Annotated in this window: 84 protein-coding genes and 1 pseudogene; 36 read left to right on the top strand and 49 right to left on the bottom strand. The window is 72.5% G+C overall.

The genetic code is table 11. The annotated features are described in order from the left end of the window. Positions 1-152: 152 nt before the first annotated feature. The 5 genes from IG74_RS0126990 to IG74_RS0126970 all read right to left on the bottom strand — a co-directional run bounded on the left by IG74_RS0126990 (position 153) and on the right by IG74_RS0126970 (position 7,281). The gene (locus IG74_RS0126990; protein ID WP_030682589.1) at positions 153-1,226 is read right to left on the bottom strand and encodes a C40 family peptidase; all 1,074 of its coding nucleotides are present in this window, start codon (positions 1,224-1,226) and stop codon (positions 153-155) included. Between the two features lie 26 nt (positions 1,227-1,252). Next, positions 1,253-1,735, bottom strand: a complete 483-nt coding sequence (locus IG74_RS0126985; RefSeq protein ID WP_030682587.1) for a poly-gamma-glutamate biosynthesis protein PgsC/CapC — start codon at positions 1,733-1,735, stop codon at positions 1,253-1,255. After that, positions 1,732-3,549 (bottom strand): poly-gamma-glutamate synthase PgsB, encoded by a 1,818-nt coding sequence (gene pgsB / locus IG74_RS0126980; RefSeq protein WP_030682585.1) that lies wholly within the window; start codon positions 3,547-3,549, stop codon positions 1,732-1,734. The genes IG74_RS0126985 and pgsB overlap by 4 nt, the downstream gene beginning before the upstream one ends. A 6-nt stretch (positions 3,550-3,555) precedes the next feature. Beyond that, positions 3,556-5,793, bottom strand: a complete 2,238-nt coding sequence (locus IG74_RS0126975) for a HAMP domain-containing protein (protein WP_030682582.1) — start codon at positions 5,791-5,793, stop codon at positions 3,556-3,558. A gap of 288 nt (positions 5,794-6,081) precedes the next feature. Beyond that, entirely contained in the window at positions 6,082-7,281 is a 1,200-nt protein-coding gene (locus IG74_RS0126970; RefSeq protein WP_051855466.1) for a CapA family protein, read from the bottom strand. A 110-nt stretch (positions 7,282-7,391) separates the two neighbouring features. Between IG74_RS0126970 and IG74_RS0126965 the strand changes: the two genes are divergently transcribed. Next, positions 7,392-8,363, top strand: a complete 972-nt coding sequence (locus IG74_RS0126965; protein ID WP_199818891.1) for a hypothetical protein — start codon at positions 7,392-7,394, stop codon at positions 8,361-8,363. A gap of 64 nt (positions 8,364-8,427) precedes the next feature. On the opposite strand, the gene IG74_RS0126960 is transcribed toward IG74_RS0126965, so the two are convergent. The 11 genes from IG74_RS0126960 to IG74_RS0126910 form a co-directional block, all read right to left on the bottom strand. Next, a complete protein-coding gene (locus IG74_RS0126960; protein WP_030682575.1) occupies positions 8,428-9,951 on the bottom strand; it encodes an amino acid permease in 1,524 nt (507 codons plus the stop codon). 201 nt (positions 9,952-10,152) lie between these two features. After that, positions 10,153-12,081, bottom strand: coding sequence for a 1-deoxy-D-xylulose-5-phosphate synthase (gene dxs, locus IG74_RS0126955; RefSeq protein WP_030682572.1), 1,929 nt, complete (start codon positions 12,079-12,081; stop codon positions 10,153-10,155). Between the two features lie 235 nt (positions 12,082-12,316). Further along, positions 12,317-13,618 carry a sugar ABC transporter permease gene (locus tag IG74_RS0126950; RefSeq protein ID WP_030682569.1) on the bottom strand — a complete coding sequence of 434 codons (1,302 nt, stop codon included), beginning with the start codon at positions 13,616-13,618 and terminating at the stop codon, positions 12,317-12,319. Beyond that, on the bottom strand, positions 13,615-14,409 hold the full coding sequence (locus IG74_RS0126945) for an ATP-binding cassette domain-containing protein (RefSeq protein ID WP_078869059.1): 795 nt from the start codon (positions 14,407-14,409) through the stop codon (positions 13,615-13,617). Before IG74_RS0126945 ends, IG74_RS0126950 begins: the two co-directional genes overlap by 4 nt. A gap of 202 nt (positions 14,410-14,611) precedes the next feature. Continuing rightward, positions 14,612-15,712: a substrate-binding domain-containing protein gene (locus tag IG74_RS0126940; protein ID WP_030682565.1), complete on the bottom strand. Its 1,101-nt coding sequence runs from the start codon at positions 15,710-15,712 to the stop codon at positions 14,612-14,614. A gap of 122 nt (positions 15,713-15,834) precedes the next feature. Continuing rightward, the gene (locus IG74_RS0126935) at positions 15,835-17,034 is read right to left on the bottom strand and encodes an ROK family transcriptional regulator (RefSeq protein ID WP_030682563.1); all 1,200 of its coding nucleotides are present in this window, start codon (positions 17,032-17,034) and stop codon (positions 15,835-15,837) included. Between the two features lie 248 nt (positions 17,035-17,282). Further along, a complete protein-coding gene (locus tag IG74_RS0126930) occupies positions 17,283-18,215 on the bottom strand; it encodes a carbohydrate ABC transporter permease (protein WP_030682560.1) in 933 nt (310 codons plus the stop codon). 15 nt (positions 18,216-18,230) lie between these two features. Continuing rightward, positions 18,231-19,160, bottom strand: coding sequence for a carbohydrate ABC transporter permease (locus tag IG74_RS0126925; RefSeq protein ID WP_030682558.1), 930 nt, complete (start codon positions 19,158-19,160; stop codon positions 18,231-18,233). 34 nt (positions 19,161-19,194) lie between these two features. Continuing rightward, complete coding sequence (ngcE, locus tag IG74_RS0126920) at positions 19,195-20,637, bottom strand: N-acetylglucosamine/diacetylchitobiose ABC transporter substrate-binding protein (protein ID WP_030682556.1); 1,443 nt, start codon at positions 20,635-20,637, stop codon at positions 19,195-19,197. A gap of 350 nt (positions 20,638-20,987) precedes the next feature. After that, a complete protein-coding gene (locus tag IG74_RS0126915; protein WP_030682553.1) occupies positions 20,988-21,692 on the bottom strand; it encodes a response regulator transcription factor in 705 nt (234 codons plus the stop codon). Further along, positions 21,689-22,885, bottom strand: coding sequence for a sensor histidine kinase (locus IG74_RS0126910; protein WP_324607517.1), 1,197 nt, complete (start codon positions 22,883-22,885; stop codon positions 21,689-21,691). The genes IG74_RS0126915 and IG74_RS0126910 overlap by 4 nt, the downstream gene beginning before the upstream one ends. A gap of 185 nt (positions 22,886-23,070) precedes the next feature. Here IG74_RS0126910 and IG74_RS52220 point away from each other — a divergent pair, with 185 nt between their 5' ends. From IG74_RS52220 to IG74_RS0126890, 4 genes are all read left to right on the top strand, one after another. Further along, positions 23,071-23,496, top strand: a complete 426-nt coding sequence (locus IG74_RS52220; protein WP_158857772.1) for a DUF4190 domain-containing protein — start codon at positions 23,071-23,073, stop codon at positions 23,494-23,496. Between the two features lie 3 nt (positions 23,497-23,499). Next, positions 23,500-25,143: an alpha/beta hydrolase gene (locus IG74_RS49720; protein ID WP_420709945.1), complete on the top strand. Its 1,644-nt coding sequence runs from the start codon at positions 23,500-23,502 to the stop codon at positions 25,141-25,143. Between the two features lie 58 nt (positions 25,144-25,201). Continuing rightward, on the top strand, positions 25,202-26,380 hold the full coding sequence (locus IG74_RS0126895; protein ID WP_030682544.1) for a serine hydrolase domain-containing protein: 1,179 nt from the start codon (positions 25,202-25,204) through the stop codon (positions 26,378-26,380). A gap of 213 nt (positions 26,381-26,593) precedes the next feature. Further along, positions 26,594-30,385: a GH92 family glycosyl hydrolase gene (locus tag IG74_RS0126890; protein WP_030682541.1), complete on the top strand. Its 3,792-nt coding sequence runs from the start codon at positions 26,594-26,596 to the stop codon at positions 30,383-30,385. Here the strand turns inward: IG74_RS0126890 and IG74_RS0126885 are convergent. Beyond that, entirely contained in the window at positions 30,339-30,785 is a 447-nt protein-coding gene (locus tag IG74_RS0126885; protein ID WP_051855464.1) for an ATP-binding protein, read from the bottom strand. The genes IG74_RS0126890 and IG74_RS0126885 overlap by 47 nt on opposite strands. Positions 30,786-30,951: 166 nt before the next feature. Between IG74_RS0126885 and IG74_RS46290 the strand changes: the two genes are divergently transcribed. The 4 genes from IG74_RS46290 to IG74_RS0126865 are packed head-to-tail and all read left to right on the top strand — an operon-like array spanning position 30,952 to position 34,604. Continuing rightward, on the top strand, positions 30,952-31,716 hold the full coding sequence (locus IG74_RS46290; RefSeq protein ID WP_324607516.1) for a helix-turn-helix transcriptional regulator: 765 nt from the start codon (positions 30,952-30,954) through the stop codon (positions 31,714-31,716). Between the two features lie 7 nt (positions 31,717-31,723). Beyond that, on the top strand, positions 31,724-31,978 hold the full coding sequence (locus IG74_RS0126875; protein ID WP_030682537.1) for a DUF397 domain-containing protein: 255 nt from the start codon (positions 31,724-31,726) through the stop codon (positions 31,976-31,978). 4 nt (positions 31,979-31,982) lie between these two features. Then, a complete protein-coding gene (locus tag IG74_RS0126870) occupies positions 31,983-32,660 on the top strand; it encodes a DUF7019 family protein (protein ID WP_030682534.1) in 678 nt (225 codons plus the stop codon). Beyond that, positions 32,661-34,604, top strand: a complete 1,944-nt coding sequence (locus tag IG74_RS0126865) for a HEAT repeat domain-containing protein (RefSeq protein WP_051855462.1) — start codon at positions 32,661-32,663, stop codon at positions 34,602-34,604. It begins immediately after the preceding gene. A 19-nt stretch (positions 34,605-34,623) separates the two neighbouring features. Here IG74_RS0126865 and IG74_RS0126860 read toward each other — a convergent pair whose 3' ends face one another. After that, complete coding sequence (locus IG74_RS0126860) at positions 34,624-35,610, bottom strand: GlxA family transcriptional regulator (RefSeq protein ID WP_051855474.1); 987 nt, start codon at positions 35,608-35,610, stop codon at positions 34,624-34,626. A 70-nt stretch (positions 35,611-35,680) separates the two neighbouring features. On the opposite strand from IG74_RS0126860, the gene IG74_RS0126855 reads away from it, so the two are divergent. Next, positions 35,681-36,028: a cupin domain-containing protein gene (locus IG74_RS0126855; RefSeq protein WP_051855459.1), complete on the top strand. Its 348-nt coding sequence runs from the start codon at positions 35,681-35,683 to the stop codon at positions 36,026-36,028. 136 nt (positions 36,029-36,164) lie between these two features. After that, complete coding sequence (locus IG74_RS0126850) at positions 36,165-36,557, top strand: VOC family protein (protein ID WP_030682525.1); 393 nt, start codon at positions 36,165-36,167, stop codon at positions 36,555-36,557. Positions 36,558-36,597: 40 nt separating this feature from the next. On the opposite strand, the gene IG74_RS52215 is transcribed toward IG74_RS0126850, so the two are convergent. Next, on the bottom strand, positions 36,598-36,738 hold the full coding sequence (locus IG74_RS52215) for a hypothetical protein (protein ID WP_158857770.1): 141 nt from the start codon (positions 36,736-36,738) through the stop codon (positions 36,598-36,600). Between the two features lie 212 nt (positions 36,739-36,950). On the opposite strand from IG74_RS52215, the gene IG74_RS0126840 reads away from it, so the two are divergent. Continuing rightward, a complete protein-coding gene (locus IG74_RS0126840; RefSeq protein WP_030682523.1) occupies positions 36,951-37,565 on the top strand; it encodes a Uma2 family endonuclease in 615 nt (204 codons plus the stop codon). A gap of 5 nt (positions 37,566-37,570) precedes the next feature. On the opposite strand, the gene IG74_RS0126835 is transcribed toward IG74_RS0126840, so the two are convergent. Continuing rightward, entirely contained in the window at positions 37,571-38,185 is a 615-nt protein-coding gene (locus IG74_RS0126835) for a MerR family transcriptional regulator (RefSeq protein WP_030682521.1), read from the bottom strand. Positions 38,186-38,276: 91 nt separating this feature from the next. On the opposite strand from IG74_RS0126835, the gene IG74_RS0126830 reads away from it, so the two are divergent. Then, positions 38,277-39,596, top strand: a complete 1,320-nt coding sequence (locus tag IG74_RS0126830; protein ID WP_030682519.1) for a flavin-containing monooxygenase — start codon at positions 38,277-38,279, stop codon at positions 39,594-39,596. 74 nt (positions 39,597-39,670) lie between these two features. On the opposite strand, the gene acnA is transcribed toward IG74_RS0126830, so the two are convergent. Then, positions 39,671-42,385: an aconitate hydratase AcnA gene (acnA, locus tag IG74_RS0126825; protein WP_030682517.1), complete on the bottom strand. Its 2,715-nt coding sequence runs from the start codon at positions 42,383-42,385 to the stop codon at positions 39,671-39,673. Between the two features lie 580 nt (positions 42,386-42,965). On the opposite strand from acnA, the gene IG74_RS0126820 reads away from it, so the two are divergent. Together IG74_RS0126820 and IG74_RS0126815 are read left to right on the top strand one after the other, a co-directional pair. Further along, entirely contained in the window at positions 42,966-44,495 is a 1,530-nt protein-coding gene (locus IG74_RS0126820) for a helix-turn-helix domain-containing protein (RefSeq protein ID WP_030682514.1), read from the top strand. A 69-nt stretch (positions 44,496-44,564) separates the two neighbouring features. Beyond that, entirely contained in the window at positions 44,565-46,019 is a 1,455-nt protein-coding gene (locus tag IG74_RS0126815) for a hypothetical protein (RefSeq protein WP_030682512.1), read from the top strand. Between the two features lie 206 nt (positions 46,020-46,225). Here IG74_RS0126815 and IG74_RS0126810 read toward each other — a convergent pair whose 3' ends face one another. Together IG74_RS0126810 and IG74_RS0126805 are read right to left on the bottom strand one after the other, a co-directional pair. Then, complete coding sequence (locus tag IG74_RS0126810; protein ID WP_030682510.1) at positions 46,226-46,624, bottom strand: RidA family protein; 399 nt, start codon at positions 46,622-46,624, stop codon at positions 46,226-46,228. Then, positions 46,621-47,838 carry an acyl-CoA dehydrogenase family protein gene (locus IG74_RS0126805; RefSeq protein WP_234334467.1) on the bottom strand — a complete coding sequence of 406 codons (1,218 nt, stop codon included), beginning with the start codon at positions 47,836-47,838 and terminating at the stop codon, positions 46,621-46,623. Before IG74_RS0126805 ends, IG74_RS0126810 begins: the two co-directional genes overlap by 4 nt. A 181-nt stretch (positions 47,839-48,019) precedes the next feature. Between IG74_RS0126805 and IG74_RS0126800 the strand changes: the two genes are divergently transcribed. Beyond that, on the top strand, positions 48,020-49,729 hold the full coding sequence (locus tag IG74_RS0126800) for an AMP-binding protein (protein WP_199818889.1): 1,710 nt from the start codon (positions 48,020-48,022) through the stop codon (positions 49,727-49,729). Between the two features lie 9 nt (positions 49,730-49,738). Continuing rightward, positions 49,739-50,548 (top strand): PaaX family transcriptional regulator C-terminal domain-containing protein, encoded by an 810-nt coding sequence (locus IG74_RS0126795; RefSeq protein ID WP_030682502.1) that lies wholly within the window; start codon positions 49,739-49,741, stop codon positions 50,546-50,548. On the opposite strand, the gene IG74_RS0126790 is transcribed toward IG74_RS0126795, so the two are convergent. After that, a complete protein-coding gene (locus IG74_RS0126790) occupies positions 50,538-52,850 on the bottom strand; it encodes a bifunctional salicylyl-CoA 5-hydroxylase/oxidoreductase (RefSeq protein WP_234334466.1) in 2,313 nt (770 codons plus the stop codon). The genes IG74_RS0126795 and IG74_RS0126790 overlap by 11 nt on opposite strands. 2 nt (positions 52,851-52,852) lie before the next feature. Next, positions 52,853-53,680, bottom strand: a complete 828-nt coding sequence (locus tag IG74_RS0126785) for an enoyl-CoA hydratase family protein (RefSeq protein ID WP_030682496.1) — start codon at positions 53,678-53,680, stop codon at positions 52,853-52,855. 233 nt (positions 53,681-53,913) lie between these two features. On the opposite strand from IG74_RS0126785, the gene IG74_RS0126780 reads away from it, so the two are divergent. Next, entirely contained in the window at positions 53,914-54,333 is a 420-nt protein-coding gene (locus IG74_RS0126780) for an ATP-binding protein (protein ID WP_030682494.1), read from the top strand. A 60-nt stretch (positions 54,334-54,393) separates the two neighbouring features. Here the strand turns inward: IG74_RS0126780 and argF are convergent, their stop codons facing one another. From argF to IG74_RS0126745, 7 genes are all read right to left on the bottom strand, one after another. Beyond that, positions 54,394-55,434, bottom strand: coding sequence for an ornithine carbamoyltransferase (gene argF / locus IG74_RS0126775; RefSeq protein WP_030682491.1), 1,041 nt, complete (start codon positions 55,432-55,434; stop codon positions 54,394-54,396). A 109-nt stretch (positions 55,435-55,543) separates the two neighbouring features. Further along, a complete protein-coding gene (locus IG74_RS0126770; protein WP_030682490.1) occupies positions 55,544-56,773 on the bottom strand; it encodes an arginine deiminase in 1,230 nt (409 codons plus the stop codon). A gap of 133 nt (positions 56,774-56,906) precedes the next feature. After that, positions 56,907-59,432, bottom strand: a complete 2,526-nt coding sequence (locus IG74_RS0126765) for a polynucleotide kinase-phosphatase (RefSeq protein WP_030682486.1) — start codon at positions 59,430-59,432, stop codon at positions 56,907-56,909. Then, complete coding sequence (locus tag IG74_RS0126760) at positions 59,429-60,982, bottom strand: 3' terminal RNA ribose 2'-O-methyltransferase Hen1 (protein ID WP_078869051.1); 1,554 nt, start codon at positions 60,980-60,982, stop codon at positions 59,429-59,431. Before IG74_RS0126760 ends, IG74_RS0126765 begins: the two co-directional genes overlap by 4 nt. Positions 60,983-61,196: 214 nt before the next feature. After that, positions 61,197-62,120, bottom strand: coding sequence for an RNA polymerase sigma-70 factor (locus IG74_RS0126755; RefSeq protein ID WP_030682483.1), 924 nt, complete (start codon positions 62,118-62,120; stop codon positions 61,197-61,199). Positions 62,121-62,233: 113 nt separating this feature from the next. Next, a complete protein-coding gene (locus IG74_RS0126750) occupies positions 62,234-62,707 on the bottom strand; it encodes a carboxymuconolactone decarboxylase family protein (RefSeq protein ID WP_030682479.1) in 474 nt (157 codons plus the stop codon). Between the two features lie 115 nt (positions 62,708-62,822). Further along, the gene (locus tag IG74_RS0126745) at positions 62,823-63,746 is read right to left on the bottom strand and encodes an LLM class F420-dependent oxidoreductase (RefSeq protein ID WP_030682477.1); all 924 of its coding nucleotides are present in this window, start codon (positions 63,744-63,746) and stop codon (positions 62,823-62,825) included. A 264-nt stretch (positions 63,747-64,010) separates the two neighbouring features. On the opposite strand from IG74_RS0126745, the gene IG74_RS0126740 reads away from it, so the two are divergent. Next, entirely contained in the window at positions 64,011-64,229 is a 219-nt protein-coding gene (locus tag IG74_RS0126740; protein WP_030682475.1) for a hypothetical protein, read from the top strand. 136 nt (positions 64,230-64,365) lie between these two features. On the opposite strand, the gene IG74_RS0126735 is transcribed toward IG74_RS0126740, so the two are convergent. The 4 genes from IG74_RS0126735 to IG74_RS0126720 all read right to left on the bottom strand — a co-directional run bounded on the left by IG74_RS0126735 (position 64,366) and on the right by IG74_RS0126720 (position 67,308). Continuing rightward, positions 64,366-64,863 carry a DUF6099 family protein gene (locus IG74_RS0126735; protein ID WP_051855454.1) on the bottom strand — a complete coding sequence of 166 codons (498 nt, stop codon included), beginning with the start codon at positions 64,861-64,863 and terminating at the stop codon, positions 64,366-64,368. Between the two features lie 365 nt (positions 64,864-65,228). Next, positions 65,229-65,552 carry a nucleotide pyrophosphohydrolase gene (locus tag IG74_RS0126730; protein WP_030682468.1) on the bottom strand — a complete coding sequence of 108 codons (324 nt, stop codon included), beginning with the start codon at positions 65,550-65,552 and terminating at the stop codon, positions 65,229-65,231. 13 nt (positions 65,553-65,565) lie between these two features. After that, positions 65,566-66,783, bottom strand: a complete 1,218-nt coding sequence (locus tag IG74_RS0126725; RefSeq protein ID WP_051855452.1) for a biotin transporter BioY — start codon at positions 66,781-66,783, stop codon at positions 65,566-65,568. Between the two features lie 144 nt (positions 66,784-66,927). Continuing rightward, positions 66,928-67,308 carry a cell division protein SepF gene (locus tag IG74_RS0126720; protein WP_030682464.1) on the bottom strand — a complete coding sequence of 127 codons (381 nt, stop codon included), beginning with the start codon at positions 67,306-67,308 and terminating at the stop codon, positions 66,928-66,930. A gap of 187 nt (positions 67,309-67,495) precedes the next feature. Between IG74_RS0126720 and IG74_RS0126715 the strand changes: the two genes are divergently transcribed. From IG74_RS0126715 to IG74_RS0126690, 6 genes are all read left to right on the top strand, one after another. Next, positions 67,496-67,744 carry a hypothetical protein gene (locus tag IG74_RS0126715; RefSeq protein WP_037826096.1) on the top strand — a complete coding sequence of 83 codons (249 nt, stop codon included), beginning with the start codon at positions 67,496-67,498 and terminating at the stop codon, positions 67,742-67,744. Next, positions 67,744-70,023 (top strand): heavy metal translocating P-type ATPase, encoded by a 2,280-nt coding sequence (locus IG74_RS0126710; protein WP_030682460.1) that lies wholly within the window; start codon positions 67,744-67,746, stop codon positions 70,021-70,023. Before IG74_RS0126715 ends, IG74_RS0126710 begins: the two co-directional genes overlap by 1 nt. Continuing rightward, on the top strand, positions 70,020-70,514 hold the full coding sequence (locus IG74_RS0126705; RefSeq protein WP_030682457.1) for a copper chaperone PCu(A)C: 495 nt from the start codon (positions 70,020-70,022) through the stop codon (positions 70,512-70,514). The genes IG74_RS0126710 and IG74_RS0126705 overlap by 4 nt, the downstream gene beginning before the upstream one ends. Positions 70,515-70,631: 117 nt before the next feature. Further along, positions 70,632-71,297, top strand: coding sequence for an ABC transporter ATP-binding protein (locus tag IG74_RS0126700; RefSeq protein WP_051855450.1), 666 nt, complete (start codon positions 70,632-70,634; stop codon positions 71,295-71,297). Beyond that, positions 71,294-72,190, top strand: coding sequence for a metal ABC transporter permease (locus IG74_RS0126695; protein WP_030682452.1), 897 nt, complete (start codon positions 71,294-71,296; stop codon positions 72,188-72,190). The genes IG74_RS0126700 and IG74_RS0126695 overlap by 4 nt, the downstream gene beginning before the upstream one ends. After that, positions 72,118-72,948, top strand: a complete 831-nt coding sequence (locus tag IG74_RS0126690; protein WP_030682449.1) for a metal ABC transporter solute-binding protein, Zn/Mn family — start codon at positions 72,118-72,120, stop codon at positions 72,946-72,948. Before IG74_RS0126695 ends, IG74_RS0126690 begins: the two co-directional genes overlap by 73 nt. A 63-nt stretch (positions 72,949-73,011) precedes the next feature. Here IG74_RS0126690 and IG74_RS0126685 read toward each other — a convergent pair whose 3' ends face one another. After that, a complete protein-coding gene (locus IG74_RS0126685) occupies positions 73,012-74,667 on the bottom strand; it encodes a class I adenylate-forming enzyme family protein (protein ID WP_030682448.1) in 1,656 nt (551 codons plus the stop codon). Positions 74,668-74,892: 225 nt separating this feature from the next. After that, positions 74,893-76,704: a CoA transferase gene (locus IG74_RS0126680; protein WP_030682446.1), complete on the bottom strand. Its 1,812-nt coding sequence runs from the start codon at positions 76,702-76,704 to the stop codon at positions 74,893-74,895. A gap of 235 nt (positions 76,705-76,939) precedes the next feature. Between IG74_RS0126680 and IG74_RS0126675 the strand changes: the two genes are divergently transcribed. Then, positions 76,940-78,028, top strand: coding sequence for an acyl-CoA dehydrogenase family protein (locus IG74_RS0126675; RefSeq protein ID WP_420709947.1), 1,089 nt, complete (start codon positions 76,940-76,942; stop codon positions 78,026-78,028). Between the two features lie 30 nt (positions 78,029-78,058). On the opposite strand, the gene IG74_RS0126670 is transcribed toward IG74_RS0126675, so the two are convergent. After that, positions 78,059-78,880: a hypothetical protein gene (locus tag IG74_RS0126670; RefSeq protein ID WP_051855446.1), complete on the bottom strand. Its 822-nt coding sequence runs from the start codon at positions 78,878-78,880 to the stop codon at positions 78,059-78,061. Between the two features lie 957 nt (positions 78,881-79,837). Next, positions 79,838-80,986, bottom strand: coding sequence for an MFS transporter (locus tag IG74_RS0126665; protein WP_037826098.1), 1,149 nt, complete (start codon positions 80,984-80,986; stop codon positions 79,838-79,840). A 335-nt stretch (positions 80,987-81,321) separates the two neighbouring features. Here IG74_RS0126665 and IG74_RS0126660 point away from each other — a divergent pair, with 335 nt between their 5' ends. The 6 genes from IG74_RS0126660 to IG74_RS53550 all read left to right on the top strand — a co-directional run bounded on the left by IG74_RS0126660 (position 81,322) and on the right by IG74_RS53550 (position 86,952). Further along, positions 81,322-82,176: a hypothetical protein gene (locus IG74_RS0126660; protein ID WP_030682435.1), complete on the top strand. Its 855-nt coding sequence runs from the start codon at positions 81,322-81,324 to the stop codon at positions 82,174-82,176. 225 nt (positions 82,177-82,401) lie between these two features. After that, positions 82,402-83,022 carry a sigma-70 family RNA polymerase sigma factor gene (locus tag IG74_RS0126655; protein WP_030682433.1) on the top strand — a complete coding sequence of 207 codons (621 nt, stop codon included), beginning with the start codon at positions 82,402-82,404 and terminating at the stop codon, positions 83,020-83,022. Positions 83,023-83,143: 121 nt separating this feature from the next. Further along, positions 83,144-84,481, top strand: a complete 1,338-nt coding sequence (locus tag IG74_RS0126650) for a glycosyltransferase 87 family protein (RefSeq protein ID WP_107059031.1) — start codon at positions 83,144-83,146, stop codon at positions 84,479-84,481. 221 nt (positions 84,482-84,702) lie between these two features. Beyond that, a complete protein-coding gene (locus tag IG74_RS0126645) occupies positions 84,703-85,962 on the top strand; it encodes a sensor histidine kinase (protein ID WP_030682426.1) in 1,260 nt (419 codons plus the stop codon). Beyond that, positions 85,950-86,615, top strand: coding sequence for a response regulator transcription factor (locus IG74_RS0126640; RefSeq protein WP_030682424.1), 666 nt, complete (start codon positions 85,950-85,952; stop codon positions 86,613-86,615). The genes IG74_RS0126645 and IG74_RS0126640 overlap by 13 nt, the downstream gene beginning before the upstream one ends. 208 nt (positions 86,616-86,823) lie before the next feature. After that, a complete protein-coding gene (locus IG74_RS53550; protein ID WP_234334465.1) occupies positions 86,824-86,952 on the top strand; it encodes a DUF6408 family protein in 129 nt (42 codons plus the stop codon). Positions 86,953-87,011: 59 nt separating this feature from the next. Here the strand turns inward: IG74_RS53550 and IG74_RS0126630 are convergent, their stop codons facing one another. From IG74_RS0126630 to IG74_RS0126610, 5 genes are all read right to left on the bottom strand, one after another. Continuing rightward, a complete protein-coding gene (locus IG74_RS0126630; RefSeq protein ID WP_078869060.1) occupies positions 87,012-89,126 on the bottom strand; it encodes a DUF2075 domain-containing protein in 2,115 nt (704 codons plus the stop codon). Between the two features lie 202 nt (positions 89,127-89,328). Then, on the bottom strand, positions 89,329-91,257 hold the full coding sequence (locus tag IG74_RS0126625; protein ID WP_051855443.1) for a DUF2075 domain-containing protein: 1,929 nt from the start codon (positions 91,255-91,257) through the stop codon (positions 89,329-89,331). Positions 91,258-91,479: 222 nt separating this feature from the next. Next, positions 91,480-92,811 (bottom strand): class I SAM-dependent RNA methyltransferase, encoded by a 1,332-nt coding sequence (locus tag IG74_RS0126620; protein WP_030682415.1) that lies wholly within the window; start codon positions 92,809-92,811, stop codon positions 91,480-91,482. Between the two features lie 238 nt (positions 92,812-93,049). Next, a complete protein-coding gene (locus IG74_RS0126615) occupies positions 93,050-95,098 on the bottom strand; it encodes an APC family permease (RefSeq protein WP_030682413.1) in 2,049 nt (682 codons plus the stop codon). A gap of 176 nt (positions 95,099-95,274) precedes the next feature. Continuing rightward, positions 95,275-97,551 (bottom strand): MMPL family transporter, encoded by a 2,277-nt coding sequence (locus IG74_RS0126610; protein ID WP_078869049.1) that lies wholly within the window; start codon positions 97,549-97,551, stop codon positions 95,275-95,277. A 201-nt stretch (positions 97,552-97,752) separates the two neighbouring features. Between IG74_RS0126610 and IG74_RS0126605 the strand changes: the two genes are divergently transcribed. The 4 genes from IG74_RS0126605 to IG74_RS0126590 all read left to right on the top strand — a co-directional run bounded on the left by IG74_RS0126605 (position 97,753) and on the right by IG74_RS0126590 (position 99,881). Continuing rightward, entirely contained in the window at positions 97,753-98,088 is a 336-nt protein-coding gene (locus tag IG74_RS0126605; protein ID WP_030682407.1) for an ArsR/SmtB family transcription factor, read from the top strand. Further along, positions 98,085-98,324, top strand: coding sequence for a hypothetical protein (locus tag IG74_RS0126600; RefSeq protein ID WP_030682404.1), 240 nt, complete (start codon positions 98,085-98,087; stop codon positions 98,322-98,324). Before IG74_RS0126605 ends, IG74_RS0126600 begins: the two co-directional genes overlap by 4 nt. 226 nt (positions 98,325-98,550) lie before the next feature. Beyond that, positions 98,551-99,219 (top strand): potassium channel family protein, encoded by a 669-nt coding sequence (locus IG74_RS0126595; RefSeq protein ID WP_030682402.1) that lies wholly within the window; start codon positions 98,551-98,553, stop codon positions 99,217-99,219. After that, positions 99,219-99,881 carry a potassium channel family protein gene (locus IG74_RS0126590; RefSeq protein ID WP_030682399.1) on the top strand — a complete coding sequence of 221 codons (663 nt, stop codon included), beginning with the start codon at positions 99,219-99,221 and terminating at the stop codon, positions 99,879-99,881. The genes IG74_RS0126595 and IG74_RS0126590 overlap by 1 nt, the downstream gene beginning before the upstream one ends. A gap of 128 nt (positions 99,882-100,009) precedes the next feature. Here IG74_RS0126590 and IG74_RS0126585 read toward each other — a convergent pair whose 3' ends face one another. The 4 genes and pseudogenes from IG74_RS0126585 to IG74_RS53545 form a co-directional block, all read right to left on the bottom strand. Next, positions 100,010-100,747, bottom strand: a complete 738-nt coding sequence (locus tag IG74_RS0126585) for a DUF3159 domain-containing protein (RefSeq protein WP_030682391.1) — start codon at positions 100,745-100,747, stop codon at positions 100,010-100,012. 3 nt (positions 100,748-100,750) lie between these two features. Next, positions 100,751-101,149 (bottom strand): OB-fold nucleic acid binding domain-containing protein, encoded by a 399-nt coding sequence (locus IG74_RS0126580; RefSeq protein WP_078869048.1) that lies wholly within the window; start codon positions 101,147-101,149, stop codon positions 100,751-100,753. An 82-nt stretch (positions 101,150-101,231) separates the two neighbouring features. After that, a complete protein-coding gene (locus IG74_RS0126575; protein ID WP_030682386.1) occupies positions 101,232-101,915 on the bottom strand; it encodes a response regulator in 684 nt (227 codons plus the stop codon). Positions 101,916-101,989: 74 nt separating this feature from the next. After that, positions 101,990-103,746: pseudogene (locus IG74_RS53545) on the bottom strand (ATP-binding protein); the annotation flags it as partial.

The following is a 103,746-nucleotide window of genomic DNA, read 5'->3' as shown; positions in this document are numbered from 1 at the left end:
GCTGGGGAGTTTCGGGTGGGTGGGTGGGTGGGTGGGAAAAACCGCCGCGGCAGCGGCGGGGCGGGCGCACTGCGCGGTAGCGCCCCGCGCCCGGGCCGGGCTTCGCAAGGCCAGGGTGGCCCCCACCCACCCCCGCCGGTCCTGCGCCGCCGCTACAGACGCTTCGCGCTGCGGAGCGTCGACGCGTAGTACCCGTTGCCGTCCAGGCGCGACGTGCCGCCCTTGTCGCCGATCGTCGGCCCGTTGACCTCTTCCCGGCTGGAGATGAAGATCTTGTGGCCGTCCGCGTCGTGGCCGAGGAAGATCCCGACGTGGTCGAGCCGCTGCTTCGTACGCGCGTCGAGCTTGAAGAAGACCAGGTCGCCGGGCTGGATGACGTCGATGGTCTTGGGGCGGTCGGCCGCGCCGACCCCCTTCAGCTTGATGACCTCCGTGCCGGCCTTGCCGCGGGCCATGCCGTTGGCCGTGCGGGGCAGGCCGTCACCGGCGGTGTCGGAGGACATCAGGGGGTACCGCGCCCGGTAGCCGAAGACGGTGCGGATGAAGCCGGAGCAGTCCATGGCGCGGGCCCGCTTGGCCTCGGGCTGGATGGTGGTGCCGTCCCGGAAGGTGTAGGGGATGCCGAGGTAGTCGTAGAAGTCGGACTGCTCCTCGCGCAGGTCGTTGCCCTCGCTGCCGTTGGGGTTCAGCGGCCCGAAGTTGGCGTCCCCGCGGTAGGCGATGCCCTCGTCGTCCTTCTTGACGGGCGCGCCCTCCACGTACTGGAAGGCCATGGCGAAGATGTCGTCCTCCTCGCTGCCCGCGTAACTCTTGTACCAGTCCTTGAACCACTTCTCCCTCTCCGCGCCCTTGCGCCACACCTCCGGCATCAGCCGCACCCAGTCCTCGGTGACGACCCGGGACTTGGTGTTGGCGGGCTCGGTGAAGGTGCGGCTCGGCCCGGTGAGCGTGGCGGCGCGGGCCCCGTCGGTGAAGGTGGCGACGACCTTGCCGCCCTCGGTGCGCAGCACGGAGCGGTCGGGGTTGCGCAGCCGCTCCCAGGTCTGCTTGCCGCCCTGCGCCGAGGCGCCGTTGCTGAGACGGCCTGGGGAGTCGGTGACGGCCTGCACCTCGGGCGCCTTGTCCTGTTCGTCCTTGCGCAGTTCGACGGTCAGGAAGGCACTGCCCGCGAGCAGGGCGAGCACGGTCGCGGCGTGGAGGGCGGGGCGCTTCTTCTTGGGCGGCATGTGTGGCTCCGGAAGTCAGGCCGAGGTCAGGCGGACGGCATGAAGCCGAGGAGAATCCCGGCGGTGAGGACGACGTAGGCCATGAGCGTCACCGAGCCCGTGGCGAGCAGGGTGGGGCCCTTGGGCTGGCGCACGAGCTGGTAGGCGATCAGGCCCGGCACGATGAAGCCGAGGGTCTGGTTGCTGTACATCAGCGGGAACTCGATGGAGAGCACGATCATCACGGTGGCCTGGAGCACCACGCCCGTCAGGACGACCGCGGCGAACAGGCGCTTGCCGTACAGGATGATGAAGCGCTGCATGAGGAGCGTGCAGACGTACGTCAGGACGGTGACGCCGACGACCATGGCGGCGCGCTGGAGGTCCTCGACGAGGGTCAGCGCGAGCCAGCCCGGCGTGATCATGCCGCCGGGCGAGAGGTTGGTCGTCAGATAGCAGACCAGGGAGAAGAGCAGCCCGAGCGCGATCCCGATCGCGGCGATCTCGGGGGTGAGGACGGAGGGGATCAACGGGGCTCTCCTGGGCTGTGCCACTGCTGCGTGTCGTCGGCGGCGGGGGTGACGGGCGGGACGCGCGGCTCGAACAGACCGCGGGGCCGGACGGCGTCCGGCTCGGGCCCGCCGGGCTGCTGGGCTTCGTGCGTCGGGTAGGACGCCTCGGGCGCGGGCGCGTAGGCGGCCTGCTGGGCGTAGGGGTCGTGGGCGGCGTACGCGTCCTGCTGGTGGCCGGGGTGCCCCTGCGCCGCGTACGGCTCGGCGTACTGCTGCTGGCCTTGCCGCGCGTCGTACTGCTGGCCGTGCTGCTGGCCGTACGACTGCTGCCCGTACTGCTGCTCGTGCTGCTGGCCGTAGTGGTGACCGTGCTGCTGGCCGTGCTGCTGGGCGTACTGCTGCTGCTCGTACTGCTGGTGGTCGTACGCCCCGTACGGCTGCTCCGCCGTGCGCTGGGCGGGCACGTGCACGGCCGCGGCCGGGGTGAGCTGGTGGTGGGCGTAGCGGTTCTCGTACGCCTCCGGGTAGTGCTGGTACGGGTCGATGTGCGGCTCGTACAGCGGCGTGGGCTGGGTGCGCTCCACGACGCCCTCGGCGGCTTCGGCGCCCTTCGCGGCCGCGGCCGCCGGGGCCGGCGCCGGGTCCTCGCTCTCGTCGGCGGGGAGTTCGGCGAGGTGCTCCAGGAGCACCTCGCCCTGGCCGTGGATGTTGCCGATGGCGACGAGCGAGGAGTCGGGGCCGAGCTGGCCGAGCAGCTGGGCCATGAACTCCTCGGGGTCGCGCCGGTCGCCGCCGAGGTCGACGGCGCGCGAGCGCCACTCGGCGGGGATGGCGTCGATGGCGCTCTTGGCGGGGTGGCCGATGACGAAGACCTTCTCCGGCTGGAGGTCGGGGATGATCTCGCCCATCTGGCCGTTGCGCTCGACGCGGTCCGGGCGGCAGTTGATGACGACGTTCAGCGGACGGTGGATCGCGCCGAGGTCGAGCAGCTGGTTGATGTTCATCAGCGTCGACTCGGGGTCGTTGGCCGCGAAGACGTTGGCGAAGCGGAGCTTCTTGCTGTCCTCGGTGACGTACCGCTCGACGGAGAGGACGCCGGGGTCCGGCGGCGCGTCGTACATGCCCTGGAGGGCGACCTCGCGGCCGACGCCGAGGAGCTCGGCGACCTTGAGCGCGATCGCCACGTTCTCCTTGAAGGTGAACCAGCTGAAGCCGCGCAGCTCGTCGTCGGTGACCGTCTCGGGGTCGGCGTAGATCAGCTCGCAGTTCCGGGCGTCGGCCTCCTCCTTGAGGATGTCGAAGCGGTCCTTCTCGGCGGTGACGCAGATGCCGTTCTCCGGCATGGAGCGGGACAGCGAGCGCGCCACGTCGTCCAGGGTCGGGCCCATCTCGGCGAGGTGGTCCTCGCGGACGTTGCAGAGCACGCCGATGGTGGAGCGGATCAGCTTGGACTGGTTGATCTCCTGGAGCGCCGGCATGACCGCCATGCACTCGATGACCAGGGCGTCCGGGTTGTACGCTGCCGCGCGGCGCACGATGCCGATCTGCTCGACGACGTTGGCGATGCCGAACTTGCGGTAGACCGGCTCCTCGGTGGCGTCCGGGTGGATGAACCGGGCGGCCGTGCCGGTGGTCTTGGCGACGGTGGTCAGATCGCCGCCGCGCAGCGCGCCCGCGCACAGGCGGGTGATGGAGCTCTTGCCGCGGATGCCGTTGACCAGCACCCGCGTCGGTATGTGCTCCAGGTTCGTGAAGTGCCGCCGCTGCTCGATCACGCCGGCGACGAGCAGGACGGCGCAGCACACCACGAGGACGGTGAAGAGGAAGTACACGGCGGTTCAGTTCCTTCCGGCGAGCGGCGCCGACACGCCGTCCCGCTTGCGCTGCGCGCCCGTGGGCAGCTGCTGCCTGATGAGCTCCAGGCTGCGGGTGACGGCGCCGACCTCGTCGTGGTGGACCGGGTACAGGACGGTCTTGCGGTCGCCGTCGGCCAGTGCCTCCGCCTGCTCCGCGAGCTTGCGCAGCGGCCGTACGACGACGATGTGCAGCCAGCCGAGGCAGGCCGCGGCCGCGGTGACGCCGAGCATGCCCGCGAGGACGGTGCGGTTCTGCAGCGTGTACGCGGGGATGGGGAGCTGGGATGCGGGCTGCCAGCTGACCACGGTCCAGCCGAGCGACTTGGCGGCGCCGCCGCCGACGAACGGGGCCGCGGCCGCGATCTGGATGTCGCCGCCGTCGCGGTAGAGCACGCCGCTGGGCCGGGGGCTGAGGCCGACCTTCTGGCTGGTGCCCTCGACGAGCGCGTTCAGCCGCCCGCTGGGCAGGCCCTCGAACTCGAAGTAGCCGGTGTTGCCGCCGATGACCTTGCGGTCCTTGTCGACGACGCGGACCGCGCCGAGGCCGGGGCGCTTGAGCAGCGAGTTGAGGAAGTCGATGCGGAACTCGCCCACGACGGCGGCGCCGCCGCGGCCCGGCACCTCGGCGGTGCCGATGATCACCGGCTCCTTGCCGCCGTCGTCGAGGACGCGGATGGCCTCGTCGGACGGCTTCTCGCCGGAGGGGCTGCGCGGGTCCTGGCCCGCCTCCGACAGGACCTTGCCGTCCTTGTCGAGGACGTACAGGGAGCGGTAGCGGCTGTGCTGGTTCAGGGTGCTCTCGAGGACCTTGCCCATCTCGTCGGACTCGGTGCGGGCGCCGATGAGGGAGGCCACCGAGGTGAGGTCGGCGTGGCCCTCGTTGAGGGCGCGGCGGACCCGGTCGGTGAGGGTGTCGGTGCGCTCGCGCTGGTCGTTGACGAGCTGCTGCGGCACCTGGACGTCGTCCCCCGCGCGGTTGATCAGGAGCAGCAGCGGCGCCGACCAGACGAGCAGGAGCACGCCGCAGACCGCGATGAGGGTGCGGCTGCCGAACTTGCGGCGGCGCGCGGGGGTCTCGCCCGCCGCGGCCGGTTCGCCGAGCAGCTGGCGCCGCAGCCGTTCGAGGGCGGCGCCGATGCGGGCGGCCTCGCCGTGCTTGGGCACGGTCACCGGGCGGTTCAGGTCGCCGCGGGTGAGGCGGCGGCTCTCCAGGAAGAGCCGGATCAGCGGGCGCTGCACGGTGCGCAGGAGCAGGAAGACCGTGACGCCGCCAATGAGCAGCAGGGCGCCCGCGGCGATCAGGCCGAACGCGGAGCTCTCGGCCCGGTCCTCGTCCTCGGCGACGGGCTGCATGGCGACGACGCTGAGGCCGAGCCGGGTCGCCACGGTCTGCTCGCCCGGCTCGGGGGCGGCGAGGGTGGCGTAGCCGGCGACGGACCGCTCGCTGAGGAAGCTGTCGCCGATCAGATGGCCGCTGACGCCCTTGTAGCCGCCGGATCCTGGCTCCTTGGCCAGCAGCGGGTGCTGCCGTGACTTCTTCGCGGCGGCCTTGGCGAACGCCTTGAGCTGCTTGTTGGACTGCTTGACCTCCTTGCGCTGGAGGTCGGTGAGCACCTGCTCGGGCTCCGGGATGCCGTCGGTGCTCAGGACGTTGCCGTCCTGGCCGACGACGGCGATGGCGCGGAAGTTGCCGAGGCTGATGCCGGGGAAGCGCAGGCTGGTGGAGGCGACGAGCAGCTGCTGCGGCTGGCCCTTCCAGCTGAGCACCGCGAAGGCAAGGAGGCGGGTCTCGCCGTTCTCCAGGCGGACCATGCGCGGCTGGAGGCCGTCGTCGTCCTTGAGCTTGGAGCGGTCGACGGCGGCCAGCGGCACGTTCTCGCCGCGCGCGGCGAGGAGCTTGCCGGACCGGATCTCGACGACGGCGGTGCCCATCCACTTCTGGTAGACGCTGCCGATCTTGTCGAGCACGGCGTCGGCGGGCACCGGGTCACCGGCGCTGAACAGGCCCGCGGTGCGGGTCAGGTCGGTGACGGACTCGTCGATGGAGGCGCGCAGCGCGATGGCGCCGTCCTCGGCGAAGTGCTGCTGGGACTGCTTGACGGCCTTCGGTACCGCGTCCTGACCGACGCGGCCGAGGGTGAGGGCGGTGACACCCGCCAGGGCGAGGAGCAGGACCGACAGCACGGCGATCGGCGGGCGGATGCCGCCGATGAGTGACATGTCGGTCCTTCGGCGGACCTTGTGCCGCCGCTTCGTGGGCGAAGCGGCCAAGGGGGAGCTCCTCTCCTGGAGTGACACGGTCGTGACACTGAGTACGGAATCAACGCGGTGGGCACACGGCGGCGCACGTGCGCACGCGGGTGCGATCGGAATGTCATGACCCGCCGGGGGCGGGAATGGATGTACGAGGATGGCGAGATGTGACCTACGTCAAAGATCACTTATAGGCCGCCCCGCGGCCAGGCGTGACTGTATGACCTGGTGTTACGCCGGACTTCACGGAATGTTTCAGTCCGGCAGGTCCTCCAGGGCCTTGAGGCCGTCCTGGCCGGCTCCGCGGTTGAGGAGCGTGCCCTGGGTGCGCTCGAAGGCGAGGCGGTAGCGCGAACGCCGCTCCTCGCTGAGGTCCTTGCCGTCACGCAGCGTGGCGGCGACGTCGAGCAGGCGGTGGTCCTTGACGGCGCCCTTGGGCAGTTCCCCGGTCTCGTCCGGGTCCGGCGGGATCTCCGTGAACGTGGGCACGTACTTGGCGTCGACGTTCCACTTGTCGCCGCGCTTGCTGAAGGTGAACCAGCCGATGGCGCCCTCCTCGGTCAGTCCGCTGGGCACGTCGTGCCGGGCGACCTGGTTGCCGAGTCCGTACGCGATCCAGGTGTCGCCGATCTTCTCCATCGGCTGGACGACGTGCGCGTGGTGGCCGATGACCAGGTTGATCCCGGTCTCCTCCGCGATGCGGCGGGCGAGCTTGATCTGCGGGGTGCTGGCGTTGGGCTGGTTCTCACGGCCCCAGTGGATGCTGAGGATCACCACGTCGGCACCGGCGGCGCGGGTGGCCTTCTCGGCCGCCGCGATCTTGTCGAAGTCGTTCTGGTTGACGATCCAGGGCTTGTCCTTGGGCACCTCGCGGCCGTTGAAGCCGAAGGCGAAGGCGATCTGGCCGACCTTGACGCCCTTGACGGTCGTGATCAGCGGCTTCTTCGCCTCGGCCGCGCTGCGCGCCGAACCGGTGTGCTTCAGGCCTGCCTTGTCGAGGGCGTTCAGGGTGCGCGTGACGCCCTTGGGGCCGTGGTCGAGGGTGTGGTTGGACACACTGGAGCACTGGTCGTAGCCGACGCCCTTGACCGCCGTGGTGATCTGCGGCGGCACCAGGAAGTCCGGATAGCTCTGGAAGGGCCCCTCCGGCTTGCTCACGACCGGCTCGAAGTGACAGATCCCGAGGTCGGCCTTGCTGATGACCGGCTTGACGCCGGCCAGCATCGGGCCGAAGTCGATGCCCTTCTCGCCCTTGCCCGTCACCTTGGCGTCCTTGCGGGCCTGCTCGGTGAGTTGGGGGTGGATGAGGATGTCGCCCGCGGCCGCGACGGTGAACGAGGGGCCGCCGTCGGAGGCCTTGTCGTCATCGCCGCCGAAGGGGCCGCACGCGGTGCCCGCCAGAAGGGCGAGCGAGGCTGCGCAGGTCGTTATTAGCCTGCGGGAGGGACGTGTCATCACGAGGATATCTTTATACAACCATGACTCACCCTCCAATTCGGTCGATAACAAACGCAAAGCGGCGCCGAGTTCGTCCCCTGGTCGGGGTCGCCGTCGCGCTCGCCGCCGTGGCGAGCCTCACGCAGTGCGGCTCGCCGTCCGACGAGGAGCGGCGCCCCGCCGCGTCGGAGGGGACCCGGTCCCCGGAGCGCGAACCCTCCTCCGCCGCGCCCTCGACGCCCGGCGGCCGCCCCACCGACGCCGACGGCAGCGACGAGGAGGACCTGGAGCGCCTGGTCACCGACTACACGTCGGACTTCGCCGCGGACACCGGCTACCGGCGCCCCACGGCCGTAGAGCGCCGCAAGGTCGCCCAGGGCGTCGCCCTGCTCGTCGGCCGGAAGCGGGACCGGGCCGAGCGCCGCCTCTCCGACGTGGACTTCACCGTGCGGACGATCACCGACGCGGCCACCGGGCGGCGGTACGCGGAGGTCACCGACCGCTCCGACCACGCCCCCGCGCCGCGGGGCTGGGGCCGGGTGTACGTCGACCTGGACTCCCCCGTCCGCTGGTCCGCGCAGGTGCCGCACCCCGTGGCCGACAAGAACACCGAGCGGCTCGGGGTGCAGCTCATGCGGCGCTCGCCGGGCGGTGTGCTGATCATCGCTGGCGCACATCGCAAAGCGGGCCGCGGCAACGAGGCGGATGTGGCGCACCGGCGGAGGAGCGTATTCCACGCCATCTGCGACGAGCTGGCGCGGCGCGGTCTGCCCGGCATCCAGATCCACGGCATGGCGGACGACTCGGCGCCGGACCACGACGTGGTCGCCTCCACCGGCAAGGGCCGCGTGGCCGTCGCCGCGGGCCGTGACCTCGCGGACGCGCTGCGCCGCAGGGGCTACGAGGTCTGCCGCGCCTGGGCCCGCTCCTGTCCCCTCGAGGGCCGCACCAACATGCAGGGCCGCGACGCCGCCGAGCAGGAGACCGAGTTCCTGCACGTGGAGTTCGCCCCGAAGCTGCGCGGCGAGAGCAAGCACCGGCGGGCGGCCGTGGCCGCGATGGCCGAGGTGACGCGGGGCTGGCGGCGGACGGGGTCGTAACCGCCCGGTGGGGGCGGGTGGGGATCGCTCCCCACCCGCCCCCACCGGTCCGAAGGCCCCTCGGCTACTGGGCGTCGCGGCCCGGCGGCCGCAGGACCTCGCCCACGGTGGTCTCCTCTTGCTGCCCGAGACGGCTGTGCGAGCGCCCGTAGAGGAAGTAGACGACGACGCCGAGGAGCATCCAGCCGGCGAAGCGGACCCAGGTCTCGGCGGGCAGGTTGAGCATCAGCCACAGCGAGGCGGCGACCGAGGCGATCGGCAGGACCGGCACCCAGGGGGTGCGGAAGGAGCGGTGCAGGTCGGGGCGGGTGCGCCGGAGGATGATCACACTGACGGCGACGATCACGAAGGCGAAGAGGGTGCCGATGTTCACCAGCTCGGCGAGTTCGCTCAGGGGGGTGAACCCGGCCACGACCGCGATGATCACACCGAGGAGGATGGTCGGCCGGTGCGGGGTCTTGAATCGCGGGTGGACGCGTGAGAAGAACCGCGGCAGGAGCCCGTCGCGGCTCATCGCGAAGAACACCCGGGTCTGGCCGAGGAGCAGGATCATGCAGACCGTGGTCAGGCCGACGGCGGCGCCGAAGCTGATGAAGCCTGCGTACCAGGGGTGCCCGGTGGCCTTGAAGGCGTCGGCGAGCGGAGCGTCCACGGACAGCTGCGAGTAGTGCTGCATGCCGGTGACGACGATCGACACGGCCACGTACAGCGTCGTGCAGATGAACAGCGAGCCCAGGATGCCGCGGGGCATGTCCCGCTGCGGGTTCTTGGTCTCCTCCGCGGCGGTGGCGACGATGTCGAAGCCGATGAAGGCGAAGAAGACGACCGAGGCGGCGGTGAAGATGCCCATCACGCCGAAGTTGGAAGGGGCCCAGCCGAACATCAGCTGGATCAGCGGGGAGTGCAGTCCGCTGCCCGCCTCCACGGCCTGGGACTCGGGGATGAACGGGTCGTAGTTGTCGCCCTTGATGAAGAAGGCGCCCGCGACGATCACGACGAGGACGACGATCACCTTGATGGCGACGACGAGGGAGGTGATCCGCGCGGAGAGCTTCATGCCGAGCACGAGGATGCCGGTGAGCACCAGGACCAGGGCCGCGGCGAGGATGTCGAAGCCGAAGCCGTCGGCGCCGTCCCTGCCGCTGAGGGCCTCCGGCAGCTGCCAGCCCGCGTTGTCGAGCAGCGAGGCGATGTACCCGGACCAGCCGACGGCGACCACCGCCGTGCCGAGCGCGAACTCCAGGACCAGGTCCCAGCCGATGATCCAGGCGGGCAGTTCGCCCAGCGAGGCGTACGAGAACGTGTACGCGGACCCGGCCACGGGGAGCGTGGACGCGAACTCGGCGTAGCAGAGCGCGGCGAGGCCGCAGACGACGCCGGCCACGACGAAGGCGAGGGCGACGGAGGGGCCCGCGTTGTTCTTGGCGACGGTGCCGGTGAGGACGAAGATGCCGGTGCCGATGATGACGCCGACGCCGAAGACGGTCAGGTCGAGCGCGGACAGGGATTTCTTGAGCGCGTGCTCTGGCTCCTCGGTGTCGAGGATGGACTGCTCGACCTTCTTCGTCCGGAAGAGGGTGCTGCTCACTGGCGTACCTCCCACGCGAGTCGTGTTCGACATGATCGAGAGGGGAGGTACTCCGAGTGTCCCGGCGCGGGCCGATTCACGCGAAGGGACCCGAAACCTACGCCTGACTGGGTGGTAGCCCCCGCCCTCCCACCGTTCGCTCTTCCGTTGTACTGCGAGCGGGGGGAGGGCCGGGAGACCAGGAACAGGCGGGCGGGTGGGTCAGTCGCGGACCGGCTCGACGGAGTCCACGGCCGCCCGGCCGCGCTCGACCCGCCCGTCGAGCTTGGCGACGAGCCCCGTGACCTGACGGGCGATGTCCGGCGCGGTAAGCCCGATCTCGGCCATGACCTCCTTGCGCGAGGCGTGGTCGAGGAACCGCGGCGGAATGCCGAAGTCGCGCAGCGGCACGTCCACGCCCGCGTCCCGCAGCGCCTGCGCGATCGCCGAACCGACGCCTCCGGCACGGGAGTTGTCCTCGACGGTGACGACGACCCGGTGCTGCTCGGCCAGCGGCGCCATCGCCTCGTCGACCGGCTTGACCCAGCGCGGGTCGACCACGGTCGTGGAGATGCCCTGCTTGTCGAGCAGGTCGGCGATCTCCAGGCACATCGGGGCGAGGGCCCCGACGGAGACGAGGAGCACGTCGGGCCTGGGCGCGTCCGGGCGGCGCAGGACGTCCATGCCGCCGACGCGGGCGACGGCCTTGACGGCCGGGCCGACGGCGCCCTTGGAGTAGCGCACCACGGTCGGGGCGTCGTCGACCTCGACGGCCTCGCGCAGCTGGAGGCGGACCTGGTCGGCGTCGCGCGGCGCGGCGATGCGCAGCGTGGGCACGCACTGGAGGATCGACATGTCCCACATGCCGTTGTGCGAGGCGCCGTCCGTGCCGGTGACGCCCGCGCGGTCCAGGACGAAGGTGACGCCGCACTTGTGCAGGGCCACGTCCATCAGGAGCTGGTCGAAGGCGCGGTTGAGGAAGGTGGCGTACACGGCGAAGACGGGGTGGAGCCCGCCGGTGGCGAGTCCGGCGGCGGACACGGCCGCGTGCTGCTCGGCGATGCCGACGTCGTAGACCCGGTCGGGGAACTCCTCGGCGAACTTCTTCAGGCCGACGGGCTGGAGCATCGCGGCGGTGATCGCCACGATGTCCGCGCGCTCGTGGCCGAGCTTGACCATCTCCTCGCCGAAGACGGACGTCCAGTCCATGCCGCCGGCGGCGATGGGCAGGCCGGTGTCGGGGTGGATGGGGCCGATGCCGTGGAAGTGGTCGGCCTCGTCCTGCTCGGCGGGCTCGTAGCCGCGGCCCTTCTCGGTGATGCAGTGCACGATGACCGGGCCGTTGAAGCGCTTGGCGCGGGCCAGCGCGGACTCCAGGGCCTCGACGTCGTGGCCGTCGATGGGGCCGACGTACTTCAGGCCGAGGTCCTCGAACATGCCCTGGGGGGCGATGAAGTCCTTCAGGCCCTTCTTCGCGCCGTGCAGCGTCTCGTACAGCGGCTTGCCGACGACGGGGGTGCGCTCCAGGAGGTCCTTGCCGCGGGCCAGGAAGCGCTCGTAGCCGTCGGTGGTGCGCAGGGTGGCCAGGTGGTTGGCGAGGCCGCCGATGGTGGGGGCGTAGGAGCGCTCGTTGTCGTTGACGACGATGACCAGCGGGCGGTCCTTGGCGGCGGCGATGTTGTTCAGCGCCTCCCAGGCCATGCCGCCGGTGAGGGCCCCGTCGCCGATGACGGCGACGACGTGGTCGTCCTTCTTGAGGACCTCGTTGGCCTTCGCGATGCCGTCGGCCCAGCCGAGGACGGTGGAGGCGTGGCTGTTCTCGATCACGTCGTGGTCGGACTCGGCGCGCGAGGGGTAGCCGGACAGGCCGCCCTTGCCGCGCAGCCCGTCGAAGTCCTGGCGGCCGGTGAGCAGCTTGTGGACGTAGGCCTGGTGGCCGGTGTCCCACAGGACCTTGTCCCTGGGCGAGTCGAAGACCCGGTGCAGGGCGATGGTCAGCTCGACGACACCGAGGTTGGGGCCGAGGTGGCCGCCGGTCTTGGAGACTGCGTCGACGAGGAAGCCGCGGATCTCGGTGGCCAGCTGGTTCAGCTGCTCCGGGCTGAGCCGGTCCAGATCGCGCGGTCCCGTGATGCGGGTCAGCAGCGGCACCCGTGCCTCCTTGCAGTAGAGCGTGTAGCGCTGTTCGAGCATTGCCGGGCCTGTCGAGTCTAATGTTCCGCCGTTGACGGCGGAGTCCGGCCCGGGAGGCGTACCTCACGCGATCGGCCGTAAACCGACTGGTACGTACACCTGAAATGGGAACATGTGTTCCCCTTGGGTGGTCCCGGGAACGCACCCGTGCCCGGCACCGGACGAACCGGCACCGGGCACGGACCCGCGGAGATCAGGCGCGGCCTGCGGACTTCTGGGTGCGCCGGGAGACCGAGTCGATCACGACGGCGGCGAGCAGGACCGCACCGGTGATCATGTACTGGATCTCACTCGCCATGCCTTCCAGGTTCAGGCCCTGCTGGATCGACTGGATCACGAGCATGCCGAGCAGCGCGGACCAGATCTTGCCCCGGCCGCCGAAGAGGCTGGTGCCGCCGATGACGGCCGCCGCGATGACGATCATCAGGGTGTTGCCGCCGCCGAGGCTCTTGGTGGCGCCGCCGGACAGGCTCGCGATGAACAGGCCGCCGAAGGCGGCGAGCATGCCGGAGATCGCGAAGACGATGATCCGTACGCGGTCGACGTTGATGCCCGCGCGGCGGGCGGCCTCCGCGTTGCCGCCGACCGCGAAGACCTGGCGGCCGAAGGTGGTGCGGCGGACCACGAAGTCCGCGATCACCAGCACGGCCAGGAAGAGCACCAGGGCCAGCGGCAGGCCGCGGGCGCCCGACGGCTCGTTCAGGAAGTACGCGACGACGAAGCACAGGACCGCGAGCACGCCGGTGCGCAGCAGGACCTCGCTGAGCGGCCGCGAGGGCAGGCCCGCGCCCTTGCGGCGCTTGGAGTCGAGCAGCTGCGCGCCCGCGTACAGCAGGACGGCGACGAGCGCGAGCCCGTACGCGGCGGCCTTGTCGGCGAAGAAGTGCGCGGTCAGGTCCTCGACGACGGAGCCGGCCGGCGTGTTGATGCTGCCTTCCTTGCCCATCAGCCAGATCTGCAGACCGCTCCAGCCGAGGAAGCCCGCGAGGGTGACGACGAAGGCGGGGACGCCGACCTTCGCGAAGAAGACGCCGTGCAGGGCGCCGATGACCGCGCCGCAGGCGACGGCGGCGAACACCGACGTCCAGTCGCCCCAGCCGTGGTTCACGCTGAGCACCGCCCAGACGGCGGCGGCGACGCCCGCGACGGAGCCGACGGACAGGTCGATCTCGCCGAGCAGCAGCACGAAGACGATGCCGACGGACATGATGCCGACGCCGGAGGCGAACACGGCAATGTTGGCGAGGCTGGAGGCGGACAGGAACTTGTCGTTCTGCAGCTGGAAGACCAGGGCGATGACGATCAGGCCCACGACGACGGGCAGCGAGCCGAGCTCACCGCCGCGCACCTTGCGCAGGAACTCCGTCCAGTACCCGGCGAAGCCCTGCTCGCGCACCAGGAGGCGGGGGTCGACGGCCGCGACGGGGGCCGCGGACGGCTCGGCGTCCACGGGAGCCGCGGGCTTGCCGGTGGGGGTCTTGGCGAGGTCGCTCACTTCGCGTCCTCCTTCGTGGCGGTACGCGCCCGGCGGCGGGTCACGGCGTTGTCCGTGGCGCCGGTGATGGCGGCGATGATCTCTTCGGGGGTGGTGTCGGCGACGTTGAAGACGCCGTTGTTGCGGCCGAGCCTGAGCACCGCGACGCGGTCGGCGACGGCGCGCACGTCGGCCATGTTGTGGCTGATGAGGATGACGCCGTGGCCGCGCTCGCGCAGCCGCTCCACGAGGTCGAGGACCTGCGCGGTCTGCTCGACGCCGAGGGCGGCGGTGGGCTCGTCGAGGATGACCACCTTGGGGTCGCCGACCAGGGCGCGGGCGATGGCGACGACCTGCCGCTGGCCGCCGGAGAGGGCGGCGATGGGGATGCGGACGCTCGGGATGCGGATGGAGAGGGTCTCCAGGAGCTCCCGGGCGCGCTTCTCCATCCGGATCTCGTCGAGGACACTGGCGCTCTTCAGCTCGCTGCCGAGGAACAGATTGGCGACCACGTCGAGGTTGTCGCAGAGCGCGAGGTCCTGGTAGACGGTGGCGACGCCGAGGTTCTGGGCGTCGTGGGGGCGGGCGACGCGGACCTCGCGCCCCTCCCACTCGATGGCGCCCTCGTCGATGGGGTGCACGCCTGAGATGGTCTTGACGAGCGTGGACTTTCCGGCGCCGTTGTCGCCCACGAGGGCGACCACCTCACCGGTGTGGATCTCGAGGTCTACGTCCGTGAGCGCCTGGACGGCGCCGAACCGCTTGGAGACCCCGCGCAACGCCAGCACGGGCGTAGCGGACACGTGAATCATCTCCTTCACCGCCTGACCGGCGGGGATGGTGAATCGCTGAAGGACAAGGGGGTGCCGGTGCCCGCCCTGACGGCTGCGGGGCGGGAGGTGCCGGGAGAAGACCGTGCGGGCACCGGACGCTGAGGAAGGTGTCTCGCGGCCTCATGGCCGCGTCAACTCCCGGGGAACGGCGGGGCGTGCCGCCCCCGGGGACCGGACCGGGCTACTTGATCCCGGCCTCGGCGCAGGCGGCCTTGAACTGCTTGGTGCAGATCTCGCTCGCCTTGTAGACCTTGTCCTTGACGATCGTGCCGGCCACGTCGTCCTTGGTGATCGCCTGGGCGTCGTAGAGCTTGGCGGGGATGCCCTTGTAGTCGCCGCTCAGCGAGTTGACCTTGCGGTCGATAAGGTCGTCGATCTTCTTGTCCTTGAGCAGGCGCACCGCGATCTCGGCGGTGGTCTCGGCCTCCGGCTTGATCTGCTTGTAGATCGTGAAGGCCTGCTCGCCGCTCAGCAGCCGCTGGATGCCCGCGAGTTCGGCGTCCTGGCCGCCGACGGGGACGTCGATGCCGCGCTGCTTGAGGGCGGTGATGATGCCGCCGGCCATGCCGTCGTTGGCGGAGTAGACGCCGTCGATGCCGCCCTTGCCGAGCTTGTCGATGGCGGTGGCCATCTTCTTGTTGGCCTCGTCGGGCGACCAGTCGGGGATGTCCTGCTCGTAGGCGATCTTCTTCACGTTCTTGTCGAGCACCGAGTGGGCGCCCTTCTTGAAGAACGGGGCGTTCGGGTCGGTCGGCGAGCCGTTGATCATGACGACGTTCGATTCCTTGGCCTTGGACCCGAGGGCCTTGACCAGGGCGCCGCCCTGGAGGCGGCCGATCTTCTCGTTGTCGTAGCTGACGTACGCGGACAGCGGGCCCTCGGCCAGTCGGTCGTACGCGACGACCTGGACGCCCTGCTTGTCGGCCCGCTCGATCCAGCTCTTCGTGGACTTGTAGTCCACGGCGTCGAGAATGATGACCTTGACGCCCTGCGTAATGAGCGCGTCGAATTGCTTCTTCTGGTTCTCGATGTCCTGCGCGGCGTTGTTGTACTTGATCTCGCAGTCGCCGCACAGCGACTTGATCTTCGCCTCCATGATCGGACGGTCGAAGGTCTCATAACGCGTGGTCTTGTTCTCCGGAAGGAGTAGACCAATCGTCTTTCCGTCGCCGCCGCTTCCCTTGTCGTCATCGCCGCCTCCGGCCTCACCGCAGGCGGCGAGGGTGACGGCCATGGAAAGGGTCGCGGTGCCTATGACGACGCGGCGCGTCCATGCATTCATTTGGGGGTGCCTCCCTGACGTGGCCGCGTCGTTGCGGCCGAGGTGGCTCGAAGTCAACTCGGCCACCCGACACGCGTCAAGGAGTAAATCCTTAACGAGATGATAACGGTGCCATGCGTTATCTAAGTGAAGGCAGGTGTCGCCGTCGGGATTGACCCGTCCAAAAGCGTCGAATCCCCCATCTCGCTGAGCGCGAGGGCGAGGGCGCCGAGCACCTCGGCGCGCGAGCCAAGTGCCCCGGGAAGCACGGTCAGTTGACGGGCCGCGCTCGGGATGGCGTACCGCCCGACCGACTCCCGGATCGGCCCGAGCACCAGCTCGTCCGCCTCCGCGAGGGCGCCGCCGAGGACCACCCTGCTGGGGTTCAGGAGGTTGCAGAGGTTCGCGACGCCGCTGCCGATGTGCCGTCCGACGTCGGCGATCACCCGGCGGCAGCCCGGGTCGCCCTCGCGGGCGAGGGCGACGACGCGCTCCATGGTCAGATCGGTGCCGTGGCTGGACTGGAGCAGCGGGAGCACGTAACGCGCGGCGGTGAAGGTCTCCAGGCAGCCGCGGTTGCCGCAGCGGCAGACGGGGCCCGACTCGTCCAGGGTGATGTGCCCGATCTCCCCCGCCGTGCCGCCGGGCCCCCGGTAGATCCGGCCGCTGATCACGAGCCCGGCGCCGACACCGCTGGCGACCTTGATGTACGCCAGGTCCCTGACGCCCTTGCCGCTGCCCCAGACCAGCTCGCCCAGGGCGCCCAGGTTGGCGTCGTTGTCCACGTGCACGGGCACGCCGAGGCGGTCCTTGAGCTCCTCGGCGGGCTTGGTGCCCGCCCAGCCCGGCAGGATCGAGGTGGAGCCGAGGGTGCCGGACTCCACGTCGATGGGCCCGGGCACGCCGAGCCCGACGCCCGCGACCTTGCTCCGGTCCACGCCGGCCTGCTCGATCAGCTGGCCGACCAGGCGCTCGGCCCGGTCGAAGCCCTGGGCGGCGGAGGCGTCCACGTCCAGCGGCTCGGCCTGCTCGGCGAGCACCTTGTGGGCCAGGTTGCCGAGCGCGACGCGCAGGTGGGTGTGGCCGAAGTCCACCCCGATGACCATGCCCGCGTCGCCGCTGAGCGAGACGCTGCGGGCCCGGCGGCCGCCCGCCGAGGTGGGGGTGACCTCGACGGTGCCGCCGTCCTTCAGCTCCCGGACGATGTTCGACACGGTCGCGGCGGACAGGCCCGTCGTCCTGGCGATCTCCGCCTGCGTGAGTGATCCCGCGAGCCGTACCGCGCGCACGACCCGCTCGAGGTTTGCTCGGTGCAGTGACGACTGCGACCCCGGAGTCTCCATCGACTCATCCACTCCCGCCTATGGCGGACGGCGCCCTCGCCGCCCGTACAAGTTGTGAACTCCAAGCTCTGCTGAAGGTGTTACCTCAGTCAAGTCCTTGACGGAAATCCAGGGCTGCTCAGGGCGCCTGTCGAGGGTACGCGAGCAGGCCGGGACCGGACACCGAGGTCACACCTCTCCGTCCGGCCCCGGCCCGCGCACGGGGCACCGTCTTCACTTGATGGGTTGACGCCTCGGGGGCGCCGGGCTCACTTGAGGGTGGCCACCGTGAGGCCCGACTGCACCTGCCGCTGGAAGGACACGTAGACGACGAGCACCGGGATCATGGAGATCGTCATGCCCGCGTACAGGGCGGGCAGGTCGGTCTCGTAGTTTCCCTGGTTCATCAGGCTCACCAGGCCCTGGGCGAGCATCGAGCGGTCCTCGTCGCCGCCGCTCTGCTTCTGCATGAGGGTGAGCGGCAGGATGTACTGGTTCCACTGGCCGAGCACGTTGAAGATCCCGACGCTGATCAGGCCCGGCTTGGCCATCGGCACCATGATCTGGAAGAACACCCGGGTGTGCGAGGCGCCGTCGATCACCGCCGCCTCGTGCACGGCCGTGGGCAGCGTCCGGAAGAACGAGTACAGGTAGAACACGGTGAAGGGCAGCGAGTACGCCACGTACACGAGGATCAGCCCTTGGTACGTGTTCAGCATGCCCAGGCGGTCGACCATGAAGTACAGCGGGACGAGCGCGAGGAACACCGGGAACATCGACCCGGCGACGAAGAAGTAGTACAGGAACCGGTTGCCGACGAACTCGTAGCGGGCCAGGACGTAGGCCGCCATGGCGCCGAGCAGCATCGTGAGCGGCACCGAGAAGATCATCACGATGAGGGTGTTGAGCAGGTAGTCGCCCACGCCCTTCTCCCAGCCGCGCTGGAAGGCGTCGAAGGTCCACTCCGTCGGCCAGGTCCAGGCGCTGGACTTGATCTGCGAGTCGGTCTTGAAGTTGCCGAGCAGGATCCAGCAGAGCGGCAGGACGATCATGATCGCCCACAGCACCAGGAAGCCGTGCGAGAAGGCGTTGAGGGTCTTGCCCTCCATCCCGTCGCGGCGGCCGGGGCCGCCGCGTCCGCCGCCGCGCTGCCCGGGTACGGCGGCCTTGGTGACGGGGGGTTGCGTCGCGGGAGCCGTCATGTCGCTCGCGCCTCCCTAGTACTCGATGCGCTCGCGGCGGCTGAGCCGCAGCGTGACGATGGACACGATCAGGGTGAGCAGCAGCATCACGACGCCCATGGCGCAGGCGTAGCCGCTCTTGCTGTACGTCTGGAAGTTGCGCATCAGGTACGTCGAGATGACCTCGCTGCTGTGGTCGGGGCCGCCGCCGAAGTCCTGGGAGGTGAGCGTGGAGATCAGCAGGAACGCGTCCATGGAGAGGATCGCGAGGAACACCCAGGCCGTCTGGATGGTCTCCCAGAGCAGCGGGAGCGTGACCCGGAAGAAGGTCTGGATCCGCCCGGCGCCGTCGAGGAGCGCGGCCTCGTAGATGTCCTTCGGGATGGACTGCATGGCGGCGGAGAACAGGACCATGTAGAAGCCGGCCCCGGCCCAGACCATCACGAAGACGATGCACCACAGGACCAGGTCGGGATCGTTCAGCCACTCGGTCGGGTTGTTCTTGTCGCCGAGCCCGACGGCCTGGAGGCTGCCGTTGATCAGGCCCGAGTCGTCGCCGCGGTACACCGCCTTGAAGAGGATGGCGAGGATCGCGACGGACAGGACCTGGGGGAAGAAGAAGACGATCCGGTAGAAACCGGAGCCCTTCACTCCCGAGACGCCGCCCGCGCCGCCCCGCCCGCCGACGTTCACCATGAAGGCGAAGAACAGCGAGAGCAGGATGGTCAGGGTCGGTACGAGGACCAGGAGCAGGGCGTTGTGCCGGAGCGCCTTGAGGAAGACGTCGTCGTTGGCCAGGTCCTTGTAGTTGTCGAACCCGACGAAACTGAAGTTCTGGGAGGCGCCGCTCCAGTCGGTGAACGAGTAGCTGATGGTCTGGACGTAGGGCCAGATCACCAGCAGCAGGTAGAGCCCGACGGGAAGGACGAGGAATCCCACGATGAACGGGTACTTTTTCCGATGCATGACACCCTGCTCCTGGCTCGCCTGAACCTCGTGGCTACTTCCTCTTGTTCTTGTCGGTGCCCTTGGCGCGTTCCTTGTCGACGGCCTTCTGGCAGCGCTCCAGCCACTTCTTCGGGGTGAGGCGCTTGGCCATCAGCTCACCGGTGGCGTTCTGGATCTCGACGTCCAGTTCGCCGTACCACTCCGAATAGCGGAAGTTGAAGCGCTCCGGGACCGGGCAGTCGTCGACGGCCGCGAGCGCGGTCTTGATGCCGGGGCGCAGTTCGACGCTCTTGTCGACGTACTCCGGGCCGAGCACGGAGAGCGAACTGGCCTTCTTGGCGAAGTCGGTCGCGCCTTCCTTCGACAGCATCCGGCGCAGGAATTCGAGGCCGCCGGGGACGTTCTTCGCCTTGGACGGCACGATGAAGGGCTCGTCGGCGCCGACGCGCACGGCGTGCAGCTTCATCTTGGAGTCGGGGAGCAGCGGCAGCGGCAGGAACGTCATCTCGAAGTCCTCGGGCGTCTGCTTGGCCTGCTCGTTCTCCAGCCAGGAGCCGGACGGGATGAAGACCGCCTTGTACTCGTTCCACTTGGTCTGGGCCTCGGTGTGCTCCAGGGAGTTGGTGCCCGGCATCAACAGGCCCTTCTCCACGATCTCGTAGACCGCCTCGATGGAGCGCTCGGCGGCGTCGTTGCCGACGAACGCCTTGGGGTCGAGGTTGTCGATCGCCTTCACGGCGTCCATGCCGCCGGTCTTGGCGATCAGATCCATGATCACGATGTTCATGTAGTACGGGTACTTGCCCTGGTGGGCGAGGCCTCCAATGCCCTTGGACTTGGCGTCCTTCATGATGTCCAGGAGCTGGTCCCAGGTCTTGGGGACGTCCCAACCGTGCTTCTTGAAGAGCTTGTTGGAGTACCACAGGCCCCAGGCCGCGTAGACGTAGAACAGCGCGTGGAACTTGCCGCCGAACGTGCCCTGTTCGATGGTGCCGGGCAGCATGATGTCGCGGATCTTCTTGCTCGGGTCGTCGATGGACGGCGCGTCGAGCAGCTGTGTGAGGTCGGTCAGATGGCCTTCCTTGAACAGCGTGTCCAGCTTCATCTTCTTCGACCCGGAGTCGTCGACGACGTCCGGCGGATTGCCCTTGTTGAAGCGGGGCTGGAGCTTGCCGGTCACGTCCTGCTCGCCGCTGTGGGCGACCTCGCCGCCGTACTTCTTCTCGAAGGACGCCTCCCACGCCTTGGCGTACTCGTCGCCGTAGCCGCCCTTGAAGATGAAGACGTCCAGGTCGTTGTCCTTGGCGACGCCGAAGGGGTTGTCCTTGGTCTTCTTGACCGTCTTGGCCTTCTCGTCGTCGTCACCGCCGCCCGAGGCGCACGCGGACAGGAAGCTCATCGTGGGTACGGAGATGATGCCGAGGGCCGCGCTGCGCTTGATCAGGTCGCGGCGGCCGACGCCGGACGTACCGGGCGTTCCAGAGGTGGATCCCATGCTCAAGTCCTCGCTCTCTTCCAGGACTCAGGCGGTGAACCGGATCCTCCCCGGCACCGCGGAGTAGTGAAGCTGGGGTCGTGCGATGGTGCGGGATGTGTCCGGTGGCGGTCGAAGGGGGGAACCACGGCTTGCCGACCGGGCCGTGCGGACGCGCACAGGTATAGTCCACTCGCCACCGGGTGAGCAAGATCGAATGCAGCTTTGGGCAGGCACCTTTTCCGAGTTGAGACCTCTTTATGTCGGGCGGGCCGCTAAATAGTACGGACCAATTCGGAAAGTCCAATTCCCGCATGCCGCCTGTGCCTTGACCCCGGCCCGGTCGGGGTGGGCGGGTCCGCGCGCGGAGGTCAGCCGGTGAAGCCCGGTACCACCAGGCCGGATTCGTAGGCGATGACCACGGCGTGGGTCCTGTTCTGCGCGCCGAGCTTGGTGAGCACGTTCCCGACGTGGGTCTTCACCGTCTCCAGGCTCACCGTGAGCGACCCGGCGATCTCCGGGTTGGACAGGCCGGTGGCCATCAGGCGCAGCACCTCCTCCTCGCGCCCGGTCAGCGCCGCGTCCGGCAGCGCGTCGGCGGAGTCCAGCGGGCGGGCGGCGACCATCCTGCGCAGGGCCGCGGGGAAGAGGATCGCCTCGCCCGCCGCCACCACGCGCACCGCCTCCGCGATCTGCGGGACCGGGAGCCGCTTGAGCACGAAACCGCTGGCCCCCGCGCTGAGCGCGGCGGTCACGTAGTCGTCGTTCTCGAAGGTGGTGATCACCACGACCTTCGGCGGCGCGGGCGAATCGGCGAGGAGGTGCCGGGTGGCCTCGATCCCGTTGCGGCGCGGCATCCGCACGTCCATCAGGACGACGTCGGGGCGCAGCAGCAGCGCCTGCTCGACCGCCTCGACGCCGTCGGCGGCCTCCCCGATCACCTCGATGCCGGGCTGCGCCGCGAGCAGCAGGCGGAGGCCGCTGCGCGTCACCGCGTCGTCGTCCGCGATCAGGAGGGTGACACGGGCCTCGGCGGGACCGGACGCGCCGGCCCCGCTCGCGTCGGAGTCGATCATGCCGTCAACCGTACGGGCAGCCGGACCGCGAGGCGCCAGTGGTGCGGCCCGTCCGCGCCGGACTCCATCTCGCCGTGCAGAAGCCGTACGCGCTCGGCGAGGCCGGGCAGGCCGTGCCCGGAGGTCGGGAAGGCGCGCGGGCCTGCGCCCGTGCCCGCTCCCGCTCCCGCTCCGGTCCGGTTGACCACGCCGAGTTCGAGGCCGTCCGGCGCGGCCGCCACGCGGACCTGGATGGGGCCGCCCGCCCCGTGCCGCAGCGCGTTCGTCAGGCCCTCCTGGAGGATCCGGTACGCCGCCCGGGAGAGCGTCCCCTGGATCTGCGCCAGGTCGCCCGAGAGGTCCGGCTGCACCACGGCGCCCGCGTGCCGGAGCCGGTCGAGGAGCTCGGGCAGGTCGGCCAGGGTGCGGGTCGGGGCCGTCTGCGACTCCTGCTCGCGCAGCACGCCGAGCACGTAGTCCAGGTCTTCGAGGGCGGACCTGGCCGACTCCTCGATGCTGCGCAGGGCGGCCCGCGCCGCCACCGGGTCGGCGGCGAGCACCTCGCCCGCGACCGCCGCCTGGATGGTGGTGGCCGTGAGCGTGTGCCCGATGGAGTCGTGCAGCTCGTGGGCGAGGCGGTTGCGTTCGGCGAGGGCCCGCTCCCGCTCGGCCGCGAGCGCGAGCCGCTCGGCCGCCGAAGGGCCGAGGAGCCGGGGCGCGAGCGCCCGCAGCGCGCTCGTCACCGCCGCGCACACGGCCGCCGCGAGCAGCAGGCAGCCGAGCGCCACCGCCCAGCTCGCCCAGCCGTCCCCGGGGTCCGCGGAGCGGCCGAACAGGCTCAGCTTCAGCTCGGCGTCGAGCCAGCCCCCGGGCAGGGTCAGGCCCAGGAGCAGCAGCAGGCCGCCCACCAGCGCGCCCGTCCACCCGATGGCCACGTGCAGCACCAGCCAGAGGGGGGTCCGCAGCCGGTCGGCGGCGGGGGCGGGCACGGCCGCGGGGTCCGGCAGCGCCACCCGCAGCAGTCGGCGGGCGGCCGCGGTCAGCCCCCGCCGCGTGCTGCGCGCCAGACCGACCGCGCCGGTCAGCGCCGCCCAGAGCAGCAGGGTCAGCGCGACCTGCACGCCGTACGGAGCCGATGACCACACCAGCGACGGCAGCATGGCGAACGGCAGCAGCGGAAGGCTCGCGAAGGCGCCGAGAACGGCGAACAGCATGCCTGTGTATGTGGAGCCGCGCAGCAGCGACCGGATTCCCCTCAACATGATGCGTCCAGTATCGCCGGAGGCTCCACCGGCGGCCTCCCTCGATCGGGGGAGCTCCTTTTCCCGCTTTTCCGCGATGTGTTTCCGGGCCTCGAAATCCAGGATCTTTCCCAGAACGACGGACCGGAGGACGACCGATGAACACGCAAGAGCTGGAAAGGCCACAGCGCCACCCGGCATGGCCCGCGTCGACGGGAACGCCCGGCGGCGCCCCCGGCCCGCAGGGCCACGGCACACCGGCCCCGGGCGGCGGGAACCGCACGGCCCGGGGCGCCCTGGCCCTCGGCGTCGTCGGCCTGAGCACCTCGGTCGTCATCGTCGGCGGCCTGCTCGGGGTCGTCGGCCTGGGCCTGGGCCTCGCCGCCCTGCGGACGGCCCGGCGGACCGGCGTCGGCCGGGGCAGGGCCGTCGCCGGCGTGGTGACGTCGGCCCTCGCGATCACGGTGTCCGTCACGGCCGCCTTCCTCTTCGTCTGGTACGCGAATCAGACGCAGGAGTGCTACGAGCCCGACAGCTTCCGGCAGTACACGCAGTGCGTCCACGACCAGTTCGACGGAGCCTGACCCATGGCCATGGACATCGTGGCGCGCGCCGCACGCACAGCTTCTCTTCTGGCGGCCGGTATCACGGCGGCTTTCGTTCCGGTCCTGACTCCCGCGACGGGAATCACCGCGGCCGAAGCCGCCGCCGGAAACCCTCTTCGTCCGTACACCCAGCAGAAGCCCCACTGGCAGCGCTGCGACGCCGAGAATCCCGCCGCTTTCCAGTGCGCGACGCTCGAAGTGCCGCTGGATTACGGCGATCCGGGCGGCAAAAGGACGCGCGTCGAGATATCCCGGCTGAAGGCGGAAAGCCCGGCGAAACGGCGCGGCGTGCTGCTGCTCAACCCCGGCGGCCCCGGCGGGCCCGGCCTCCACTTGCCGGTCGACCCGGCGATCCGGATCTCCAAGGACGTACGGAAGCGGTACGACCTCATCGGATTCGACCCGCGGGGCATCGGCCGGAGCTCTCCCGTCAGCTGCGGTCTGACGCGCGGCGAACAGGAGATGGAGCACCCGTACACGGCCCGCACCTTCGCGAAGGACGTGCGGTGGGCCCGTACGGTGGCCGCCAAGTGCCGGGCCTCGACGGGTGCGAAGCTGCGGCACATCACCACCCGCAACACCGCTCGTGACATGGACGTCGTCCGTGCCGTGCTCGGCGAGCGGCAGATCTCCTACCTGGGGTTCTCCTACGGCACCTACCTCGGTGCCGTCTACACGCGGATGTTCCCGCACCGGGCCGACCGGTTCGTCCTCGACAGCGCGGCCGACCCCGGGCGGTACGGGCGCGGCATGTTCCAGGCGATGGCGGAGGGCGCCGAGCCCGCCTTCACGCGGTGGAGCGGATGGGCGGCCCGGCGGCACGCGACGTACGGGCTCGGCAGGACCCCGGCCGAGGTCCGCGGGACCTTCTGGGACCTGGTCGCCCGGGCCGACCGCGAGCCGCTCACCGTCGACGGGCGCCCCCTCACCGGCGACGGCATCCGGGCCCGGCGCGCCACGTTCTTCCACGTGCGCAAGGCCGCCGAGTGGGTCGCCGGACTGAAGAAGGCGGCCGAGGGCGGAACGCGAACCGAGGACGGGAAGCGATCCGGGCACGGCAAGCGAACCGACGACGGACAGCAGCCCGCGCACGGCAAGCGAACCCAGGACCGACAGCAGCCCGCGCACGGCAAGCGAACCGAAGGCGCCGCCACGCCCGAGCGGTCCCCGGGCCCCGCCCCGCGGTCGTCCGCCCGAGCCGTCCCCCCGGACAACGACACCGCGGGCGCCTGGGCCGTCCTCTGCGGCGACACCCGTGCGTCGTGGCCGAGCGATCCCGAGCGGTACCGCCGCGACGCGATCCGCGACAAGCGCCGCTATCCGCTGGCCGGCGACTTCGATTCCGGCATCAAGCCGTGCGCCTTCTGGAAGCCCGGCTCCGAGCCCGCGACCACGGTGAACACCACCGCCCGCGCGCTGATCGTGCAGAACGCGTGGGACCCCAGCACTCCCCTGCCCGGCGCCCAAGCCATGCACCGGGCCCTGCGCGGCTCCCGGATGGTCACCGTCGCCGGAGGCGAGGGCCACATCGTCAACGGCACCAACGCCTGCGCGGACGACAGCGTCACGCGCTACCTGACCACCGGCAGGCTCCCCGCCAGGGACCTGACCTGCCGGACCGACTAGTTCCCCTCCCTCCATCCCTTTTCGCCCCATCTCCTTCATCTCCTTGAGGAATTGACGCATGCGCACGCAGACATGGCAGAGGTCCCGTTCGTCCGAGTGGCGGCGACGCGGTCGGCGCTCCTTCGCGTCGGCTGTCGCCGTGGCGGCCGCCGGCGTGATGGCGGCGGGCGCCCTCGCGCCCTCGGCGACGGCCGCCTCCGCCGAGCCCGACCCCGTCCAGCAGGGCCTCGACGCCCTGGTGCGGGACGGCGGCCCGCCCGGCGCCCTGGCGACCGTGACGGACCGCGACGGCGGCACCCGTACCTACACCGCGGGCGTCGGCGACATCGCCACCGGCGCGAAGGTGCCCCGGGACGGGCAGGTGCGGATCGGCAGCAACACCAAGACGTTCACCGCGACGGTCGTGCTCCAGCTGGTCGCCGAGAAGAAGATCAGCCTGACGGCCAAGGTCCACGACTATCTGCCCCGGGTGCTGCGCGGCGACGGCATCGACGGGCGGAAGATCACCATTCGGCAGCTCCTCCAGCACCGCAGCGGCCTGCCCAACTACACCAAGTACCTCGACGACGACATCCACCCCTACGAGCCCCGCGAGCTCCTGGACCGCGCCCTCCAGCACAAGGCCGCTTTCGAGCCCGGCAAGAAGTGGGAGTACAACAACACGAATTACCTGGTCCTCGGCCTCATCGTGGAGAAGGTCACCCAGCACTCGATCGCCCAGGAGATCGACCGGCGCGTCATCAAGCGCATCGGCCTGCGCCACACCTACTTCCCCGCGCACGGCGACGCGACCGTCAAGGAGCGCCACCCCCAGGGCTACTACCAGTCCGCGGCGGGCGCGCCGCTGGTCAACGCCACGGAGTGGGACCCGTCCTGGGCCTGGGCGGCTGGACAGATGGTGTCCACGAACTCCGACCTCAACCGGTTCTTCACCGCGCTCCTGGGCGGACGCCTGCTCAAGGAGGACCAGCTCAAGCAGATGCGGAAGACCGTCCCTGCCGAGAAGCCCTTCCCCGAGGGCGCCGGTTACGGCCTTGGCCTCGTGAAGACGCCCCTGAAGTGCGGCGGCGTCTACTGGGGCCACGGCGGCAGCATGACGGGCTACGAGACCCGCGGCGGCGTCGTCCTGAAGCACGGCAAGCCGGTCCGCTCCGTCAACGTCGCCGTGACCACGCAGCCGAGCCAGGCGGTCAAGGACGACATGGACCGCATCGTGAACGAGGCCCTCTGCCGCTGACGGACGCCTCCGGAAGGCACCCCCGCTCCCAGGGGGTGCCTTCCGGTGTGGACAACACCCTTGACACCACTTGCCACTTGCCGCCCTACTGGACCCTGCGCAGCCACGTGACAACGTTGTCCGGATGGGCAGGGAGGGAGTCAGGGGATGGGGTACGGACGTCGGGGACGCAGACCGGGCGGAGGGCTGCTTGTCGGGGTCACCGCCCTGACCGTGGTCGCCGCCTCGCAGGGCGCGGCCGTGGCGGGGCCGGAGCGGACGCCGCGTGCGGAGCGGGAGTTCAGCTCCTCGTTCGAGGCGGGCCAGGCCGCGCCGGACTGGCTGAACACCGTGGAGACGGGCCCGGACGGCAAGAAGCGCGCGGGCGGGGTGAACGGCGGCTTCACCTCCGGGATACCCGGCGGCGTCAACGACCGTGTCGTGGGCGTCAGGGCCAGCGGTGAGCACAGCGGCTCGGGCGAGGTGAAGGAGAACCTCGTCGACGGCGAGAAGACCACGAAGTGGCTCACGTTCGCCAAGTCGGGCTGGGTGGAGTTCACGCTCGACTCCCCCACCAAGGTCGTGCGGTACGCGCTGACGTCGGCGAACGACCACGCGCAGCGCGATCCGAAGAGCTGGACGCTCCAGGGCTCCACGGACGGCCGGGACTGGAAGGACCTCGACAAGCGCGAGGGCGAGACCTTCGGCGAGCGGTTCCAGACCACGACGTACGACTTCGCGAACGACACGGCGTACACGCACTTCCGTCTGGACATCTCGGCGAACAACGGCGGCGGTGAGATCCAGCTCGCCGACCTCCAGCTGTCCGTGGGCGGTTCGGACACTCCGGTGCCGCCCGAGGAGATGCAGAGCGCGGTCGACCGGGGCCCGGCCGGGTCGCCGACGGCGAAGGGGCGGGCGGGCTTCACCGGCAAGCAGGCCCTGCGGTACGCGGGCACGCACACCGCCGAGGGGCGCGGCCACTCGTACAACAAGGTCTTCGACGTGGACGTGAAGGTGGGCCGGGACACCGAGCTCGGGTACCGCGTCTTCCCGTCGATGGACGACGAGGAGTACAAGAAGGCGCCGTACGACGCCACGAACGTGGCCGTGGACCTGGCCTTCACCGACGGCACGTATCTGAGCGACCTGAAGGCCACCGACCAGCACGGCTTCCCGCTCACGCCGCGCGGTCAGGGCGACGCGAAGATCCTGTACGTCAACCAGTGGAACGACGTGGCGTCGCGGATCGGCGAGGTCGCCGCGGGCAAGACCGTCGACCGGATCCTGGTCGCGTACGACTCCCCCAAGGGCCCGGTGAAGTTCCGGGGCTGGGTGGACGACATATCCCTGGCCGAGAAGGCACCGCCGAAGCCGAAGGCGCACCCGTCGGACTACGCCTCCACCACCCGCGGCACCCTGTCGTCCAACGGCTTCTCGCGCGGCAACACCTTCCCCGCGACCGCCGTGCCGCACGGTTTCAACTTCTGGACGCCGGTGACCAACGCGGGCAGCATCGACTGGCTGTACGACTACGCGCGCCGCAACAACGAGGACAACCTCCCGACCCTCCAGGCGTTCAGCGCGAGCCACGAGCCGAGCCCGTGGATGGGCGACCGGCAGACGTTCCAGATCATGCCGTCGGCCGCGAAGGACACCCCCGACGCGTCCCGCACCGGGCGCGCGCTGCCGTTCAAGCACGAGAACGAGACGGCGCGCCCGCACTACTACGGCGTGACCTTCGAGAACGGCCTGAAGGCCGAGATGACGCCGACCGACCACGCGGCGATGTTCCGGTTCACCTACCCCGGTGACGACGCGAGCGTGATCTTCGACAACATCGAGAAGACGGGCGACACCAAGCACGCCGTCGGCCTGACCCTCGACAGGGAGAAGGGCATCGTCACCGGCTACTCCGACGTGAAGTCGGGTCTGTCGGCAGGTGCGACCCGCATGTTCGTGTACGGCACCTTCGACCGTCCGGTCACCGGCGGCGGCAAGCTGGAGGGCGGCGGCACCACGGACGCCACCGGCTACCTCCGCTTCTCGCCCGGCAAGGACCGCGAGGTCTCGCTGCGCCTGGCCACCTCCCTGATCAGCGTCGACCAGGCGAAGGCGAACCTGGACGCGGAGATCCCGGCGGGCACGCCCTTCGCGAAGGTCAAGGACGAGGCCCGGCAGAAGTGGGACGAGGTCCTCGGCCGCGTCGAGGTGGAGGGCGCGAGCGAGGGCCAGCGCACCTCGCTGTACTCCAGCCTGTACCGGCTCTACCTGTACCCCAACTCCGGCTTCGAGAAGGTCGGCAAGACGTACAAGTACGCCTCGCCGTTCACCAAGCAGCCGAACCCGGACACCCCCACCCACACCGGCGCCGAGATCGTCGAGGGGAAGCCGTACGTCAACAACGGCTTCTGGGACACCTATCGCACGACGTGGCCCGCGTACTCCCTCCTCACCCCGAAGAAGGCGGGTGAGCTGGTCGACGGCTTCGTGCAGCACTACAAGGACGGCGGCTGGACCTCGCGCTGGTCCTCGCCGGGCTACGCGGACCTGATGACCGGCACGTCGTCCGACGTGGCGTTCGCCGACGCGTACGTCAAGGGTGTCAAGGGCTTCGACGCGAAGGCGGCGTACGACGCGGCCGTGAAGAACGCGACGGTCGCCCCCGACAAGCCGGGCTACGGCCGCAAGGGCATGACGAACGCGCCGTTCCTCGGCTACACCCCGTCCGAGACGCACGAGGGCCTGTCGTGGGCCCTTGAGGGCTACGTCAACGACTACGGCATCGCGAAGATGGGCCAGGCCCTCTACAAGAAGACGGGCGACAAGCGGTACAAGGAGGAGTCGGAGTACTTCCTCAACCGCGCCCGTGACTACGTGAAGCTCTTCGACTCCAAGGCCGCGTTCTTCCAGGGCAAGGACAAGAAGGGCGCCTGGCGCGTCCCGTCGGAGAAGTTCGACCCGCGCGTGTGGGGCTACGACTACACCGAGACCAACGCCTGGGGCTACGCCTTCACCGCCCCGCAGGACTCGCGCGGCCTCGCCAACCTGTACGGCGGCCGCAAGGGCCTGGCGAAGAAGCTCGACACGTACTTCGCGACGCCGGAGACCGGCTCCGCCGAGTTCGCGGGCTCCTATCCCGGCGTCATCCACGAGATGACCGAGGCCCGTGACGTGCGCATGGGCATGTACGGCCACTCCAACCAGGTCGCGCACCACGCCGCGTACATGTACGACGCGGCCGGGCAGCCCTGGAAGACCCAGGAGAAGGTCCGCGAGGTCCTCTCCCGCCTCTACACCGGCAGCGAGATCGGCCAGGGCTACCACGGCGACGAGGACAACGGCGAGCAGTCCGCCTGGTACCTGTTCTCCTCGCTCGGCTTCTACCCGCTGGTCATGGGCAGCGGCGAGTACGCGATCGGCTCCCCGCAGTTCAAGAAGGCCACCGTCCGGCTCGACAACGGCGGCACGCTGGTCGTGAAGGCTCCCAAGAACAGCGCGCAGAACGTGTACGTGCAGGGCCTGAAGGTCAACGGCAAGAAGTGGAACTCCACCGCCCTGCCGCACGAGGAGATCGCGCGCGGCGGCGTCCTCGAATTCGACATGGGCCCGAAGCCGTCCGCGTGGGCCTCCGGCAAGGGCGCCCAGCCGGTGTCCGTGACGGACGACGACAAGGTGCCGTCGCCCCGCGAGGACGCGACCAGGGTCGAGGGCGAGCTGTTCGACAACTCCTCGACGACGTATGCCGAGGCGGCCTCCGTGGTGGTGCCGGTCCCGTCGCGCACCAAGGCCGTGCAGTACACCCTCACCTCGGCGGACGCCGCGAAGGCGCCGCGCGGCTGGGTCCTCCAGGGCTCGCCCGACGGCGAGAAGTGGACGACGGTGGACAAGCGGTCCGGCCAGACCTTCGCCTGGGACAAGCAGACCCGTCCCTTCACGGTGGACAAGCCGGGCTCCTACGTGAAGTACCGCCTGGTCTTCACCGGCGGCCGGGCCGCCCTCTCGGAGGTGGAGCTGCTGCGCTGACGCCTTCGGTGAACTCGGCCCACACGACCTTGCCGGGGTTGCGCTCCGCGACGCCCCACGTGTCGGCCAGGGCCGCCACCAGAAGCAGGCCGCGCCCCGACTCGTCGGCAACCCCTTCGCCGACGAGCCGGGGCCGGCCGCCCCCACTGTCGTGGACCTCGATCCGTACGCCGCCGCCGTCGCGGAGCAGCCGCAGCTTGAACCCACGGCCCGGCGGGGCGCCGTGCACCAGGGCGTTGGTCGTCAGCTCGCTCACGCAGAGCGTGATGTCATCGGCCCGCTTCTCGATTCCCCAGGCGCCGAGCACGGCGTGCGCGAACGCCCGCGCCGCCGGGACCGACTGCCGCTCCCTCCGGTAGAAGCGTTCCCGGAGGGGCGTGGGGGGAGTTTCGCCATTCACGTGACGACAGTCACACCCCACCGTGGTCATCCAGCAGTGCGCCAGGTCGTACAGATTCGTTGTACGACCTGGCACCGGTAACCGGAGCCGGTGGGTGGGGAGTTGTCAGCACATGAGCAGTCCGAAGCGACGACGGTCAGGGCGGAACGCCTCTACACGGAAGTTGGTGGGGGCGCTGCTCGCCCTCCATCGAACGGCGGCCGGGTACACACAGCAGTCGCTGGCCGAGCACTTCGTCATCAGCGAGGACCACATCGCCTCCATCGAGCAGGGGCGGCGGTCGCTGAAGATGGATCTGGCGGTCCAGTTGGACGAACTGTTCCGCACCGGAGGGACGTTGGAGACCGCGGTGGCCAACATGCCCGATGTGGATCTACTCCCTCGGTTCGCCGAGGAGTACCTGGATCAGGAGCAGGAGGCCATCGTGATCGAGTGGTACGAGACCATGCTGGTGCCCGGCCTGCTCCAAACGAAGGCTTACGCGCGAGCGCTCTTCCGTGGCCGCATTCCGCCGTTCGACGAGAACAAGATCGAGGAACTGGTCACCCAGCGAATGGCGCGGCAGAACATCATCCGTCGCGAGCAGCCGCCGATCGTCAGCTTCGTACTACTGGAGGCAGTGCTGCGCAACCGCCTGGGCGGGGGCGGTGTTCAGGCCGAGCAGCTGCGCCATTTGCGCGAGTGCGCCGACCTGCCAGGCCTTTCCTTGCAGGTCCTGCCGTTGAACGACATGTCCAACCCTGCGTTCACAGGCCCATTCATCGTGTTGGAGACCCCCGAGCATCAGCGGCTCATTTACATGGAGACCCATCGTGGCAGCCACCTGATTGCCGATCCGGACTCGGTGGCGATCCTGGCCCACAAGTATGCGATGCTGCGCGCAGATGCCCTCAACGTCGGGGCACCAAGCGCCTGTTGGACCGGTTGCTAGGAGAGCTATGAGCGGCAGCATCTCGCTTGAGTGGTTCAAGTCCAGCTACAGCGACGAGGACGGTCAAGCCTGCCTCGAAGTCGCGCACTCCTGGCGGAAGTCCAGCTACAGCGGCAGCGAAGGCGGCGAATGCCTCGAAGTCACCGCCCAGCCCACCACCATCCACATCCGGGACTCCAAGGACCCGGAAAGAGGGCACCTCACCCTCACCCCCGCCACCTGGACCGCCTTCCTGGCCCTCCCCCTGAACCACCGCGCCTGACCGCGTGCGCTACTACCTCTACGTCTCCACAGCGAAGCTGGACATGCTCTACGAGCAGATCCCGCCCAAGCTGCTCCGGCGGCTCGCCGTCGAGGCGAAGGTCGACCTGAAGGTGCTCAGCGTCGCCGTGCAGTCGCCGCGTGCCGGCACGAGTACGTACGACCGCCTGGACATCGTCGAGACGTACCTGGAGCGGGAGTTCGACGTCAGCTGGATGTCGGAGCCCTCCGCCTGGTTCCGGGGCGACCTGGGGCTGCGGATCGCGGGGTACGGCGATCCGAACAGCCCCACGCTGATGACGGGCCGCGACGGCGACACGGTCGTCGCGCTGATCGGGTCCTCGCACCACCTGATCGGCTATCAAGTGGCCGCCGACATGGAGCGGGTCGGCTTCTCGGGGCTGCCGTCGATCTTCCGGCTGCTCCAGGAGATCCCGCCGGAGTGGGAGCGGCAGTTCGACGTGCGCTGGCGGGGCCGCATGCCGAGCCGGGAGAGCGTGACGCACGACGTGCTGCACTGCGCCGAGGCGCTGACGGTGCCGCCGGTGTACTGCGAGTTCCTGGCGCGGCGGCTGCTGACCGGCACCGCGACGGGAGCGGACGGGCGGGAGCTGACGGTCGTCGTCGGGACACCGCTGTACGTGGCGATGTCGGACCGGACGCCCGAGGACGGGGAGGTCTGAGTGGAGCGGTCGCCGACGATCCCCGAGCTGGTGCGCATGCGCATGGCGGGCGACGTCGCGGGGCTGTGCCGGGCCGCGCGGTCGGAGGACCACGACGTCGCCCTGCACGCCATGCAGCTGCTGGGCGGCTGCGAGGGCAGGCCGGAGGCCGTCGAGGCGCTGCTCGACTGTCTGCGGCGGCGCGACCAGCGCCACGGGATGCGGTGGCAGGCCGCCCAGGCGCTGGGGAGGCTGCGGGAGCGCCGCGCGGTGCCCGAATTGCTGCGGCTGCTGGCCGAGGGCGAGGACCGCGACGGGCGGGCGCAGCTGTACAAGCCCGCGTGTGACGCCCTGATCGCCATCGGCGGGCCGGAGGCCGTCCGTGGACTCGTCGGGCTGTGCGGCGAGTTGGCGGCCGGTCGCGGGCACTGGACGGTACGGGTACTGGACGCGCTGGCGCGGCTGCGCGCACCCGAGGCGGTGGGGCCGCTCCTGGTCGCGCTCTGGGAGTACCTGCCCGAGCGCGCGGAACGCGTGGTGCGGACGCTCGGCGCGATCGGTGACCCGCGCGCCGCGTCCGCCCTGCTCGTGCTCGCGCACTCCCCGGCCTCGGGCGTCCGGCTGCGCCGGGCCGCCGTCGCGGCGCTCCACGCGCTGCCCGAGGCCAACTGGCCGCCCGCACACCAGTGGCCGTCCGCCGCCCAGCTCCTCCAGGTCCCCCAGCGGGACCCGGACCCCGAGACGGCACGCCTGGCGACGGCCCTGCTCGCCCGGACCGAAGACGGCCGGGACCACCTGTGGGACACCCTGCGTGCGGCATCGGGCGCCCCGCCCCACGCCGTGGCCGCCGTCTGCGCGCACCTGGCGGAAGAGCCCGGCCGCTACGCCGTACCGGAGCCCGGAGAACGCCATGACCTGCTCCGGCACCACCTGCGCGACGCACCCGTGCCGAGCGTGCGCCGGGCCGCCGCGCGGGCCCTCTTCGCGTACGCGGGCGCCGCAGCGGGTGAGGCGCTCCTTGAGGCGCTGGGCGACGCGCCCCTCAGCGACTCCGTGGCGGACCTCGTGGCCCAGTCGCCCGATCCGCCGCTGCGCGAGCTCCTGGACCTCCTCACGGACGCGGACAGGGCCGTGGCCCAACGGCGCGGTGCGGCCAGGGCGTTGGGTGCCGTCGGCCACACGTCCGCCGTCCCCGCGCTCCTCGCCGTCCTCGCGGACGAGGAGACCCCGACGGACTTGCGTACGGACGCCGTGGACGCGCTCGGCGCCCTGCGGCACCCGGAGGCCGCGGCGCCCCTCGCGGCCCTGGCCCAGGACGAGGAGCGGCCCGGCACGCGGCGCGCCCGCGCCGTGCGCGCCCTCGGCCGGATCGGCGACCCTCAGACCCTGCCGGTGGTGCTCGCCTGCGCGGACTCGCCGCACGAGGCGGTGCGGGCGCGGGCGGTGGCGGCCCTCGGCGGGTTCCCGGTGGCGCGAGCCGCCCAGGCGCTCAAGGCTCTCGTCACGCCGGACGCCGACCCCGAACTGGCCCGCGCGGCCGTGCGGGCCCTCGGCCGGATCGGCGCCCCGGCCCTGCCCGTCCTCGTCGAACTCGCCGAACTCGCCGACGCCGTACCGGAGGACCTGGCCGCCGACCTCGTCGCGGCGCTCGCCGCCCGCCCCGAGGCCGAGGCGCTCACCGCCCTGGGACGGCTCGCCGCGTCGCCCTCGGCAGAGCGAGCCGCGGCCGACGCGCTCAGCGCGCGGGGCACGCCCGACTGCGCCGCTCCCCTGGCGTCGTTCCTCCACTCCGACGTCCACCCCTTCACCCGCGAGGCCGCCGTGCGCGGCCTGCTGAGGATCGGCACCGACGAGGCACACGAGCACGTCCTCGCGCACTGCATCGCGGCGACACACCTCTACGGCTGGCAGGTCGAAGCCCTGGACGTGATTGCCGAGGCCCGCGGAGTGCGGCGCGGCCCCTAGGGACCGCGCGAGGCTGTGATCAGCCGGGGGTCTTCCCTCTCCCGTCCCTGGGGTCGCCCGCCGGTCGCGCCCGGAACGCCCTTCGGTAGGCACCCGGTGTCGTACCGAGTGCCCGTACGAAGCGCCTGTGGAGGTTGGTGGCCGAGGAGAGGCCGACCCGGTGGGCGATCGCCTCCAGAGGGAGGTCGGAGGACTCCAGCAGCTCGCGGGCCGCGGTGATGCGCCGGGAGAGGAGCCACTGCCCCGGGGTCGAGCCCAGCTGCTCGGTGAAGCGGCGGGCGAGCGTGCGCCCGGAGACACCGATGTGTGCCGCCAGGTCCTCGACGGAGAGGGACTCGCCGAGGCGTCCCGTCACCCACTCAAGGAGCGGAGCGAGCGAGCCGTCGATCTGCGCGGCGTGCGGCGGCGCCGTGAACTGGAGCTGCCCGCCCTCGCGGTGGGGCGGCATGACCATGCTCCGGGCCACGTGGGCGGCGTACTCGGCGCCCTGGTCCGTACGCACCAGGTGCAGGCACAGGTCGATGCCCGCGCCGGAACCCGCGCTCGTGGCCACGTCGCCGTGGTCCACGTACAGCACGTCCGGATCGACCTGGACCGCCGGGAACCCGGCGGCCAGTTCCGCCGCCCGCGCCCAGTGCGTGGTGGCGCGCCGCCCGTCAAGGAGCCCCGCTCGCGCCAGAGGGAAGGCGCCGGAACAGATGCTGGCCACCCGCGCCCCCCGGTCGTGCGCGCGACGCAAGGCCGACACGATCGCGGCGGACGGCGGCTCCTCGGTGGGCAGCCACCCGGGGACCACCACGGTGTCCGCCCGGTCGACCTCCTCAAGCCCTGCGGCGACGGACATGTCGTACCCAGCGAGCGTCGGGACCCGCCCGGGATGCTCGGTGCACACGCTGAACGTGTAACGACGGGGGATTCCGGGGCGCTCGATGCCGAACACATCCGCCGCGCAGCCGAGTTCGAAGGTCGACTGGGGCGGGTGGACCAGGGCAACCACATGATGCATGGCAGGAAAGTACATCAGAATGTCATTTCTGACACTGGGCCGGGGCGCGGTGGCCGGACAGGCTGGCCCCATGACGACGAACTCCCCGCTGACCGGGCAGAACACCCCCGGCTACACCTGGTCCCACGTGCGCGACGCACCCGTCCGCGAGCTCTTCCCCGGCATCCGGCTTCGCCCGCTGTGGAAGGGGGAGAACGGCGCGAGCGCCCAGGTGGTGGAGCTGGATCCGGGCGCGTGCTGGCAGGGCGTGGACGTGCACGACCCGGGCCCCGAGGAGGTGTTCGTCGTGTCCGGCGTCTTCAACGACGGCGAGCACGACTACCCGGCGGGCTCATTCCTCCACGCCCCCGCAGGCTCGTCACACGTTCCGCAGACGGCGACAGGGTGCACCCTTTTCGTCTTCTACCCGGAGGGATGACGCGTCCGGCGACGCCGCGCACTCCGTCTGGCTCGACACGTCTCCGGCGGTCTGCCTAAGATCCACGCCAGCATCGCGTGCCGGTCACCGACCGGGTGAGGCATGGAGGTGCGGGAGATGCCCTCGGAGGCATTCCTTGTCGGTTCAGCTCAACCACACGATCGTCCACGCCCGGGACAACCGGGAGTCCGCCACCTTCTTCGCGGACCTGCTCGGACTTGAGATCACCAGCGAATGGGGCCCGTTCATCGCGGTCGCCCTGGAGAACGGCGTCACGCTCGACTTCGCCACCGTCCCCGCGGAGCACCTCACGCCGCAGCACTACGCGTTCCTGGTCTCGGACGCCGAGTTCGACGCGGCGTACGAGAAGATCACGGCCCGCGGCCTCGACCACTGGGCCGACCCCCACCAGAAGCACCCCGGCGAGATCAACCGCAACGACGGCGGCAAGGGCGTCTACTTCCTGGACCCGGCGGGCCACGCCATGGAACTGCTCACGGTCCCGTACGGCGGCTGGCCCCAGCGGTAGCACGGCGAAGGGGGTGCGCGGCCCGCGCACCCCCTTCCCGCTACCTCCCTTTGCGCTTGCGCGTGATTCCGTACGTGTAGAGCCCGAGCGAGGCCACGATCACGAGCAGGACGACCACCAGCCAGGTCGGCAGCGAGCCTCCTCCGCCCTTGGCGAGCGCTCCGGCGACATGCAGCCTCATCCGTGGCACCTTCCCTCTCCCGCTGACGGCGCTGTCCGAGTGCCCCCGAGTCTGCGGCCGAAGCCCATGTCCTGGACCGCGCGGGCGGCGGTGACGAAGTCCGCGGCCGGGACGCGGCCTCGACGCGGCCTCGGTGTCACCCGTCATCACTTCGAGTGACGGTACCGTCGTACATAAGAGCACGGCGCGTACCCGCGTCCACACTCGCACCCATGGGAGCAGTGATGACCACACAGGGGCAGCAGCGGGCCACCGAAGAGACCTGGATGTTCCCGCCTGCCGACGGCTGGACCTTCGACCAGGTCAAACACTTGGAGCTGCCCTTCGACTGGGAACTCGTGGACGGAGTGATCGTGGTACGCGGGCAGACCAAGTTCTGGCACAACTGGGCTCGGGACAGCATCGCGGACGCGCTCAAGACGGCTTGCCCGGAGCCGTACAAGGTCGTCCTTGAGCAGTGCGTCCTGCTCGACGGCCAGAACGTGGTGAAACCCGACGTCATCGTCTTCGACCCCAGGAATCTCGACCTCTTCGAGCTGGAGTGCGTACCGGTCGACAAGGTCTCCCTGGCCGTCGAGGTGGTCTCCCCCGGCTCCCGCCAGGACGACCGCATCCGCAAGCCCGCGCTCTTCGCCGAGGCCAAAGTCCCGTGCTACTGGCGCGTGGAGCTCGACCGGGACAGGCGCCTCGCCGTCCACGAGTACTGGCAGCACGCCGAGACCCGGACGTACATCCCCGCCCCCATGCACCCCGTGCACCACGACAAGCTGAGCACCGAGCTCCCCTTCCCGGTCGAGATCGACCTCGCGGCGCTGCTGGAATTCTGACTCCGTCACCGACCGCCGCGACGCGCCCGGTAGGCCCGCTGACGGCAGGCGTGCGAGCAGTACCTGCGGGGGCGGCCGCGGGAAGGACGCGGTACCGGCTCCCGGCAGCCGGGGCAGGGGTTTTCGTCACGCGGCGGGGCGGGAGGCGGGGTTTCGTCACACAACGGGCCGGCCGCGCGGGCCGCGGTGACGAGGTCGTCGGCCGGGACGCGGCCGCGCGGGGTGTGTGCGGTCAGTTCGGCGTCCAGGACCGGGCACTCCCCCGCGATGTCGTCGTCCGTGCAGCGCAGGGCGTGGCGGAGGTAGCCGCGGGCCGCCTCCAACTCGGCCATCTGCCGCTCCACTTGCGCGAGCTGGGCGTCGATGGCGCCCTGCCAGGCGGCGCGCGTGGCCTTCCCTGAGGTGACCACGGCGGCCTGGTCGAGGGGCATCCGCCCGACCACGCAGCACAGATAGGCGAGGCCGATGCGGCGCAGGTCCGTGGCGTCGTACAGCCGCTTGCCGCCCTCGCGGGCGGGCGGATTGAGCACGCCCCGGCTCTCCCACCACCGCACCGTGGACGGCGCGAGGCCGTACAGAGCCGCCGCTTCACCGATGGATACCGCACCTCGTCGCGCCATGAACCCAGTTGACATCAAGCCGACTTGAGCAGGCAAGGTCTTACTTAGGTTTACCTAAGTAGCCGTGTCCGCACGGCAGAAGGGTTCTGTCATGGCAGCAGGCAAGCACGTGGAGAACAGCGAGTACGCGGAGACCGTCGTCATCGGTGCCGGGCAGCAGGGGTGCGGAGTGGCCGGGGCCCTCCAGGAGCGGGGGCGCGACGCGCTCGTCCTGGAGCGGGCGGAGATCGGCCAGGCCTGGGCCCACGAACGCTGGGACAGCCTGCTGATCGGGAGCGGGAACCGATCGGTGCGCTTCCCCGGCTGGGAGTACGAGGGCGACGACCCCTACGGCTGCCCCTCGGGCCCCGAACTGGCCCGCCTCCTGCGCCGATACGTGACGGAACGGGGGCTCCGGGTGCGGCAGCACACGCCCGTGCGGCAGGTCGAGTGCCCGCCCGGTGCCTCCGCCCGTGACGACGTACGGTTCCGGACCCACCTGGCCACCGGCGGCGTCGTCGAATCCCGCAACCTCGTCGCGGCCGTCGGCGGCTACGCGGCCCCCCGCACCCCCACCCTGGCCGCCGACGTCGCACGGGCCGTCCACCAGCTCCACTCCCACGGCTACCGCAACCCCGCGTCCCTGCCGGACGGCGCCGTCCTCGTCGTCGGCGCGGGCATCAGCGGCCAGCAGATCGCGGACGAGCTGGCGGACGCCGGGCGGCGCACGTTCCTCGCGGTCGGGCGGCACCGCGCGTGGCCGCGCCGCTACCGCGGCCGGAGCATCCAGGAGTGGCTCGGCGCGCTCCCCTCCCTGTACGAGGAGTTCGGGGCCGTGGGCGGCGACGGCGGGCCCGTCCTGCCGGGCCTGCCGGTGACCGCCGTACGGGACAAGCGCGGCGACCTGAACCTCGGCACCCTGGCCGCGAAGGGCGTCACCCTGGTCGGCTCCGTCCGCGCGGCGGACGGCCACGAGCTGCACCTGAAGGACAACGTGGTCGCCGTCGCCGAGGAGTCCGCCCGCTCGTTCCGGCGGGCCGTCGACATCATCGACACCCGCGTCCGCCGGCAGGGGTTCGCGGTGCCCCAGGAGCGGCCCGCGCCCGAGGTCCCCCTGGCGCACGTGGCCGACTTCGGCGAGCGCCTCGACCTGGCGCGCCACGGCATCACGACGATCGTCTGGTGCACCGGCTTCGGCCCCGACTACCGCATCCTGCCGAACCACGTCCTCGACGAGCACGGCGCGCCGGTCCGGGAGAAGGGCCTCCTCGGGGCGCTGCCCGGCCTGTACTACGCCGGGCTCCCGGACGGGAACTCGATCGCCCCGGTGGGCATCGAGGCGAACGTGGAGAACGGCCGGTCCATCGCCCGCCTGATCCACGTCGACCACGTGCTGCGCTCCGGCGCACCGGCGGCCCTCCTCGCCGCGTAGCGGAACGGGCGAAGGGCCGTACCCCCCGGATCGGCGCCCGGGGGGTACGGCCCTCTACTGCCTGCCGTGACCGCTTACTTGCGGATCAGGCTGCGCAGCACGTACTGCATGATGCCGCCGTTGCGGTAGTAGTCCGCCTCACCGGGGGTGTCGATGCGGACGACCGCGTCGAACTCGACACCGGTGTCGGTGGTGACCTTGACCGTGCTCGGCGTGGTGCCCTCGTTCAGCTCGGTGACACCGGTGATGGAGAAGGTCTCCTCACCGGTCAGGCCGAGCGAGTCGGCCGACTGGCCGGCCGGGAACTGGAGCGGAAGGACGCCCATGCCGATGAGGTTCGAGCGGTGGATGCGCTCGTACGACTCGGTGATGACGGCCTTGACGCCGAGGAGCGCGGTGCCCTTGGCGGCCCAGTCGCGGGACGAGCCCGAGCCGTACTCCTTGCCGCCCAGGATGACCAGCGGGGTGCCGGCGGCCTGGTAGTTCTGCGAGGCGTCGTAGATGAACGACACCGGCGCGTCGGCCTGGGTGAAGTCGCGGGTGAAGCCGCCCTCGGTGCCCGGCGCGATCTGGTTGCGCAGGCGGATGTTGGCGAACGTACCGCGGATCATGACCTCGTGGTTGCCGCGGCGCGAGCCGTAGCTGTTGAAGTCGCGGCGGGAGACGCCGTGCTCCGTGAGGTACTGACCGGCCGGGGTGTCGGCCTTGATGGCGCCGGCCGGGGAGATGTGGTCGGTGGTGACCGAGTCGCCCAGCTTCGCCAGGACGCGCGCGCCCGAGATGTCGGAGACCGGGGTGGTCTCCATCGTCATGCCCTCGAAGTACGGGGGCTTGCGGACGTAGGTGGACTCGCTGTCCCACTCGAAGGTGTTGCCGGTCGGGATCGGCAGCGCCTGCCACTGGGCGTCGCCCGCGAAGACGTCCTGGTAGGACTTGTTGAACATGTCCTCGCCGATGGCGTTCGCCACGACGTCGTTGACCTCGGCCTCGGTCGGCCACAGGTCCTTGAGGTAGACCGGCTTGCCGTCCTGGTCGGTGCCGAGGACGTCCTCGGTGATGTTGACCTTCATCGAACCGGCGATGGCGTACGCGACGACCAGCGGCGGGGACGCCAGGTAGTTCATCTTGACGTCGGGGTTGATGCGGCCCTCGAAGTTCCGGTTGCCCGAGAGGACCGACGTGACCGCGAGGTCGTGGTCGTTGACGGCCTTCGAGACCTCCTCGGGCAGCGGGCCCGAGTTGCCGATGCAGGTGGTGCAGCCGTAGCCGACCAGGTTGAAGCCGACCTTGTCCAGGTACGGCGTCAGGCCCGCCTTGTCGAAGTAGTCGGTGACGACCTTCGAGCCCGGGGCGAGGGTGGTCTTGACCCACGGCTTGCGGGTCAGGCCCTTCTCGACGGCCTTCTTCGCGACGAGCGCGGCGGCGACCATCACGTACGGGTTCGACGTGTTGGTGCAGGAGGTGATCGCGGCGACGGTGACGGCGCCGTGGTCGATCTCGTACGTCGAGCCGTCGGGGGCGGTCACGGTGACCGGGTTCGACGGGACGCCGTTGCTGGCGGCCGGGGCGTCGGAGGCCGGGAAGGACTCCTTGCCCGCCTCGTCGGCGGTGTCGACGTAGTTCAGGACGTCGGTCTTGAACTGCTCGGCGGCGTTCGCGAGGACGATGCGGTCCTGCGGGCGCTTCGGTCCTGCGATCGACGGGACGACCGTGGAGAGGTCCAGCTCGAGCTTCTCGGAGAAGTCCGGCTCGGCGGCCGGGTCCAGCCACAGGCCCTGCTCCTTGGCGTACGCCTCGACGAGCGCGACCTGCTGCTCGGAGCGGCCGGTGAGCTTGAGGTAGTTCAGGGTCTCACCGTCGATCGGGAAGATCGCGGCGGTGGAGCCGAACTCCGGCGACATGTTGCCGATGGTGGCGCGGTTGGCCAGGGAGGTGGCGGCGACGCCCTCGCCGTAGAACTCGACGAACTTGCCGACGACGCCGTGCTTGCGCAGCATCTCGGTGATCGTGAGCACCAGGTCGGTGGCGGTGGTGCCCGGCTTCAGCTCGCCGGTCAGCTTGAAGCCGACGACGCGCGGGATCAGCATGGAGACCGGCTGGCCCAGCATCGCTGCCTCGGCCTCGATGCCGCCGACGCCCCAGCCCAGGACGCCCAGGCCGTTGACCATCGTGGTGTGCGAGTCGGTGCCGACGAGGGTGTCGGGGTAGGCCTGGCCGTTGCGGACCATGACCGTGCGCGCCAGGTGCTCGATGTTGACCTGGTGCACGATGCCGGTGCCCGGCGGGACGACCTTGAAGTCGTCGAACGCGGTCTGGCCCCAGCGCAGGAACTGGTAGCGCTCCTTGTTGCGGCCGTACTCCAGCTCCACGTTCTGCGAGAACGCGTCGTTGGTGCCGAACTTGTCGGCGATGACGGAGTGGTCGATGACCAGCTCGACCGGGGAGAGCGGGTTGACCTTCGCCGGGTCGCCGCCAAGGGCCTTCACGGCCTCACGCATCGTGGCGAGGTCCACGACACAGGGGACACCGGTGAAGTCCTGCATGATCACGCGGGCCGGCGTGAACTGGATCTCCTGGCTGGGCTGGGCCTGCGAGTCCCAGCCGCCGAGGGCACGGATGTGGTCGGCGGTGATGTTGGCGCCGTCCTCCGTGCGGAGCAGGTTCTCCAGCAGGACCTTGAGGCTGTACGGCAGGCGGGCCGAGCCCTCCACCTTGTCCAGCCGGAAGATCTCGTACGACTCGTCGCCCACCTGCAGCGTGCTGCGGGCGTCGAAGCTGTTCGCCGACACGACAGTCTCCTTCATATATGTGCGCGTTCCACCGCATCCTGCCGTCACGCCTCTTGGCCAATCCGCTAAGGTAAGGCTAAGTTAGGTAACCCTTACCGCCGGACTGGCGATGCGTACGGCTGCGGTGCGCCTCGGCAGATATCTCGATGTCGAGATAACTCTAATACATCAACCGCGTATGTGCTGGCGTGGGCGCCTTGAACCGCGTATCGCGCTGCGCGCTCGCCCTCAAACGCCGGACGGGCTTGACTGCCCAGGCGCGTGCACCCCCGGACCCACCGACGGTCGACGCTGCGCCAAGCTGCGCGCTCGCTCTCGAACGTCGGACGGGTCCGATCGCCCCCGCACGCCCAGGCGTGTGCGCCCCCGGGCTCGCCGACGGGCGGCGCTGCGCCAAGTGGCCGAGTTCCCTGCCGTGGGCGTGCAACACATCCACCGTCCGGGCACAGTGACACAGGGCGCTCACCTGCGGGCCCAAGGTCCGCGCGGGGGCGGGCGCCTGACGGATCGGAATCGGTCACTCCTCCAATGGCCTACCCCAGCGCGTACCTCATCTCATATCTGAGATAGCCTCTGGCGCATGGCAGACGACTACCTCGTACGCATCGGCAAGCTCATTCGTGACGCCCGGCAGCACCGTGGCTGGACACAGTCGCAGCTGGCCGAGGCGCTCAACACCAGCCAGAGCGCCGTGAACCGCATCGAGCGCGGCAACCAGAACATCAGCCTTGAGATGATCGCCCGCATCGGCGAGGCGCTGGACAGTGAAATCGTCTCGCTCGGGTACTCGGGTCCGATGCACCTGCGGGTCGTCGGCGGCCGTCGTCTCTCCGGCTCCATCGACGTCAAGACCAGCAAGAACGCCTGCGTGGCCCTGCTGTGCGGCTCCCTGCTCAACAAGGGCCGCACGGTGCTGCGCCGCGTCGCCCGCATCGAGGAGGTCTACCGCCTCCTGGAGGTCCTCAACTCCATCGGCGTGCGCACCCGTTGGATCAACGACGGCGTCGACCTGGAGATCGTGCCGCCCGCCAAGCTCGACATGGACGCCATCGACGCGGACGCCGCCCGCCGCACCCGCTCGATCATCATGTTCCTCGGCCCGCTCCTGCACCGCATGGACCGCTTCCGGCTGCCGTACGCGGGCGGCTGCGACCTCGGCACCCGCACGATCGAGCCACACATGATCGCGCTGCGCCGCTTCGGCCTGGACATCGCCGCGACCGAGGGGCTGTACCACGCGGACGTCGCCCGGGACGTCACGCCCGACCGCCCGATCGTCCTGACCGAGCGCGGCGACACGGTGACGGAGAACGCGCTGCTCGCCGCCGCCCGCTCCGCCGGCACCACCGTCATCCGCAACGCCTCCTCCAACTACATGGTCCAGGACCTGTGCTTCTTCCTGGAGGCGCTCGGCGTCAAGGTCGAGGGCATCGGCACCACGACCCTGACCGTGCACGGCGTGCCGGACATCGACGTGGACGTCGACTACTCCCCCTCCGAGGACCCGGTCGAGGCGATGAGCCTGCTCGCCGCCGCCGTGGTCACCGAGTCGGAGCTGACCATCCGCCGGGTGCCGATCGAGTTCATGGAGATCGAGCTCGCCGTCCTGGAGGAGATGGGCCTCGACCACGACCGCTCCGCGGAGTACGCGGCGGACAACGGCCGCACCCGCCTGGTGGACGTGACGGTGCGCCCCTCCAAGCTGGAGGCGCCCATCGACAAGATCCACCCCATGCCGTTCCCCGGCCTGAACATCGACAACGTCCCGTTCTTCGCGGTCATCGCGGCCTCGGCGCAGGGCAAGACCCTCATCCACGACTGGGTCTACGACAACCGCGCGATCTACCTCACGGACCTGAACCGGCTCGGCGGCCGCCTCCAGCTGCTCGACCCGCACCGGGTGCTCGTCGAGGGCCCCACTCGCTGGCGCGCCGCCGAGATGATGTGCCCGCCCGCGCTGCGCCCGGCCGTGGTCGTGCTGCTCGCGATGATGGCGGCCGAAGGCACGTCGGTCCTCCGCAACGTGTACGTGATCAACCGCGGCTACGAGGACCTGGCGGAGCGCCTCAACTCCGTCGGGGCGCAGATCGAGACGTTCCGGGACATCTAAGGGCGTCCTCTTCTCCTGGTCGCACATCTGTGTGGAATCGGCGCGGGCCGTGGTGTGAGGGTGTCCCCCATGACTCCTCGCACCGCGGCCCGCGCCGTCTCCGTACTCGCCGCCCTCGCCCTGGTCGCGGGGTGCGGCGGGGCCGACGGCTCCGGGTCCGACGGCTCCCGCGACGGCCGCGGCGAGCGGTCCGGGCCGTCCCGGGCGCCGGACGTCGTACCGACCGAGAGCCGCGCGCCCGCCCCCGGCCGGGGCTCCGGCGGCCCGGACGACATCAACGGCGACGGGCATCCCGACCTGCTGATGCAGGTGCCGGTGGCCTGGCCCGCGAGCCGCGGCGGGGTGCCGCAGATCGCCGTCGTCTTCGGCTCCCCGCGCGGGCTCGACCCGACGACGCGGACCCTGTACACCACCGAGGAGCTCGGCGTGCCCGACCCCAGCCCGGTCGGGAACACCCCGCCGTACCCGGGGACGACCGCCGACCTGGACGACGACGGCTTCGCGGACTTCGTCACCCGCACCGGCGAGGAGACGTCCGGCGGGAACCGCGTGGTCGAGTACGTCAACTGGGGCGGGCCGCAGGGGCCGCGGCGCGGCGCGGCGCCGACCCGGCTCCGCCTTCCCGCGCCGGACGCGGCGACCGGCTTCGACGACGTCGTCCGGGGCGACTTCGACGGCGACGGGCGACACGACCTGGCGGGCCTGCAGTCCGCCGACACGGGGCTGCGGTCCGACAAGTCGGCCGTGGTGCTGCTGTTCGGCCCGTTCTCGCGCACGGGCGTGGCCGCGCGCACCGAGCGGCGGATCCTGCCGCAGCCGCCGTACGCGTCGTACGGCGGCATCCGGGCCGACGACATCGCCCCTTCCGGCAAGCCCCGCACCACCGGCCTTTTCCTGCACTACGGCAACGACGGCGAGCAGTCGGCGGGCCGGTACTTCGCGGCGCGGCCCGGCGGCGGCCTCGCCGCCACCGGGCGTCCGGTGCGCGAGGGCAACGGCCATGTGTTCGGCGACTTCGACGGCGACGGCACCCGTGACCTCGCCGTCGGCGACGACGGCGGCCGCAACGACGAGCCGGGCTCCGAGGCCGAGGCGGCCGACGTCTCCGGGAGCTACGCCGTCTACCCGGGCGGCGGCGGTCCCGTCCGCACGTACCGGCCCGGCGCGGACGTGGGCGGCTCGTACACGGCCGTCGACCCCGACGGCGACGGCCGGGACGCGCTGCTGTTCGACGGCCGCGAGGGCCCGGTCCTCTACGAGGGGGACCGGCGGGTCGCTCGCCTGGTCCGCAGGCCGCCGGCGCGGGTGGACGGCAAGCGCATCGCCGCGGGGAGCGGGGCGCGGCGGGTGCACTTCGCCGCCGACTTCGACGGGGACGGCAAGGACGAGGTGGTGCTGTCCTGGCAGTCGCCGAAGCTGTCCGCGGTCTACGGCGAGGTGCCGACGCACTGGTGGATCACGCGCGGCGTGGGCCCGCGGGACGCGGTGGCCTTCTCTTCGCGCAAGTTCGCCCCGCCGCGCTAGGGCTGCCCTCGCGGGTGCGCCCCTGACCCGCCCCTTCCCGATTCCTGGGGGCTCCGCCCCCAGACCCCCGCTCCTCAAACGCCGGAGAGGCTGAAAGATCCAGCCCGTCCGGCGTTTGAGGGCGAGGCGCGGAGCGCCGATGAACGGGGGCGCGAGGCCGGAGCCCCCGGAGCGGGGACGGGCGGGTCTGGGGCGTCGCACGCGCGTCAGGGCAGCACCGCGAAGCCGTCCAGTTCCACCAGGCACTCCTCGTCCCAGAGGCGGACCGTGCCGATGACTGCCATGGCGGGGTAGTCGCGGCCCGCCAACCGCTTCCAGACGGCGCCCAGTTCGCGGGCGTGCGCGCGGTAGTCGGCGACGTCCGTGGCGTAGACGGTGACGCGGGCGAGGTCCGCGGGGGTGCCGCCCGCCGCGCGCAGGGCGGTGAGCAGATTGCCGAGGGCCTGCTCGAACTGCTCGGGCAGCGTGCCCCCGGTGACCTTGCCCTCGGCGTCCAGGGCCGTCTGCCCGGCGAGGAAGACGACGCGGCTGCCGCTCGCCACGACGGCGTGGCTGAAGCCGGTGGCCGGGGACAGCTCCGCGGGGTTGAGGCGGTCGAGGCTCATGCGGTCTCCTTCGGGGCGGGGGCGGAGCCGGTCACAGGCGCGGTCGCGGAGCCGGTCACAGGCGCGGTCGCGGGGGCTGTCGCGTACAACTGCTTGGCGATGACGGCCCGCTGGACCTCGCTCGCGCCCTCGTAGATGCGCGGGGCCCGCACCTCGCGGTAGAGGTGTTCGAGCAGGTGCCCGTGCTGGAGGGCGCGGGCGCCGTGCAGCTGGACGGCCGTGTCGACGACGTACTGCGCGGTCTCCGTGGCGAAGAGCTTCGCCATCGCCGCGCGGCCCGCGATGCCCGGCTCCTCGCGGTCGTGCGCCGCGGCGGCCGCGTACACCAGGAGGCGGGCCGCCTCCGTGCGCGTGGCCATCTCCGCGACCTGGTGGGACACCGCCTGGAGGTCCTTCAGCTTGGCGCCGAACGCGTCCCGCTGCGCGGTGTGCGCGAGGGTCGCGTCGAGCGCGGCCTGGGCCATGCCGACCGCGAAGGCGCCGACGCTCGGGCGGAAGCGGTTGAGGGTCGTCATGGCGACGCCGAAGCCGCGGTCGACCTCGCCGAGCAGGTCGTCCGCGGTGACCCGGACGCCGTCGAAGGCGAGGGTGCCGATGGGGTGCGGGGAGAGCATCGCGAGCGGGGCGCCGGTCAGACCCGGGCGGTCGGCGGGCACCAGGAAGGCGGTCACGCCGCGGGCTCCGGCGTCCGGTGTCGTCCGGGCGAACACGGTGTAGAAGTCGGCCTCGGGCGCGTTCGAGATCCAGGACTTCTCGCCCGTCAGGCGCCAGGTGCCCGGCTCGCCCGGCTCGGGCTCGGCGCGCAGCGCGAGGGCCGCGGCGTCGGAGCCCGCGCCCGGCTCGGAGAGGGCGAAGGCGGCGACGGCGCGGCCCTCGCGCGCGGCGGGCAGCCAGCGCTCGCGCAGCACCGCCGGGCCGTAGGCGTGCACGGGGTAGGCGCCCAGGCCCTGGAGGGCGTACGCGGTCTCGGCCTCCGTGCAGCCGCGGGCGAGGGACTCCCTGGTCAGGCAGAGGTCGAGGGCGCCGTCGGTGAAAAGGCCCGCCAGCAGGCCGAGTTCGCCGACGGCCTCGACGAGCGGGCGGTTCACGCGCCCCGGCTCGCCCTTCTCGGCCAGGGGGCGCAGGCGGGTCTCGGCGAGGTCCCGCAGCCGGTCTCGCCGGGCGGCCTGGTCCGGGGTGAGCGAAAATTGCGGGAACGCCGATGAAACCGGCAAAGGTGATGAGTCCGGCGAAGCGTGCACGGCCGATGGGTCGGTCATCTCGGGCCTCTCCCCTGGCGCGGGGCGCGTACCGCACCCCGGAGTCTTATCGCGCAGTGTTGACTGCCGTCACCAACACGATACGCTCGTTGGGCGAGCCCATCACTACGCCCGACGGCAAAGGTGGCGAGGCGCCATGGAGACCACAGGGGCAATGTACGGCGACAGCGGCGCCGCGCCCACCGGCCACGTCGACACCTTCGCGCGCGAGCACCTCCCGCCGCGCGACCAGTGGCCCGCGCTGGTGCGCGACCGGCCCGAGCTGCACTACCCCGACCGGCTCAACTGCGGCGCCGAGCTGCTCGACGCGTCGGCCCTGCGGCACGGCCCCGACCGGCCCGCCTTCCTCGCCGCCGACGGCACGACGTGGACGTACGGCGAGCTCCAGGTCCTGGTGGACCGGATCGCGCACGTCCTGACCGCCGAGCTCGGCGTGGTGCCCGGAAACCGCGTGCTGCTGCGCGGCGCCACCTCGCCCTGGCTCGCCGCCTGCTGGCTCGCCGTGATGAAGGCGGGCGCGGTCGCGGTGACCGTCCTCGCCCAGCAGCGCGCGCAGGAGCTGGCCACGATGAGCGAGATCGCCCAGGTCTCGCACGCGCTGTGCGACGCCCGCGCGGTCGACGACCTGATCAAGGCCGGAGTGCCGGGGCTCCGCGTGACGACGTACGGCGGCGAGGGCCCCGACGACCTCCGGGCCCGGGTGGCGGCCCGCCCGCCGGAGCCGTACGAGGCGGTGGACACGGCGGCCGACGACGTGGCGCTCATCGCCTTCACGTCCGGCACCACGGGGCGACCCAAGGGCTGCATGCACTTCCACCGGGACGTGCTCGCGATAGCCGACACCTTCGCGCGCCACGTCCTCAAGGCACGCGCCGACGACGTGTTCGCGGGCAGTCCCCCGCTCGGCTTCACCTTCGGCCTGGGCGGCCTCGTCATCTTCCCGCTGCGCGTGGGCGCGTCCGCCGTGCTGCTCGAACAGGCCGGCCCGAAGCAGCTGTTGCCCGCGATCGCCGCGCACCGGGTGAGCGTGCTGTTCACCGCGCCGACGGCGTACCGCGCGATGCTCGACGCGCTCGACGCGCCCTCCGGGGACGCCCCCCACGACGTGTCGTCGCTGCGCCGCTGCGTCTCCGCGGGCGAGAACCTGCCCGCGGCGACCTGGCAGGCCTGGCACGAGCGCACCGGCCTGCGCATCATCAACGGCATCGGCGCGACGGAGCTGCTCCACATCTTCATCTCCGCCGCCGACGAGGCGATCCGCCCCGGCACCACGGGCCTGCCCGTGCCCGGGTGGCACGCGCGCGTGGTCGACGCGTCCGGCGCGCCCGTGCCCGACGGCGAGCCGGGGCTGCTCGCGGTGCGCGGCCCGGTCGGCTGCCGCTACCTCGCCGATCCCCGCCAGCACGACTACGTGCGGCACGGCTGGAACGTCACCGGCGACACCTACGTCCGCGACGCCGACGGCTACTTCCGCTACGTGGCGCGCGCGGACGACATGATCATCTCGGCCGGGTACAACATCGCGGGCCCCGAGGTCGAGGAGGCCCTCCTGCGCCACCCGGACGTGGTGGAGACCGCCGTCGTGGGCCGCCCCGACGAGCGACGCGGACAGATCGCCGTCGCCTACGTCGTGCTGCGCGAGGGCGCGAGCCCCGACGCCGAGCGCCTGCGCGAGTTCGTCAAGGCGGAACTGGTGCCGTACAAGTGCCCGCGCGAGGTGGAGTTCCTGGACGCCCTCCCGAGGACGGCGACGGGCAAGCTGCAACGCTTCCGCCTGCGGGAACCGGGGGCGGCGCCCGGCGCGGAAGATCCACTCGCGGAACCGGGGCCCGCGTCCGGGGCCTAGAGTGATCACGTGTCCGAGCAACACGCCCCCAGGTCCCTGATCGTCACGTTCTACGGCGCGTACGGCCGGGCCGCGCCCGGCCCCGTCGCGGTCGCCGAACTCGTCCGCCTCCTCGCGCCGGTGGGCGTCGACGCGCCCTCCGTCCGCTCGTCGGTGTCCCGCCTCAAACGGCGCGGGCTCCTCGTGCCCGCGCGCACGTCCGGCGGGGCCGCGGGGTACGAACTGTCGGCGGAGGCGCGGCAGCTCCTCGACGACGGCGACCGGCGCATCTACCCGGCCGCGGGCGGGCGCCACGGCGGCGGCTGGGTGCTCGCCGTGTTCTCCGTCCCGGAGGCGGAGCGCAACAAGCGCCACGTGCTCCGCTCCCGCCTCGCGGGCCTGGGCTTCGGCACGGCTGCGCCCGGCGTCTGGATCGCCCCCGCCCGCCTCCACGACGAGACCCGGCACACCCTGGAGCGCCTCGGACTCACGGCGTACGTCGACCTCTTCCGGGGCGAGCACCTGGGCTTCACCCCCACCGCTGAGGCGGTGTCGCGCTGGTGGGACCTGTCCGCCATCGCCAAACAGCACGAGGCCTTCCTGGACCGCCACGCCCCGGTCCTGCGCGCCTGGCACGCCCGCACCGACACGCCCCCGCACCAGGCGTACCGCGACTACCTCCTGGCCCTGGACACCTGGCGCCACCTCCCGTACGTCGACCCGGGCCTGCCCCCGGACCTCCTCCCCTCCAACTGGCCGGGAACCCGCTCGGCAGAGGTCTTCCAGGGCCTCCACGACCGCCTCCACGGAGCGGGCTCGGAGTTCGTGCTCAGAGGCTGAGCCGCGGTTTCGGGGCGTCTGTCCGGCCTGTTTGGGGGCGGCGGCTGCCGGCTTGGTAGGGGTGGGGCCAGGGGGCAGCGGGGCCCTGGTAGTTCTGTTCGGCGGCCGCGTGGAGGGTCCAGTGCGGGTCGTAGAGGTGCGGGCGGGCCAGGGCGCAGAGGTCGGTGCGGCCCGCGAGGAGCAGGGAGTTGACGTCGTCCCAGGACGAGATGGCTCCGACCGCGATCACGGGGACGCCGGTCTCGTTGCGGATGCGGTCCGCGTACGGGGTCTGGTACGAGCGGCCGTACGCGGGGGCGTCGTCGGAGACCACCTGGCCCGTGGAGACGTCGATCGCGGCGGCGCCGTGGGCCGCGAAGGCCCGGGCCATGGCCACGGCGTCGTCGGCCGTCGTGCCGCCGTCGGCCCAGTCCGTGGCGGAGAGGCGGACCGTCATCGGCCGGTCCGCGGGCCACGCGTCGCGCACCGCGTCGAAGACCTCGAGGGGGAAGCGGAGCCGGGCCTCAAGGGAGCCGCCGTACGCGTCCGTGCGGCGGTTGGTGAGCGGGGACAGGAAGCCGGAGAGCAAGTAGCCGTGCGCGCAGTGGAGTTCCAGGAGGTCGAAGCCGGCGCGCGCCGCGCGCCGGGCGGCGGCGACGAACCCCTCGCGCAGGGCAGGGAGTTCGTCGGCCCGCAGGGCGTGCGGCAGCTGGCTGCCTGAGGTGTACCGCAGCGCGGACGGGGCCACCAGCGGCCAGTTGCCGTCCTCCAGGGGCTCGTCGATGCCCTCCCACATTAGCTTGGTGGATCCCTTGCGGCCCGAGTGGCCCAGCTGGACGCCGAAGGCCGTGCCGGGCGACTGGTCGTGCACGAAGTCCGCGACGCGCGCCCAGGCGTCGGCCTGCTCGTCGGTGTAGAGCCCGGCGCAGCCGGGGGTGATGCGGCCCCGCTCGCTCACGCACACCATCTCGGTCATGACCAGGCCCGCCCCGCCGAGCGCCCGCGCGCCCAGGTGGACCAGGTGGAAGTCGCCGGGGACGCCGTCCCGGGCGGAGTACATGTCCATCGGGGAGACCACGACGCGGTTGCGCAGGGTGAGGCCGCCGAGCGTGAAGGGGGTGAACATGGGCGGGGTGCCCTCGGGGCAGCCGAAGTCCCGCTCCACCGCCGTCGTGAAGCCCTCGTCGCGAAGGCGCAGGTTGTCGTGCGTGACGCGGCGGCTGCGGGTGAGCAGGTTGAACGCGAACTGCCGCGGCGGCTGGCCGAGGTAGAGGGGAAGCTCCTCGAACCACTGGAGGCTGGCCTGCGCGGCGCGCTGCGTGGACGCCACGACGGGGCGGCGCTCGGCCTCGTACGCGGCGAGCGCCCGCGGGACGTCCGGCTGCTCCTGGAGGCAGGCCGCGAGGGCGAGCGCGTCCTCGACGGCCAGCTTGGTGCCGGAGCCGATGGAGAAGTGCGCGGTGTGCGCCGCGTCGCCGAGCAGCACCGTGTTGCCGTGCGACCAGCGGTCGTTGACGACCGTGCGGAAGGTCAGCCAGGACGAGTTGTTGGAGCGCAGGCCGCGGCCGCGCAGGGCCTCGGCGAAGACCTTGGCGCAGCGGTCGACCGTCTCCCCCACCTCGGCGTCCGCGAAGCCCGCCGCCCGCCAGACCTCCTCGCGCATCTCGATGATCACGGTGGACGCGTCCGCCGCGAACGGATAGCCGTGCAGCTGCATCACGCCGTGCTCGGTCTCGGCGATCTCGAAGCGGAACGCGTCGAAGGCGAAGTCGGCGGCGAGCCAGATGTAGCGGCAGCGGTGGCTGGTGACGGTGGGGCGGAAGACGTCCGCGTGCGCCTCGCGGGTCAGGCTGTGCACCCCGTCCGCGGCGACCACCAGGTCGTACGCCGTCGCCAGTTCGGCGGCCGGCGGGGCCTCGGTGCGAAAGCGCAGCTCCACGCCCAGGTCGCGGCAGCGCTCGTGCAGCACGGCGAGCAGCGCCCGGCGGCCGAGCGCGGCGAAGCCGTGGCCGCCGGAGGTGTGCCGGGTGTCGCGGTGCACGATGTCGATGTCGTCCCAGCGCACGAAGCGCTCCCGCAGCGCCGCGTACACCACCGGGTCGGCGTGCTCGATGCCGCCGAGCGTCTCGTCGGAGAGGACCACGCCGAAGCCGAAGGTGTCGTCCGGGGCGTTCTTCTCCCAGACCGTGATCTCGCGCGCCGGGTCGAGCCGCTTGAGCAGGGCGGCGGCGTACAGGCCGCCGGGGCCGCCGCCGATGACGGCGACGCGGTGCACGGCGGGGGCCGCAGGGACCGCCGCGGCCTCGGCGGGCACGTCGCTCACGGTCACCGCCCCCGCCACTTCGGGGCCCGCTTGGCGGTGAAGGCCGCGTGGAACTCGGCGTAGTCCTCGCCGTTCATGAGGAGCGCCTGGGTCGCCGCGTCCAGCTCCACGGAGGCCGCGAGCGGCATGTCGAGCTCCGCGGTGAGCAGGGCCTTCGTCTGCGCGTACGCGAGGGCCGGTCCCTCGGCCAGGCGGCGGGCGAGGGCGGCGGCGGCCTCGTCGGCCCTGCCCTCGTCGGTCAGCTCGCTGAGCAGCCCGATCCGCTCGGCCTCGGGGGCGCGCACCGGTTCGCCGAGCATCAGCAGGCGGGTGGCGTGCCCGAGCCCGACCACGCGCGGCAGCAGATACGCGGCGCCCATGTCGCCGCCGGACAGGCCGACCCGGGTGAACAGGAAGGCGAACCGCGCCGACGGGTCCGCGACCCGGAAGTCCGCGGCGAGCGCGAGCACCGCGCCCGCGCCCGCGGCCACCCCGTGCACGGCGGCGACCACCGGGAAGGGGCACTCGCGCAGGGCCCGCACGACCTGGCCCGTCATGCGGTTGAAGTCGAGCAGCTGGGCGGTGTCCATGGCGAGCGTGGCGCCGATGATCTCGTCCACGTCGCCGCCCGAGCAGAAGCCGCGGCCCTCGCCCGCGAGCACGAGGGCGCGCACGGACCGGGTGCGGGACAGCTCGGCGAGCAGGTCACGCAGGTCGGCGTACGCGCCGAAGGTGAGCGCGTTGAGCTTGTCGGGGCGGGCGAGCGTGACGGTGGCGACGCCCTCGTCGACGGTCAGGCGCAGATGCTCCCACTCGGGGGTGCGGGCTGCGGAGCCGGTGAAGGGACTCATGTCGTGCGGCCTCCTCGGCGGAGTGCGACGGGGGGGGTTCCCTCTTCGAAGTTATCACCGTTCCATGACTGTCGTCACGAGTGCGCGATATCGGCCCTGCGGGGCGGCCCCGGAGAGGGGTGCCGGTGGTCCCGGAACGGCCCGACTAAGGGCCCTGTCGCCCTTCGGCTTAGGATTCGTACGGTTGAAAGCAGGACCGCACCGGACCACCTGCTCGCCGAACGGACCCGCCCTTGCCCGAACCGCACTCCCCCGCCAGCTGGCGCATCGCGCTGCCGCACACGGTGGCCGCCGTGCCGATCGCGCGCGCCCTGGTCCGTACGGCGCTCATCGACATCGGCTCCACGGCGGACACGGACACGGCCGAGCTGCTCACGGCGGAGCTGGTGGCCAACGCGGTGGAGCACGCGCCGGGGCACGCGCCGATAGAGCTGCTCATCGAGCTGCTGCCCACGCAGTGCCAGGTGGAGGTGCGGGACTCCAACCCCACGCCACCCGGGGACCTCACCGCCCCCGTTCCCGGCTGCGAGCCGGACCCCTGGCAGGAGCACGGCCGGGGTCTGCTCCTGATCCGCACCCTCAGCTCGTCCTGCGGCCACCGGCCGACCGCGTCGGGCAAGGCGGTGTGGTTCACCTTGACGGCCGGACCCTAGCGGGGCTCCCCAATCCCGCCCCTTCCCGCTCCGGGGGCTCCGCCCCCGTACCCCCGGTCCTCAAACGCCGGACGGGCTGAAACCCTCACCCGCCAGCGTCGCCACGAGTACGGCCTTGATGGTGTGGAGGCGGTTCTCCGCCTCGTCGAAGACGATCGAGTGGGGGGACTCGAAGACCTCGTCGCTGACTTCGAGCCAGCTCAGGCCGTGGCGTTCGCACAGGGCGCGGCCCAGGGTCGTGTCCAGGTCGTGGAAGGCCGGGAGGCAGTGCAGGAAGCGCACGTCCGCGTTGCCGGTGGCGCGCAGGACGTCCATGGTCACGGCGTACGGCGCGAGGGACCGGATGCGCTCGTCCCAGACCTCCGCGGGCTCGCCCATGGACAGCCAGACGTCGGTGCCGACGAAGTCCGCGCCCGCGACGCCCTCGGCGACCTCCTCGGTGAGCGTGATCCGGGCACCGCTGCTCTCGGCGAGCCGCCGCGCCCGGGCGACGACGTGCTCGGCGGGCCAGTACGCCTCGGGCGCCACGATCCGTACGTCCATGCCGAGCAGGGCGCCAGTGACCAGGTAGGAGTTGCCCATGTTGAAGCGGGCGTCGCCGAGGTAGGCGAACGCGATCCGCTCCAGGGGCTCGGCGCAGTGCTCGGTCATCGTGAGGACGTCGGCGAGCATCTGCGTGGGGTGCCAGTCGTCGGTCAGGCCGTTGTAGACGGGCACGCCCGCGTGGGCCGCGAGGGTCTCCGCCGTCTCCTGGGCGTCGCCCCGGTACTGGATCGCGTCGAACATCCGGCCGAGCACGCGGGCGGTGTCCTTCGCGGACTCCTTCTGCCCGATGTGCGAGGCCGAGGGGTCCATGTACGTGGTGGCCGCGCCTTGGTCGGCGGCGGCCACCTCGAAGGCGCAGCGGGTGCGCGTGGAGGCCTTCTCGAAGACCAGGGCGATGTTCTTGCCGCTCAGCCGCCGCTCCTCGCGGCCCTCCCGCTTGGCGGCCTTCAACTCCGCGGCCAGGGCGAGCAGACCTCGGAACTCCTCGGCGGTGAAGTCCACCTCCTTGAGGAAGTGGCGGCCGGTGAGGTCAAGGCTGGTCGAGCCGTTCGCCATGGGGCGCTCCTGGGGTGCGAATGCGTGATACTGGAAGTCTATACGACCATCCACAAATGTATGCACCCCCCTGGGGGTCGCCCCGCCGACACCCGGCCCGACCCCCCGCTCAGCTCCCCACGGGGTCGCGCTCCACCGGGCAGCTCATGCAGCGCGGCCCGCCCCGGCCCCGGCCCAGCTCGCTGCCCGGGATCTCGATCACTTCGATGCCCTGCTTGCGCAGATAGGTGTTGGTCGTCGCGTTCCGCTCGTAGGCGACGACGACGCCCGGCTCGACCGCGAGGACGTTGCAGCCGTCGTCCCACTGCTCGCGCTCGGCCGCGTGCACGTCCTGCGTGGCGGTCAGGACCCGGATGCGGTCCAGGCCGAGGGCCGCGGCGATCGCCCGGTGCATGTGCTCCGGCGGGTGGTCGGTGACCTTCAGCTCGCGCTCGTCGACGCCCGGCTCGATGGTGTACGAGCGCAGCATGCCGAGGCCCGCGTACTGCGTGAACGTATCTCCGTCGACCATCGTCATGACCGTGTCCAGGTGCATGAAGGCCCGGCGCTTGGGCATGTCGAGCGCCACGATCGTCCGCGCGGACCCGGCGGCGAACAGCTTGTGCGCGAGCATCTCCACGGCCTGCGGCTTGGTGCGCTCGCTCATGCCGATGAGCACGGCGCCGTTGCCGATCACCAGGACGTCGCCGCCCTCGATGGTGGAGGGGTAGTCGGCCTGGCCCTGCGACCAGACGTTGCCGACCTGGCCGTGGAAGAGCGGGTGGTGCTGGTAGATCGCCTCGAAGTGGACGGTCTCGCGCTGCCGCGCGGGCCAGCGCATCGCGTTGATCGACACACCGTCGTAGATCCACGCGGAGGTGTCGCGCGTGAACAGGTGGTTGGGCAGCGGGCCGAGCAGGAAGTCGTCCAGGTCCATGCAGTGGAAGCGCACGGACGTGGGCTCCGGGTGCCGCGTCAGGTACTCCCGCTTCGTCATGCCGCCGACCAGGGCCTCCGCGAGCTCGCCGGACGGCAGCGACTCGAACGCGGCGCGCAGGTGGTCGGTGGCGAGCGGGCCGTACTCCTTCTCGTCGAAGACGCGGTCCAGGACGAGCTGCCGGGCCGCGGGCACGTTCAGCACCTCGGTGAGCAGGTCACCGAAGAGATGGACCGTCACCCCCCGGTCCCGCAGCACGTCGGCGAAGCCGTCGTGCTCCTGTCTCGCCCGCCGCACCCACAGGACGTCGTCGAAGAGCAACGACTCCTTGTTGGTGGGGGTGAGGCGTTTCAGCTCCAGGTCCGGGCGGTGCAGGATGACGCGGCGCAGCCGCCCGGCCTCGGAGTCGACGTGGAATCCCATGTCCCCATCCTCACCTCTCGGCGGCCGGGACACGCGTCGAAGGCGTCGAGAACACGTCACAACGCGCCGCGTTGCCGGTGTCCCGCCGGGCAGGACGCCCGACGGGACACCGGCGGCGCGGGCACCGCGGGCGTCACAGACGCGGATCCACTGGTTCCGATTCCAGCGCGAGCACCGCGAACACCGCCTCGTGGACCCGCCACAGCGGTTCGCCGTCCGCGAGCCGGTCGAGGGCCTCGACGCCGAGCGCGTACTCGCGGATCGCGAGCGAGCGCTTGTGGCCGAGGAAGCGGCCGCGCAGCTTGGCGAGGTTCTCCGGGCGCGTGTACTCCGGTCCGTAGATGATCCGCAGGTACTCCCGGCCCCGGCACTTGATGCCCGGCTGGACCAGGCGCCCCTTGCCGTCGCGGACCAGCGCGCCCACCGGCTTGACGACCATGCCCTCGCCGCCGCGCCCGGTCATCTCCAGCCACCAGTCGACGCCCGCGCGCACCGACTCCTCGTCGCCCGTGTCCACGTACAGGCGGCGCGTGGTGCGCAGCAGGCCCGAGCCGTCGTGCTCCACCATGCGGTCGATCAGGGCCAGTTGCTCGTCGTGCGGCAGCGCGGCGAGGCTCCTGCCCTGGACGGCGAGGATCTGGAACGGCGCCAGGTGCACGCCGTCGAGCCCGTCGGTCGGCCAGCAGTAGCGGCGGTAGGCGTCGGTGAACGCGGCGGCGTCCGCCGCCCGTTCGCGCTGCGCGTCGAGCAGGTCACCGACGTCGATGCCGCGCCCCGCGGCCGCCTCCAGGGCGTTCAGGGCGTCCGGGAAGACCGCGCCGGACGCGGCGCCGACGGCGGCGTACTGGGTGCGCAGCAGTCCCGTGGCCTTCAGCGACCAGGGCAGCAGCTCGGCGTCGAGCAGCAGCCAGTCGGTGCCCAGCTCCGTCCACAGACCGGCCGCGCCGACGGCGGCCCGGATCCGGTCGAGGATCTCCTCGGTCAGCGCCGCGTCGTCGAGGAAGGGACGGCCGGTGCGCGTGTACAGCGAGCCCGTGGGCCCGTCCACGCCGAACCGCTCGCGCGCCGCGTCCGCGTCCTTGCAGACCAGGACCACGGCGCGGGAGCCCATGTGCTTCTCCTCGCACACCACGCGCGCCACGCCGTCCGCCGCGTACTGCGCGAACGCCTCGGCCGGGTGCTCCAGGTAGCCCTCGCGCTGCGACGTCGCCGTGGGCGCCATCGTCGGCGGCAGATACGGCACCAGGCGCGGGTCGGCCGCGAAGCGGCTCATGACCTCGAGGGCCGCCGCCGCGTTCTCCTCGCGCACGGTCACGCGTCCGGCGTTGCGGGTCTCCACGACCCTGCGGCCGTGCACGTCGCCGAGGTCGAGCGGGCGCCCGTCGTGGCCGCCGGGCGCGTCGGTGCGCAGCGGCCGCGCCGGTTCGTACCAGACCTTCTCGGCCGGTACGTCGACGAGTTCGCGCTCGGGCCAGCGCAGCGCGGTGAGCTTGCCGCCGAAGACCGCGCCGGTGTCCAGGCAGATGGTGTTGTTCAGCCAGGTCGCCGTGGGCACGGGCGTGTGGCCGTACACGACGGCGGCCTTGCCGCGGTACTCCTCGGCCCACGGATAGCGCACGGGCAGGCCGAACTCGTCGGTCTCGCCCGTCGTGTCGCCGTACAGCGCGTGCGAGCGGACCCGGCCGGAGGTGCGGCCGTGGTACTTCTCGGGCAGCCCGGCGTGGCAGACGACGAGCCTGCCGCCGTCGAGGACGTAGTGGCTGACGAGCCCGTCCACGAACTCCCGCACCCGGGTGCGGAACTCCTCGCTCTCGCCCGCCAGCTGCTCGACGGTCTCCGCGAGGCCGTGCGTGTGCTGGACCTTGCGGCCCTTGAGGTGGCGGCCGAGCTTGTTCTCGTGGTTGCCGGGCACGCACAGGGCGGTGCCCGCGGCGACCATGCCCATGACCCGGCGCAGGACGCCCGGCGTGTCGGGGCCGCGGTCGACGAGGTCGCCGACGAAGACGGCCGTGCGGCCCTCCGGGTGGACGCCGTCGGCGTACCCAAGCGCGGTGAGCAGCGACTCCAGCTCGCTCGCGCAGCCGTGGACGTCGCCGACGATGTCGAAGGGCCCGGTGAGGTGGCTGAGGTCGTTGTAGCGCTTCTCGGTGACGACCGTGGCCGCCTCGACCTCCGCCACGCCCCTGAGGACGTGCACCTTGCGGAAGCCCTCGCGCTCCAAGTGCCGCAGGGAACGCTTGAGTTCGCGGGTGTGCCGCTGGATGACGCGGCGCGGCATGTCGGCGCGGTCGGTACGGGACGCGTTGCGCTCGGCGCAGACCTCCTCGGGCACGTCGAGCACGATGGCGATGGGCAGCACGTCGTGCCGTCGGGCCAGCTCGACCAGCTGCTTGCGGCTCTCGCTCTGCACGCTCGTGGCGTCCACGACGGTGCGGCGGCCCGCGGCGAGGCGCTTGCCCGCGATGTAGTGCAGCACGTCGAAGGCGTCACGGCTCGCGCTCTGGTCGTTCTCGTCGTCGGCGACGAGGCCGCGGCAGAAGTCCGAGGAGATCACCTCGGTCGGCTTGAAGTGCCGCCGCGCGAACGTCGACTTGCCGGAGCCCGAGGCGCCGATGAGCACGACGAGGGAGAGGTCGGTGACGGGAAGGGTCCTGGTCATGCTGCCGTCACCTCCTCGGTGCGGTTCTGGTCGGTCCGGTCGTTCCGGTCGTTCCGGTCGTTCCTGTTGTTCCGGTCGTTCCTGTCGTGCTTCAGGGGCTGCTCGCCCCGGGTGAACACCGCCATCTGCGTGGGCGGCCCCACCTCCGGGTCGTCCGGCCCGACGGGCACGAACACGACCTCGTAGCCGTGCTGCCCGGCGACGGCTTCGGCCCACTGCCGGAACTCCGCGCGGGTCCACTCGAAGCGGTGGTCACCGTGGCGGACGTGGCCCGCCGGGAGGGATTCCCAGCGGACGTTGTACTCCACGTTCGGCGTCGTCACGAGGACGGTGCGCGGGCGCGCGGAGCCGAACACCGCGTGCTCGAGCGCGGGCAGCCGCTCCAGGTCGACGTGTTCGACGACCTCGCTGAGCACCGCCGCGTCGTACCCCTTCAGGCGCTTGTCCGTGTACGCGAGGGAGCCCTGGAACAGCTCCACGCGCTCCGCCTGCCGCTCCCCCATGCGGTCCAGCTTCAGCCGCCGCGCCGCCACGGTGAGCGCCCGCACCGACACGTCGACGCCCACGACCTTGGTGAACCGCGTGTCCTTGAGCAGCGCCTGCACCAACTGGCCCTGTCCGCAGCCCAGATCGAGCACCCGCGCCGCCCCCGCGGCCTCCAGGGCCGCGAGGATCGCCTCGCGCCGCCGCACGGCGAGCGGCACGGGCTGCTCCTCGGTGTCGACGCCCTCGTCCACGGCGTTGTCGATCTCCGTGACGTCCGAGTCGTCCGCGTCGGCGAGGCGCACCAGCTCCAGGCGCTCCCTGGCCTCGCGCGTCAGCGACCAGCGGCGGGACAGATAACGGCTGGTGATCAGCTGCTGCTCCGGGTGCTCCGCGAGCCAGCCCTCGCCGGCGCGCAGGAGCTTGTCGACCTCGTCGGCCGAGACCCAGTAGTGCTTGGCGTCGTCGAGCACCGGCAGCAGCACGTACAGGTGGCGCAGTGCCTCGCTCAGCGTGAGCGTGCCGTCCGGCGCGTCCAGGACGAGGCGCACGTACCGCGAGTCGCCCCAGTCGGGGAAGCGCTCGTCCAGGGGCACCGGGTCGACGCGCACCGTCCAGCCCAGCGGCTCGAACAGGGCGCGCACCAGGCCGGGGCCGCCGCGCGCGGGCAGCGCGGGCACCTCGACGCGCAGCGGCAGCGGCTGCGCGGCCCGCTCCGGCAGGGCCTTGCACGCGCCGTGCAGCGCGCTGGAGAACACGGCGCTGAGCGCGACGGCGAGCAGCGACGAGGCGGCGTACGGACGGTCGTTCACGTACTGCGCGAGGGCCGCGTCCGGGGCGCCGCCGCGGCCCTTGCCGCCCTTGCCCCGCCGCACCAGCGCCAGCGGATCCACCTCGAGCAGCAGCGCCGCCGTGCAGCGCTCGGCGGTCGCCTCCGGGTAGAAGACGTGCGCGCGTCCGTAGGAGGTGGAGAACGCCTGGGCCTTCTCGGGATGCTTGTGCAGCAGGAACCCGAGGTCGGTCGCGGGGCGTTCGGGTATACCGGTCGTGCTGATCGTCAGGAACACGGTGGGTCTGCCTCGGTGAGCGGCTCGAATCGGACGGGCGCGCGGGGGCGATCACGGCTCCGGGCCCTCTCCCGGCCCTCGTGTCCGTGCGTGTGCGCCGCCCGCGGTCAGCTCGCCGGTGCGGCGCCCTCCCCCGGCGCGTCTGCCAAACGTACCCCGAACAGTGCGAACGCACCCGGGCATTTCGCTGCCGCGGCCCCGGGCCCGGCCGGGGTCAGCTCCCCTGTCGGCGGGCCCGCCGCACCTCGCGGTCGACGGCCCAGGCGTCGGCGACCGGCCCGACGTGACCGAGCTTGTCGGGGTTGATCACCGAGCGGATGGCTTGAATCTGCCCGTCGAGCACGTCGAGGACCATGACGTGGAGGACCTTGCCGTCGCGGTCCCGGAAGACGGCGCCGGGCTGGCCGTTGATCTCGCGCGCCTCCCACGTCACGTCGATCCGGACCAGCAAGGGGAAGACCGAGCCGAGGAGGCGGGCCACCTTGTCCGCGCCCACGATGGCCCTGGCCAGCTGCGGAGCCTTGCCGCCGCCGTCCCCGACCATCGTCACGTCGGCGGCGAGGAGGCTCTGCAGCCCGTCCACGTCGCCGTCCTTCAGCGCGTCGAAGAACCGCGTCGCCAGCTCCTGCCGCTCCCGCCGGTCGGCCTCGAACCGCGGCCGCCCGGCCTCCATGTGCTTGCGGGCCCGCACGAGCAGCTGGCGGCACGCGGCCTCCGAGCGCCCCACCGCCGACGCGACCTCGTCGAACCCGAAGCCGAACACCTGCCGCAGCAGGAAGACCGCCCGCTCCAGCGGGCTGAGTCGCTCCAGGAGCAGCAGCGCCGCCATCGACACCGAGTCGGCCAGCTCCGCCGACCGCGCCGGATCCTGGTACGGGTCGCTGAGCAGCGGCTCGGGGAACCACGGGCCCGTGTACTCCTCGCGCCGGACCCGCGCGGAGCGCAGCACGTCGATGGCGATCCGGGTCACCGTGGCCGACAGGAACGCCTTCGTCGAGTCGGGCCGGGTCGGCGAGGCGTCGAAGCGCAGCCACGCCTCCTGCACCGCGTCCTCCGCCTCGCTCACGCTGCCCAGGATCCGGTAGGCGATCGAGAACAGCAGCGACCGCAGCTCCTCGAACTCCTCGACCTTGCTCATGCCGGCTTCCTCCCCCGGCCCGGGGACCCGCCGCCGGGCCCCGGGCATCGTGCTGTTGGTGCGGTTGTTTCTGCTGGTGCGTGGGTGCTCTTGGTGCCGTGTGCCGCCGGTGCTCAGTGGAACTGGCCGGGCTCGTAGTCGCCCGCGGGCTGCCGGGCGATGATGTTCAGCCGGTTGGCCATGTTCATGAAGGAGACATGCAGCGCGAGCGTGGTGAGCTGCTCCTCGTCGTAGTGCTCGGCGGCGCGCGCCCACACCGCGTCGCCGACCCCGCCGGCCCCGTCCGCGACCCGGGTCGCCTCCTCCGCGAACTCGAGGGCCGCGCGCTCGGCCGCGGTGAAGACCGTGGCCTCCCGCCACGCCGCGACCAGGTGCAGCCGCACCGCGGTCTCACCGGCCGCGGCCGCCTCCTTGGTGTGCATGTCGACGCACACGGCACAGCCGTTGATCTGGCTCACGCGCAGCGCCACCAGCTCCTGCGTCGCGGCGGGCAGCGGCGACTCCTTGAGCGTCCTGCCCGCCGACATCACGTGCTTGAGCGCCTTCCCGGCGGTGGGGCTGCCGAAGTAGTTCAGTCGCGCGTCCATGGGGTGCTCCCTCGCTGGTGGTTCGTGGTGACACCCCTGAGACGAGATGGTCCGGCCCCCTGTGACACGGGCGGATGTGACCTGCGTCTCCCCGCCGCCGGGCGCGGTGGCCGGGCTACGCCAGCTGCGACTGGACCTGCGAGGAGATCAGCTCCAGGTGGTCGAGGTCGGCCAGGTCCAGGCACTGGAGGTAGACCCGGCTCGCGCCGATCTCCGCGTACCGGCCGATCTTGTCGACGACCTCGGCCGGGGAGCCCGCGAGGCCGTTGGCCTTGAGCTCGTCGACCTCGCGGCCGATGACCGCGGCACGCCGTGCGACCTCCGCGTCGTCCTTGCCGACGCAGGCCACGAGGGCACTGGAGTACACCAGGTCGCCGCCCTTGCGCCCGGCCCGCTCCGCGGCCTCGCGCACGCGCGTGAACTGGCGCTCGCTGTCCTGCACGGAGGCGAAGGGGATGTTGAACTCGTCGGCGTAGCGCGCGGCGAGGCGCGGGGTGCGGACGGCACCGTGGCCGCCGATGAGGACGGGCACCTTGGCCTGCGCGGGCTTGGGCAGCGCGGGCGAGTCCGTCAGCTGGTAGTGCGCTCCGTCGTACGAGAACGTCTGGCCGACGGGCGTCTCCCACAGGCCCGTCACGATCGCCAGCTGCTCCTCCAGGCGGGCGAACTTCTCCTTGGGGAAGGGGATGCCGTACGCCTTGTGCTCCTCCTCGAACCACCCGGCGCCCAGGCCCAGTTCGATCCGGCCGCCCGACATCTGGTCGACCTGCGCGACCTGGACGGCGAGCACGCCGGGCAGCCGGAAGGTGCCCGCGGTCATCAGGGTGCCGAGCCGGATCCGCCGGGTCTCGCGGGCGAGTCCGGCGAGCGTGATCCAGGCGTCCGTGGGGCCCGGCAGGCCGTCGCCCGAGCCCATCTTCAGATAGTGGTCGGAGCGGAAGAAGGCGTCGAAGCCGAGGTCCTCGGTGGCCTTGGCGACGGCGAGGAGGGTGTCGTAGGTGGCCCCCTGCTGGGGCTCCGTGAAGATGCGCAGATCCATGCCTCCATCCTGCACGCTCGAACGCCCGTCAACCTCTTCTGTCCCGCCGGCCCCCACCGGCACCGGTCGGGTGAAAATCCGTCAACCCGGCGGCCGGGGCGGGGCCGTGCCAGTGACTGGGCCGAGCCGGAGATCGTTGGCTCGGGCGGAGCCGGGCCGCCCGGCACCCGCGCCGGCGGCCACGTCGGCGCGTCCGCCGCATGAACTGCCTCGTCGGGCCGGGACGCTCCCGCCCCGCGCGGGGCGCGGGCCGAGGAGGCCGTGATGTCCCAGGAAGCCGTGCCCGAGCAGGCGCGCGACCACGTCGTGCCAGAGCAACAGCGCGCCCTGCCCCCGGCCGGGCCGCAGGGCGCGCCCAAGGGCCTGCTGCAACAGATGGAGGAGTTGATGGCAGCGCTCAACGCGGATCTGACGCAACTGGACGCCGACCTTCAGCAGTCCACGCGGCCGCCCACGGCGGAGGGGGACCAGCGCCGCGCCTGACCCCGCGGACACCACCCCGCGCCCCCGGGGCGCCCCCGAAGACCGGCGGTCCGTACATCCAGCGCTCTGTGTGCGGACCGTCCGGCCGGTCCCGAGGACGCACCGGCTCGGGGCGCTGCGGCCGGTCCCGGGGGCGTCAGCCCTCCAGGACCGTCCCTCCGCACTTCTCGCAGTCGTTCTCGCCGAGGGTCCGCTCGCGGGCCGCCAGTTTGCGGAGCATCTCCACCACGCGGTCCCTGGACTCGTCCGCCGCGTCGATCGACTCCATGCACTGCCAGTACAGGCCCTCGTCCTCGGCGCCCATCGCCACCGAGACGAGGGCGATCCCGGCCTCGGCGAGCAGGGCGCCGAGACCGAGCAGGGTGTTGTGGGCGTCCCCTATCCCCGTCAGGCCCGCCGCCCGTATCTCCTCCGCCTCCGAGCGGGGCGGGTCCAGGAGGCCGCAGCCCCGGCCGCTCAGCTCGCTGAGCCCCAGCGCCTCGCCCCGTAACTCCGGCGGGCCCGCGACCGCGAGGCGATGCCCGATCGCCTGGGCCAGAGCCTGGGACTGCCACACCTCCGCCACGATGGCCGCGGGCTCCTGACTCCGCGCCAAGGCGCATCTCGTCGCCTCGATGAGCCGCATCGCATCCATGCGCCGTCCCCATTCATCCCGCGCCCACTCGCGGCACGTTCACCAGAACTCCCTTATCCACTACCCACAGTGAGCGCCTTCGGTTCGAAAAGCCAGAGGAAGCCTGAAATCTGTGGACAAAAATCTGAGTGTGGACAATGCATCCACTCCGGAGAGTGACGAAGAGGTGTCTTTGGCACGCTTTCCGGCTGTCCAACGGGTGGTGACAGCGGCGGACTTACGGGGTTGCTGGGCCCTGCGGACCCCCTGGCGCCGGGCGCCCGCGGCCGTCGGGGCGTACGCGGGGCGCCTCGCGAGGGGTGCGCCGCAGCGGAGCCGCACTGTGCGCGGGGCGCCGCCTCAGGGCGTGGGCGCCGGGCGTCGCCTCAGGGCGCCGGGAACCGCTCCTCGTTCCGTTCGATCTTCTCCGCGAGCGCCTTCAGCGGGTCGACGCCGAGCACCTCGCAGAACTGGAGGAGGTACGCGAGCACGTCCGCGACCTCGTCCGTGACGCGGTGGGCGGAGTCGGCGTCCTCCATGACGCGGGCCGACTCCTCCGGCGTCAGCCACTGGAAGATCTCCACCAGTTCGGAGGCCTCCACGCTGAGCGCGGCGGCCAGGTTCTTGGGCGTGTGGTAGGGCTCCCAGCGCCGCGCGGCGGCGAACTCGGCCAGCCTGCGCTGCAGTCCCGCGATGTCTTGATCGGTCACGGGCCCCAGTCAACTACATCCCGCGGCACCTGGTCCGCCCCAGGTCCACCACGGTGACGCCGTCGGCCGCCGCGGCCCAGGTGGCGTCGGCGACGGCGCCGATCAGGCGGATGTGCCCGCGGCCGCAGGCGCGAGCCGCGAGGTCCGCGAGGGCGCGCTTCTGCCGCTGGTCCAGACAGCGGTCGAAGCCGTCGGCGAGGACGGTCAGGCTCTGGTACGCCTCCGGGACCTCCGCGACCGGGTCGACCTCCAGGACCCGGGGCCCGGTGAGCAGCACCAGGGCGAGCGCCAGATAGCGCAGCTCGCCGTCGCCGAGCCGCCCCACGCACGTCCGCACCCCGTCGCCCCGGTCGAGCACGGCCCGCAGCGCGCCGTCCCCGGCCTGCTCGGCGAGCACGTCGGCGACCGGGCCCGAGCACCCGGCGCGCAGCGCGGCGACCAGCTGGGCGTGGCGGTTGCCGCACTCGGAGCGGGTGCGCCTGAGGACTTCGGCGAGGTTGTCGCAGCCCCCGAGCAGCCGGCCCGCGGACGCGGACGCCCCTGCCCCTCCCGGCCCTCCCGACGCCACCGTCACCGGCTCGCGCATCCGGGCGGGGCGCGGGTCGCAGGCGAACACCGACCGCAGCGCGACGACGACCTGCTCGGCGGCGGCGAGCACGAGCCGCTGCCCGTCGGTCTTGCCCGCGACGCGCAGCGGCAGCAGGGCCGTGCCGAGCCGGTCGTCGGGCAGCGGCGCCCGGGTCACCGGCGCGGCGCCCGCCGTGTGCCAGGAGGCCTGCACGGCGCGGCGGCCGGGGTCGCGCAGGGCGGTCTCCAGGAGGGTGAGCCCGTCGCGGGTCAGCCGCTCGCCCGCGATGCGCAGCTCCGGCTCGGCCTGGACGGCGACGTCGAGGCGGACCGGGCCCGCGGGCCCGTCGACGGTGCAGCCGATGCGGAAGCCCCGGCGGGCCTGGCCGTCGGCGCGGGCCCGCTCGGGCACACAGCGGGCGGGCTGCGGGAACACGTCGACGAGTTCGGCGCCCGCGCCGAGCAGCGCGAGCGCCTCGTACGCGCGCAGTGCACTGGACTTGCCGCTGCCGCTCGGGCCCGCGAAGAGTGTCAGCGGGCCGAGCGGGAACGCGGCGGCGCGGTGCCCGGCGAAGGCGGAGAGCCGCAGTTCGGTGACGCGCGGCTTGTCCCGGGCCAGAGCCGCTGGATCCTGCGCGAACGTCCGGCGGGAGTGCACAGTCATGCACGGAAGCTAGGCCGAAGTGGATCAGGCGAACCGTTTTGCCCGGCCGACCTTCGCCCGATCGGGCGATCACCGTCCAACGGGCGGTGTGAGCTGGGCGGTTGGGCTACGGAGCGCCCCCGCGGCGACCGGCGGGAGGCCGGGTCAGACGGTGGCGGCCTCCACCAGGCCCTGCACCTCGGTGTCGGGCGGCGAGAGCAGGAAGACGTTCTTCTCCACCCGGTGCATGCCGCAGCCGAGGCCGAAGACGACGCCGCTGCTGAAGTCGAGGACCCGCTTGGCGGTCTCGGTCTCGGCGCCGCTGAGGTCGAGCAGGACGGGGATCTGCGCCATCAGGTTCTCGGCGACCTCGCGGGCGTCGGAGAACACGTTGACGCGCGTGACGACGAAGCGCCGCCGGGTCTCGGTCTCGGCGTCGGGCAGCGAGCGGTGCCCCGGCCACGACGGCCACTCGTTGCGGCCGCGCAGCGGCACGACCTGGGCGAGCCCCTCCCACTGTTCGTCGGTGGCTTCGTTGCTGGTCACAGAGCAACCCCGTCCTGCCTCGTCCTCAACGTCTGTACCAGGCAATTCTTACGCCACTTCACCCGGTTGGCCCAATTGCGACACGAGGAGTCCGGCGCGGCGGGAACTTCTCCGGGCCCGCGCCCGACCACCTGCCCGGCGCCGGGTGTCCCCTGCCCGCGCCACCGCCTCAGCCACGGGAGCGCCGATGCCCAGTCCGACCAGACCGTCCGGATCGCCCGAACCGACCGGCGGGCGCGCCGGGTCCGCGCCGCGCGGGTGGCGGCCGCCGCCCGCCCTGCTCGCCTTCCTCGCGCTGCTCGCCGTCGTCTTCGTCGTCTCGTACCAAGTCGGCGACTCCGTGGGTCCGGTGGCGCCGGGCATGCGGTCCTCGACGTCCGACGGGGACGGCGGCTCCGGCGGCGGGCACGGAGGCGGGCACGGAGGGCACGGCTGATGGACACCGCCGCCGGTACGGCACCGGCGCCCGACGTGACCACCACCGACCTGGTCGTCGGCGGCATGACCTGCGCCGCGTGCGTGAACCGCGTGGAGAAGCGGCTCGGCAAGCTGGCCGGGGTCAGCGCGACCGTCAACCTCGCCACCGGCCGGGCCCATGTGACGCACCCGGTGGACACCACCGCGGACGACCTGGTCGCCGCCGTCGTACGGGCGGGCTACACGGCCGAGGTGCCCGCGCCGCCCGCGCCCGAGCAGGGCGCGGACGAGGCGGCCGACGACGGCGCGCGGGCCGAGCGCGACCGGCTCCTGGTCACCGCCCTGCTCGCGCTTCCGGTGCTCGCCCTGTCGATGGTGCCCGCCTGGCAGTTCCGCAACTGGCAGTGGCTGTGCTTCGTGCTCGCAGCGCCGGTGGCGGTGTGGGGCGCCTGGCCCTTCCACCGGCGGGCGCTGCGCGGCCTGCGGCACGGGGCGGCCACCATGGACACCCTGGTGTCGCTCGGCGTCGCCGCGTCCTTCTCCTGGTCGGCGTACGCGCTGTTCCTCGGCGGTGCGGGCGAGCCGGGCATGCGGATGCCCTTCGAGTTCCTGCCGTCCGCAGGGGGCGGGGCCGCGCACCTGTATCTGGAGGCGGCGGTCGGGGTGCCTCTCTCGGTGCTCGCCGGGCGGTTCCTGGAGGCGCGGGCCCGCCACGGCACGGGCGCCGCGGTGCGCTCCCTCGCCGAACTCGCCGCCAAGGACGTGGCGGTGCGCGGCCCGGACGGCACCGAGCGGCGCGTGCCCGTCGAGCTGCTGCGGGTGGGCCAGGAGTTCACCGTGCGGCCCGGTGAGCGCGTCGCCACCGACGGCGTGGTGGTGTCGGGCACCTCCGCCCTCGACGTGTCGCTCGTCACCGGCGAGAGCGAACCGGTGGAGGCCGGGCCCGGGCAGGCCGTCGTGGGCGGCGCGGTCAACGCGGGCGGGCTGCTCGTCGTACGGGCCACGGCCGTCGGCGCACAGACCCAACTGGCGCGGATCACCCGGATGGTGACGGAGGCCCAGACCGGCAAGGCGCGCGCCCAGCGGCTCGCGGACGCCGCGGCGGGCGTGTTCGTGCCCGTGGTCCTGACGCTCGCGGTCACCGTCCTCGGCTTCTGGCTGGGCGCGGGGGCCGATCCGCAGGCCGCCGTCACCGCGGCCGTGGCCGCGCTCGTCGTCGCCTGCCCGTGCGCGCTCGGCCTGGCCACGCCCACCGCGCTGCTCGCCGCCACCGGGCGCGGCGCGCAGCTGGGCGTCCTCGTCAGCGGGCCGCGCGCCCTGGAGACGCTGCGGCACGTCGACACCGTCGTCCTGGACAAGACCGGCACGCTCACCACCGGGCACATGACCGTCGCACGGGTCACCGCCGCGGCCGACGGGCTCGGCGAGGAGGCCGTGGTGCGGCTCGCCGGGGCCGTGGAGCAGGGCTCGGAGCACCCGCTGGGCCGCGCCCTGGTGACGTACGCCCGGCAGCGGTCGGCGGACGAGCCGCTGCCGCCGGTGGACGGCTTCCTGGCGACGCCCGGCACGGGTGTCAGCGGTGTGGTGGAGGGCCGCCGCGTGGAGGTGTGCGTGCCCGGCGACGCGCTGCCGGACGAGCTGGCCGCCGCGCTCGCCGCGGCGGAGGCGGCGGCCCACACCGCCGTCCTCGTCCGCGTGGACGGCGCCGACGAGGCGGTCGTCGCCGTCGGCGACGTGCTGCGGCCCGGCAGCTACCGCGCCGTGGACCGGCTGCGGCGCCTCGGCGTGGAGCCGGTCCTCGCCACCGGGGACCGGGCGGCGACCGCGCACGCCGTGGCCGCCGAACTCGGCATCGCCGAGGTGCACGCGCGCTGCACGCCCCAGGAGAAGGCCGAACTCGTCGGACGCCTGCGCGCGGAGGGCCGCCGCGTGGCGGTGCTCGGCGACGGCGTGAACGACGCGGCCGCGCTGGCCCGCGCCGACCTGGGCATCGCCATGGGCTGCGGCACCGACGCGGCGATCGGCGCGGCCGACGTGACGCTCGCGGGCGGCGACATCGGCGCGGCCGCCGTGGCCGTCCGCCTCGCCCGGCGCACCCTGGCCACGATCCGCGCCAACCTCGTCTGGGCGTTCGGCTACAACGTGCTCGCCGTGCCGCTCGCCGCGGTGGGCCGCCTCGGCCCGATGACGGCGGCCGTCGCCATGTCCGCGAGCTCCCTGCTCGTGGTCGCGAACAGTCTGCGCCTGCGGACGTGGGAGCCGGTGCCGCGGGCCGCACGAGGAAAGGGCCGTCGATGAGCACCCTGTACACACGCCTGCGCGGCGGCCTCCTGGCCGCGCTCGCGCCGGTCGTCGCCGCCGCGCTCACCCTGGGCGGGCTCACGGCCTGGGTCGCGGCCGGTGCCGCGGGCGGGCCCGCGCGGATCTCGGTGGCGGACGGGCGGGTGTTCCTGAGCTACGGGAGCGTCGCGGAGACCGCCGCGTTCTTCCGGATCACCAACTCCGGCGACTCCGACGACGTACTGGAGTCCGTCAGCTCGCCCCAGGCCGTCGACGTCATGCTCAGCAGGACCGTGGAGCAGCGGGGCCGCAACGTCGAGTCGATGCGGATGGTGGAGTCGGCGACGGTGCCCGCGGGCAAGCGGATCACCATGAGGCCCGACGGGCTCGACGTGATGCTCCGCCCGAAGCGGCCCCTGCGCCTGGGCGCCGAGGTGCCGTTCGTCCTGACGTTCCGGCACAGCGGCGAGGTGCGGGTGACGGCCGTGGTGGTGCGCCCCGGCAGCTGAGCCCGCCGCGCACGGCGCAACTCCGTCGGGACGTACGGGAACTCTGTGCGCCGCGCGTCCGACTACTGCCGCACACGGCGTGAGCCGAGGCGACGGAAGGAAGGCGCGTGACGGCCTATGGGCGGGCTTGAGGTACAGCTGCGCGACGTGACCTGCGGGCACGGGCGCGTCATCGCCGTGGACGGCGTCGACCTGGAGGTCGCGGCGGGCGAGCGCGTGGCGCTGACCGGGACGAACGGCTCCGGCAAGTCCACGCTGCTGCGCGCCGTGCTCGGCCTGCACCGGCAGACCCGCGGCACGGTCCTCGTGGGCGGGCGCGACACCCGCTCGGCCGCGGACCGCGCCTGGCGGCGGCGCGCCTGCGCCTGGGTGCCGCAGAAGCCCGCGACGGGCCGCTTCCCGCTGCTCGCGGGCGAGTTGCTGGACTCCAGCGGCGCCCCGGGCCCGGCGGCGGACGCGGCGGAAGGCCTCGGCGTCGGCCAGCTGCGCCGCAAGCCGCTGCACACCCTGTCCGGCGGCCAGCTCCAGCGGACCTATCTGGCCCGCGCGGTGGGCTGCGTCGCCGCCGGGGCCGGGGTGCTGCTCGCCGACGAGCCCACCGCCGCCCTCGACTTCGCGGGTCAGGAGGAGGCCGCGGAGGTGCTCACCTCGCTGCCGGTCACGCTTCTGGTCGTCACCCACGACCGGACGCTCGCCGCGCGCTGCGACCGCGTCCTGGACATGGCCGCGGGCCGCCTGCGCGAGGTGCCGCCGACCGGCCTCGGAAGGGCGGCGGCCGGATGACCCTCGCCACCGCCGACCTCGGCCTCATGCTCCAGCTCGTGCCGGTGCAGCGCGCCGGGTTCGCGCTGCTGCTCGCCGCCGTGGGACTGCCCGTCGTCGGCGTCGTGATCGTCGGGCTCGACATCATGCCGGTGCGGTTCGCGATGATGCACGTCGCGCTGCTCGGCATCGCGGTCGGGCTGCTGACGGGGCTCGACCCGATGCTGTGCGCCCTGGTGGCCTGCGCCCTCGCGGGGGCGGGCGTGGCGCCCCTGGCCCGCACGCCGGACGGCCTCTCGGGAGCGATGGGCCTGCTGATGAGCATGGCCATCGCGGCCACGCTGCTCGTCCTCTCGGTGGCGGGGGTCAACGCCTCCGGCGCGTTCGCGCTGCTGTGGGGGTCGATCCTGTCGGTCACCACCGCCGACATCGTCGTCGTCGCGGTGCTCGCCGTGGCCGTACCGGCGCTGTTCTTCTGGCGGCGGCGCGACCTCGCGCTGCTGCTGTACGACCGTGAGCTGGCGCAGTGCTCCGGGGTGCCCGTCGGCGGGCTCACCGTGGTGCTGCTCGTCCTGGTCGCCGTCGCGGTGGCCGGGGCGATCAAGCTGACCGGCGCGCTGCTGGTCGACGCGCTCACGCTGCTTCCCGCGCTCGCCGCGCGCCGCCTCGGCAACCGGCTCACCACGATCGCGCTGTGGGCCGTGGCCATCGGCGTCGTCGTGAACACCACGGGCTTCCTGCTCGCCCTGTGGCTGGACTGGCCCCCCGGGCCCGTCCTCGTCCTGCTGGCGGGGGCCGTCGTCCTCGCCGTCCACCTCATCCCCGAACGGAGCATCACCTCATGGCGCGCACCGGCGTCCGTGTCCCCCACCTCCCCCAGCACCTCTCCCGCACCGCCGGGGCCGTGGCACTGAGCGCCGCGCTCGCCCTCACGGCCACCGCCTGCGCCGACGAGAACCAGCCCAAGAAGACCGACGCGGGCGAGGGCGGCGGGCCCGTGGTCGTCGCGACCACCACCTGGGAGGGCGCGTTCGCCAAGGCGGCGGGGGCGAAGGACGTCACCGTCCTGGTGCCGCCGTCCACGCACCACGCGCCGGACTACGACCCCAAGCCCTCCGACCTCGCGGCCGTCGCCAAGGCCGACTTCGTGCTGTACGCGCCGTTCGAGCCGTACGCCGACAAGATCAAGGAGGCGGCGGGCTCGAAGGCCGAGCTCGTCCAGGTGAACCTCGACAACGACGCGGGCAAGGCCGTCGGCGAGGTGACCCGGCTCGGCGGCCTCTTCGGCACCGAGGTGTCCGCGAAGAAGTGGAAGGCGTCCTTCGAGCGCGAGTACGCCAAGCTGTCCGGCGACCTCAAGTCCGCCTGGCCGGGCGGCAAGGCGCCGACCGCGGTCAGCCAGGTGTTCACCACGTGGTCGGCGCGGATGGCGGGCGCCCGTACCGTCGGCACCTACGGCCCCGAGCCGGTGAAGGCCTCCCAGGTCGCCGAGCTCGGGAAGAAGAAGCCCGCGCTCGTGCTCGACAACGCGCACATGTCGACCGGCACGGTCCTGCCCGGCTCCGGCGCCGAGCAGGTGAAGATCGTCAACTACCCCGGGGACGATCTGGACCTGCTGCCGGTGTACCGGAACGCGGCGGCGCAGCTGAAGAAGGCCATGCGCGCGGAGTAGCACGCGCCGGGGGTGCCCCCTCCGGGCCGGGCCCGGAGGGGGCACCCCCATGTGTCGCGCGGCTCAGGCGCCCGCGACCGCCTTCTCCCGCAGCGCCGCCCGGTCCGGCTTGCCCGCCGGGGTCAGCGGCAACTCCGGTACGAGCAGCAGCCGTTCGGGGTGCTTCACCCGGTCGACGCCACGGGCCGCGAGGTGCTCGCCGAGGGCGTCGAGGCTCAGCGGCGCCCCGTCCGGTCCGCCCGAGACGGGCACCACGCAGGCCGCGAGCCGCTCCCCCATCACCGAGTCGGGGACGCCGACGCACACCACGTCCCGCACCAGCGGATGCGCGCTCAGCTCGCGCTCCACCTCGGCCGGACTGATGTTGGCGCCGCCGCGGATCACCACGTCCTTGAGGCGGCCGACGACGTGCAGCACGCCGCCGCCGTCGATCAGGCCCAGATCGCCGGTGCGGACCCACCCGTCGGGGGTGCGGTAGCGGGCGTCGAGGTCGGGGGCGCCGACGTAGCACAGCGGGGTCATCGGGCCGCGCGCGACGATCTCGCCGACGGTGCCGTCCGGCACCGGCTCGTGGGTGGCGGGGTCGGCGACGCGGATGTCGGCGACGCGCGGGTCGGGCCGCCCGGCCACGACGCCGTGCTCCGGGGCTTCGCTCGCCTCGTATCCCTCAAGACCGGTATGGCAGTTGACGCCGTCCGCGGAGCCGTACAGGTTCACGACGGGGCAGCCGAAGGCCTCGCGGGCGGCGGCCGCCGTGGTGGCGTCCAGCGGGGAGCCGCCGAGCACAAGGGCGGTGGGCGGCGGCAGCGTCCCGCCGTCGGCCGCCAGGCGGTCCAGGATCATCCGGGCCATCGTCGGTACGCCGAGGACGTGCGTGGGCTCGTGCTCCCGGATCGCGGCGATCGCGGCCTCGGGCGTGAAGTGGTCGAGCAGGACGAGCGTGCCGCCGTGCCGGGCGAGGGCGACGGCGGTGCCGTTGGAGCCGAAGGCCGAGGCGAGCGGCACCAGGAAGAGGCAGCGCGGCGGGGCGGCCCGGTCGGGCATGAGCGAGGCGAAGAAGTTGCCGCGGCCGCCGGCCAGGGCGTTGTGCGAGTACGCGACCATCTTCGGCTCGGCCTCGGAGCCCGAGGAGACCAGGATGCGGGCGGGGCCGTCCGGGTCGGGCCGCGCGGCGACGAAGTCGTTCGGGTCGCAGCGGAGCAACTCGCGCAGCGTCAGGGCCCCTTCGGGCTGCGGGCCCCGGCCCGCCGCGACGACGTGGCGCAGCGCGGGCAGGGCGGGCCGCGCGTCGGCGAGCGCCCGCGCCGGGTGCGCGCCCCGGTGCTCCGCCGCCGCGACCACCGCGACGGCCTCCGCGCGGCGCAGCAGGCTGGTGGCCTCGGCGGCGCCCCGGCCCACGGGGAAGGGCAGCGCGACCGCGCCGACGGCGGCGAGGGCGAGGTCCGTGACGACCGCGTCCCGCTCGTTGGGCAGTTGCACGCCGACGACGTCGCCCTGGCCTATGCCAAGCCCTCTGAGCCCGACGGCCAGACATCGGACCTTGCGGTCCAGAGCGGTGTAGCAGAGCTTGCCCTTGGCGTCGACGACGGCCGCGCGATGCAGATCACTGACCTGCCGCGCCCGGAACAGGCTGTACAGGTCGAGGTCGGGACAGGTCCCGTCCACCGCCCAGCTCCTGCGGAGGGCGACGGGGAGGAGGTCCTTGAGGGTGGGGGGCATGGGGGGCTCCTTGGGTGAGGTGTGGATGTGGCAGGTGTGCGATCCCTCGCGGTGCGCCCCAGACCCGCCCCTTCCCGCTCCGGGGGCTCCGCCCCCGTACCCCCGGTCCTCAAACGCCGGACGGGCTGAAAGATCCAGCCTCTCCGGCGTTTGAGGAGCGGGGTCTGGGGCGGAGCCCCAGTTCGGGAAGGGGCGGGCCAGGGGCGCACCGCGAGGGTCAGGGCGTCAGCCGAAGGTCCACGGGTCCGGGACCACCGGCGCGCCATGGCCGTCACGGCCGAGGGCCCCCGCGAGGTCGGAGGCGACCGCGGTCGCCTTCAGCCCGTGCGCCGCCAGCAGCCGCACCGCGTCGCCCGTGCCCAGCCCCCCGACGTCGTACGCCCCGACGGCAGCGGCACACCCGTCCCCAGGAGCCACCCACCCGTCAGCGGTGCGCAGGGGCCGCCGGAACCCGCCCGGCCGACGCGCCCCGCGCGCGATCGCGGGCCCGACGAGCGCGTCCGCCGCACCGAGCAGCGAGGAGTCGACCCGCACCCCCCGCCCCCCGGCGCGCTCGCGCAGGAGCAGCCCCGCGAGCACGGCCTCCGCGCCGAGCAGCCCGCCGAGGACGTCGAGGAGCGTCATCAGGGAGGGCGCGGGCGGCTCGTCGGCGGGCCGCACGGCCTCGCCAACGCCGGTGCGCGCCTGGACCATGAAGTCCGTGCCCATGGGCGCGCCGTCGATCCGGCCCGCCCAGCCGCTGGTGTACGCGTACACGAGGCCGGGGTTGACGCGCGCCAGGTCGTCCGCGTCCAGGGCCAGCTGGGCGGCCTTGCCCGGCGCCCAGTTGTGCAGGAACACGTCCGCGTCGGCGACGAGGTCGCGCAGCCTGCGGCGCCCGGAGGGGGACTTGATGTCGGCCTCGACCGCGTCCTTGCCGCGGTTGAGGGCGAGCCAGCGCGCGGAGACGCCGCCGCACGCGGGCGGCATGCCGCGCAGCGGGTCGCCGCCCGGCGGCTCGACGCGCACGACGTCGGCTCCGAGGAGGCGCAGCAGGTGCGCGGCCAGCGGGGCCTGGATGCGGCGGCCCGCCTCCAGGACGGTGAGCCCGGCCAGGGGCCGTTCGGGCGTGGGGACTTGGCGGTGGTGCACGAGCCCGCCGGGGCCGTACGGCGTGAGCGTCCACGGCGGCGCGTGGTCGTACTCGGCGGCGCGCTCGGCGAGCGTGCGCAGGGCGCACACCTCGGCGCCTGACGCGGCGGCGGCCGCCTGGATCCGGCTCCAGGCGGCGCCGTGCACGGTGGTGTGCAGGGCCTCGGGGAAGGGCGCGCAGGCGGTGGCGTACCGGAACTGGAAGGGGCGCCAGCCCGCGCGCAGCGCCTCGGCGGGCGCGCCCAGGGCCCGCCAGAACGCCGCCCAGGCGCCCGGGTCGAGGGTCTCCAGCTCGAAGACGACGCCGTCGGCGGAGGTGAACGGCGGTCCGCCCGGGGCGAGCTGCGCCGCCTCGCCCTCGTCGGCCCCTTCGGCCGCGGCGTACTGCGAGACGGCGAGCAGCCCCGCGCGCACCGCGCTGGTCGTGACCCGGCCCGCGGTTCCGCCGCGGGCCTCCGCCACGAGCCCGGCGAGCAGGCCCTGGACGGCGAGGACGCCCGCGGCGGTCGCGGTGTAGTCGACGCCGAGGCCGCGCGGTGCGCCGTCGCGGCGGCCGTGCACGGACATCACGCCGGTGGCGGCCTGGGCGGTGGCCTCGTCGTGGACGGAGCCGGGCCCGGGGCCGCCGGGGGCGGCGCCCGCGGGCGGGGCCACGGCGTCGCGCGCCGGGCCCAGCGGGTCCGCCCAGCGGACCTCGGCCTCCACCGGCCCGAAGCCCCCGCCGCAGAGCACCGCGCGGCCGCTCCCGGCCCCGTCGTCGGACCGGGTCGTGTGCGCGCCGAGCAGCCGCAGGTGCGCCGTGACGACGTCGGTCAGCTCGGGCGGCCCGACGATGTCGCAGCGCAACGCGTCGAGGGGCCGTGCCCCGGCCCGTGCGGTGAGGTCTTGTGACGCTGCCTGGGTCATGTCCGTCGTGTCTCCTCTCCCGGTGCGGCGGGCGCCGCACCGGGTTCGTGGCGAAGGCGGGAACCCGGGGCCGTCGGCGCCCGACCAGTTCCATGGAGAGTCAGTCGGGCGCCCGGGCCCGCGGGTTCCCGGCGAACGGAAGGAAGCGGTGGCGGCGGTGGCGGAGTTGACGGAGTGGGACGGGTCGGACGCGGAGCTCGGCGGGCGCGTCGAGGCGTTCGTACGGGAGCACGTCATGCCCCGTGAGGACGTCCTGGACGCGGGCGGGCCCGAGGCCGGCGAGGCGCTGCGCGCGCTGCGGGACCGCGCCCGGGACGCGGGGCTCTGGGCGCTGCCCCTGCCCGCCGAACTGGGCGGCCAGGGCCTCGGCTTGGCCGCGTACGCGCGGCACGCGGAGGTGGAGGGCGCCAGCGACCACGGGCCCGCCGCGCTCGGCTCCGCGCCGCTGCTCGACGTACGGATGCTGCTGCGGCACGGCAGCGCGCGCGTCCGCGCGGCGTACCTCCCCGGGCTAGTCGCGGGCGAACTGCGCGCCTGCTACGCCATGACCGAGCCGGAGAGCCCCGGCACCGACCCGTTCCTGACCGCGACGACGGCGGTGCGGCGGGCGGACGGGGACTGGGTGGTCAGCGGCCGCAAGTGGTTCACGTCCGGCGTGGCGGGCGCGGACCTGGTGACCGTGCTCGCCCGCACCGACGGCGCGCCGCCGGACCGCGGCGGTCTGTCCCTGTTCGTCGTGCCGACGCGCTCGCCCGGCTTCCGCGTCGTCCGCGAACTGCCCGTGCTCGGCGCGAGCGGCCAGTGGGAGATCGCCCTCGACGACGTCCGCGTGCCCGGCGACCACCTGGTCGGCGAGCGCGGCGCGGGCCTGTCCGTCGCCGCCGAACGGCTCCAGCTCGGCCGTACGCTGCGGAGCCTGCGCTGGCTCGGGCAGGCGCAGCGGGCCTTCGACCTGCTGGCGGGGCGCGCCGCCACGCGCGGCGGCGCACGCGGCCCGCTCCGCTCCCACCAGCTCGTCCAGCAGCACGTCTTCGAGTCGCTGCTCGCGCTGCGGACGACGCGTCCGCTGGTGCACGAGGCGGTCGCGCGGCTCGCCGCGGGCGAGGACGCGCACGTCGAGGTGGGCCTGGCGAAGGTCGCCGCGGCCCGCACCCTCCAGCAGGTCGTGGACGCGGCGATCCAGGTGCACGGCGCGGCCGGGCTCGGCCCCGACACGCCGCTGCCCGCGCTCCTTCGCACGGGGCGCGCCGCGCGGATCCTCGACGGCCCGGACGAGTTGCACGTCACGTCGGTGGCACGCCGGATCCTGGACGACTACGCGTAGCCACGTCCCTACGTCTCTACATCTCCACGTCTATACGTCGCCGGGGTGGACGAGGCCGGTGAGGACGGCTAGGCCGAGGGCCAGGAAGTAGTCGCCCCAGATGAGTTCGTGCCGTACGGCGGTGCCGGTGGCGGCGTCGTAGCAGCCGTCGAGCAGCATCCCGTCGGTGAGGTGCGCGGTCACCAGGCGGTGCAGGACGGCGGTCGCGCGCCGCGTGAGCGGCTCGGCGTCCGCGCCGGGCAGCGCGGCGAGTTTGAGCAGCGCGACGGCGGTGATCGCGGCGGCCGATGTGTCCAGGGGGCCGTCGGGCGCGGCGGTGTCGGCGGGCGGCACGAGGGGCTCCCCCGGCGCCGGTGACGCGCCGAGCCGGGCCGCTGCCCGGCGCAGCCGGTCCGGGCGCCAGCCCGCGGAGCCAGCCGTGTCCGTGTCCGCGCGGGCAAGGCCGTCCGCGACCGCGAGCAGCAGCCAGGCGCGGCCCCGGCTCCAGCCGGGCGCGGGTTCGGCGAGCGGATGCCAGCCGGTGCCCGGCACGTACCGCCAGGCCATGGCTCCGGCACGGCACAGGTCCAGGTGCCGGTGGAGGTGCGCGGCGGCGGCCTCGGCACCGCGCGGCCCCGCCGCGGCGAGCAGCGGCACGAGCCCGGGCACGGCGTCCGCCCGCGCCACGAGCCGCGGCCCGCCGAAGGCCGCGCCCCAGGGGACGAGGCCGAGACCGGGGTCGAGCGCGTCGAGACAGAACCGGGCGGCACGGGCCCGCAGGGCTTCGGCGGTGGGCTCGGGACCGGAACCGGGTCCGTCGGCGCCCTCTACCGACGCGGCCGCGCCGCCCGACGCATCGGCGGGGAACGGCACGGAAGCCGGCTCCGACCCGGCGGCGGCCTCCGGCCGGGGAGCGCTGCCCGAGACGGGACCACGACCCGGCGCGGAGGCGGGGCCGGGCGCGGGGGCGGGACCGGACGCGGAGGCGCGGTTCGGCGCGCAAGGGGGGCCCGGCACGGAGGCAGGGCCCGGCGCGGAAGCAGGACCCGGCACGGAGGCAGGACCGGACGACGCGCGCAAGCAGGACCCAGCGCGGAAGCAGGACCGGACGACGCGGCAAGGCCGGACGCGGAAGCGCGGTTCGGCGCGCAAGCAGGACCCAGCGCGGAGGCGCAGTCCGGCGCGGAGGCGCGATCCGACGCGGAAGCATGGTCCGGTCCGGAAGCAGGACCCGGCACGGAAGCAGGACCGGGCGACGCGGCAAGGCCGGACGCGGAAGCGCGGTTCGGCGCGGAAGCAGGACCCGGCACGGAGGCGCAGTCCGGCGCGGAGGCGCGACCCGACGCGGAAGCATGGCCCGGCCCGGAAGCAGACCCCGACGGGGAAGCACGGTCCGGCGCGGAGGCGCAGTCCGGTGCCGGGGGACGGTCCGGTGCCGGGCGACGGCCCGGTGCCGGAGCGCGGTCCGGTGCGGCCGGGGGCTTCGTTGCTTCGGCGGGCCCCGTCGAAGCCGTGCCGTACCAGAGGATCAGGCCGCGCGTCGCCGTGTCCGCGTGCGCCCAGTCGGCGAGCCGCGCCGTGCACTGCGCGGCGGCCGCGCGGTCCGCCGCGGCGCCCGTGCACCGCGCGCGCAGCCACAGAAGCCCCGCCCAGAAGCCGCCGGTCCAGGCCCCGCGCCGGGTCGTCGTCCACGTACCGGTCACGGGGTCGGCGAACAGCGGGAAGCGGGTGCCGACTTCGGCCCGGGTGCGGGCGGCCCGGTCGAGCACCGCGCGCAGGGCGGGCCCGGCCCAGTCGGGAGGCGGGGCGGCGCCGTCGGGGCCGGGCACCTCAGGCCTCCCCCGCGCGGCGCCGCGCGCCCCGCTCCCGTACCGCCCACGTCAGACCCACCGCGCACGCTCCCGCGAACTCCGCCGCGACCAGGGCCCAGCCCCAGCCGTAGCGGTCCGCGTCCGCGAGGACGCCGAACAGGGGCGGGCCCAGGGCGAAGCCCGCGAAGAAGCCCGCGGAGACGAGGGCCGAGTCCTGGCCCGCGCGGCCCGGGGCGGCGCGCTGCATGACCAGGACCATGGAGACCGCGTTGGCCGACACCGCGAACACCCCGACGGCGACCGCCGCGAGCCACACCAGCGGCTCCACCGCCGCCGCGGCGACGAGCAGCAGGGCCGCGCCCACCGCACCCGCCGCGAGCCACCCCGGCAGCCACGGCGCCCGGCCCGGGGTCGCCGCCCGCGACCAGGCGACGCGCCCCGCGATCCCGGCCACGCCGAGCACCGCCACCAGCGCCCCCGCGGCGCCCGACGGCAGGTCGAGGCGGTGCGCCCCGTACAGCGCGAGGTAGGTGTTGACCGACGCGATGCCGCAGCCGAGCAGCAGCGAGAAGGCCGCGAGCCAGGCGAGGGCGCCGCGCGGCAGCAGCGACACGGCCCCGGCGGGCGGCCGGGGCGCCCCGGCCGCCCCCGAAGGCGCGGCCCCCGGCAGCGCCCGCAGCGCCCACACCGCGGTCACCACCGCCGCGCCCGCCGCCGTCCACACCGCCGCGCGCCAGCCGAGCCACCCGGCGAGCGCCGCCAGGGGCAGCCCCGCAGCGAACGCCCCCAGCTGGACGCCCGACTGCTTCATGCCGGTCACCGCGCCCCGCCGCGCGGGCTCCACGGACGCCAGGATCGCCTTGTTCGTGGCCGGGTTGGCGAGCGCCTGCGGCAGGCCGCCGAGGGCGACCGCCGCGAGCAGGAAGCCGGCGCCGGGCGCCGCGCCGATCAGCGCGAGCGCCGCCGCCGAGAGCAGGAGCAGCGCGGCGAGGGCGCGCCGCGGCCCCACCCGGTCGACGATCCGGCCGCCGACGGGCGACAGGACGGCGGCGGTGCCGAAGCCGATCGTCGTGGTCAGGCCGAGCGTCGTGGGCGAGACGTCGAGCTCGTCCACCAGACGCGGCCCGAGCGCGCCGAGCAGGAAGAGCTGGAGCATGGAGAACGCCATGGCGCAGGTGAGCAGCGCGGTCGACACCCCCGCGGTCGACTCCCCTACAGCCGACTCCCCCGCGATCGGCACCCCTGCGGTCGGCTCCCCCGCAGCCGACTCCCCCGCGGTCGAAGACGTTCGGGAGGCGGCAGCCGGGCTCTCCGCGCCCGGGTCCCTGTGCTCTCTCGCCACGCGCCCGCTCCCCCTGCTCGACAGTCGGCCGTTCAGGAGTCGGCCGCGCGGGCGGGCCGGTTCCCGGCGGCCCGGGTGACCCGCGCCACACCTCGGCTCCGCGCGGAACATTCCGGACCCGCCCGCTGGCCGCGCCGGGCGGATGCAAAGATGAGGCCGCCATGTCTGGGGGCCGAAGCTGTCGCGCGATACGGGCCGCGGTGTTCGCGGCCGCCTGTGTGCTGCTCGCGGCCACCGGTCACGCCCTCATGTCGGCGTCCCCGCTGCCGTGGTGGGCACTGCCGGGCGCGGGCGCGGCGACGTTCGCGGGCGCCTGGCTCATCGCCGGGCGTGAGCGCGGCGTCCTCCTGGTCACCTCCGCGTCCGTCCTGGCGCAGGCCGCGCTGCACACCTGGTTCTCGCTCGCGCAGGCCGCGGCCCAGAACTCGGCGTCCGGCGGCGCCTCGCTCGCCCAGCAGTGGGCCCGCCATCTGCTCTGCGGAGCGGACGGCTCGGGGACCATGTCGGAGGCGGACGCGCTCCGCACCGTGACCGACGCGGGGCTCGCCGACCGGATGCACGAGGCCGCCGGGCACACCCAACACTCGATGGGCATGCAGGAGACGGCCGTCCCCGCGCCCGGCGCGCACGGCATGACCCACATGACCTCCGCGGGAGGCCACGGCGACACGATGTCGGGCGCGGTGTCCGACACCATGTCCGGCGCGATGTCCGGCATGCACGCCGGGCACGACATGGGCGGCATGTCGCCGTTCGGCATGCTCGCCGCGCACCTGATCGCCGCGCTGCTCTGCGGCCTGTGGCTCGCGTACGGCGAGCGCGCCGCGTTCCGCATCGGCCGGGCCGTCGCGGGCTGGCTGGTCGCGCCGCTGCGGCTGGCCTTCCGGCTGCCGCCGCCCCCGCACCGGCCGCGTCTGCGCCCGCTCCGCGACCACCGCGCGCGACGGCTGCGACGGCTGCTCCTGGTCCACGCCATCACCTCACGGGGCCCACCCCTCGGGATCGCTGTCAGCTGACAGCCGGTACCCCGGCACGCCACGACGACACCCGGCCCGGCGCCCACCGGCGCCGCGCCGCTCCTCGTCGTACGCGCACCGGGCATCGGCCCGCACCGCCCGCCGGGCGGCACCGGGCCGTACGACACCTCTCACCGGCCGCACACCGTCGCGGCCGGATCCCGAACCTCCGCACTCCGGATTCTGAAATTCCGGTTTCCGGACACCCGTAAGGACCTTCAGGCAATGACTGCTGCCCTGGCGACACCACCTGCCCGAAAACTCCCGAAAGGCCAGCCCTGTCGGCCGACGGGCCGCCGTACCGACGCCGCCGACGAACCCGTCACGCGGCTCGCGCTCGCCGCGCGCGACGGCGACCCGGAGGCCGTCGACCGCTTCGTGCGGGCCCTGCACCGCGACGTACTGCGCTACGTGGCGCACCTGAGCGCCGACCCGCAGGCCGCCGACGACCTCGCGCAGGACACGTTCCTGCGGGCGCTCGGCAGCCTGCACCGGTTCGAGGGGCGGTCGTCGGCGCGGACCTGGCTGCTGTCCATCGCGCGCCGCACCGTCGTGGACAGCCTGCGGCACGCGGCCGCCCGGCCCCGGCTCTCCGACCGCGACGACTGGCAGACCGCCGCCGAGCAGGCCCAGCCGCGCGGCCTGCCCGGCTTCGACGACGGCATCGCGCTCGCCGAACTCCTCGCGGGCATACCGGCCGAGCGGCGCGAGGCGTTCGTCCTCACCCAGCTCCTCCAGCAGCCGTACGCGGAGGCCGCGGCGGCCATCGGCTGCCCCGTCGGCACGGTCCGCTCCCGGGTGGCCCGGGCCCGCGCCAACCTGATCGAGGCCCTGGACGCGGCCTGATCCGGCACGACAGGAAGGGGGGTGACGCCGCCGGGCGTCACCCCCCTCTGCGTGTCCGCGCTCCCGCGTCCGGGCGCCCCCGGTCGGGAAAACCCGACCACGAAGAGTCGATCTACCTGTCATGACCGCACCCGTACCGCGCGGCTGCAATGGACGGGTGCTGATCCACCGGACGACATCGCCCCCGCCACCACCGGGCACCCGCCCGGGCGCCGTGCCGCGCCGGGCCTTCTGGGTCGCGGGCTGGCTGGCCGCCGCCGCGTGGGCGCTCGGCTTCCCCCTCGTCTCCACGCTGGCGACGCACCGCGTGTGGGGGACCTCCGCGACGGTGGGGTACGCCGGTGCCGCGCTCGCCGCGTGGTGGCTGCCCGGGTCCCGGGCGCGGGCCCTTTCGCTGGGGTCGGCGTTCGCGGGCGCCGTCGCCGTCCCGCTGGTGACGCTCCTGCTGACCGGCCGGGGGCAGAGCGAGGTCGGGGTGATCGAGCGCTCGGGCGTCCTGCTCGTACGCCGGGCGAGCCCGTATCTGACGGACCCGCAGACCGTGGGCGAGTACACGCCATACCTGCCCGGGATGGCGCTGTTCGGGCTGCCCCGGGCCCTGTGCGGCGACGCCGCGCTGCCGCTGCGGGTCCTCGGGGACGCGCGGCTGTGGTGCGCGGGGGTGTTCCTGCTGTGCCTGCGGGCGGGGGCCGCGTGCCTGCGGACCGGCTCGCCGCCCCCGGCCGCGCAGGGCGCGGCGCAGGCCTCGTACCGCACCGGCCTGGCCGTCCTGCTCGCCTCGCCCGTCGTCGCCCTGCCGCTGTGCGTGAGCGGCGTGGACCTGCCGCTCGCGGGCCTGTGCTGCCTCGGACTCGCGCTCGCCGCGCGCGGACGGCCGGTGGCCGCGGGCCTCGCCCTGGCCGCCGCGTGCGCGCTCAAGTGGACGGCGTGGCCCGCGGTGGCGGTCGCCGCGGCACTGCTCGGCAACGTGACCGGGACCCGGGCGGCGCTGCGCTGCGCGGGCACGGCGGTCGCCGGGGCGGTGGCCGCCGCCCTGCCGAGCGCGCTGCTCGCGCCCGGACCCATGGCCCACCAGGTCCTCGCCTTCCCCGCCGGACGCGGCGACGTCCCGACGCCCGCCGCGAGCCCCCTGCCCGGCCGGCTGCTCGCCGACCTCGGCCCGCTCGGCTGGTACGCGGCGGTGGCCCTGCTCCTCTGCGGCGGAACCGCGGTCGCGGCGACGCTCGTCCTGCGCCCTCCCGCCACCGTGGTCGCGGCCGCCGACCGCCTCGCGGCGGGCCTGTGCGTGGCGTTCCTGCTGGCACCGGCGGGCCGGTTCGGCTATCTGGCGCTGCCGCTTGTGCTCGTGGTGTGGCCGAGGCTGGCCGGGGACGTGCCCGTACGGCCGTACAAGCACATGGCGAGGTACGAGGCTCCGGGGCGCACGGACACACGACCGGGCGCGGAGCGCGTGAGGTAGGGAAAACCCACCCCTGAGGACACCGGAAGGCCCACTCCCCGGGCCTCCTGACGCCGGACTACGCTTTTCACGATCACGACGCATGATCGTGGAGGACGACATCCGGCGGGAGGGCACCGATGCCGGGGCACCCGCCGGACGGCCGGACGGACGAGGAGAGCGCACTCGCGCCCGCGCCCACCCCCGTCACCGCCCCCACCCCCGTCACCGTATGGACGGTGATGCGCCGCGAACCGCCGCACCGCTTCCTGCTCTCCTCCTGGCCGCTGCGCTGCTGGTCGTACGTGTGCGGCGGCGCGCCGCTGGGGCTCGCGGTCCTGCTCGTCATGCTGGTGCTCGTGGCCGGCGGGCTCCTGCTGTCCGCCGTCGGCGCCGGCCTGGTCCTGCTGACGGCGGCGGCACTCTTCGGGCTCCCCGTCGGACGCCTCGAACGCCGCCGCCTGAGGCTCGTCGAGCCGAAGGCGCCACCGCTGGCGAACCCGCACCGCCGGCTGCAGAACGCCGGAATCCGCGCGCGACTGCGCACCCGGTGGCGGGAGCGGGCGACGTGGCGGGAGCTCGGCTACGCATGGCTGCTGGCCCTGGTCTTCTCGACCGCGGGCCTGGGCATGGCGCTGCTGCTGCTCTTCGCGTGCGTACTCATCGCCTCTCCGGTGGTGGTCTGGGCGCTGGCCCCGGAAACGGTGATGATCATCCCCGGGCAGGCGGTTCCGCACCCCGCGGCGGCGCTGCCGTTCACCGCGGCGGGACTCCTGGTCCTGGCCCTGCTCGCCTACACGGCGGGACTCCTGGCAGGCGCCCAAGTGCGTACGGCGCACTTCCTGCTGGCCCCCCGCGAGGAACCACTCACCCGGCACGTCGTCGAACTCACCCGCTCCCGGGCCCGCCTGGTGGACGCCTTCGAGGCGGAGCGCCGCCGTATCGAACGGGACCTGCACGACGGCGCGCAGCAGCAGCTGGTGGCCCTCACCATGACGCTCGGCCTGGCCGAGCTGGAGCTGGGCGACGGCAACCCGGCGGCGGCCGAGCTCCTCGCGCGCGGCAGGGGCGAGGCGCGCCGCGCCCTGGACCAGCTGCGCGACCTGGTGCGCGGCATCCACCCGCAGGTCCTCACCGACCACGGCCTGGCGGCGGCGGTCACGGAGGTCGCGCTGCGCCACCCGGTGCCCGTGACGGTCGACGTCGACCTGCCGCGCCTGCCCGACGCGGTGGAGACCACGGCGTACTTCACCGTCACGGAGGCACTGACGAACGCGGCGAAGCACAGCGGCGCCACGGACGTACAGGTGTGGGGCAGGCTGCGGGACGAACGCCTTACGCTGAAGATCACCGACGACGGCCGGGGCGGCGCGGACCCCGCGCAGGGCACGGGCCTGACGGGCCTGGCCGACCGCCTGGCGATCCTGCGCGGCCGCCTGACGGTGTCCAGCCCCGCGGGCGGCCCGACCGAACTGACAGTGGAGGTACCGTGCTCCGCGTAGTCCTCGCCGAGGACGCCGTACTGCTGCGCGCCGGGCTCGTGGAGCTGCTCACGCGCGGCGGCCACGAGGTGGTCGCGGCGGTGGGCGACGCCCCGTCCCTGATCCGAGCGGTCGAGGCCGACCGCCCCGACGTCGTCATCACCGACGTCCGCATGCCCCCCGGCTTCCGCGACGAGGGCCTGAAGGCGGCCCTCGACCTCCGCGCCCGCCACGGACGGCTCCCCGTCCTGGTCCTCTCCCAGTACGTCGCCACGGCCTACGCGACCCAACTCCTGACCGGCGACGGCGCGGGCCTGACGGGCCTCGGCTACCTCCTCAAGGACCGGGTCGGCGAGGTCGCGGACTTCCTCACCACCCTGCGCCGGGTCGCCGCGGGCGAGACGGTCATCGACCCCGAGGTGGTCCGCGTCCTCCTCTCCCGCCGCACCGAACCCCTGACCCGCCTCACCCCCCGCGAACGGGAAGTCCTCTCCCTGATGGCCCAGGGCCTCAACAACCAGGCCATCGCCCACCGCCTCACGGTCACCGAGGCCTCGGTCGTCAAACACGCCAGCAACATCTTCACGAAGCTCTCCCTGGACCCGACGGAGGGCAACCGCCGGGTGCTGGCGGTGCTGGCGCATCTGCGCGACAACGGGGAGCCGGGGGCCTGACCTCAGCCCGCGGCTGCCGCCCAACTCGGCCGTGTACTACTGTTGTTGACGCTGCGCACCTTCCCGGAGGGTACGACGGCGGTGTTCAGGTGCCTCTACTCGGTCGGCTGTCGAGTGGTTTCCACCACGTGTCGCACGTGGTGTGAGTGCGGATGCCCGGTAGGGCGATCCCTGCCATTCCCAGCTCATACCGAGGAGTGGTTGCCGCATGAACCCCGTTGAGTACAAGCCTGCACGTCGTCACCGGCTTCGCGAGATCCTGGCCGACGTCGCCGTAGGTGTCGTCACCAACCTCATGGTGGCGTGCCTGATCGCGGCAGCGCGCCTGGTCTTCTGACCCAGGCAGGTGGCGGGCCCGGAGAGCCCGCCACTCCACCGTGCCGCGATCAGCGTCGGTCAGAACAGCCGCATCTCAGGTCCTTGCGCCCCCGGCACATTGCGGTTCCGGCGGGGACGCCTGCCTCTTCGCGGTCGGGGCTGATGCGGTGTCCGAGCCTCCTGCGGCAGGTTCTCCCAGGTGGGACGCAGCCCGTGGAACTCGACCAGGCCGACACGTTCCTTCAGGTAAGCACGCGTCTCCTCGTCCGTGGAATACAGCACCGTCGCACGGCTCGCCCGGGTCATCAGGACGTGGTAGGCATGCCGCACGAGCCGGGCGAACTCGTCGTCGTCGACGCTCGACGCCCTCACCTTCGGATCGAACGAACCGGGTGCGTCGACCCGCTTGATCCCCCGCTCCGGGCCCTCACACGCCTTGCCCCGGCGGAACAGCCACCGGCCGTCGCGCCACACCATGTCCTCGCCCATGATCACACCGCACCAGTCCCACTCCAGCCCCTGCGCCGTGTACACGCAGCCGATCTGGCCGAGGCCGTTCTCGTGCACGGACCAGATCTTCGACGGGGGCGCGCCGTCCGCGCAGAAGCTGTCGCTGTCCGCGTTCCACGGCCGGTGCCAGCCGCCGATGCGCACGTCGGCCTCCAGCCGCTTCTCCTTGCCGAGCGGCTTCGTCCAGGGCCAGCAGTAGCCGGCGACCATGCGGGCGGACGCGCCTTCCCCTGCCTCGGTACGAATGACGTGTTCGAGTTCCTCCGGGGTGTCCGCCACCTCCACGTGCATGAGCCCGTCCGGTGTCCACTGCTCCGGCGCCTCATCCGTCACCCCCAGCACGGCACGCACCCAGCGGATGTAGGCGTCACTGCCGCCGCACCGGAACTGCTCCCGAAGGCCGTACCGCACGAGTTGCGCGTCGTTCCGCCGTGCCGCCTCCTCGATCAGGCCGACCGTACCGACCTCGTTCGGCCGTACGGTCTGCGCCTCGTCCAGGAAGAACACGGTCAGCCGGGAGGCGTCGAGGAGCTCGTCCACCTGCGGCCGTGTGCCCTGCTGTTCGGGCTTCCAGAACCTGCTGGTCGAACGGTCCCGAAGGCGGTGTGCCTCATCGCAGATCAGCACGTCCAGCGGCGGGTCGGGGGTCGTCACGAAGCTGTGGAAGTAGGTGAAGGTCTCCTTGAACTCCCGGTCCCCGTAACCCACGTGCTCCTGGATCGCGCCGTTGAACGCCCGGCTGCCGCTGGCGTACTTGACCGACCGGCCCTGGGCCTCCAGCTCCGCCTTGACCTGCAGACCGATGGCGCTCTTGCCGGTTCCGGCCCCGCCGGTCACCAGGAAGACCACCCGCCGCTCGTCGGGTATGAGGGCGGGGCGTCGAGGGTCCGGGAGCACCTTGGCCGCCGTGTCCATGACCTGCTCGGCGACGGCCCTCTGGCGCCCCCGCAGGGTGAAGACGCTGTCGTCCCCGCGCGACCGGATCATGGCGTCGAGCAGGGGCGTGTTGCGCAGGCCCATCCGCTGCAGGAGCAGCTCCGCGGCCGAGGCGCCGCCCTCCGCAGCGAAGTTCTCGCGGAGATCGGCCAGCAGCCGTTCGCGCCCGTCGTACGTGTACACGTGGGCATAGGGGCCGGTCGGCGCGTCGATGTCGGTCAGGGGCCGTACGGAGTCGTCCGTGGCGTTGTGCAGATAGGCGAAGCCGCCGCACTCGAACGCGAGCCCGTGGAGCGGCCCCCTGCCGCCGGTGAAAGCCTCGTAGTACTCGCGCAGTTGCAGGACAGGGTGCTTCTTCCTGCCCATTCCCGGAACGTGCACGACCTCCGCGGTGGCCTGCTCCACCCGGGTCACCAGCGACCACCGCTTCAACTCGACGAGTTGCACCGACAGCCGGTGTTCCTGCGGATGCTGCCCTACGAGAACGACGTCGATGAGCCGAGGATCACCCGGCCGGTCGGTCTCGTCGAGCGTGGCGGCGCACTCGACGATCATCTCGACGTTGCCGCGCCCCGCGGCGACCAGGTCGTTCGCGAGGCTGACCAGGCTCTCCGCCCACGCGGAACGTTCCGTCAGCGAGGCGTCACCCCCTCGGAAGTGCCGCCATCTGGCGGCGAGGTGCGGCACCATGCGGCGCCTCGCGTTCAGGCTGAGCAGATCCTGCGCCGCCAGTTTCAGCAGGAGCATGGACACGAGATGGTTCCCCCCAGGGCACGAGTGACTCGTGCGGGTGGGGGCGTGTCCTCGTGGGGAAGCCCGTCGGGCCGCAACCGGTATCGGCGATCATAGGAACACCGACGCTCGCCGAGAAGCGACATCCGCCACTCGCGGTCCGAACGACGGACGTCGTGGCCGGATCACGCCCCCGGCACCGGGGACGCGCAGCGGTTCACACCTGGCTCGACGCGGTGCGGCACTCCGGGGAGCCACTGACCGTGGCAGTACCGCCCTCCGGACGGTCACCCGCCAACTCCCGGAGCTTCTCCCGCGTCTCCGCGTCCGTCGAGTACACGATCGTGCCGATCATTCCCCGGGTCAGCAGCACCTTGTAGGTGTTGCGGATGAGACGGTCCACGTCGGCGTCGGGCGTGGTCCTCTTGAAGACCGGATCCTTGGACGCCGTGCGGTCCGTCACCCAGCGGTCCCCACGCCAGACCAGGTCGGGGCCGATGATGACGCCGGACCAGTCGTACTCGAACCCCTGGGCCGTGTACACGCAGCCGACCTGTCCGAAACCCGCCGGGTCGGTGGCCCAGAGCGCGGCCGGGGGCGCACCGGCCACGGAACGGTCCCCTCGCAGGTTCCAGGGGCGAGCCCAGTCACCGATGACGACGTCGGCGGGCAGCGGTTCACCGGGCCTGGGCTCCGGGGACCAGCGCCAGCAGTAGCCGGCGGACACGCGCGCGCTGTGGTTCCGGGCTCGGCGCGCCTGGAGAAAGGCTTCCATCTCCGCCGGGCTCTCCGCGACCAGCAAGCTCATGCGGTCGTCGGGCTCCCACACCACCGGGCCGCCGGGCTCCAGACCCAGCAGTCGTACCACCCACCGCAGATACGCGTCGCTGCCGCCGCAGCGGAACTGGCTTGCCAGCGGCACGACATGGCAGTCCAGGCCCTTCGCCGCCGCTGCCGCCTTGATCTCGTCCACGGTGCCCATCTCACCGGGGCGCACCACCTGGTGTTCGTCCAGGAGGAAGACGGGGACCCGGGCGGCGTCGATGAGTTCGTCGATCTGCCGTCCGCCGGTGCGGTGGGCCGCGGGCGTGTAGCGGTTGGCCGACGACTCCCGGATGCGATGGGCCTCGTCGCACAGGAGGACGTCGAGGCTGTTCTTCTCCGTCGTCATGAAGCTGTTGAAGTACTTGAACAGCTCCTGCACCTCCCGCTTCCGCGCACCCGCCACCTTCCGCATCGTCTTGGTGAACGACTGGGAGCCGGTGGCGTGCAGCGCGGGGACACCCTGCCGGTACAGCTCACCGAGCAAGGAGAGCGCGATGACGCTCTTGCCGGTGCCGGGCCCACCGGTGACCACCACGACTTCCTTGTGGTCGGACCGCTTGGCCTTGCGCACGGCGTTGAGCACCAGCCGGTAGGCGACTTGTTGTTCGTCGAGGAGGACGAACTCCTCCCGCTCCCGCACTTCTCGGGCCGCGACCGCCATCAACTGCCTGGACGGGGCGGCCTTGCCCGCCAGCAGTTGGTCGGCCGCGTGGGCTCCGGGACGATCGGCGCTGAGCCTGGCGCGGAGGTAGTCGATGAACTCCCCCCGCCGTTCGGCGGTGAACAGCTGGCCGTGGTCGTCCCGCTCGATCGCGCGCAGCGCTCCGACACCGAACTCGGTGGCGTTGTGGAGGAACGCCACCCCGCTGACGCGACCGGGGTGTTCGGCGACCGCGCCATTGAAGTGGAGGAGGTACTCGCGGTAGCGCCGCACCTGCTCGACGGGGTTGAGCACCGGGTGCGCGTAGGCGTCGACGCGGCACAGGGCGAGGTCGTCCTCGTCGGGTTCGGCCTGGCTCCACTGCTTGAGCTCCACGACGACGTACGACGGCTCGTTCGTCACCGGATGCTCCCCGGCGAGCACGACGTCGGCGCGCTTGCTGTTCAGCGGCAGCGCGTACTCGATCATGACCTCGACGCCGCCCAGCCCCGCGTCGTTGAGCACGGCGGCCAACGCGGGCAGGCTCCGTTCCCAGGAACGCGCCTCCGAAGCACCCGGCCGGTAGCCGTGCGCATGGGCGAACTGCTCGGCGAGGTGGTGGTAGAGCGACGTGTCGAGCGCCATGACAGCGACCGTTTTCGCGGACGCGCGGAACAGCAAGGACTTCCCCTAGGCAGCACGAAGTGACTCGCGCGGGTAGGGGCGTGTCCTTCGAGACTCCACCGGGGTGGAGCGGAAGCCCGTCGGGCCGCGTTGACGATGCGTCCGAGCGTACCTCGCAGCCCGGCCGACCCTGCGGGTGGCCACAACGACGCCGAACGCCACGCAGCGACCCACCCGACGCCCGCTCAGAACGAGCGCCGGCCGAGGATCACCAACAGGTCAGCGGCGCTTCTCCGTCGGCTCCAGGATCGCCACGCACTCCACATGATGCGTCATCGGAAACAGATCGAACGCCCGCAGCATCCGCACCCGGTACCCGCCCTCCCGGAAGTACCCCAGGTCCCGGGCCAGTGCGGCCGGGTCGCAGGCCACGTAGGCGATGCGTCGCGCGCCCAGGCCCGCCAGGTGGCGGACCGTCTGCTTGCCCGCGCCTGCGCGGGGCGGGTCGAGGACGATGACGTCGACCTCGGTGATGCCGGTGCGCGGGAGGACGGACTCGACCTTGCCCTGTTCGATGCGGACGCGGTCGAAGGCGGCGAGGTTGTGGCGGGCGTCCTCGACGGCGCGCTTGGAGGACTCGATGCCGAGGACGGCGCCCTCGTCGCCGACGCGGTCGGCGATGGCGCCCGCGAAGAGGCCCACGCCGCAGTACAGGTCGAGGGCCGTCTCGCCCTTGCGCGGGAAGAGGCCCTGCATGACCGCCGTCACCAGCGTGTCCGCCGCCTTCGGGTGGACCTGCCAGAAGCCGCCGCTGCCGACGCGGTACGTGCGGCCGTCCGCGCGCTCGCGGACGAAGGGGCGGCCGTGGACGCGGTGGACGCCGCCGTCCTTCTCGCCGACGCGCATGACCGAGACCGGCTTGTCGAGTTCGACGATGGGGAGGCGGGCGCCGGGCCGGGGGGTCAGGATGACCTGGCGGTCCTGGGAGCCCGTCGCCGCGATGGCCTCGACGGACTCCATGCCCGCCCAGCCGCGCTGCTCGATGCCCAGCTCGCTGACGCCCTGCGCGGCGATCATGCAGTGGTCGACCGGCTCGATCTCGTGGGAGCGGTGGCGGCGCAGGCCTGCCCGGCCGGACTCGGCGTCCACCGCGTACTGGACGCGGGTGCGCCACTGCGGGACCTCGCCCGCCGGGAGCTTGTCGCCCTCCGCGGGCATGACCGTGCCGTCCCAGCCCGCCTCCTCCGGGGTGAGCCCGGCGAGGTGCTTGAGCTGCTCGGCGATGACCTCGCCCTTGAGGCGGCGCTGCGCGCCCGGCTTGGCGTGCTGCCAGTCGCAGCCGCCGCAGCGGCCGGGGCCGGAGTAGGGGCAGGGGGCCGTCACCCGGTCCTTGGCCGGCTCGAGGACCGTCACCGCGTCCGCGCGCAGGAAGCGGGAGGACTCGTCGCCCTCCGTGACGCGCGCGACGACCTTCTCGCCGGGCAGGGTGTGGCGGACGAAGAGGACGCGGCCCTCGGCCGTACGGGCGATGCAGTGGCCGCCGTGGGCGACGGGGCCGACCTCGACCTCGTACTCCTCCCCCACCAGTGAGTTCTTCGGTTCTGCCTGCATGGCGGGGTGACTCCACAACGTCAAGGGATGAGCGGCCGGACAACAGCCCACCAGTCTACGTGGGTGTCGTCCGGCCGCTCACTCAGGCACACGGAAGGCGTACTCGGGCCGCGCGGGACGCCCCCACAAGAGGAGCGCCCCGTTCGAGCCCGGGCCGCAGGAGCCCCCCGGGCCGCACAGGAGCCCCCCGGGGCCGCGCAGGACCCCCGGCCGCCCAGGAGCCCCGACCGGGGCCCGCTCAGCCCTTGCCGCTCTTCTCCTTCGCCCGCTTCTCCACGGGCCCCCGCCGCACCGACCCCGGCGCGTTCCACTCCTGCCGCCTGCGGGCCCGCTTCTTCGCGGCCTCGGAGGACTCCAGCTGGTAGGGGACGGAGGTGACCATCACGCCGGGGGTGAACAACAGCCTCCCCTTCAGGCGCAGCGCGCTCTGGTTGTGCAGGAGGTGCTCGTACCAGTGGCCGACCACGTACTCGGGGATGATCACGCTCACCGCGTCGCGCGGGCTCTCGCGGCGCAGCGACTTCACGTACTCGATGATCGGCCGGGTGATCTCCCGGTACGGCGAGTCGAGGACCTTCAGCGGTACGGAGATGCCGCGTCGCTCCCACTCGGCGCGCAGGGCCTTGGTCTCCGCCGGGTCGACGTTGACGCTCAGCGCCTCCAGGGTGTCCGTGCGCATCAGCTTGGCGTACGCGAGGGCGCGCAGCGTCGGCTTGTGGATCTTGGAGACGAGGACGATGGAGTGCACCCGGGAGGGGCGGACGCTGTCGTCGGTGGGGCCTTCGGGGGCCGCGATCTCCTCGGAGACCCGGTCGTAGTGGCGGCGGATCGCGGTCATCGTCGCGTAGAAGATGACCATGCCGAGCAGCGCGACCCAGGCGCCGTGCGTGAACTTGGTGACGAGGACGACGATCAGGACCAGGCCGGTGAAGAAGGCGCCGAAGGTGTTGATCGCGCGGGAGCGGACCATGTGGCGGCGCTTGCCGGGGTCCTGCTCCGTGGACAGATGGCGGTTCCAGTGCCGGACCATGCCGATCTGGCTGAGCGTGAAGGAGACGAAGACGCCGACGATGTAGAGCTGGATCAGCCGGGTCGAGTCCGCGCCGTAGACCCAGACGAGCAGCGCCGCGGCGCCGGCCAGGAGCACGATGCCGTTGGAGAACGCGAGGCGGTCGCCGCGGGTGTGCAGCTGGCGCGGCAGATAGCGGTCCTGCGCGAGGATCGAACCGAGCAGCGGGAAGCCGTTGTACGCCGTGTTGGCGGCGAGGAAGAGGACGAGCGCGGTGGCTGCGGCGAGCACGATGAACAGGAAGCTGCCGTTACCGAAGACCGCCTCGGCGACCTGTGAGATCACCGGGTTCTGGACGTAGTCGCCGCCGACCGGGGCGCCGTTCTCCAGGAGGTCCTTGGCGGGCTTCTCGGCCATGTGGACGTTGGTCGCCATGGCCAGGCCGATGATGCCGCAGAACATGGTGACGGCGAGGCCGCCCATGAGCGCGAGCGTCGTCGCGGCGTTCTTGGACTTGGGCTTGCGGAAGGCGGGCACGCCGTTGCTGATCGCCTCGACGCCGGTGAGCGCGGCACAGCCGGAGGAGAAGGCGCGCAGGAGCAGGAAGACGAGGGCGAAGCCCGCGATGCCCTGGTGCTCGGCCTTGATCTCGAAGTCGGCGGTCGGGGCCTTCATGGTGTCGTCGAGGACGAAGCCGCGGAAGGCGCCCCAGGCGATCATGAGGAAGACGCCGACGACGAAGACGTACGTCGGGATCGCGAAGAGCTTTCCGGACTCCTTCACGCCGCGCAGGTTCATCAGCGTGAGCAGCACGATGACGGCGACCGCGCAGAGCACCTTGTGCTCGACCACGAAGGGGACGGCGGAGCCGAGGTTCTCGATGCCGGAGGAGATGGACACGGCGACGGTCAGGACGTAGTCGACGAGCAGGGCGCTCGCGACGGTCAGACCGGCCTTGGGGCCGAGGTTGGTGTTGGCGACCTCGTAGTCGCCGCCGCCGCTCGGGTACGCGTGCACGTTCTGCCGGTACGACGCCACGACGGTGAACATCAGCACGACGACCGCGACGGCGATCCAGGGGCTGTAGTGGTACGCCGACGCGCCCGCGATCGACAGGACGAGCAGCACCTCGCCGGGCGCGTACGCGACGGAGGACAGCGGGTCGGACGCGAACACGGGGAGGGCGATGCGCTTCGGCAGGAGCGTTTCTCCCAGCCGGTCGCTGCGCAGTGCGCGCCCGATGAGGATCCGTTTGGGCACGTCGGTCAGTTTGGACACGCAGAGGATCGTAAGCGCTCCGTCAGCGTGTCGCCCACCCAGTACCCCGGACTTGTCAAGAGCTCCTGGCGAAAAGGTTAAAGAGATGTTCAAGCGACGGGCGGGCGGCCCGGCCGGTGCCAGTGCACCGGCCGCGCCGCCCGCGTCCGTCCCGGGTGCGCGCCGCGCGCGGCCGGTCACCGTCCCGACAGCGTCCCGACCCCGGTGACCTGCGGCTCCGTGCCCGAATTCGGCGGCGCCGTGTATCCGCGGGTCAGTCGCTCCTCGGCGCGCCGCACCGCCTTCGAGGGCCACCACGTGGCGCGGCCGAGCAGCAGGAGCGCCGCGGGCAGGATCATGACGCGGATCACGAAGGCGTCGACCAGGACGGCCACCGCGAGCACGAAGCCCATCTGCTTCATCTCCAGGATGTGCAGCATCACGAAGCTGGCGAAGACGGTGACCATGACGATCGCCGCGCTGGTGACGACCTTCGCCGAGGACGCGATGCCGTCGATGACGGCCTTGCGCGTCGGCACCCCGTTGAGCGCCGCCTCGCGGATCCGGCTGACCACGAACACCTGGTAGTCCATCGAGAGCCCGAAGAGGATCACGAAGAGGAACAGCGGCACGCGCGAGGAGATGCCGTGCAGCGACTCGAACGACAGCAGGCCCTCCGCCCACTCGCCCTGGAAGACGAGGACGAGCAGCCCGAGCGCGGACGCGGCGGACAGCAGGTTCAGCACGATGCCGAGCAGGCCGAGCACGACGGACCGGAAGGCGTACACGGTCATCGCGAACGTCAGCAGGAGCAGCGCGCCGAGGACCAGTGGCAGCTTCTCGTTCTGGTGGGCCACGTAGTCGACGCCGCGGGGCACGTCGCCGCTGACGGCCGTCTCGACACCGTTCAGTCTGCCGACGGTGGCGGGCAGGTAGTCGTCGCGGAGGTGGTCCAGGGTCCGCACGGCCTCGTCGGAGTACGTGGCGTGCCGGGCGCCGAGGTCCAGGGTGCTGATGCGGCCGTCCTTGGAGGTCCTGATCTGCGGCGTGTCGTGGGCGGCGAAGAGCGGGTCGGCCGCGGCCTCGCGGTCCAGGGCGCGCAGGGCGCGGACGACGTCGTCCGACCGCTCGGGCGCGGAGCGGGCCACGACCTGGAAGCGGAGGCGCACGTCGGGGAAGGAGGCGAGCAGCCGGTCGTAGCCCTGCATCGCCGGGATCTCGCGGGAGAAGCTGTCCCGGGCCGGGTCCTTCAGCTTCAGGTCGAGGGCGGGAAGCGACAGGCCGACCAGGGCCAGGACCGCGAGGCCCAGGGTGAGCGCGGGGCGCTTGCGGGCGGGCGCGAGCAGGGCGTTCCAGAACCGGCCCGGCTTCTTGTCCTCGTGCAGCTTGACGGTCTTGCCCTTGGCCCGGCGCCTGGCCGCCCGGCGCTCGGCCCGCTGCCCCAGCTTGACCAGGAGCGCGGGAAGCACGGTGACCGAGCTGGCCACCGCGACCGCCACGACCAGGATGGTGCCGGTGGCGAGGGAGTCGAAGATGACGTCGTCGGCCAGGAACAGGGCGGCTGTGGAGACGATGACGGCGAGCCCGGAGACCACGATCGCGCGGCCCGCCGTCGCGGCGGCGGCCTCGACGAGCGCCTCGGACGAGAGCCTGCCGCCCGCCCGGGCCCGCTCCTCGCGCTCGCGCTTGAGGTAGAAGAGCGTGTAGTCGACGCCGACGGCCATGCCGATGAGCAGGATCATGCTGAGCCCGACGCCGGTGTCGGGCAGCAGGTGCGAGGCCAGCATCGCCAGGCCCATGGTCGCCGCGATCGAGGTGACGGCGAGCAGCAGCGGTACGCCGACCATCAGCAGCGAGCCGAACACCAGGGCCAGCGTGATCAGCGTGATGGGCAGCGTGATCGCCTCGGAGAACGCGAGGTCCTCGTCGCGCTGGTCGTCGACGCCCTTGCTCACGGACGCGGCGCCGGTCTCCTCGACCACCACGTCCGGGTGGGCCTTCTTGATCTTCTCGGTCAGCTCCTGGAGCGGGACGACGATCTCCCTGGCCTCCTGCTCGGGGCCGTTGAGCGTCACGGGTACGCGGATGGCCTCGCCGTCCTTGGAGCGGACGGGCGCGCTCACCTCGTCGACCTCGGGGAGCGCCTTCATCCGCCGGGTGACGTCCCGCACGGCGGCGTCCGCCGCGGCCTCGTCGAGCTTTCCGCCCCGGCCGCTGATCAGGATCTGCTCCAGCGACTTGATCTGCAGGTCGCCCTCGGAGGCCATGGCCTCGGCGCGCCCGGCCTCGCCGACCCGGAAGTCCGCCGAGGTCGCGCTGTTCATCCCGGCCGCGCTGCCCGCGACGAGGCACAGCGCCACGAAGACGAACCAGCCGACGATCGCCCGCCACGGGTGCAGCGCACTCCAGCGGGCCACCCGCACGGTCAGCGACCGCCTGTCCGCGCCCGGCCCGCCGGACCCTCGTGTTCCCATCTCCGACCCCCATGAGTAGCCGTTGCTTCATGTGTAAGAACTGACTTACACGTGATGTGTAAGCGCAGACTGACAGGTGAAGGATGAGTGCGTCAACTGTCAGTTGAGAGTGGAAACTCCGGGCGGACGGAGGGTTTGACAGTGCTTCACGGCGTGCGTAAGCCTTGGCTGACAGGTATCGGGACGGCACAGAGGCGGGCCATGAACAGCGAGGAGCTGCTTGCCTTCCTCTCGGCGGTGGGCCACGCGCAGCGCATCCGGATCATCAAGGAGCTCGCCGCGGGCCCCATGTACGTCAGCGAACTGGCCCGGCGCCTCGGCGTCTCCCGGCCCCTGCTCTACATGCACCTGGAGCGCCTGGAGAAGGCGGACCTCGTGCTGGGCAGGCTGGAGCTCTCCGACGACGGCAAGGCGCTCAAGTACTTCGAACTCGCGCCGTTTGACGTGCGGTTGAACGTGGATACGATTCTGGCTGCTGCCCAGCAGGACGGGGCGAGCGAGGCCGGACAGCATTCGACCGAGGGGACGCCCCAATGAGCGACGCGATCATCCCGATCGCCTTCTTCCTGATACTTGCCGGTGCGATCGTCGCCGTGGCCTACTTCCAGACGCAGCGCAGCCGCGAGCGCGACCGCGAGTACGCGGCGGCGATGGAGTCCTACCGCCGGGCCGTCGACACCGCCCGGTCCGAGTCCGACGCCGTACGCATCCAGCTCACCGAGCTGAACGTGCGGGTCAAGTCCATGGAGAGCATGCTGCGCTCCGTCGACTAGCGGCCGGGGACGAGGGCGCGCGCACTCGGGCTCCGACCCGCGTACGAAAGCCGTTACCGTGGACTCTGCAAACGCCCCCGGACACACCGGGCCGGCCGAGAGCGCCCCGCACCGCGAGCCGCTGGGCGGGATGCGCCGCCACGCCGCGCGGGCGCGCGCCGAAAGAGAGTCATGAGTAGGGCATTTACGCAGGTCAAGTGGGCCGTGAGGAGCGCGGGGTAGCGACGTGCACATCGTCATCATGGGCTGCGGGAGAGTCGGTTCCGCTCTCGCGCAGACCCTGGAACAGCAGGGGCACACGGTCGCCGTGGTCGACCAGGACCCCACCGCATTCCGCCGTCTGGGCTCCGGCTTCGGCGGCCGTCGCGTGACCGGCGTCGGCTTCGACCAGGACACCCTGCGCGAGGCCGGCATCGAGGACGCGGGCGCCTTCGCCGCCGTCTCCAGCGGCGACAACTCGAACATCATCGCGGCCCGCGTGGCCCGCGAGATGTTCGGCATCGAGAACGTCGCGGCCCGCATCTACGACCCCCGCCGCGCGGAGGTCTACCAGCGCCTGGGCATCCCCACGGTCGCCACGGTCCGCTGGACCGCCGACCAGATGCTGCGGCGGCTGCTGCCCTCGGGCGCGGAGCCGCTGTGGCGCGACCCCACCGGGGGCGTCCAGCTCGCCGAGGTGCACGCCTCGGCCTCCTGGATCGGGCACAAGATCAGCCGTCTGCAGGAGGAGACCGGCGTCCGCGTCGCCTTCCTCACCCGGCTCGGCGAGGCGGTCCTGCCGACCTCGCAGACGGTCCTGCAGGAGGGCGACCTGGTGCACGTGATGATGCGCACCGACGAGGTCGAGAAGGTCGAGGCGGCGTTCGCCGAAGGCCCCGAGGAAGGCGGTCACTGATGAGGGTCGCCATTGCCGGAGCCGGCGCGGTGGGCCGTTCCATCGCCGGTGAGCTTCTGGAGAACGGGCACGAGGTGCTGCTCGTCGACAAGGCGCCGACGGCCATCTCCGTCGAGCGCGTCCCGCAGGCGGAGTGGCTGCTCGCCGACGCCTGCGAGATCACCTCCCTGGACGAGGCGGCGCTCCAGCGCTGCAACGTGGTCATCGCCGCGACGGGCGACGACAAGGTGAACCTGGTCGTCTCGCTCCTCGCCAAGACCGAGTACGGCGTCCCGCGCGTCGTCGCCCGCGTCAACAACCCGAAGAACGAGTGGCTCTTCAACGAGTCCTGGGGCGTCGACGTCGCGGTGTCCACGCCGCGCCTGATGTCCGCGCTCGTCGAGGAGGCGGTGAGCGTCGGCGACCTGGTGCGCCTGCTGCGCTTCAGCCACGGCGACGCCAACCTGGTCGAGCTGACGCTGCCGCCGGAGTCCGCCCTCGCGGGCACCCGGGTCGGCGACGTCCAGTGGCCCGAGGACACCTCGCTGGTCACCATCATCCGGGGCACGCGCGTCCTCACGCCGACCCCGGACGACTCGCTGGAAGCGGGTGACGAGCTCCTCTTCGTGGCCGCGCAGGCACGGGAGGAGCAGCTGGAGGACCTGCTCTCGGCGCGCAACTAGAGCCGTAGGGCTTTGTACGCAGGTGGGGGCGCCCGGAATCTTCCGGGCGCCCCCACCTGCGTCCGGCCCCGTAAGGGGCGCGGGGAACTGCGCGACCAGCCACGACGGACTGGCAGACGACCGGCGGCTTACGCTCCGGCTGCCTTGCGCTCGGCCTCGGCCCGCTCCTCGGCTTCCATCTCCGCAAAAACATCAATGGGCGGCGGGGCCTTCGCCAGGAAGATCCAGGTGAAGTACACGGCGAGGACCATCGGCGGCAGCTTCAGGGCGATCAGGACCCAGCCGAGCTGCTCGGTGTCCCCCCACCAGTACAGCGGGAAGAGGATCGCGTACTTCGCGAGGAAGATCAGGCCCCAGGCGAGGCTGGCCTTGGTGTACGCCTTCTTGCGGCCGGGGTTGCGGGTGCGCCAGGAGAGGTTCTCGCGGAACACCGGGCCGAGGAGCAGCCCGAGCAGCGGGTAGCCCACCAGCGCGGAGAGGAAGAAGGCGGCGCCGAGGCCGGTGCCGTAGATCATCCCGGGCAGGTAGAAGTCCTTGGCGTTGCCCGTGAACATGGCGAAGGCCACACCGAACGCGACGCCGAAGACGCCGCTGAAGGCGTGCTTGACCGTGTCGCGGCGGACCAGCCGGACCACGACCAGGAGCAGCGCGACACCGAGCGCGGCGATCGCCGAGCTGTGCAGGTCCTTGGTGATCGTGTAGATCAGCACGAACAGCAGGCCCGGAACCATCGTCTCGACCGTGCCGCGGATGCCGCCGAAGGCGTCGAAGAGCGCGGCCTGCGTCAGAGCCCTGGTGTCGGTGCCGTCAGGGGCTTCGGGGTGCTCCCCCACGGCCTGGTCCGTCGGCTTGTCGACTGACGTCACCGGCTACTCCCGTCCGAGCGGTCTGAGTTCGTACTTGGGGTTGAAGAGGACTCTGCGGCCGCGGTCTATGGATATCCGCCCCGAGGCGATCAGACGGCGGCCCGGCTCGATGCCGACGATGGAACGCCTGCCGAGCCAGACCACGTCCACCGCGGCGGAGCCGTCGAACAGCTCCGCCTCCAGGGCGGGCACACCGGCCCGTGGCCGCAGGGTGACCGTGCGCAACGTACCAGTAACCGTCACTATCTGGCGGTCGTGGCAGTCGCCGATGCGGGTGCAGCCGGCTGTCTCGGCGTCCTCGCGCAGTTCCTGGGAGTCCAAGTCCTGCTGGGAGGACGACAGCCGGTCGAGCATGCGCCGGAAGCGGCCGGCGGGCTTGTCGGGTCCAGGAACAGCACTCATACCCCGAGCCTACCGGTGTGCCCCGACACCGCCGCAACGCCGGTGCGCGGCCCGTGCGGGCCGCGCGACCCCGGGGGGAAGGTCACCGCTCGAAGCGGTAGCCCATCCCCGGCTCCGTGATGAAGTGCTGGGGGTGCGCGGGATCCGCCTCCAGCTTGCGCCGCAGCTGGGCCATGTAGACCCGCAGGTAGTTCGTCTCCGTGCCGTACGAGGGCCCCCACACCTCCTGGAGGAGCTGTTTCTGGCTGACCAGGCGCCCCGCGTTGCGCACGAGGACCTCCAGGAGGTGCCACTCGGTGGGCGTCAGGCGCACGTCGCGCCCGCCCCGGTTGACCTTCTTCGCGGCCAGGTCGACCGTGAAGTCCTCGGTCTCGATCGTGACGTCGTCCTCACCGGCCCCGGTGGGCTCGGCACGGCGCACGGCGGCGCGCAGCCGGGCGAGGAGCTCGTCCATGCCGAAGGGCTTGGTCACGTAGTCGTCGGCGCCCGCGTCGAGGGCCTCGACCTTCTCGTCCGAGCTGTGCCGGGCGGAGAGCACCAGGATCGGCACCCGCGTCCAGCCGCGCAGCCCCTTGATCACCTCCACCCCGTCCATGTCGGGCAGACCGAGGTCGAGCACGATCACGTCGGGGTGGCGGGCGGCGGCGAGCTGGAGGGCGGTCGCGCCGTCCGGTGCCGCGTCCACGTCGTACTTGCGCGCCTTCAGGTTGATCACGAGGGCGCGTACGATCTGCGGCTCGTCGTCGACCACGAGCACCCGGGTCATTCCTACCTGCCTTTCGGGCTTGTCAGCGCCGCTCGCGCGGCTGGTTGTGCCACGTGCGCGGCTTGCGGTGGCGGTCACGAGGTCATCTGGGCGGAGAGGTCGGGCACGACGGGCGGCCGGCCGCCCGCCACCTTCAGTGTCAGCACCATCGTGAGACCGCCGCCCGGGGTGTCCTCGGCGTTGAGGGTGCCCCCCATGGATTCCACGAAGCCGCGGGCGACGGCGAGGCCGAGGCCCACGCCACTGCCGCGTGGAGCGTCACCGTAGCGCTGGAACGGCTCGAAGATGCGCTCCTTGGCGTCATCGGGGACGCCGGGGCCGCGGTCCACGACACGCAGCTGCACCTGGTCCCCCAGGGCGCTCGCCGACACCAGGACCGGCGCGTCCTCGGGCGCGTACTTGACGGCGTTCTCCACGACGTTGGCGACGGCGCGCTCCAGGAGGCCCTTGTCGACGGCGACCATCGGCAGGGCCTCGGGCACGTCCAGGTCCACGCTGCCGTCCGGTACGCCGCCGAGTGCCATCGGCACCACCTCGTCGAGGTCGATCTCGCGGATCAGCGGGGCGACGGTGCCGGTCTGGAGGCGGGACATGTCCAGGAGGTTGCCGACGAGGTGGTGTGCGGATGCGGTTGCCCTCGGCGAGGGTGCGCGCCTGGTCGGCCTCGGACTGCAGGCGCTGCCGGTCCAGGACGACGGCGGCCTGCGCCGCGAACGCGGCGAGCACGCGCCGGTCCTCTGCGGGCAGCACGCGGCCCGACAGGGCGAGCGCCATGTGGTCGCCGACGGGGACGTCCACGTCGGCGTCCTCGGGGCGGCCCACGTGCGCGCCGGTGCCGACGCTGCCCGCGCGGGTCCAGGGCGCCGTGTCGCTCGCGCGCTCCAGGAGGGCCACGGCCTCCATGCCGAAGGTCTCCCGCATGGTCTCCAGAAGCGATTCGAGGCTGTTCTCGCCGCGCAGGACGCTGCCCGCGAGGTGGGAGAGGATCTCCGACTCGGCACGCAGCCGCGCGGCCTGGTGGGTGCGCCGGGCGGCCAGGTCGACCACGGACGCCACGGACACCGCGACGGACACGAAGACGCAGATGGCGACGATGTTCTTGGCGTCGGAGATCGTCCACTGGTGCAGCGGCGGCGCGAAGAAGTAGTTGAGCAGCAGGGAGCCGAACGCCGCGGAGGCGAGGGCCGGGAGCATGCCGCCGAGCAGGGCCGCCGCGACCGTCAGGGTCAGGAACAGCAGCATGTCGTTGGCGAGGCCGAGGTCGGCGTCGACGTGCGTCAGGAGCAGGGTGAGCAGCGCGGGCCCCACGACGCCGGCGAGCCAGCCCCAGATGATGCGGGAGCGGCCGAGCCGGGCGCCGCGCGCCACGGGAAGGCCGCGCCCCTTGGCGACCTCGCTGTGCGTGACGATGTGGACGTCCAGGTCGGGCCCGGAGTCACGGGCCACGGTGGCGCCGACGCCGGGCCCGAACACGTACTGCCAGGCCTTGCGGCGCGAGGAGCCGAGGACGATCTGGGTGGCGTTGACGCCGCGGGCGAAGTCGAGCAGTGCGGCGGGGATGTCGTCGCCGATGACGTGGTGGAACGTTCCTCCCAGGTCTTCGACCAGGGTGCGCTGGACGGCGAGTTCCTTGGGAGAGGCCGCGGTCAGGCCGTCGCTGCGGGCGATGTAGACGGCGAGGATCTCGCTGCCCGAGCCCTTGGCGGCCATGCGGGAGGCGCGCCGGATGAGCGTGCGGCCCTCGGGGCCGCCGGTGAGGCCGACGACGATGCGCTCGCGGGCCTGCCAGGTCGAGCGGATGTTGTGCTCGCCCCGGTACTGCTGCAAGTAC

The organism is Streptomyces sp. NRRL B-1347, assembly GCF_000720325.1.
Classification (GTDB): domain Bacteria; phylum Actinomycetota; class Actinomycetes; order Streptomycetales; family Streptomycetaceae; genus Streptomyces.
This window is presented reverse-complemented; position numbering and strand designations above follow the sequence as displayed.

Excerpts from the sequence above, each read along its gene's own strand:
- IG74_RS0126990 (WP_030682589.1), bottom strand. The coding sequence starts at position 1,226 with ATGCCGCCCAAGAAGAAGCGCCCCGCCCTCCACGCCGCGACCGTGCTC.
- IG74_RS0126975 (WP_030682582.1), bottom strand. The coding sequence starts at position 5,793 with ATGTCACTCATCGGCGGCATCCGCCCGCCGATCGCCGTGCTGTCGGTC.
- IG74_RS0126970 (WP_051855466.1), bottom strand. The coding sequence starts at position 7,281 with ATGACACGTCCCTCCCGCAGGCTAATAACGACCTGCGCAGCCTCGCTC.
- IG74_RS0126945 (WP_078869059.1), bottom strand. The coding sequence starts at position 14,409 with ATGATTCACGTGTCCGCTACGCCCGTGCTGGCGTTGCGCGGGGTCTCC.
- IG74_RS0126940 (WP_030682565.1), bottom strand. The coding sequence starts at position 15,712 with ATGAATGCATGGACGCGCCGCGTCGTCATAGGCACCGCGACCCTTTCC.
- IG74_RS0126935 (WP_030682563.1), bottom strand. The coding sequence starts at position 17,034 with ATGGAGACTCCGGGGTCGCAGTCGTCACTGCACCGAGCAAACCTCGAG.
- IG74_RS0126930 (WP_030682560.1), bottom strand. The coding sequence starts at position 18,215 with ATGACGGCTCCCGCGACGCAACCCCCCGTCACCAAGGCCGCCGTACCC.
- IG74_RS0126925 (WP_030682558.1), bottom strand. The coding sequence starts at position 19,160 with ATGCATCGGAAAAAGTACCCGTTCATCGTGGGATTCCTCGTCCTTCCC.
- ngcE (WP_030682556.1), bottom strand. The coding sequence starts at position 20,637 with ATGGGATCCACCTCTGGAACGCCCGGTACGTCCGGCGTCGGCCGCCGC.
- IG74_RS0126915 (WP_030682553.1), bottom strand. The coding sequence starts at position 21,692 with ATGATCGACTCCGACGCGAGCGGGGCCGGCGCGTCCGGTCCCGCCGAG.
- IG74_RS0126910 (WP_324607517.1), bottom strand. The coding sequence starts at position 22,885 with ATGCTGTTCGCCGTTCTCGGCGCCTTCGCGAGCCTTCCGCTGCTGCCG.
- IG74_RS52220 (WP_158857772.1), top strand. The coding sequence starts at position 23,071 with ATGAACACGCAAGAGCTGGAAAGGCCACAGCGCCACCCGGCATGGCCC.
- IG74_RS49720 (WP_420709945.1), top strand. The coding sequence starts at position 23,500 with ATGGCCATGGACATCGTGGCGCGCGCCGCACGCACAGCTTCTCTTCTG.
- IG74_RS0126895 (WP_030682544.1), top strand. The coding sequence starts at position 25,202 with ATGCGCACGCAGACATGGCAGAGGTCCCGTTCGTCCGAGTGGCGGCGA.
- IG74_RS0126875 (WP_030682537.1), top strand. The coding sequence starts at position 31,724 with ATGAGCGGCAGCATCTCGCTTGAGTGGTTCAAGTCCAGCTACAGCGAC.
- IG74_RS0126860 (WP_051855474.1), bottom strand. The coding sequence starts at position 35,610 with ATGCATCATGTGGTTGCCCTGGTCCACCCGCCCCAGTCGACCTTCGAA.
- IG74_RS0126855 (WP_051855459.1), top strand. The coding sequence starts at position 35,681 with ATGACGACGAACTCCCCGCTGACCGGGCAGAACACCCCCGGCTACACC.
- IG74_RS52215 (WP_158857770.1), bottom strand. The coding sequence starts at position 36,738 with ATGAGGCTGCATGTCGCCGGAGCGCTCGCCAAGGGCGGAGGAGGCTCG.
- IG74_RS0126840 (WP_030682523.1), top strand. The coding sequence starts at position 36,951 with ATGGGAGCAGTGATGACCACACAGGGGCAGCAGCGGGCCACCGAAGAG.
- IG74_RS0126835 (WP_030682521.1), bottom strand. The coding sequence starts at position 38,185 with ATGGCGCGACGAGGTGCGGTATCCATCGGTGAAGCGGCGGCTCTGTAC.
- IG74_RS0126830 (WP_030682519.1), top strand. The coding sequence starts at position 38,277 with ATGGCAGCAGGCAAGCACGTGGAGAACAGCGAGTACGCGGAGACCGTC.
- IG74_RS0126820 (WP_030682514.1), top strand. The coding sequence starts at position 42,966 with ATGGCAGACGACTACCTCGTACGCATCGGCAAGCTCATTCGTGACGCC.
- IG74_RS0126815 (WP_030682512.1), top strand. The coding sequence starts at position 44,565 with ATGACTCCTCGCACCGCGGCCCGCGCCGTCTCCGTACTCGCCGCCCTC.
- IG74_RS0126810 (WP_030682510.1), bottom strand. The coding sequence starts at position 46,624 with ATGAGCCTCGACCGCCTCAACCCCGCGGAGCTGTCCCCGGCCACCGGC.
- IG74_RS0126800 (WP_199818889.1), top strand. The coding sequence starts at position 48,020 with ATGGAGACCACAGGGGCAATGTACGGCGACAGCGGCGCCGCGCCCACC.
- IG74_RS0126785 (WP_030682496.1), bottom strand. The coding sequence starts at position 53,680 with ATGAGTCCCTTCACCGGCTCCGCAGCCCGCACCCCCGAGTGGGAGCAT.
- argF (WP_030682491.1), bottom strand. The coding sequence starts at position 55,434 with ATGGCGAACGGCTCGACCAGCCTTGACCTCACCGGCCGCCACTTCCTC.
- IG74_RS0126770 (WP_030682490.1), bottom strand. The coding sequence starts at position 56,773 with ATGGGATTCCACGTCGACTCCGAGGCCGGGCGGCTGCGCCGCGTCATC.
- IG74_RS0126765 (WP_030682486.1), bottom strand. The coding sequence starts at position 59,432 with ATGACCAGGACCCTTCCCGTCACCGACCTCTCCCTCGTCGTGCTCATC.
- IG74_RS0126755 (WP_030682483.1), bottom strand. The coding sequence starts at position 62,120 with ATGAGCAAGGTCGAGGAGTTCGAGGAGCTGCGGTCGCTGCTGTTCTCG.
- IG74_RS0126750 (WP_030682479.1), bottom strand. The coding sequence starts at position 62,707 with ATGGACGCGCGACTGAACTACTTCGGCAGCCCCACCGCCGGGAAGGCG.
- IG74_RS0126745 (WP_030682477.1), bottom strand. The coding sequence starts at position 63,746 with ATGGATCTGCGCATCTTCACGGAGCCCCAGCAGGGGGCCACCTACGAC.
- IG74_RS0126740 (WP_030682475.1), top strand. The coding sequence starts at position 64,011 with ATGTCCCAGGAAGCCGTGCCCGAGCAGGCGCGCGACCACGTCGTGCCA.
- IG74_RS0126735 (WP_051855454.1), bottom strand. The coding sequence starts at position 64,863 with ATGGATGCGATGCGGCTCATCGAGGCGACGAGATGCGCCTTGGCGCGG.
- IG74_RS0126725 (WP_051855452.1), bottom strand. The coding sequence starts at position 66,783 with ATGACTGTGCACTCCCGCCGGACGTTCGCGCAGGATCCAGCGGCTCTG.
- IG74_RS0126715 (WP_037826096.1), top strand. The coding sequence starts at position 67,496 with ATGCCCAGTCCGACCAGACCGTCCGGATCGCCCGAACCGACCGGCGGG.
- IG74_RS0126710 (WP_030682460.1), top strand. The coding sequence starts at position 67,744 with ATGGACACCGCCGCCGGTACGGCACCGGCGCCCGACGTGACCACCACC.
- IG74_RS0126705 (WP_030682457.1), top strand. The coding sequence starts at position 70,020 with ATGAGCACCCTGTACACACGCCTGCGCGGCGGCCTCCTGGCCGCGCTC.
- IG74_RS0126700 (WP_051855450.1), top strand. The coding sequence starts at position 70,632 with ATGGGCGGGCTTGAGGTACAGCTGCGCGACGTGACCTGCGGGCACGGG.
- IG74_RS0126695 (WP_030682452.1), top strand. The coding sequence starts at position 71,294 with ATGACCCTCGCCACCGCCGACCTCGGCCTCATGCTCCAGCTCGTGCCG.
- IG74_RS0126690 (WP_030682449.1), top strand. The coding sequence starts at position 72,118 with ATGGCGCGCACCGGCGTCCGTGTCCCCCACCTCCCCCAGCACCTCTCC.
- IG74_RS0126685 (WP_030682448.1), bottom strand. The coding sequence starts at position 74,667 with ATGCCCCCCACCCTCAAGGACCTCCTCCCCGTCGCCCTCCGCAGGAGC.
- IG74_RS0126680 (WP_030682446.1), bottom strand. The coding sequence starts at position 76,704 with ATGACCCAGGCAGCGTCACAAGACCTCACCGCACGGGCCGGGGCACGG.
- IG74_RS0126675 (WP_420709947.1), top strand. The coding sequence starts at position 76,940 with ATGCCCCGTGAGGACGTCCTGGACGCGGGCGGGCCCGAGGCCGGCGAG.
- IG74_RS0126665 (WP_037826098.1), bottom strand. The coding sequence starts at position 80,986 with ATGGCGTTCTCCATGCTCCAGCTCTTCCTGCTCGGCGCGCTCGGGCCG.
- IG74_RS0126660 (WP_030682435.1), top strand. The coding sequence starts at position 81,322 with ATGTCTGGGGGCCGAAGCTGTCGCGCGATACGGGCCGCGGTGTTCGCG.
- IG74_RS0126655 (WP_030682433.1), top strand. The coding sequence starts at position 82,402 with ATGACTGCTGCCCTGGCGACACCACCTGCCCGAAAACTCCCGAAAGGC.
- IG74_RS0126650 (WP_107059031.1), top strand. The coding sequence starts at position 83,144 with ATGACCGCACCCGTACCGCGCGGCTGCAATGGACGGGTGCTGATCCAC.
- IG74_RS0126645 (WP_030682426.1), top strand. The coding sequence starts at position 84,703 with ATGCGCCGCGAACCGCCGCACCGCTTCCTGCTCTCCTCCTGGCCGCTG.
- IG74_RS53550 (WP_234334465.1), top strand. The coding sequence starts at position 86,824 with ATGAACCCCGTTGAGTACAAGCCTGCACGTCGTCACCGGCTTCGCGAG.
- IG74_RS0126630 (WP_078869060.1), bottom strand. The coding sequence starts at position 89,126 with ATGCTCCTGCTGAAACTGGCGGCGCAGGATCTGCTCAGCCTGAACGCG.
- IG74_RS0126620 (WP_030682415.1), bottom strand. The coding sequence starts at position 92,811 with ATGCAGGCAGAACCGAAGAACTCACTGGTGGGGGAGGAGTACGAGGTC.
- IG74_RS0126610 (WP_078869049.1), bottom strand. The coding sequence starts at position 97,551 with ATGGGAACACGAGGGTCCGGCGGGCCGGGCGCGGACAGGCGGTCGCTG.
- IG74_RS0126605 (WP_030682407.1), top strand. The coding sequence starts at position 97,753 with ATGAACAGCGAGGAGCTGCTTGCCTTCCTCTCGGCGGTGGGCCACGCG.
- IG74_RS0126600 (WP_030682404.1), top strand. The coding sequence starts at position 98,085 with ATGAGCGACGCGATCATCCCGATCGCCTTCTTCCTGATACTTGCCGGT.
- IG74_RS0126590 (WP_030682399.1), top strand. The coding sequence starts at position 99,219 with ATGAGGGTCGCCATTGCCGGAGCCGGCGCGGTGGGCCGTTCCATCGCC.
- IG74_RS0126580 (WP_078869048.1), bottom strand. The coding sequence starts at position 101,149 with ATGAGTGCTGTTCCTGGACCCGACAAGCCCGCCGGCCGCTTCCGGCGC.
- IG74_RS0126575 (WP_030682386.1), bottom strand. The coding sequence starts at position 101,915 with ATGACCCGGGTGCTCGTGGTCGACGACGAGCCGCAGATCGTACGCGCC.